This window comes from Microbispora sp. H10836 (assembly GCF_012999525.1).
GTDB lineage: Bacteria > Actinomycetota > Actinomycetes > Streptosporangiales > Streptosporangiaceae > Microbispora.
This window is the reverse complement of the sequence record NZ_JABBWU010000005.1, coordinates 169990-283678: the sequence shown is the minus strand read 5'-3', so window position 1 is coordinate 283678 and position 113689 is coordinate 169990. Positions and strand designations below refer to the sequence as shown.

Annotated in this window: 108 protein-coding genes (2 of these 108 running past the window's edge); 66 read left to right on the top strand and 42 right to left on the bottom strand. The window is 71.1% G+C overall.

Going from position 1 to position 113689, the window contains the following annotated elements; all coding sequences use genetic code 11:
* A protein-coding gene (locus HHX30_RS12760; RefSeq protein ID WP_169982102.1) for a glycosyl hydrolase family 28-related protein crosses the window boundary here: on the top strand, positions 1–1133 show its 3' portion. Its footprint begins 844 nt before the window's first position; only the last 1133 of its 1977 coding nucleotides appear in the window; its start codon lies beyond the left edge, outside the window; its stop codon occupies positions 1131–1133.
* A 148-nt stretch (positions 1134–1281) separates the two neighbouring features.
* Here HHX30_RS12760 and HHX30_RS12755 read toward each other — a convergent pair whose 3' ends face one another.
* The 5 genes from HHX30_RS12755 to HHX30_RS12735 form a co-directional block, all read right to left on the bottom strand.
* Positions 1282–1482 carry a transposase gene (locus HHX30_RS12755; RefSeq protein WP_211591916.1) on the bottom strand — a complete coding sequence of 67 codons (201 nt, stop codon included), beginning with the start codon at positions 1480–1482 and terminating at the stop codon, positions 1282–1284.
* A gap of 155 nt (positions 1483–1637) precedes the next feature.
* On the bottom strand, positions 1638–1868 hold the full coding sequence (locus HHX30_RS12750) for a DUF397 domain-containing protein (protein ID WP_169982101.1): 231 nt from the start codon (positions 1866–1868) through the stop codon (positions 1638–1640).
* A gap of 188 nt (positions 1869–2056) precedes the next feature.
* The gene (locus HHX30_RS12745; protein ID WP_169982100.1) at positions 2057–2266 is read right to left on the bottom strand and encodes a DUF397 domain-containing protein; all 210 of its coding nucleotides are present in this window, start codon (positions 2264–2266) and stop codon (positions 2057–2059) included.
* Positions 2267–2290: 24 nt separating this feature from the next.
* Positions 2291–3139, bottom strand: a complete 849-nt coding sequence (locus tag HHX30_RS12740) for a helix-turn-helix transcriptional regulator (protein WP_169982099.1) — start codon at positions 3137–3139, stop codon at positions 2291–2293.
* A 405-nt stretch (positions 3140–3544) separates the two neighbouring features.
* On the bottom strand, positions 3545–3760 hold the full coding sequence (locus HHX30_RS12735; protein WP_169982098.1) for a DUF397 domain-containing protein: 216 nt from the start codon (positions 3758–3760) through the stop codon (positions 3545–3547).
* Positions 3761–4287: 527 nt separating this feature from the next.
* Here HHX30_RS12735 and HHX30_RS12730 point away from each other — a divergent pair.
* Positions 4288–4596, top strand: a complete 309-nt coding sequence (locus HHX30_RS12730) for a hypothetical protein (protein WP_169982097.1) — start codon at positions 4288–4290, stop codon at positions 4594–4596.
* Complete coding sequence (locus HHX30_RS12725; RefSeq protein WP_169982096.1) at positions 4593–5186, top strand: hypothetical protein; 594 nt, start codon at positions 4593–4595, stop codon at positions 5184–5186. The genes HHX30_RS12730 and HHX30_RS12725 overlap by 4 nt, the downstream gene beginning before the upstream one ends.
* A gap of 18 nt (positions 5187–5204) precedes the next feature.
* Here HHX30_RS12725 and mscL read toward each other — a convergent pair whose 3' ends face one another.
* Positions 5205–5633 (bottom strand): large conductance mechanosensitive channel protein MscL, encoded by a 429-nt coding sequence (gene mscL / locus HHX30_RS12720; RefSeq protein WP_169982095.1) that lies wholly within the window; start codon positions 5631–5633, stop codon positions 5205–5207.
* A 135-nt stretch (positions 5634–5768) separates the two neighbouring features.
* Here mscL and HHX30_RS12715 point away from each other — a divergent pair, with 135 nt between their 5' ends.
* A complete protein-coding gene (locus HHX30_RS12715) occupies positions 5769–6413 on the top strand; it encodes a class I SAM-dependent methyltransferase (protein WP_169982094.1) in 645 nt (214 codons plus the stop codon).
* Positions 6414–6555: 142 nt separating this feature from the next.
* On the opposite strand, the gene HHX30_RS12710 is transcribed toward HHX30_RS12715, so the two are convergent.
* Together HHX30_RS12710 and HHX30_RS12705 are read right to left on the bottom strand one after the other, a co-directional pair.
* Entirely contained in the window at positions 6556–8040 is a 1485-nt protein-coding gene (locus tag HHX30_RS12710) for a serine/threonine-protein kinase (protein ID WP_169982093.1), read from the bottom strand.
* Positions 8027–9031 (bottom strand): LacI family DNA-binding transcriptional regulator, encoded by a 1005-nt coding sequence (locus HHX30_RS12705; protein ID WP_169982092.1) that lies wholly within the window; start codon positions 9029–9031, stop codon positions 8027–8029. Before HHX30_RS12705 ends, HHX30_RS12710 begins: the two co-directional genes overlap by 14 nt.
* A gap of 391 nt (positions 9032–9422) precedes the next feature.
* On the opposite strand from HHX30_RS12705, the gene HHX30_RS42640 reads away from it, so the two are divergent.
* Positions 9423–10109: a DUF305 domain-containing protein gene (locus tag HHX30_RS42640; RefSeq protein ID WP_169982091.1), complete on the top strand. Its 687-nt coding sequence runs from the start codon at positions 9423–9425 to the stop codon at positions 10107–10109.
* A 24-nt stretch (positions 10110–10133) separates the two neighbouring features.
* Here HHX30_RS42640 and HHX30_RS12695 read toward each other — a convergent pair whose 3' ends face one another.
* Positions 10134–10778 (bottom strand): hypothetical protein, encoded by a 645-nt coding sequence (locus HHX30_RS12695; RefSeq protein WP_169982090.1) that lies wholly within the window; start codon positions 10776–10778, stop codon positions 10134–10136.
* 157 nt (positions 10779–10935) lie between these two features.
* On the opposite strand from HHX30_RS12695, the gene HHX30_RS12690 reads away from it, so the two are divergent.
* The 3 genes from HHX30_RS12690 (at position 10936) to HHX30_RS12680 (ending at position 16349) form a co-directional block, all read left to right on the top strand.
* Entirely contained in the window at positions 10936–11619 is a 684-nt protein-coding gene (locus HHX30_RS12690; protein WP_169982089.1) for a response regulator transcription factor, read from the top strand.
* Positions 11620–11670: 51 nt separating this feature from the next.
* Complete coding sequence (locus HHX30_RS12685; RefSeq protein ID WP_169982088.1) at positions 11671–12996, top strand: sensor histidine kinase KdpD; 1326 nt, start codon at positions 11671–11673, stop codon at positions 12994–12996.
* Between the two features lie 89 nt (positions 12997–13085).
* Entirely contained in the window at positions 13086–16349 is a 3264-nt protein-coding gene (locus tag HHX30_RS12680; protein WP_169982087.1) for a BTAD domain-containing putative transcriptional regulator, read from the top strand.
* A gap of 3 nt (positions 16350–16352) precedes the next feature.
* Here HHX30_RS12680 and HHX30_RS12675 read toward each other — a convergent pair whose 3' ends face one another.
* A complete protein-coding gene (locus tag HHX30_RS12675; protein WP_169982086.1) occupies positions 16353–16958 on the bottom strand; it encodes a hypothetical protein in 606 nt (201 codons plus the stop codon).
* A gap of 253 nt (positions 16959–17211) precedes the next feature.
* Here HHX30_RS12675 and HHX30_RS12670 point away from each other — a divergent pair, with 253 nt between their 5' ends.
* Entirely contained in the window at positions 17212–17949 is a 738-nt protein-coding gene (locus HHX30_RS12670) for an HAD family hydrolase (protein ID WP_169982085.1), read from the top strand.
* 38 nt (positions 17950–17987) lie between these two features.
* Here the strand turns inward: HHX30_RS12670 and HHX30_RS12665 are convergent, their stop codons facing one another.
* On the bottom strand, positions 17988–18845 hold the full coding sequence (locus tag HHX30_RS12665; RefSeq protein ID WP_169982084.1) for an SDR family oxidoreductase: 858 nt from the start codon (positions 18843–18845) through the stop codon (positions 17988–17990).
* A gap of 76 nt (positions 18846–18921) precedes the next feature.
* On the opposite strand from HHX30_RS12665, the gene HHX30_RS12660 reads away from it, so the two are divergent.
* The 5 genes from HHX30_RS12660 to treZ all read left to right on the top strand — a co-directional run bounded on the left by HHX30_RS12660 (position 18922) and on the right by treZ (position 26766).
* On the top strand, positions 18922–19293 hold the full coding sequence (locus tag HHX30_RS12660) for a helix-turn-helix domain-containing protein (protein WP_169982083.1): 372 nt from the start codon (positions 18922–18924) through the stop codon (positions 19291–19293).
* 54 nt (positions 19294–19347) lie between these two features.
* Positions 19348–20115: an MBL fold metallo-hydrolase gene (locus HHX30_RS12655; RefSeq protein ID WP_169982082.1), complete on the top strand. Its 768-nt coding sequence runs from the start codon at positions 19348–19350 to the stop codon at positions 20113–20115.
* A 343-nt stretch (positions 20116–20458) separates the two neighbouring features.
* Complete coding sequence (gene glgX / locus HHX30_RS12650) at positions 20459–22612, top strand: glycogen debranching protein GlgX (protein WP_169982081.1); 2154 nt, start codon at positions 20459–20461, stop codon at positions 22610–22612.
* A gap of 216 nt (positions 22613–22828) precedes the next feature.
* A complete protein-coding gene (gene treY / locus HHX30_RS12645) occupies positions 22829–25039 on the top strand; it encodes a malto-oligosyltrehalose synthase (protein ID WP_169982080.1) in 2211 nt (736 codons plus the stop codon).
* Positions 25040–25068: 29 nt separating this feature from the next.
* A complete protein-coding gene (treZ, locus tag HHX30_RS12640) occupies positions 25069–26766 on the top strand; it encodes a malto-oligosyltrehalose trehalohydrolase (RefSeq protein ID WP_169982079.1) in 1698 nt (565 codons plus the stop codon).
* 49 nt (positions 26767–26815) lie between these two features.
* Here treZ and HHX30_RS12635 read toward each other — a convergent pair whose 3' ends face one another.
* The 3 genes from HHX30_RS12635 to HHX30_RS43220 form a co-directional block, all read right to left on the bottom strand.
* Positions 26816–27598, bottom strand: a complete 783-nt coding sequence (locus tag HHX30_RS12635) for a hypothetical protein (protein ID WP_169982078.1) — start codon at positions 27596–27598, stop codon at positions 26816–26818.
* A gap of 189 nt (positions 27599–27787) precedes the next feature.
* Entirely contained in the window at positions 27788–29386 is a 1599-nt protein-coding gene (locus HHX30_RS12630) for a GMC family oxidoreductase N-terminal domain-containing protein (protein ID WP_169982077.1), read from the bottom strand.
* A 29-nt stretch (positions 29387–29415) separates the two neighbouring features.
* On the bottom strand, positions 29416–29895 hold the full coding sequence (locus tag HHX30_RS43220) for a hypothetical protein (protein ID WP_169982076.1): 480 nt from the start codon (positions 29893–29895) through the stop codon (positions 29416–29418).
* A gap of 145 nt (positions 29896–30040) precedes the next feature.
* On the opposite strand from HHX30_RS43220, the gene HHX30_RS12620 reads away from it, so the two are divergent.
* Entirely contained in the window at positions 30041–32035 is a 1995-nt protein-coding gene (locus tag HHX30_RS12620; RefSeq protein ID WP_169982075.1) for an N-6 DNA methylase, read from the top strand.
* An 11-nt stretch (positions 32036–32046) separates the two neighbouring features.
* Complete coding sequence (locus HHX30_RS12615) at positions 32047–32403, top strand: nucleotide pyrophosphohydrolase (protein WP_310742207.1); 357 nt, start codon at positions 32047–32049, stop codon at positions 32401–32403.
* Positions 32404–32445: 42 nt separating this feature from the next.
* Here the strand turns inward: HHX30_RS12615 and HHX30_RS12610 are convergent, their stop codons facing one another.
* The 3 genes from HHX30_RS12610 to HHX30_RS12600 form a co-directional block, all read right to left on the bottom strand.
* Positions 32446–32742, bottom strand: a complete 297-nt coding sequence (locus HHX30_RS12610) for an ATP-binding protein (protein WP_169982074.1) — start codon at positions 32740–32742, stop codon at positions 32446–32448.
* A 62-nt stretch (positions 32743–32804) separates the two neighbouring features.
* Positions 32805–34241, bottom strand: coding sequence for a cellulose binding domain-containing protein (locus HHX30_RS41580; protein WP_211591915.1), 1437 nt, complete (start codon positions 34239–34241; stop codon positions 32805–32807).
* Between the two features lie 12 nt (positions 34242–34253).
* Positions 34254–35750, bottom strand: a complete 1497-nt coding sequence (locus HHX30_RS12600) for a cellulose binding domain-containing protein (protein WP_211591914.1) — start codon at positions 35748–35750, stop codon at positions 34254–34256.
* 424 nt (positions 35751–36174) lie between these two features.
* Here HHX30_RS12600 and HHX30_RS12595 point away from each other — a divergent pair, with 424 nt between their 5' ends.
* The 6 genes from HHX30_RS12595 to HHX30_RS12570 all read left to right on the top strand — a co-directional run bounded on the left by HHX30_RS12595 (position 36175) and on the right by HHX30_RS12570 (position 42121).
* Positions 36175–36642: a hypothetical protein gene (locus HHX30_RS12595; protein ID WP_169982073.1), complete on the top strand. Its 468-nt coding sequence runs from the start codon at positions 36175–36177 to the stop codon at positions 36640–36642.
* Positions 36643–36777: 135 nt separating this feature from the next.
* Positions 36778–38115 (top strand): YibE/F family protein, encoded by a 1338-nt coding sequence (locus HHX30_RS12590; RefSeq protein WP_169982072.1) that lies wholly within the window; start codon positions 36778–36780, stop codon positions 38113–38115.
* A 157-nt stretch (positions 38116–38272) separates the two neighbouring features.
* Complete coding sequence (locus HHX30_RS12585) at positions 38273–39211, top strand: GNAT family N-acetyltransferase (protein WP_169982071.1); 939 nt, start codon at positions 38273–38275, stop codon at positions 39209–39211.
* A gap of 85 nt (positions 39212–39296) precedes the next feature.
* Positions 39297–39764 carry an NUDIX domain-containing protein gene (locus tag HHX30_RS12580; protein ID WP_169982070.1) on the top strand — a complete coding sequence of 156 codons (468 nt, stop codon included), beginning with the start codon at positions 39297–39299 and terminating at the stop codon, positions 39762–39764.
* 225 nt (positions 39765–39989) lie between these two features.
* Positions 39990–41051, top strand: coding sequence for a hypothetical protein (locus HHX30_RS12575; RefSeq protein ID WP_169982069.1), 1062 nt, complete (start codon positions 39990–39992; stop codon positions 41049–41051).
* A gap of 125 nt (positions 41052–41176) precedes the next feature.
* A complete protein-coding gene (locus HHX30_RS12570) occupies positions 41177–42121 on the top strand; it encodes a hypothetical protein (protein ID WP_169982068.1) in 945 nt (314 codons plus the stop codon).
* 231 nt (positions 42122–42352) lie between these two features.
* On the opposite strand, the gene HHX30_RS12565 is transcribed toward HHX30_RS12570, so the two are convergent.
* Complete coding sequence (locus HHX30_RS12565) at positions 42353–43279, bottom strand: TIGR03564 family F420-dependent LLM class oxidoreductase (RefSeq protein ID WP_169982067.1); 927 nt, start codon at positions 43277–43279, stop codon at positions 42353–42355.
* A 95-nt stretch (positions 43280–43374) separates the two neighbouring features.
* On the opposite strand from HHX30_RS12565, the gene HHX30_RS12560 reads away from it, so the two are divergent.
* Positions 43375–44031 (top strand): TetR/AcrR family transcriptional regulator, encoded by a 657-nt coding sequence (locus HHX30_RS12560; RefSeq protein ID WP_311922344.1) that lies wholly within the window; start codon positions 43375–43377, stop codon positions 44029–44031.
* Positions 44028–44570 carry an MOSC domain-containing protein gene (locus HHX30_RS12555; RefSeq protein WP_169982066.1) on the top strand — a complete coding sequence of 181 codons (543 nt, stop codon included), beginning with the start codon at positions 44028–44030 and terminating at the stop codon, positions 44568–44570. The genes HHX30_RS12560 and HHX30_RS12555 overlap by 4 nt, the downstream gene beginning before the upstream one ends.
* On the opposite strand, the gene HHX30_RS43710 is transcribed toward HHX30_RS12555, so the two are convergent.
* The 7 genes from HHX30_RS43710 to HHX30_RS12520 form a co-directional block, all read right to left on the bottom strand.
* A complete protein-coding gene (locus HHX30_RS43710; RefSeq protein WP_396703806.1) occupies positions 44473–44739 on the bottom strand; it encodes a hypothetical protein in 267 nt (88 codons plus the stop codon). The two genes, HHX30_RS12555 and HHX30_RS43710, sit on opposite strands and share 98 nt — an antisense overlap.
* Before the next feature lie 307 nt (positions 44740–45046).
* Entirely contained in the window at positions 45047–45397 is a 351-nt protein-coding gene (locus HHX30_RS12545) for a hypothetical protein (RefSeq protein ID WP_169982065.1), read from the bottom strand.
* A 24-nt stretch (positions 45398–45421) separates the two neighbouring features.
* The gene (locus tag HHX30_RS12540; RefSeq protein WP_169982064.1) at positions 45422–46099 is read right to left on the bottom strand and encodes a uracil-DNA glycosylase; all 678 of its coding nucleotides are present in this window, start codon (positions 46097–46099) and stop codon (positions 45422–45424) included.
* Positions 46100–46283: 184 nt separating this feature from the next.
* Positions 46284–47171, bottom strand: coding sequence for a carbohydrate ABC transporter permease (locus HHX30_RS12535; RefSeq protein ID WP_169982063.1), 888 nt, complete (start codon positions 47169–47171; stop codon positions 46284–46286).
* Positions 47168–48559: an ABC transporter permease subunit gene (locus tag HHX30_RS12530; RefSeq protein WP_169982216.1), complete on the bottom strand. Its 1392-nt coding sequence runs from the start codon at positions 48557–48559 to the stop codon at positions 47168–47170. The genes HHX30_RS12535 and HHX30_RS12530 overlap by 4 nt, the downstream gene beginning before the upstream one ends.
* A gap of 211 nt (positions 48560–48770) precedes the next feature.
* On the bottom strand, positions 48771–50102 hold the full coding sequence (locus HHX30_RS12525) for an ABC transporter substrate-binding protein (RefSeq protein ID WP_169982062.1): 1332 nt from the start codon (positions 50100–50102) through the stop codon (positions 48771–48773).
* A 2-nt stretch (positions 50103–50104) separates the two neighbouring features.
* Positions 50105–51367, bottom strand: coding sequence for an ABC transporter substrate-binding protein (locus HHX30_RS12520; RefSeq protein WP_169982061.1), 1263 nt, complete (start codon positions 51365–51367; stop codon positions 50105–50107).
* 136 nt (positions 51368–51503) lie between these two features.
* On the opposite strand from HHX30_RS12520, the gene HHX30_RS12515 reads away from it, so the two are divergent.
* From HHX30_RS12515 to HHX30_RS12505, 3 genes are all read left to right on the top strand, one after another.
* Complete coding sequence (locus HHX30_RS12515; RefSeq protein WP_169982060.1) at positions 51504–52010, top strand: PadR family transcriptional regulator; 507 nt, start codon at positions 51504–51506, stop codon at positions 52008–52010.
* A complete protein-coding gene (locus HHX30_RS12510; protein ID WP_169982059.1) occupies positions 52007–52762 on the top strand; it encodes an ABC transporter ATP-binding protein in 756 nt (251 codons plus the stop codon). The genes HHX30_RS12515 and HHX30_RS12510 overlap by 4 nt, the downstream gene beginning before the upstream one ends.
* A gap of 192 nt (positions 52763–52954) precedes the next feature.
* Positions 52955–55225, top strand: coding sequence for an FtsX-like permease family protein (locus HHX30_RS12505; RefSeq protein WP_311922342.1), 2271 nt, complete (start codon positions 52955–52957; stop codon positions 55223–55225).
* Positions 55226–55296: 71 nt separating this feature from the next.
* Here the strand turns inward: HHX30_RS12505 and treS are convergent, their stop codons facing one another.
* Both treS and HHX30_RS12495 read right to left on the bottom strand, forming a co-directional pair.
* Positions 55297–57036, bottom strand: a complete 1740-nt coding sequence (treS, locus tag HHX30_RS12500) for a maltose alpha-D-glucosyltransferase (protein WP_169982057.1) — start codon at positions 57034–57036, stop codon at positions 55297–55299.
* 266 nt (positions 57037–57302) lie between these two features.
* Complete coding sequence (locus HHX30_RS12495) at positions 57303–58991, bottom strand: asparagine synthetase B family protein (protein ID WP_169982056.1); 1689 nt, start codon at positions 58989–58991, stop codon at positions 57303–57305.
* A gap of 586 nt (positions 58992–59577) precedes the next feature.
* Here HHX30_RS12495 and HHX30_RS12490 point away from each other — a divergent pair.
* Positions 59578–60078, top strand: a complete 501-nt coding sequence (locus HHX30_RS12490; protein WP_169982055.1) for a hypothetical protein — start codon at positions 59578–59580, stop codon at positions 60076–60078.
* 143 nt (positions 60079–60221) lie between these two features.
* Here HHX30_RS12490 and HHX30_RS12485 read toward each other — a convergent pair whose 3' ends face one another.
* Positions 60222–60530 (bottom strand): helix-turn-helix domain-containing protein, encoded by a 309-nt coding sequence (locus HHX30_RS12485; RefSeq protein WP_396703800.1) that lies wholly within the window; start codon positions 60528–60530, stop codon positions 60222–60224.
* Between the two features lie 528 nt (positions 60531–61058).
* Here HHX30_RS12485 and HHX30_RS12480 point away from each other — a divergent pair.
* On the top strand, positions 61059–63080 hold the full coding sequence (locus HHX30_RS12480) for a glycosyltransferase (RefSeq protein ID WP_169982053.1): 2022 nt from the start codon (positions 61059–61061) through the stop codon (positions 63078–63080).
* 31 nt (positions 63081–63111) lie between these two features.
* On the opposite strand, the gene HHX30_RS12475 is transcribed toward HHX30_RS12480, so the two are convergent.
* A complete protein-coding gene (locus HHX30_RS12475) occupies positions 63112–64689 on the bottom strand; it encodes an MFS transporter (protein ID WP_169982052.1) in 1578 nt (525 codons plus the stop codon).
* A gap of 272 nt (positions 64690–64961) precedes the next feature.
* On the opposite strand from HHX30_RS12475, the gene HHX30_RS12470 reads away from it, so the two are divergent.
* The 6 genes from HHX30_RS12470 (at position 64962) to HHX30_RS12445 (ending at position 70956) form a co-directional block, all read left to right on the top strand.
* On the top strand, positions 64962–65585 hold the full coding sequence (locus tag HHX30_RS12470) for a helix-turn-helix domain-containing protein (RefSeq protein WP_169982051.1): 624 nt from the start codon (positions 64962–64964) through the stop codon (positions 65583–65585).
* A gap of 131 nt (positions 65586–65716) precedes the next feature.
* Entirely contained in the window at positions 65717–66610 is an 894-nt protein-coding gene (locus tag HHX30_RS12465; protein ID WP_169982050.1) for a trans-aconitate 2-methyltransferase, read from the top strand.
* A gap of 115 nt (positions 66611–66725) precedes the next feature.
* A complete protein-coding gene (locus HHX30_RS12460; RefSeq protein WP_169982049.1) occupies positions 66726–67379 on the top strand; it encodes a TetR family transcriptional regulator in 654 nt (217 codons plus the stop codon).
* Positions 67346–68071: a DALR anticodon-binding domain-containing protein gene (locus HHX30_RS12455; protein ID WP_311922341.1), complete on the top strand. Its 726-nt coding sequence runs from the start codon at positions 67346–67348 to the stop codon at positions 68069–68071. Before HHX30_RS12460 ends, HHX30_RS12455 begins: the two co-directional genes overlap by 34 nt.
* A 128-nt stretch (positions 68072–68199) precedes the next feature.
* Complete coding sequence (gene lysA, locus HHX30_RS12450) at positions 68200–69606, top strand: diaminopimelate decarboxylase (protein ID WP_169982048.1); 1407 nt, start codon at positions 68200–68202, stop codon at positions 69604–69606.
* Between the two features lie 42 nt (positions 69607–69648).
* Entirely contained in the window at positions 69649–70956 is a 1308-nt protein-coding gene (locus tag HHX30_RS12445) for a homoserine dehydrogenase (RefSeq protein ID WP_169982047.1), read from the top strand.
* A 97-nt stretch (positions 70957–71053) separates the two neighbouring features.
* Here HHX30_RS12445 and HHX30_RS12440 read toward each other — a convergent pair whose 3' ends face one another.
* The gene (locus HHX30_RS12440) at positions 71054–72187 is read right to left on the bottom strand and encodes a virginiamycin B lyase (RefSeq protein WP_211591911.1); all 1134 of its coding nucleotides are present in this window, start codon (positions 72185–72187) and stop codon (positions 71054–71056) included.
* A 161-nt stretch (positions 72188–72348) separates the two neighbouring features.
* Positions 72349–72927 (bottom strand): hypothetical protein, encoded by a 579-nt coding sequence (locus HHX30_RS12435; protein WP_169982046.1) that lies wholly within the window; start codon positions 72925–72927, stop codon positions 72349–72351.
* Positions 72928–73202: 275 nt separating this feature from the next.
* On the opposite strand from HHX30_RS12435, the gene HHX30_RS12430 reads away from it, so the two are divergent.
* Positions 73203–73793 (top strand): hypothetical protein, encoded by a 591-nt coding sequence (locus tag HHX30_RS12430; protein WP_311922340.1) that lies wholly within the window; start codon positions 73203–73205, stop codon positions 73791–73793.
* Entirely contained in the window at positions 73786–74802 is a 1017-nt protein-coding gene (locus HHX30_RS12425) for a hypothetical protein (RefSeq protein ID WP_169982045.1), read from the top strand. Before HHX30_RS12430 ends, HHX30_RS12425 begins: the two co-directional genes overlap by 8 nt.
* 49 nt (positions 74803–74851) lie before the next feature.
* Here the strand turns inward: HHX30_RS12425 and HHX30_RS12420 are convergent, their stop codons facing one another.
* Together HHX30_RS12420 and HHX30_RS12415 are read right to left on the bottom strand one after the other, a co-directional pair.
* The gene (locus HHX30_RS12420; RefSeq protein ID WP_169982044.1) at positions 74852–75214 is read right to left on the bottom strand and encodes a GntR family transcriptional regulator; all 363 of its coding nucleotides are present in this window, start codon (positions 75212–75214) and stop codon (positions 74852–74854) included.
* Positions 75208–76194, bottom strand: coding sequence for a hypothetical protein (locus HHX30_RS12415; RefSeq protein ID WP_169982043.1), 987 nt, complete (start codon positions 76192–76194; stop codon positions 75208–75210). Before HHX30_RS12415 ends, HHX30_RS12420 begins: the two co-directional genes overlap by 7 nt.
* Positions 76195–76499: 305 nt before the next feature.
* Between HHX30_RS12415 and HHX30_RS12410 the strand changes: the two genes are divergently transcribed.
* The 4 genes from HHX30_RS12410 to HHX30_RS12395 all read left to right on the top strand — a co-directional run bounded on the left by HHX30_RS12410 (position 76500) and on the right by HHX30_RS12395 (position 81727).
* A complete protein-coding gene (locus HHX30_RS12410; RefSeq protein WP_249349942.1) occupies positions 76500–77903 on the top strand; it encodes a glycosyltransferase family 39 protein in 1404 nt (467 codons plus the stop codon).
* 39 nt (positions 77904–77942) lie between these two features.
* Entirely contained in the window at positions 77943–78833 is an 891-nt protein-coding gene (locus HHX30_RS12405) for a polysaccharide deacetylase family protein (protein ID WP_169982042.1), read from the top strand.
* Between the two features lie 120 nt (positions 78834–78953).
* A complete protein-coding gene (locus tag HHX30_RS12400; RefSeq protein WP_310742213.1) occupies positions 78954–80069 on the top strand; it encodes a glycosyltransferase in 1116 nt (371 codons plus the stop codon).
* Complete coding sequence (locus HHX30_RS12395; protein ID WP_169982041.1) at positions 80066–81727, top strand: glycosyltransferase family 2 protein; 1662 nt, start codon at positions 80066–80068, stop codon at positions 81725–81727. The genes HHX30_RS12400 and HHX30_RS12395 overlap by 4 nt, the downstream gene beginning before the upstream one ends.
* A 65-nt stretch (positions 81728–81792) precedes the next feature.
* Here the strand turns inward: HHX30_RS12395 and HHX30_RS42635 are convergent, their stop codons facing one another.
* Positions 81793–83343 (bottom strand): glycosyltransferase family 2 protein, encoded by a 1551-nt coding sequence (locus tag HHX30_RS42635; RefSeq protein ID WP_283246750.1) that lies wholly within the window; start codon positions 83341–83343, stop codon positions 81793–81795.
* A 187-nt stretch (positions 83344–83530) separates the two neighbouring features.
* Here HHX30_RS42635 and thrC point away from each other — a divergent pair, with 187 nt between their 5' ends.
* The 22 genes from thrC to HHX30_RS12280 all read left to right on the top strand — a co-directional run bounded on the left by thrC (position 83531) and on the right by HHX30_RS12280 (position 105790).
* Positions 83531–84589, top strand: coding sequence for a threonine synthase (thrC, locus tag HHX30_RS12385; protein WP_169982040.1), 1059 nt, complete (start codon positions 83531–83533; stop codon positions 84587–84589).
* Positions 84590–84632: 43 nt separating this feature from the next.
* Positions 84633–85559, top strand: a complete 927-nt coding sequence (gene thrB, locus HHX30_RS12380) for a homoserine kinase (protein ID WP_169982039.1) — start codon at positions 84633–84635, stop codon at positions 85557–85559.
* 413 nt (positions 85560–85972) lie between these two features.
* Complete coding sequence (gene rho / locus HHX30_RS12375) at positions 85973–87964, top strand: transcription termination factor Rho (RefSeq protein WP_169982038.1); 1992 nt, start codon at positions 85973–85975, stop codon at positions 87962–87964.
* 391 nt (positions 87965–88355) lie between these two features.
* Entirely contained in the window at positions 88356–88574 is a 219-nt protein-coding gene (rpmE, locus tag HHX30_RS12370; RefSeq protein WP_079317149.1) for a 50S ribosomal protein L31, read from the top strand.
* Between the two features lie 107 nt (positions 88575–88681).
* A complete protein-coding gene (gene prfA, locus HHX30_RS12365; protein WP_169982037.1) occupies positions 88682–89728 on the top strand; it encodes a peptide chain release factor 1 in 1047 nt (348 codons plus the stop codon).
* A 144-nt stretch (positions 89729–89872) separates the two neighbouring features.
* Positions 89873–90727, top strand: a complete 855-nt coding sequence (gene prmC / locus HHX30_RS12360; RefSeq protein WP_169982036.1) for a peptide chain release factor N(5)-glutamine methyltransferase — start codon at positions 89873–89875, stop codon at positions 90725–90727.
* A gap of 66 nt (positions 90728–90793) precedes the next feature.
* Entirely contained in the window at positions 90794–91441 is a 648-nt protein-coding gene (locus tag HHX30_RS12355) for an L-threonylcarbamoyladenylate synthase (RefSeq protein ID WP_169982035.1), read from the top strand.
* Between the two features lie 144 nt (positions 91442–91585).
* Positions 91586–94039: a hypothetical protein gene (locus HHX30_RS12350; protein ID WP_169982034.1), complete on the top strand. Its 2454-nt coding sequence runs from the start codon at positions 91586–91588 to the stop codon at positions 94037–94039.
* A gap of 151 nt (positions 94040–94190) precedes the next feature.
* Positions 94191–94580, top strand: coding sequence for a hypothetical protein (locus HHX30_RS12345; RefSeq protein WP_169982033.1), 390 nt, complete (start codon positions 94191–94193; stop codon positions 94578–94580).
* 129 nt (positions 94581–94709) lie between these two features.
* Positions 94710–95972, top strand: coding sequence for a serine hydroxymethyltransferase (glyA, locus tag HHX30_RS12340; RefSeq protein ID WP_169982032.1), 1263 nt, complete (start codon positions 94710–94712; stop codon positions 95970–95972).
* A gap of 63 nt (positions 95973–96035) precedes the next feature.
* Positions 96036–97433, top strand: a complete 1398-nt coding sequence (locus HHX30_RS12335; RefSeq protein WP_311922339.1) for an MraY family glycosyltransferase — start codon at positions 96036–96038, stop codon at positions 97431–97433.
* 146 nt (positions 97434–97579) lie between these two features.
* Positions 97580–98002 carry a hypothetical protein gene (locus tag HHX30_RS12330; RefSeq protein WP_169982031.1) on the top strand — a complete coding sequence of 141 codons (423 nt, stop codon included), beginning with the start codon at positions 97580–97582 and terminating at the stop codon, positions 98000–98002.
* A 62-nt stretch (positions 98003–98064) separates the two neighbouring features.
* Positions 98065–98280: a hypothetical protein gene (locus HHX30_RS12325; protein ID WP_169982030.1), complete on the top strand. Its 216-nt coding sequence runs from the start codon at positions 98065–98067 to the stop codon at positions 98278–98280.
* A 132-nt stretch (positions 98281–98412) separates the two neighbouring features.
* On the top strand, positions 98413–99201 hold the full coding sequence (gene atpB, locus HHX30_RS12320) for a F0F1 ATP synthase subunit A (protein WP_311922338.1): 789 nt from the start codon (positions 98413–98415) through the stop codon (positions 99199–99201).
* A gap of 84 nt (positions 99202–99285) precedes the next feature.
* Positions 99286–99510 (top strand): ATP synthase F0 subunit C, encoded by a 225-nt coding sequence (atpE, locus tag HHX30_RS12315; RefSeq protein WP_150939446.1) that lies wholly within the window; start codon positions 99286–99288, stop codon positions 99508–99510.
* Between the two features lie 29 nt (positions 99511–99539).
* Positions 99540–100085 carry a F0F1 ATP synthase subunit B gene (locus tag HHX30_RS12310; RefSeq protein WP_169982029.1) on the top strand — a complete coding sequence of 182 codons (546 nt, stop codon included), beginning with the start codon at positions 99540–99542 and terminating at the stop codon, positions 100083–100085.
* A complete protein-coding gene (locus tag HHX30_RS12305) occupies positions 100085–100894 on the top strand; it encodes a F0F1 ATP synthase subunit delta (RefSeq protein WP_169982028.1) in 810 nt (269 codons plus the stop codon). The genes HHX30_RS12310 and HHX30_RS12305 overlap by 1 nt, the downstream gene beginning before the upstream one ends.
* A 24-nt stretch (positions 100895–100918) precedes the next feature.
* Positions 100919–102568: a F0F1 ATP synthase subunit alpha gene (atpA, locus tag HHX30_RS12300; protein ID WP_169982027.1), complete on the top strand. Its 1650-nt coding sequence runs from the start codon at positions 100919–100921 to the stop codon at positions 102566–102568.
* Positions 102569–102571: 3 nt separating this feature from the next.
* Positions 102572–103471 carry a F0F1 ATP synthase subunit gamma gene (locus HHX30_RS12295; protein ID WP_169982026.1) on the top strand — a complete coding sequence of 300 codons (900 nt, stop codon included), beginning with the start codon at positions 102572–102574 and terminating at the stop codon, positions 103469–103471.
* 1 nt (position 103472) lies between these two features.
* Entirely contained in the window at positions 103473–104900 is a 1428-nt protein-coding gene (atpD, locus tag HHX30_RS12290; RefSeq protein WP_169982025.1) for a F0F1 ATP synthase subunit beta, read from the top strand.
* A gap of 70 nt (positions 104901–104970) precedes the next feature.
* Positions 104971–105372, top strand: coding sequence for a F0F1 ATP synthase subunit epsilon (locus HHX30_RS12285; protein WP_169982024.1), 402 nt, complete (start codon positions 104971–104973; stop codon positions 105370–105372).
* Positions 105373–105391: 19 nt separating this feature from the next.
* On the top strand, positions 105392–105790 hold the full coding sequence (locus HHX30_RS12280) for a DUF2550 domain-containing protein (protein WP_169982023.1): 399 nt from the start codon (positions 105392–105394) through the stop codon (positions 105788–105790).
* Positions 105791–105949: 159 nt separating this feature from the next.
* Here HHX30_RS12280 and HHX30_RS12275 read toward each other — a convergent pair whose 3' ends face one another.
* The 8 genes from HHX30_RS12275 to nucS form a co-directional block, all read right to left on the bottom strand.
* On the bottom strand, positions 105950–106540 hold the full coding sequence (locus tag HHX30_RS12275) for a cob(I)yrinic acid a,c-diamide adenosyltransferase (RefSeq protein WP_169982022.1): 591 nt from the start codon (positions 106538–106540) through the stop codon (positions 105950–105952).
* Between the two features lie 28 nt (positions 106541–106568).
* Entirely contained in the window at positions 106569–107177 is a 609-nt protein-coding gene (locus HHX30_RS12270) for a TetR/AcrR family transcriptional regulator (protein ID WP_169982021.1), read from the bottom strand.
* A 212-nt stretch (positions 107178–107389) separates the two neighbouring features.
* A complete protein-coding gene (locus HHX30_RS12265; RefSeq protein ID WP_169982208.1) occupies positions 107390–108007 on the bottom strand; it encodes a response regulator transcription factor in 618 nt (205 codons plus the stop codon).
* 61 nt (positions 108008–108068) lie between these two features.
* Entirely contained in the window at positions 108069–109349 is a 1281-nt protein-coding gene (locus HHX30_RS12260) for a sensor histidine kinase (protein ID WP_169982020.1), read from the bottom strand.
* Entirely contained in the window at positions 109346–110200 is an 855-nt protein-coding gene (locus HHX30_RS12255; protein ID WP_169982019.1) for an ABC transporter permease, read from the bottom strand. The genes HHX30_RS12260 and HHX30_RS12255 overlap by 4 nt, the downstream gene beginning before the upstream one ends.
* Before the next feature lie 128 nt (positions 110201–110328).
* Positions 110329–111216: an ABC transporter ATP-binding protein gene (locus HHX30_RS12250; protein ID WP_169982018.1), complete on the bottom strand. Its 888-nt coding sequence runs from the start codon at positions 111214–111216 to the stop codon at positions 110329–110331.
* Between the two features lie 94 nt (positions 111217–111310).
* Positions 111311–111451 carry a hypothetical protein gene (locus HHX30_RS12245; protein WP_169982017.1) on the bottom strand — a complete coding sequence of 47 codons (141 nt, stop codon included), beginning with the start codon at positions 111449–111451 and terminating at the stop codon, positions 111311–111313.
* 26 nt (positions 111452–111477) lie between these two features.
* Positions 111478–112152, bottom strand: coding sequence for an endonuclease NucS (gene nucS, locus HHX30_RS12240; RefSeq protein WP_169982016.1), 675 nt, complete (start codon positions 112150–112152; stop codon positions 111478–111480).
* Between the two features lie 209 nt (positions 112153–112361).
* On the opposite strand from nucS, the gene HHX30_RS12235 reads away from it, so the two are divergent.
* The 3 genes from HHX30_RS12235 to HHX30_RS12225 all read left to right on the top strand — a co-directional run.
* Complete coding sequence (locus HHX30_RS12235) at positions 112362–112679, top strand: ATP/GTP-binding protein (RefSeq protein WP_169982015.1); 318 nt, start codon at positions 112362–112364, stop codon at positions 112677–112679.
* 21 nt (positions 112680–112700) lie between these two features.
* Positions 112701–113405: an alpha/beta hydrolase gene (locus HHX30_RS12230; protein WP_169982014.1), complete on the top strand. Its 705-nt coding sequence runs from the start codon at positions 112701–112703 to the stop codon at positions 113403–113405.
* 67 nt (positions 113406–113472) lie between these two features.
* On the top strand, positions 113473–113689 hold the 5' portion of the coding sequence (locus HHX30_RS12225) for an alpha/beta fold hydrolase (protein ID WP_169982013.1). Its footprint extends 554 nt past the window's final position; the window shows 217 of its 771 coding nt (coding positions 1–217); the start codon lies at positions 113473–113475; the stop codon falls past the right edge of the window.

The window sequence follows — 113689 nt, the reverse complement described above, 5'->3', positions numbered from 1 at the left end:
ACCGTCACATCCTCGTGGACAACGTGACGATCACCGGCGCCGGCAGCTGGTACACGATCATCAAGGGCCGTCAGACCGATCTGGGCGCCCCGGCCCCGGACGGCTCGGTGCACACCGGAGTCGGGTTCTACGGCAAGGACGCCGCGGCCGGGGGCAGCCGCAACGTCCACCTGTCCGGCTTCGCCATCGAGGGCGACGTACGGGAACGCATCGACACCGACCAGGTCAACGGCGTCGGCGGCGCGATGAGCGACTCGACCATCGACGGGCTCCACATCCGCCACACCAAGGTCGGCATGTGGTTCGACGGCCCGATGCGGAACATCAAGATCACTAATAACGTGATCGTCGACCAGATCGCGGACGGGCTCAACTTCCACACCGGCGTGACCGACTCCGTCGTGTCGGGCAACCTCTTCCGCAACACCGGTGACGACGCCCTCGCCCTCTGGTCCGACAGGACCGCCGACGCGCGCAACACGGTCGACCACAACACCGTGCAGACGCCCGTGCTGGCCAACGGCATCGCGATCTACGGCGGCACGGACAACACGGTCGCGAACAATCTGATCGCCGACCCGATCAGGGAGGGCAGCGCCATCCAGGTCGGCTCCCGGTTCGGCGCCGAGCCGTTCACCGGCAGGCTCCGCATCACCGGCAACACCACCGTCCGCGCCGGCACCTTCGAGCTGAACTGGAGGATCGGCCTGGGGGCCGTCTGGTTCTACGCCCTGGAGAAGGACATCGACGCCGACATCGAGGTCAGCGGCGACCACTATCTGGACAGCACGTACAACGCGATCATGCTCGTCAGTGAGTGGTCGGTGAAGGACCTGTACGCGATCCCGAAGGTCCGGTTCAGGGACATCCGGGTCGACGGCACGGGCACCTCCGTGGTCAGCGCCCGCGTGAAGGGCTCGGCGTCCTTCCAGAACGTGGACGCCCGCAACGTCGGCGCGGTCGGGGTCAACAACTGCGGCGCCTTCAACTTCCCGCCCACCGGTTCGGAGTTCTCCCTGACCGACCTCGGCGGCAACGACGGCGGCTGGCTCGCTCCCTGGATGCTGCCCAACACCATCACCTGCGACGACCGCCCCCCGGTCGTCCCCCCACCCCCGCCGTCCCCGTGGTGACGGGACCCGCACAGAGGTAGAGGGCTTCCCCGGCTTCGGCCGGGGAAGCCCTCATGCCCTAGGCATGGCCTGAGAGCTAACACAATGAGGTGAGGCGGCGCCAGCAGGTCATGCCCGATCCGTAGTCCAGCTCCTGCGGCAGGTGCTCTCAGCCGATGCCGGTGTGCAGGACGAACAAGATGCCCTGCAGGACCAGGTGGTCATTCAGCCGCTTGCGCCCTGGATAGCGGCTCCGGCGCTGATGCTTGGGCAGCGACGGCTCGATGGCCGCCCATAACTCGTCGCTGACCTCTTCCGGCTTCAGCCGCGCCGCCTGCCACTCCTCTCGCCACTTACAGCGAGAGATCAACTAAGTAGCGGAAATGGCCATGCAGGGGGTTGAGTTCAGCGAGCGCAAGAGGCCGTGCGAGTCGACGAGGGGGCGAGCCCGGGAGAAATTCGCGATCTAGAGGAACTGCTGAGAGCTTGACCGGCACCCAGAGGATCGCGTCCGAACGAGGATTGCTACATCCCCTCTGTCACTTCATCGGCCGGCGAGAACTCACCGTTTCGGACGGCGTCTAGAAAAGTGGTCCACTCATGCTGCGTGAATACGACAATGCTATCGGACGGCCCGGCCTTACTGTTACGCACGGCTACGTGCCCGTCTCGGTACGCTACCTCGACGCAGTTGCCGTTAGTGCATCGTCTAGCGGTCTGCCAAACTGCGTCGTCGAACGAGGGCTGCGATGCCATGCGCTTCCTCCTGGCCAGGTCGGGGCATTTGTGATGCCGCGCCCTTTTATGTTAACCCGAGGGTAAACGGCTCCTCCAGGCGGAGAGGTTCGCATGAGAACGTAGAGGAAGATGATTCGAGGGGGACGCCGAGTTGTTGCGGCAGGGGTCACGTCCAGGCCCCTGCCGCCCCGGTCGTGCACCCGGGATCACAGGTCCATGCGGCCAGCCTTGACGGCCTGGACGAATGCGCGCCATTCCTTGAGTGGGAATTCGAGGGCGGGGCCGTGAGTGTCCTTGCTGTCGCCGAGGGCGATCGTGCCTCTAGGGGTACGGGCCACCTGCACGCAATTTCCGTTGCTACAGCGGCTGGAAACCTGCCAATCATCCTGGGACAAACCTGCTGGAGGCGTGGACATCTGCGTCGCTCCTGGAAATTATTATTACGTGGTGAAAGTTTCGGCGATCTCGGTGATGCGACCTACTGACGCCTGTGGATTCAAGGCCATGGCGCGCAGGTGATCGATGACCTCATGGAAGCGCTTGAGCTGGGACGGCTTCTCTAGATAAAAATCCGCCCATAAGGTTTCCACGAAGACTGTGTCCGGAACTGCGGCGTCGGCGAATTCTAGAAGAATGAATGCGCTGTCGAACCCCATGTGCGAACCCACGGTGAAAGGTATTACCTGCACCACGATGTGGGGATTATCCGCTAGCTCGACGATCCTGTGGAGCTGCTCCCGCATCACGCGCGGACCGCCCACGTGTCGATGTAGAGCCGATTCGTCGAGCATCACCCAGTATCGAGGCGGATCATCGCGCAGTAGAAGCTCCTGGCGCTTCATTCGAATGGCTACACGCTCTTCGAGTACGTCCTGCCGAATGTTCGGTAGGTAGCCGCGGATGACCGCACGTGCGTAATCCTCGGTCTGGATGAGCCCGGGTACGGTCGTCGTCTCGTAGTGGGTGATCGAGGTTGCCTCGGCTTCCAATCCCAGATACGGCCGGAAGGAGGGATCATCCCATTCCTGCCACCAGCCGGGTTGTCTGGCTTCGCGGGCCAGGTTCATGAGTGAGTCGCGTTCTGACTCGCCTACTCCGTAGATCTGGCAGAGGTCGCGGACGTCTCTGAGGCTTGCCCCTCGCTGGCCCGTTTCCAACCGGGATATTTTGGTGACACTGCACAGGAGTTGGTTGGCCACGTCCTCGACGGTGAGGCCGACAGCTTGGCGCAGTTCCCGGAGCCGTACAGCCAGCTGACGGCGGCGAAGAGTGGGATTAGCCCCAGCCATCGGCGGACCCACCTCCCAGTTGTTACATGAGTTGTCGCCGAGACCAGCGAGAACTGCGGGGCCGCGGGGAGTCTATCTGATCTTCACCTCTAGGCAAAGACCAGTGGAGCACTCCGTCGGCAGCTTCTCCTGGCACTTGCCAATGGCATCCACCCTAACGTGTGCGCCCGCCGTTCACGGCATGAATCGATCCAAGAGGAGACCAAGTCCTGGCTCGGAGGCGAGCGATGACTTCCCGTGACTGTCGGTCGTTCCGCCTTCCTTGCTCGTCTGGGAGCACGGGGCCAGGAGCGCTCACTGGCCGCCGTATCGGAGTGCTTCAGTGCTCAGCGGGTGTGTCGCAAGGGGACGTACGGGGAAACAGGGGCACGCCACCGTTGGGACCTTCATGTGATGGCCACCAGATCAGCGAAGCCTGTGAGGCGGGACGTCGTGAGCACCCGCCTTCACCTCGGCCAGGAAGCTTCGCCACTCCTTTGGTTTCACGCGGAGTTGCGGGCCTTCGGGATCCTTGCTGTCGCGTATCCGCACCTCGTTAGGCCCTGCGGCCACTTCCACGCAGGTGCCGTTGTTGCATTTGCTCGACCTCCGCCAGAGGCCGTAAGGCGTGGGGGTATTCATATGGATTCGTCGCCTTCTTGTTCTTCTAGACCTTGTCGACATGCGCATGCGGCGGGACGGTGTGCCGCAGCGGTCAAAGTTGCCTTGCGCAGGGACGGGAGAAGCGCCGGCGTGCGGGTCGGGCCACGCTTCGCCCTATTTAGGTATCGCGGTCTCCGGGGCTCGCTGACTTGCTGCTCGCCCTGGGAGCCGCTCAGTCTGACGGCGTCTCGCTCGTCTGACGGTAACAGCCTATGGCAGCGACCACTGGCAAGGCCAGAGGGTAACCGCCAGAGGAAGATTCCTATGGCAATTGCCAACCTGTGGTTGCCAGTGACAGCAGAGGGGGTACGAATCTGGCATAAGCCTCAACGTGGCGGCTGGACCAGCCGGTTCCCGGAGGGAGGCGATGCGAATCGGGGGCTCGTCCTTCGCCCCCTACTGAAATGCGCCGCTGGGCCGATGCTGGCACATCGACCCAGAGCAGACGACCATCCGACCTGCCTGCTCAGCAAAGGGATGATCCCGTGCACTCTAACAACAAGAACATGCGCGCTCCTTCCCTCACGGGGTTATGGATGCGCATCGTCGCCCTCCTCTGGAGGGTGGGCGAGGAGGCATTCGCCGAAATCGACGCGTTCGCGTGGGTGCAGCGCTGGGAGATCCGGCGCACCTGGCACACCCACACGTACCGTGACCCGAGGTTCGACGCTCTCGCTCCCTGCCGGATCTGTTCGGCGAAGGGGCGGTGCCCGACCGGCCTGCCGTGCCGTCGCTGCCGGGGGACCGGACGGGTGAACGTGCTCGAACCTCCGTTCTCCCGCAGGCCCGAGCACCCGTCGGGCGGACGGGCATGAGGCATCCGGTCAGGCGGAACACGCATCTGGTCCTGCGGTTCATCGAACGGGAGACCTCTCCCGTAGCGCGGCCTGGACCGCTGGTGGTGCTGTGGAGATGGCGCTATGAGACGGTGCTGCTGGTGGGAGGGCCTGCGGTCGTCGTCCTCGCGGTACGCGCGGCGGGCCCGGCCGTCACGATCGTCGCCGGCTCCCTGGTCTGCCTGCTCGTCCTGGTCTGGCCGCAGGCCCGGCGGGAGGTGGCGGGCCGATTCTGGTGCGTGGTGACGCCCCACCGCGTACGGAAGGCCTGCGCCGAGGCGTTGATCGTCAGCCGGCGGGGCAAGCTGCCGGTCATCCTCCGTACGAGGCCGGAGCCGTTCGGCGAGCGCCTGTGGGTGTGGTGCAGGGCGGGGACCAGCCCGGGAGACCTCGAACAGGCCCGTGACATGATCGCCGCTGCGTGCTGGCTGGCCCGCGAGGTGCGGATCACCAGGGACCCGCACCGGACGTCCCTCGTCATCGTGGACGTGCTGCGGCACCCCGGCCGTCCCGTTTCCCGGGAGCCCGCGGAGACCGGCGAGCGGACGCTGACGCGCTTCAGGCCCTGACGGGGGATACGAGAGAAGTCAGGCAGGGGGCTTCTCGGCGGCCGCGACGGTGGACAGTTCGACCGTGCAGAACGCGCAGCGCCGGGCGTCGACGGGGATGTCCGACAGGCACTCGGGACACTTCTTCTCCGTGGCCTCCTTGTCCCGGTCGAAGAGGCTCAGGAAACGGGTCATGGGCAGGACGACCAGCCAGTAGACGACGGCCGCGACGATCAGGAACGTCAGCAGGTGGTTGATGAAGTCGCCGTATTTGAACACCGCGCCGTTGACGGTGAACGTGTAGCTGGAGAAGTCGGGCTGTTTGCCGCCGGTGATGGCCGCGATCAGGGGGGTGATCAGGTCCTGTACGAGGGCCTGGATGAGCCCGCTGAACGTCGCGCCCACGACGACGGCGACAGCGAGCTCCACCAGGTTGCCCCGCATGATGAACTTCTTGAATCCGCTCATGGGAAACGAGGTATCCGGTTTTGCCTTCCCCATGCAAGGGGTTGACCGGTCGAAATCACTCCCAAGCGTGCCACGATGAGGTGGAGAGCCGGCCGGGGGAAGGGGAGGGCGTTGCAGGACCGATCGGGAGGTCTCATGGACGATGCCGGCGATCCGTTCACCGGCCGGCGTCCGACCAGTCATGAACGGCTGACGGGCCTGCCCTGGGACGCGTCGTACCACGAGGGCCCCGCGCCGTGGGACATCGGCCGGCCGCAGCCGGCGATGGTGCGCCTCGCCGCCGAAGGCGGATTCACCGGGGCGGTTCTCGACGCGGGCTGCGGGACCGGGGAGAACGCTCTGCACGTCGCCTCGCTGGGATTGCCGGTCCTGGGCGTCGACGTGGCGGAGACGGCACTGGCGATCGCCCGGGCGAAGGCCGGCGATCGGGGCGTGGAGGTCGAGTTCGCCGAGGCCGACGCGTTGCGCTTGGAGCGTCTTGGGCGCAGGTTCGACACGGTGCTGGACTGCGGGCTGTTCCACACCTTCGACGGTGGGGAGCGGTCCGCCTATGTGGCGAGTCTCGCGTCGGTGACCGAGCACGGCGGCACTCTGTATGTGCTGTGCTTCAGCGACGACGGCTCCGATACGGGCCCGCACCCCGTCAGCCGGGAGGATCTGAGAGCGGCGTTCGACCTCGTCGACGGATGGAGGGTCGTCGCCGTCGAGCCGGACCGGATCCAGACGCGATACCACGACGACGGGGCACCGGCCTGGCTCGCGACGATCAAGCGGCACTAGACGCCGGAGGGCCGGGCGTCGTCGGCCGGCCCGCGCGGCAGTGGACGATTGTTTCGGTCGCGGTACGGACGCTTATCGGACGCGGCCCGACTTACGGTCCTGACCAAACGCAACAGACGGTTGTTCTGGGAGCGCTCCCATTTCAGGTATCGCTGGCCTGGGCCAAGGCGGCTTCGACCCGGTCGAGCGCGGCCAGCAGTTCCCCCTTCAACACGGCCGGCAGCCGTCCCTCGCGGTACCGGACCTCGATCTTCTCGCGGACGACGGCCAGCCCCTGACCGTTGTCGACGGCGTTGCGCAGCACCTGCTTGAGGTCCAGGGCGACGTCGTCGTCGATGTCGTGGGTGGCCTCGGCACCATCCACCAGCAGGGCGAACTGCCGGACCGCGGTGTCGACCCGCATGGGCGCGGCCGTGGTGGCCAGAGGCAGGGGTGCGACTTCGGACTTGCCGGTGGCCGAGGCCTTCGGCCGCCTGACGCTGTCTCCCGCGTCCCGGTCCTTTTTGACGATCTTTACGCTGTGCGTCGGGGAGGGGCGGTGCCGGGCCGGGCCGGTCGTGCGTACGGGGTCCGCGACGGGCGCGACCGTGTGCCGCGGCCGGCCGACGGGGGCGGCGACGGCTTCGTCCTGCGGCGGCGGCGAGGCGGTGGCCTGCGCGTACGCCCCCGACGGGCTGGGCAGGACGACCACGGCTCCGACCTCGGGGCCGCCCGTCTGGGTGAACCAGAGAATGCCGCCCAGGGCGGCGGCTCCGACGGCGGCGGCGCCCCAGCCGGCCCCGCGCGGGCCGGGCGGCTTCTTCACCGCGCCCAGGGCGGCGGCGACCGCCCGCGCGGTCGGCCGGTCCACGGGGTCGGGGCACAGGCAGCGCCGGCACAGGTCGGCGACCTCCTGCGGCAGGCCCGGCACCCCTTCGGGAACCGGCGGCGGTCCATCCCGCCGTGCCGCCTCGATCGCCTCCCAGGTCTTCTCGGGGTACGGCAGTGCGCCCGTGAGCATCTCGAACAGCAGCACGCCGAGCGCGTAGACGTCCACGGCCGGGTCGGCCGTCGTCCCCTTCAGCCGCTCCGGCGCGACGTACGGCGGCGTGCCGAAGTCGGCGACGAGCTGGTCGTCGGCCTCGCCGATGAACGCGGCGATCCCGAAGTCGAGGAGCTTGGGCCCGTCGTCGGCGAGCAGCACGTTCTCCGGGGTGACGTCCCGGTGGACGATGCCCCGGTCGTGCGCCGCCGCCAGCACCTTCGCCAGCCCGGCGGCGATCTCCGTCGCCTCGGCCCAGGGCAGCGGGCCCTCCATGATCCGGTCGGCCAGCGACCGGCCCTCCAGCAGGCGCATGACCACGAAGGACGCCAGTCTGCCGCCGTTCGTGACCGTCTCGCCGTAGTCGTAGACCTCGATCGCGTCCGGGTGGATCAGCCGGGCGGTGGCCCTGGCCTCCCGGCGCATGAGTTCCCGTCCGGGACTGTCGTCGTCGAGCGAGCCGTCCAGCACCTTGATGGCGACCATGCGCTGGAGTGACTGGTCGAAGGCACGCCAGATGACCGACATCCCGCCCGTCGCTATCCGCTCCTGGAGCAGATAGCGACGGGTCAGGACGTCGCCTTCTCGAAGCTCAGGCCGATTCACGAACCACCAGTTCCGTGGGCAGCACCGGATTGCCCTTGGGATTGTCCCCGTCCCCGAGTGTCATGAGAAGCAGTCGTGCGGCGAGCGTGGCCATTTCCTCGACGGGCTGCCTGACGGTGGTCAGCGCCGGCGAGGTGTGCCTGGCCACGGGCGCGTCGTCGTATCCGATGACGGCCACGTCGTCGGGCACCTTCCGCCCGGCGCGGCGCAGCGTCTGCATCGCCCCGGCCGCCATCACGTCCGACGCCGCGAACACGGCGTCGATGTGCGGCGCCCGTTGCAGCAGCCACTGCATCGCGTGCGCGCCGGACGCGTGGGTGAAGTCGCCGTACGCCACGGGCATGTCGAGCACGCCGGCGTCGCGGAGCGTCTGCCGGAAGCCCTCCAGCCGGTCGCGGGCGGCCGGCAGGGTCGGCGGCCCGGCGATCGTGGCGATGTGCTTGCGGTTGTTGAGCAGCAGGTGCTCGGCCGCCTGCCGTCCGCCGTCACGGTTGTCCATGTCGACGAACGGGAGGTCGATGCCGTCTGGCGGCCGCCCGGCACAGCGCACCGGGACGCCCGAGGCCGCCAGCGTTACCGCGAGGGGGTGCCGCGCGCGTGCGCCGATCAGTAGGACTCCGTCGACGGAGCCCGCGACCAGCGGCGGCGCGGCGATGGAGGCGGTCGCCGGGGTCGCGGTCATCACGACCATGGGGACCCCGTGCGTCGTCAGCACCTCCTCGCAGGCGGACAGGAGCCTGGCGTAGAACGGCTCGGTGAAAAGGCGTGGACTGTGCTCGCAGACGACCGCGGCGATGATCTGCTCGGCCCGCCTGCCCGCGGATCCCCTGGGGGCGCGGCGCCGTACATAGCCCAGACGCGACATCGCGTCGTGAACTTGTCGGCGGGTCGACGTGGTCACGCGTACCGAGCCGGTCAAGACCCGGGAAGCTGTTGCCGGGGAGACGCCGGCTGCGGCGGCTACCTCTGCGAGGGTGGGAAGATCGGCCATCCGGTCTCCTCGGCCCGAAGGTTCACACGGCTTGGGAGCGCTCCCAAGCGAAAGTATCACTGTTTCGCTCGTGTCAACAGAGGTTTCCTCGGTGTGAAACCTTTCGTAGAGTTTCGCTCCCGTTTGGCACAGTTGGAGGCTAGAGCACGGCAGTGCTTCAGGGAAGTGAATGGGAATTTTGACACGAATCGCCCAGCTTGTCCGATAATCACCGTAAATATGCCGAAATGCCATGCGGGGGAGGCCGGAACCACCTCCCGGCGGTAGGGTCCTGCGGCAAAGGGATCACGGACGGACCGACCGCGCCCGGCCCCCGGGGGCGGTCGCGGCCGTCCCCGAGCCAGAACCGGAAAGGCCTCCAGTGACGACTACTATCCGCCGGCTCCCTGTCGTGACGGCTCGTGTGACGGGTGCGTTAACGGGCGTGCTCGCCACGGTCCTGCTCGCCGGGTGCGGCACGCCGGACCCCGCGAACCAGGCCGCGTCGCCGTCTCCCGCGGTCCCGGCGGCCGCCTCGCCCGCCGCCACCTCCGAGGCGGCCACGGAGACCCCGCTCACCGCCGGCCCGGACGAGACCGGCCCGGACGAGACGGGCGCGGACGAGACGGGCGCGGCGGATCAGTCCGGCGGCAGGAACGCCGCCGACGTGACGTTCGCCCGGCAGATGATCCCGCACCACCTCCAGGCCCTGGAGATGGCCAGGCTCGCGGAGACCCGGGCGGGCGACCCGTGGGTCAGGGAGTTCGCGGCGAAGGTCGCCACGGCCCGCGACACCGACATGCGTACGTTCAGGGACTGGCTCGACATGTGGGGCGCCGAGCCGCTGCCGCGCGACCACGCGATGCCGGGGACGCAGACGCGGGCCGAGATCGAGGCGCTGGCCAAGCTCAACGGCCCGCAGTTCGACCGGAAGTACGTGACGCTGATGATCGAGCACGACAACGGCGCGATCAAGCTGGCCCGGGCCGAGCAGGCCGAGGGCGCCTTCGAAGGGGCCAAGGCGCTGGCCGTCGCCACCACGACCGCCCTGGGCGCCGAGGTCAAGGAGCTGAAGAAGTACCGCGCCCTGCTCGACTGAGCCTGCCGTGGGCCTGCGGTCCCGTCAGTTCTCGTACGTGTCGAGCCGGGGCGGCAGGGCGTTCCACGTGCAGAACGCCGACGACTCGTGGATGTCCCGGAGGAAGGCGATCCGCAGCCACTGGTCGGCCTCCCAGACCTTGACCTCGTAGCCGTCGTTCGGGGTCGCCGTCACCACGCGGCAGTCCCGGGAGGTCACCGCGATCGTCGCCCGGCCGCCCTTCAGCGTGAACGTGTGCAGGCTCTCCCCGCCGGAGGTCCTGCGCGGCCGGGCGGTGGGCGAGGGCTCCGCCGATCCGGCCGGCTGGGTGGAGCGGGCCGGCCGCGGCGCCGGAGAGGTCCGCGTCCGCGTCGGCGTGACGGTGGCAGGGGCGCGGGAGGGGGACGGCCGCCCCGACGGCTCCCCGGACGGGTCGCCGGACGGCTCACCGGAGGGACCGCCGTCGGGGGTGTCCTGGGGAGAGGGGGCGGGGGTGCCCGGCGAGGCGGAGAGCGGCGAGGCGGAGAGCGGCGAGGCGGACAGCGGCGCGGCGACGGCCACCACCGGGGCCAGGGGCGCCTCGTCCAGGATCGCGCTGCGCAGCACGTCACGCACGCCGAGCCAGGACACGCCGACGGCGAGCGCGGTCGCCCCGCACCAGGCGATCAAGTAACCCGTGGCCCTTCTCATGGGCCGCTCACTCTATCTCGTGACGTAGTAAATGCTGCTCGATCCCTTTCGGTCACCCTCTACGGGTTTTTGCCTGCCTTAAATCACGGCGAATCCGTACGTTTCGGATCGCTCTTCCCGGGACGCCGTGTGGAGCGGGAGTGTACGTTTCTGCCCCATGGCGACCGTTCTGGTGGTTGAGGACGACGAGTTCGTCCGATCCGCGATCATCCGCGACCTGACCGGGCGCAGCCACGCGGTCCGCAGCGCGGGCCGGGCGCTCGACGCCCTCCGGGAGATCGCGTACGCCGCCCCCGACGTGGTCGTCCTCGACCTCGGACTGCCCGACCTCGACGGCGCGGAGGCGCTGAAGATGCTCCGGGCGATCTCCGACGTACCGGTCATCGTGGCCACCGCGCGGGACGACGAGGCGGAGATCGTCCGCCTGTTGCGCGGCGGCGCGGACGACTACCTGGTCAAGCCGTTCTCCGGCGACCACCTGAACGCGCGCCTCGAGGCCGTGCTGCGCCGGGCCAGGCCCGGGACGCCGTCGTCGGTCGCGCGGGTCGGCGGCCTGGTCGTCGACGCCGACCGCAGGGAGGCCCGCCTGGACGGGGTGCCGCTCGACCTCACCCGCCGGGAGTTCGACCTGCTGGCCTACCTCGCCGCGCGGCCCGACCGCGTGATCTCGCGCAGGGAACTGCTGGCCGAGGTGTGGCGGCAGTCGTACGGGGACGACCAGACGATCGACGTCCACCTGTCCTGGCTGCGGCGCAAGCTCGGCGAGAGCGCGTCCCGCCCCCGATATCTGCACACCGTGCGGGGCGTCGGCGTCCGCCTCAGCCCTCCCGCGGAGGGCTGAGGCCCCTGCGGGAGCCGCGATGACGGTACGAGGTCCGGAGCGGGAGCCGCGGTGAGACGGAGCCTGGCGCTGGTGGCGGTGGCCGTGACGGCGATGGTCGCGCTGGCCTTCCTCATCCCGCTGGCTGTGGCGGTCAAGGAGATCGCCGAGAGCCGCGCGCTCGCGGACGCCGAGCGTCAGGCCGCCACGATCGTGCCCGCCCTCGTCGTGACCGATGACGCGGCGGCGCTGGAGCGCGCGCTGGCCAGCACCCCGGCGGGGACCTCGCGGCTGGCCGTCCACCTTCCGGACGGGCGCACGGTGGGCCGCTCCCGGGTCGCGCCCGCCGACGTCGCGAGCGCGGCGGAAAGAGCCAGGACCGTGCCGGTCAGCAAGGGATACGTGCTGCTCAGGCCGGTCGCGCTGGACGGCGGGCGGCGGGCCGTCATCGAGGTGTACGCGCCGGAGGCGGACGCGAGCAAGGGCGTGTCCACCTCCTGGGCCGTGCTGACCGGCGTCGCGGTCACCCTCGTGGTGGGGTCGGTGGTGGTGGCCGACCGGCTCGGGGCCCGGGTGGTCCGGGCGGCCCGGCGGCTCGGGCAGGCGGCGGCCGCCCTCGGGGCGGGTGACCTGACCGTGCGCATCGTCCCGGACGGACCGCCGGAGCTGGTGGCCGCAGGGCGCGCGTTCAACACCATGGCCGACCAGGTGGCGGGACTGCTCGCGGCCGAGCGCGAGCTCGCCGCCGATCTGTCGCACCGGCTGCGCACCCCGCTGACCGCGCTGCGGCTGAACATCGGCGGCCCCGGACCCGAGGCCGAGCAGCGCAGGCTCGCCGTCGACCGGCTCGAACAGGCCGTGGACGAGATCATCGAAGCGGCCCGGCGGCCGTCCCGGGCCGCGCCGGCCGGCTGCGACGCGGCGCTCGTGCTGCGGGAGCGGCTCGCCTTCTGGTCGGCGCTGGCCGAGGACCAGGCGCGGCCGTGGCAGCTCGTCGGCGCGGACGAGCCCAGCCCGGTGCCGGTCGCCGCGGCCGATCTCGGCGCGGTGGTCGACGCGCTGCTCGGCAACGTCTTCCGCCACACGCCGCAGGGCACGGCCTTCCGCGTGACCCTGCACCGGGGGAGCGGCATGCTGGGCATCCTCGTCGCGGACGCGGGCCCGGGCATCCCCGATCCGGAGAGGGCGCTGCGCCGGGGCAACAGCGGGGCCGGCTCCACCGGGCTCGGCCTCGACATCGCCCGGCGCCTGGCCGAGTCGACGGGCGGCGGGGTGCGCATCGAGGCCTCGGCACTCGGGGGGACCGGGGTCAACGTGTGGCTGCGCACCGACGGCCGGGCGTCCGGCCCACGCCGCCGCCTGCTGCGGCCTACCCGCGCCCGAGGGGCCCGTCACTGACCCTTTGTCGCCGATCATCCGGCGGATTGTCCGAAAAGGCCGAGTTGGGCGGGATACATTTCGGGGGACCGCAATCGGAGGAGATCACGGTGGAGTTCCGCGTGCTCGGCCAGGTCGTCGTGCTCGACGACGGGGGGACGCCGCTCGACATCGGGCCGTCCCAGCAGCGGGCGGTGCTGGCCCTGTGCGTGCTGGCGGCGCCGCGTCCGGTGAGCACGGCCAGGATCGTGGACGCGCTCTGGGAGCAGGAGCCCCCGCCGGGGGCGGTCAACACCGTGCAGGCGTACGTGTCGAAGCTGCGGCGCGTGCTCGAACCCGGCCGGGTACGCAGGGCGAAGCCGTCGGTGCTGGTGAGCAGGCCGGGCGGGTACGCCGTCGAGCTGCCGCCGGAGAGCTTCGACCTCGGCCGCGCCCAGGCCGCCGTCGCCGCCGGGCGCCGGCTGCTGGAGGCGGGCGACCACGCGGGAGCCGCCGGGCGGCTCCGCCTGGCTCTGGCGGAGTGGCGGGGCGAGCCGCTGGCGGGGTTCGAGGAGGAGTCCTGGGCGCGCGATGAGATCGCCCATCTGGCCGAGCTCAGGCTTTCGGTCGTCGAGGACTTGGCCCAGGCCGAGCTCGCGCTCGGGCTCGGGCGGGCGCTGGTGCCCGAGCTGACGAGGCTGGTGGCGGCCCACCCCCTGCGCGAGCGGCTGCGCAGGCTCGGCGCGCACGCCCTCTACCAGGCAGGCCGTCAGGCCGACGCGCTCGCCCTGCTCTCCGATGGGCGCCGCCTGCTCGTCGGCGAGCTGGGCCTGGACCCCGATCCGGGCTCCCGTGAACTGGAGCGGCGGATCCTGGCGCAGGACCCCGCGCTGACGCCCCCGCCCGCGACTCCTCACGACCCCGCCCCGGCGGCCGTCGTCAGCCCCGCCGCGCCGACGGCCGAGGCGGACCCGAATTCCGGACAGCGGGAGGGCGCACTTATCGGCCGGGCGGCCGAATCAGGCGTGCTGCGCCGCGCCGTCGCCGGGGACGGCACGCGCGTCGTGCTCGTCGCCGGCGAGCCGGGCATCGGCAAGACCAGCCTGGCGGAGGACGCCGCGGCGCACGCGCCGGTGGCCGTGTTCGGCCGTTGCTGGGACGGCACGGGCGCGCCGCCGTTCTGGCCCTGGGCCCAGGCCGTGCGCCATCTCACCGGGCGGCACGGCGAACTGGCCGAGATGCTCGGCGCGACCGGGGAGTTCGCGCTGTACGACGCGTTCGCCCGGCTCGTCGCGGAGCACGCCGCCGCGCACGGCAGGGTGCTCGTCGTCCTCGACGACCTCCAGTGGGCCGACGCCTCGTCCCTGCGGCTGCTGGAGTTCCTCGCCACGACGCGGGCGTGCCCGGACCTGACCGTGATCGCGACGTACCGCGACACGGAGGTCGGCGGGCCGCTGGCCCGTACGCTCGCCACGCTCGTACGGCTCCCGCACGTCGAGCGGATCACGCTGGACGGTCTTGGCGAGGACGCCATCGCCGAGTATCTGCGGCGGGCGGGCGCGGACGCCACGCGGGCGGCCGAGGTGGCCAGGCGGACCGGCGGCAACCCCTTCTTCCTGGGCGAGCTCGTCCACCTGGACGGCGGCGAGGCGCCGGGCGCGGTCGCCGACGTGCTGCGCGGCAGGATGGCGGCGATGCCGCCCGGGGCGCCCGGCGTCCTGTCGGCGGCGGCGCTGCTGGGCCGCGACGCCCCGCTGGACGTCCTGCTCGACGTGGTGCGGGACGTGATGGACGTGCCGCGCGACGAGGTGCTCGACGTGCTCGACGCGGCCGTCCGGGCGCGCCTGCTCACCGAGCACGACCTCGTCTACCGGTTCGCCCACGACATCGTCCGCGACGTGCTGCGCGACGGCCTCGCCCCGCTGCGCAGGCGCCGTCTGCACGCCGGCATCGCGGCCGTGCTGGAACGGCGCGGTACGCACCTGGCCGAGCTGGCGCACCACTACCGCGAGGGCCTGGTCATCTCCGGCATGGCGGCCAAGGCGATCGAGTACGCCCGGCAGGCGGCCGCCCACGCCATGGCCCAGTTCGCCTACGAGGACGCGGTCGAGCACCTGCGGCACGCCGTCGCCCTCACCGTCCAGCTTCCCGTGACCGACCGGGAGCTGCGGTGCGACCTGCTGCTCGGCCTCGCCGAGGCGCAGTCGGCGGCGGGGATGAGCACGCAGGTGCACGCCACGCTGGAGGAGGCGGCCGAGATCGCCGACGCTCTCGGGGACGACGACCGGCTGGCCCGCGCCGCGCTCGGGTTCTCCGATCCGCTGTCGTGGGCGATGTACGAGGAATGGGCCGCGGGCGGCGCGCTGACCGGGCGCATCGAGCGGGCACTGCGAAGCCAGGGGGAGGGCTCGCCGTGGCGGTCCCAGCTCCTGGCGGCCTTCGCCATCACGGGGTCGTTCACCCGGCCGATCGAGGAGAGTGTCGCGCTGGCGGCCGAGGCCGTACGGGAGGCCCGCACACGGGGCGACGACGGACCGCTTCTGCGGGCGCTGAGCGCGTACGAGATCCTCTCGCGGGGGGTCGCCGGCAAGGCCGAGCGGCAGGCGGCCATCGACGAGATGACCGAGGTGGCCCGCCGGACGGGCGACCTGGTGGCGGAATGGCTGGCCCGGGAGGCGGAGCACGTCGAGCTGGTCAAACAGGGCGAGCTGGGGCGGGCGGCCCGGCTGCTGACGTGGCTGTCGGACACCGCCCGCAGGATCCGCCAGCCCGCCCTGCTCAGCCTCGCCGCCTGGCTGTCGGCGATCCACGCCCATCTCCGCGGTGACACGGGCCGCGCCCTGGAGGAGGCGGAGGAGTCGGCCCGGCTCCATCCGGAGGGCGCGCTGGGCCGCGACCACGCCGAGAGCCGCGCCGCCGTCTTCCGCTGCCTGGCCGCGCGTGCGCGGGGTGACGCGGCGACGGCGCTGGCAGTGGCGGAGGATGCGCTGGCGCGGCAGCCGGGCCAGCCGGGATGGCTGGTGCTGCGCTGTGCCGTTCTGCTCGACCTCGGCAGGAGGGACGAGGCACAGGAGGTTTTCGCCGGTCTGGCCGCCGACGGCTTCGCCGGGATGCGGGGTGACCTCGCCTACCGGTTCATCCCCGAACTGCTGAGCGAGGCGTGCCTGGCGCTGCGCGACACGGCCGCGGCGCCGGTGCTGCACGCCCTGCTCCTGTCGCATCGGGGCCGCCTGCTCGGCTGGTCGGTGACCGACCTGTGCCTGGCCCGCCTGGCGCTCGTCCGCGACGACCCCGACACCGCGCGGCGCCACCTGCGCGACGCGCTCGCCCTCGTGCGCGGCTCCGGGGTCACCCTCTACGAGAAGCCGATCCTGGCCCTGCTCGCCCGCGTGTGACGGTCAGTGGGCGAGCCTGACGGAGGTGGCGATGCTCCACGGGCCGCAGTCGGAGCTGAACGTGCCTCGGTCGCAGCCCTGGACGACGAACACGACCCGGTTGACCTCGTGACCGTTGGTGGTGCTGCAGACGCCGTTCCCGCAGTAGGGGTCGATGGAGTAGGCGCCGCTCCACGGGGTCAGCCTGCCGACCTTGACCTGGGTGACGGGCCCGCCGTCCATGCTCCAGCGGACGTTGAAGAAGTCCCAGTCACGGCCGAGGCCGCTCCAGCGGAACACGGCCTTGCCCTGCGCGTAGTAGGCGCGGACGAGGGCGCCCCCGCCGAGGTTGGGCGACCAAACGATCTTGCCGTTGCGGAACTCCTGGTAGGAACCACGCTTGCCGGCGAAGCCGTACTCCTTGGTGACGGGGCAGCCGTACACGCTGTTCTCGCCGCCGTTGGACCGCCACAGGCCACCGACCAGGCTGCCCGAAGGAGCCACGAGGGCGGGGTCGCAGGTGGCCGCGGCGGCGGGGGAGACGCCGGCGGCGAGGGCGACGGCCACGGCGCCGACGGCGGTGCCGAGAGCGGTGGCGAGGCAGAGGAGGGAGCGGGAGGCGCGACCCATCGGACTGGTCCTTTCGGGGTACGGCAGGATGCCTCCGGTGTACGGCCGGTCGCTTTCAACGGGCCGACACGGCTTGCGAAGCGCTTGCCGGAAACGGCCACCGGCGGGGGCGTCGCCCCCCCGGCGACCGCCCGCCGCACTCCACGCACTCGCGAACCGCGCTCACACGTCTGCTGTCGCCGCGCCCAGTGACCCGGGCGACCAATCCCGAAAGGAAGATCGCCGGGGACAGGCGCCACGAGATGATCCTCCTATGACGGATGTGGTCTTCTTCGACCTGGACGGCACCCTGGTCGATCACCGAGGCGCAGTCCTGGAAGCGATCGGCCAGATCGTCCGGGCCGCGCCGAACGCGACGGCTCCACCGGACGAGCTGGTGGCGTTGTGGTGGACGCTGGAGGGGCGGCACATGCGGGAATACCTGGCTGGTCGTTGCTCCTTCGCCGAGCAACGCCGACGCAGGCTGCGTTCCTTCCTGCCGATGCTCGGCGAGCCGGTTCCCGAAAGTCCCGGCCTTCTGGACGCCTGGTTCGCCGAGCGCTACCTCACCGCGTTCGAGGAGTCCTGGCGGAGCTATCCCGATGTCCAGCCATGTCTGGAGGCACTGAAGCGGCTTCCCCGGGCACCCCGTCTGGCCGTTCTCACCAACGGGGACCCCGAGCAGCAGCGCGCCAAGCTCGCCCGCTTCGGCCTCCTCGAATACTTCGAAGCCGTCCTGACCCCGACCGAGCTCGGTGCGGCCAAGCCCGACCCTGTCGCCTTCGCCACCGCCTGCCGGCGGATGCGGACGGACCCCGTGCGGGCGGTCAACGTGGGCGACATGCTGGAAGGCGACGTGAACGCGGCCACGCTCGCCGGGCTCACCGGCATCTGGCTGGACCGCGGCATCGACTTCGTCACCGGTGGACCACCGCCGACGGCGGACGAGACGGTGCTCCGCATCGAACGGCTGACCGACCTCCCCGATCGGCTGTCACGCACGAACGCGTGACCGGGCGCCCTCACGTCGCAAGGTTCGAGGAACAGGACCTAGCCGTTCTTCAGGGCTTCGGCGAGGGTGTCGCGCAGCGGCGTGGTGGGACGGCCGATGAGGCGGGACAGGTCGCCGGGGGTGCCGCCGAGCCAGCCGTCGGCGATGTCGGCGTCGGTCTGGGCGAACATCGCGGCGACCGGCTCCGGCAGGCCGTTCGCCTCCAGCACCTTGGCGTACTCGGCGACGGGCAGGTCCCGGTACTCGACCGGGGCGCCGGACAGTTCGGCGACCACGGCGGCCAGTTCGGGCATGCTCCAGGCGACGTCGCCCGACAGCTCGTACACGGCGCCCCGGTGTCCCTCTCCGGTCAGGACGGCCGCCGCGGCGGCGGCGAAGTCGGCCCGCGCCGCCGAGGCGACGCGGCCGTCGCGGGCGCTGCCCGCGATGACGCCGTGCCGCGCGCCCTGCCGGGCCGTCGCGACGTAGTTCTCGTGGTACCAGCCGTTGCGCAGGAAGGTGAAGGACAGCCCGCTCGCGCGGATGTACTCCTCGGTCGCCCTGTGCTCGGGCGCGAGGCCCAGCGGAGTGGTGTCGGCGTGCAGGATGCTCGTGTAGGCGACCGATTCCACCCCGGCCGCCTTCGCCGCGTCCACCACGGCCTGGTGCTGGGCGAGGCGCCGGCCGGGCTCGGTGCCGGAGATGAGCAGGACCTTGGCGGCGCCCTCGAAGGCCGGCCCCAGGGTGGCGGGACGGTCGTAGTCGGCCTCACGCACCTGGACGCCGCGTCCGGCCAGGTCGGCCGCCTTCTCCGGGCTGCGCACCGCCGCGACGATCCGCGAGGCGGGGACGCGCGCGGCGAGCTCCTCGATCACCAGACGGCCCAGATGCCCGGTCGCCCCGGTCACGACAATCATGGTTTCTCCTCCACAGTGCTTTCCTTTGGTCAGTGCTTTCTATCAGAAAGTACTTCGAGAGCGTAAGCTGACGGCCATGGAGGAGTTCGAGGAGCTCGTCGCCGATGTCTTCTCACGGAAGTGCACCTCGCGCACCGTGCTGGAGACCATCACCGGGCGGTGGGCGGTCCTGGCGCTTGCGGCCCTGTACGAAGGGCCCTACCGCTTCAACGCGCTGCGCCGCCGGGTCGACGGGGTGAGCGAGAAGATGCTGTCCCAGACCCTCCAGGCACTGGAACGCGACGGCATGGTGCTGCGGGAGGCCGAGCACACGATCCCGCCCCGGGTCGAATACAGCCTCACGCCGCTCGGCCGCGAGGCCGCCGAGCGCCTGCTCCCCCTCATCGCCTGGACGGAGGAGCGCATGCCCGAGGTCGTCGCCGCCCGGGAACGCCACGAGGCGCGCTGAGGCGGGCAAGCCCGCGCCAAGTTCGGAACAAGACCGTCCGCAGAGCCTGTGGGCATGGACACACAGCTGACAGGTCCCTGGCGGATCGCGCCCGACGTGGTGCTCGTCCCGGTGATCGAACCGGTCGCGGCGGGATACGCCCACACCAACTCGATGGTCATCACCGGGCGCGAGCCGGTGATCGTGGACACCGGCGCGGCCGGGCACCGCGAGCGCTGGACCGAGGACGTCTTCTCGGTCGTGGAGCCGCGCGACGTGCGGTGGATCTTCCTGAGCCACGACGACCCCGACCACGCGGGCAACCTGGAGGTCGCCCTGGAGATGTGCCCGGCCGCGACGCTGGTCACCGGCGCCCCCGTGCGCTCCGGCTCGGTACGCGGATTCGCGCCGCCGCCGGGCCGCACGCGCCGGATCGCCGACGACGAGTCGTTCGACGCGGGCGACCGGCGGCTGACCGCGGTGCGGCCCCCGCTCTACGACGCGCCGGCGACCCGCGGCCTGTACGACGACCGCAGCGGCGTCTACTGGGCGGCCGACTGCTTCGGCGCCGAGGCGCCGGTGGCGACGGCGGACGCCGGGGACCTCCCGCTTGAGGACTACCTGGAGGCCGTGCGCGGGTTCGGCGCCGGGCTCAGCCCCTGGCACCGCTGGCTCGACCCGCGACTCTTCGGCCGGTACGTCGACCGGCTCGCGGCCATGGAGATCATCGCGATCGCCTCGGCCCACGGGCCGACCGCGACCGGGGACCGCGTCGCCCGGGTGATCGACGCCGTACGCGGCCTGGCCGGGGCGCCCGGTCCCTCGGTGAGCCCGGCACGCTGAGGCGGCCGCGGCCCCCGGCGGGCGAGGGGCGGCCGCGGCGGGCCGGCCGTCCCGCACTCCGCCCTCCGCCTTCCGCACCCCCGGACTCCGTGCGTCGGGCCAGGTCACCGGCGCTTTGCCCACTGATGGCCGGTTCAACCCGTTGCCATACACGCAGTTAACGTGGCGGGACTGTCGGAGCCTTTTCTGGGCAGGCACGATGTCTTGTGAACGACACTCAGCACCACGATCTCGCGCGCGGGATTCCGGCAGGGGCACGGACCGCGAGCGAGCGCGACCATAGAGCCGGTGGGCTCCGGGACCTTCCCGGCATGACCGCCGAGCCGGCGGGCGAGGAGGTCCAGTGAGGGAGATCTGGCCGGGGGATTCCTATCCGCTCGGAGCGACGTACGACGGCGCGGGCACCAACTTCGCGCTCTTCTCCGAGGTGGCCGAGCGGGTCGAGCTGTGCCTGTTCGACGACGACGGCAACGAGGAACGCGTCCCGCTGAGCGAGGTGGACGGCTTCGTCTGGCACTGCTACCTGCCCGGTGTGGGGCCGGGCCAGCGGTACGGCTACCGCGTCCACGGGCCGTACTCGCCCGCGGACGGCCTGCGCTGCAACCCCAACAAGCTGCTGCTGGACCCGTACGCCAAGGCGGTGGAGGGCTCGGTGCAGTGGGATCAGGCGGTGTACGGCTACCGCTTCGGCGAGCCGGACAGCCGCGACGACAGCGACTCGGCGCCCTACGTGCCGAGGTCCGTCGTCGTCAACCCGTTCTTCGGCTGGGGGCACGACCGGCCGCCGGCCACGCCGTACCACGACACCGTGATCTACGAGGCCCACGTGCGGGGCCTGACGATCAGCCACCCGAAGATCCCTGAGCGGATCCGGGGCACGTACGCCGCCCTGGGCCACCCGGAGATCATCGACCACCTGACCTCGCTCGGGGTCACGGCGATCGAGCTCATGCCGGTCCACCAGTTCGTGACCGACCACATGCTGGAGAAGCGGGGGCTGTCCAACTACTGGGGCTACAACACGATCGGCTTCTTCGCGCCGCACAACGCGTACTCCAGCTCGGGGCAGCGCGGCGGTCAGGTGCTGGAGTTCAAGGCGATGGTCAAGGCCCTGCACGAGGCGGGCATCGAGGTGATCCTCGACGTCGTCTACAACCACACGGCGGAGGGCAACCACCTCGGCCCGACCCTGTCCATGCGCGGCATCGACAACGCGAACTACTACCGGCTGGTCGAGGACGACCGGCGGTACTACATGGACACCACCGGCACCGGCAACAGCCTGCTGATGCGCAGCCCGCACGCGCTCCAGCTCATCATGGACTCGCTGCGCTACTGGGTGCGCGACATGCACGTGGACGGCTTCCGCTTCGACCTCGCGGCCTCCCTCGCCCGCGAGCTGCACGAGGTCGACCGGCTGAGCGCGTTCTTCGACCTCGTTCAGCAGGACCCGGTGCTGTCGCAGGTCAAGCTGATCGCCGAGCCGTGGGACGTCGGCCCCGGCGGCTACCAGGTCGGCAACTTCCCGGCCCGCTGGACCGAGTGGAACGGCCGCTACCGCGACACGATCCGCGACCTGTGGCGGGGCGAGCCCGCCGCGCTGCCGGAGTTCGCCAGCCGCCTGACCGGGTCGAGCGACCTCTACCAGGACGACAGCCGCCGCCCGGCCGCGTCGATCAACTTCGTCACCTGCCACGACGGCTTCACGCTGCAGGACCTCGTGTCGTACAACGACAAGCACAACGAGGCCAACGGCGAGGACAACCGCGACGGCGCGGACGACAACCGCTCCTGGAACTGCGGGGTCGAGGGTCCGGCCACCGGCCCGGTCGCGCAGCTGCGCGACCGGCAGAAGCGCAACTTCCTGGCCACGCTGTTCCTGTCGCAGGGCGTGCCGATGCTGTCGCACGGCGACGAGATCGGCCGCACCCAGCAGGGCAACAACAACTCCTACTGCCAGGACAACGAGATCAGCTGGGTCGACTGGGGCACGATCCTGGAGGCCGGCGCCCGGAACTCCACCACCGGGGACGACGCGGGCACCAGGGAGAAGCGCCAGCTGCTCGACTTCACCCGGCGCCTGGCCCGGCTGCGCCGCGACCACCCGGTCTTCCGCCGCCGCCGCTTCTTCTACGGCCGGCCCGTACGCGGCTCGCACGACCAGCTGAGCGACATCGCCTGGCTCACGCCGTCCGGCACCGAGATGACCGACGCCGACTGGACGAACGGCTACGCCAAGGCGCTGGCGGTGTTCCTGAACGGCGACGCCATCACCGAGCCCGACCGGCGCGGCCGGCGGATCAGCGACGACTCGTTCCTCCTGCTCTTCAACGCCCACCACGAGGTCATCAAGTTCACGATCCCGGACGACTACGGCGAGCTGTGGGCCACCGAGCTGGACACGGCGATGCCGGTGCTGAGCGAGTCGCGCGTGTGCCGGGCCGGCGAGGCCGTGCCCGTGAGCGGCCGGTCGGTGCGGGTGCTGCGCCGCGTCTGACCGTGCGCCGGGCCCGGGGCGGATGTCGCCGCACGCGGCCCGGCCACGGTCCTGACCAGCGGCGATGCCGCAATAGAGTGCCTACCGGTGTTAGCGCGCGTCGCTCCGGGCAAGAGGGGTTCCAGCCCGGAGCTCCTGCCGGCCTTGGTGGTGGCAGGGGCGCGCTCGTGACGTGCACTATGAACACTCCGGCAACGCGCTGCGAAAGGTGGTTCGGTGACTTCTACCTATCGGGTCCAGCTGACGCCTGACTTCGGGTTCGCCCAGGCCGCGAGCCTCGTCGGATACCTCCGCGAGCTGGGGGTGGGCCACCTCTACCTGTCGCCGATCCTCCAGGCCTGCCCGGACTCCCAGCACGGGTACGACGTGACCGACCACGGCCGCGTACGCGAGGAGTTCGGCGGGGAGGAGGGCCTGCGGGCGCTGGCGGCCGAGGGCATGCCGCTGGTGTCCGACATCGTGCCCAACCACATGACGGTGCCGGTGCCCGAGTCGGACAACGCCCAGCTCTGGGCGGCGCTGCGGGACGGCCCCGGGTCGCCGGCCTCCCGGTGGTTCGACTTCCAGTGGCCGGTCATCCTGCCGCTGCTCGGGGACGACGCCGACGAGGCGCTGCGTGTGGACGACGGCGTGGACGGTCAGGCGCTGCGCTACCACGACCACGCGTTCCCGATCAGGCCCGGCACCGAGCACCTGCCGCTGCCGGAGCTGCTGGAGGCCCAGCACTACCGGCTGGCCCACTGGCGGGAGAGCCCCGGCTACCGGCGGTTCTTCGACGTGTCGTCGCTGATGGGCCTGCGTGTGGAGGACCCCGAGGTCTTCGAGGCCACGCACGCCGTCACCTTCCGCCTCATCGAGGAGGGGGTGATCCACGGCCTGCGCGTCGACCACCCGGACGGCCTCGCCGACCCCCGCGGCTACCTGCGGCGGCTGCGCCCGCACGTGCCCGGCCCGCTGTGGGTGGAGAAGATCCTCATCGACGGCGAGCGGCTGCCCGCCGAATGGCCGTGCGACGGCACCACCGGTTACGACGCGCTCAACATGGTCACCCGGCTGTTCGTCGACCCGGCGGGCCGCGACGCGCTGGTCGAGACGTTCGGACGTCACACCGGCGTGCGCGACGACTACGAGACCGTGCGCCACGACGCCAAGAAGCACGTAATCGACCTGTTCTTCTCGGGAGAGGTCGACCGGCTGACCGACGACCTCGGCGATCCGGCGCTGCGCGAGGCCGTCGTGGAGCTGCTGGCCGCGATGCCCGTCTACCGGGCGTACGTGAACCCGGGCGAGCAGCCGTCCGCCGAGTCCGAGGCGATCATCCAGGAGGCGGCCGCGCTGGCGGCCACCCGGACCGACCCCGACGCGGTGGCCAAGGCCGCCAACCTCGTCCTGTACGGCCCGCCCGAGGCGGTCACCCGCTTCCAGCAGACCTGCGGGCCGGTCATGGCCAAGGGCGTCGAGGACACCGCGCTCTACCGGTGGTATCCGCTGGCCTGCCTCAACGAGGTGGGCGGCGAGCCCGACAGGTTCGGGGTCTCGGCGGCCGAGTTCCACGAGTTCTGCGCGGGCCTGCCGCCGCGGACGATGACCACGCTGTCCACCCACGACACCAAGCGGTCGGAGGACGTGCGCGCCCGCCTGGCGGTGCTGGCGGAGATGCCCGAGGAATGGGCGATGGCCGTCGACTCCTGGGCCGCGGCCGTGTCGTTCGACCCCAAGCTCGACTACCTCGCCTGGCAGTCGCTGATGGCGGCCTGGCCGATCTCCCTCGACCGCTACACCGACTATCTGCTCAAGGCCGCGCGCGAGGCCAAGACGGCGATCTCCTGGCTCAACCCCGACCCGGCCTACGAGGACGGGATCCGGGACTTCGCCCGGCGGGCCATGGACGCCTGCGGCTACTCGGTCGCCGCGTTCACCGAGGTCGTGGACCGGTACGCCCGGGTCAACTCGCTCGGGCAGAAGGCCGTACAGCTCCTCATGCCGGGCATCCCGGACGTCTACCAGGGCAACGAGACCACCGACTTCTCCCTGGTCGACCCGGACAACCGGCGGCCGGTCGACTTCGAGCGGCGCCGCCGGCTGCTGGCCGAGCCCGACGACAGCTGGGACGGCCAGAAGATCCGCGTCACCGCCGCCGCGCTCGGCCTGCGGCAGCGGCTCGACCCCGAGGCGCCGTACGCGCCGGTCGAGGCGGGGGAGCACGCGGTGGCGTTCAGCCGGGGCGTTCCGGGGCAGGGGACGGCCGCGGTCGTGGTCGCGACCCGGCTGCCGGTCGGGCTGGAGCGCGAGGGCGGCTGGGGGAGCGAGACGATCACGCTGCCGCCGGGGCGCTGGCGCGACCTGCTCACCGGCGCGGAGCACACCGGTGAGGTGCGGATGGCCGATCTGCTGTCCGCGTATCCGGTCGCGATTCTCGAGGGCTGACGGCTTCGTTCGACAGGGGGAGATGAGGCATGTTCGAGGTCTGGGCGCCGGCGGCGGAGCGGATCGAGGTCGAGCACGGCGGTTCCCGGCACGCGATGACACGGGGCGAGGGCGGCTGGTGGACCGCTCCCGGCGACGAGCACGACCTCGACTACGCCTTCCACGTGGACGGCGACGGGCCGTTCCCCGACCCGAGGACGCGGCGGCAGCCGTACGGGGTGAACGGCCCGAGCCGGGTCTACCACCACGACAGGTTCGCCTGGAGGGACCAGGACTGGCTCGGCCGCGACCTGCGCGGCGGGGTGATCTACGAGCTGCACGTCGGCACGTTCTCGCCGGAGGGCACCTTCCGGGGGGTGGCCGACCGGTTGGAGCACCTGGTGGACCTCGGCGTCGACTTCGTCGAGATCATGCCGGTGCCGCCCGTGCCGGGAAAGCGCAACTGGGGTTACGACGGTGTCGAGCTCTACGCGGTCTTCGAGGAGTACGGCGGGCCGGACGGGCTGAAGAGCCTGGTGGACGCCTGCCACCGGGCCGGCGTCGGCGTCATCCTCGACGTCGTCTACAACCACCTCGGTCCTTCCGGCAACTACCTGGCCAAGTTCGGGCCGTACTTCCACGACGCGAAGGGGTCCTACTGGGGCGACGCGGTCAACCTCGACGGGTCCGGCTCGGACGAGGTGCGGCGCTACTTCATCGAGAACGCCCTGCAGTGGCTGCGCGACTACCACGTCGACGGGCTGCGCCTCGACGCCGTGCACGCCCTGCACGACAAGCGGGCGGTCCACTTCCTGGAGGAGCTGTCGGCCGAGGTCGACGCCCTGTCCACCGCCGTGGGGCGGCCGCTCACGCTCATCGCCGAGTCGGATCTCAACGACCCGCGCATGGTCACCCCGCGCGAGGCCGGCGGCCTCGGCATGCACGCGAGCTGGAACGACGACGTCCACCACGCCATCCACGCGAACGTCACCGGGGAGACCAACGCCTACTACGGCGACTTCGCGACGCCGTCGTCGCTGGCGAAGGTGCTGACCAGGGGTTACTTCCACGACGGCACCTATTCGTCGTTTCGCGGGCGCAGCCACGGCAGGCCGGCGACCGGGATCCCCGGCCACCGGTTCGTCTGCTGCGCCCAGAACCACGACCAGATCGGCAACCGGCCCGAGGGCGACCGCATGCGGCCCGGGCAGCTCCGCCTGGCCTCCGGGCTGCTGCTGACCTCGCCGTTCACACCCATGCTGTTCATGGGCGAGGAGTGGGGGGCGACCACGCCGTTCTACTTCTTCACCGACCACTTCGAGCCGCACCTGGCGGAGGGCGAGGGCGAGCGGCGCAGGAAGGAGTTCGAGGGCTTCGGCTACGACTGGAAGGCCCCCGAGCCGGGCGACGAGGACACGTTCCTGCGTTCCAAGCTCGACTGGGAGGAGCTGTCGAAGGACGAGCACGCCTCGCTGCTGGGCTGGTATCGCGACCTGATCGCGCTACGCCGGTCCCACCCCGACCTCGCCGATCCCCGCCTGGACCGGGTGCGGGTCGAGGTGGACGAGGACCGGCGCGTCGTGGTGATCGAACGCGGCTCGCTGCGGGTCGCCGCCAACTTCGCCGACGGTCCGGTGCCCGTACGGCTGGCCGCGTCACGGATCCTGCTCGCGTCCGACGAGTCCGCCCGCCTCACCGGAGAGGCTCTCGAACTGCCCGGCCGTTCCCTGGCCATCGCGGAGGTCTGACGGACGGCCGAGCCGGCGTCCGCGGAATCGGTGTCACCGTGCGATCGCTTCAGGCGACGATCGCGATGACCGACTTGACGTATCCGACGGCGTCGAGTGCGGTCTTCACCGTGCCGTCGAGGTTGAGCTTGACGCTGTTCTGGCAGCTCCACGTGTACCCCGAGGACGCACGCCAGGCCGCCGGCAGGGAGGAGATAGTGCCTGACTTGTTCCAGTTGTGGTCGCGGGATCCGGAGTCGAACGTCCCGTGGAGCCGCCCGAAGGTCTCGAAGACGAAAGCCGAGCCCGACGACGTGCGGACGACGCAGACGCCCGAGAAGTTGTAGCTGGTGCCGCCCGAGTCGTGCATGTGCCCGGACCACTGGTACGTCCCGTCGCGGTACACGGTCAGCGAGGTCCAGCCACCGACCGGGACCCCTCCGCTGAAGTTGACCCTGCGGTTGATGACGATCGGGGACGCGATGCCGGAGGACGAGGCCCGGCGGCCGGCCGCGGCGGCGTTGTCGTTGCGCACCTGCTGACGTACGGCCGGCGTGACGCAGACGTCGTCACCGGTGAAAGCCTCGCGCCAGACGTAGCCCGTCACGCAGGTGTGCGGGCCGTATGCTCCGTTGGTCCAGCGGGAGAACCTGACACTGTTGTCCTTGGCGGTCTGCGTGCGGACGGCGGGGGTGACGCAGACGTGGTCGGAGGGGCGTGCCTCGCGCCAGACGTAGCCGCTCGCACAGGTGTCGGAACCGGAGGCGGTGGCGGACGCGGGAACGGCGAGGGCGGGGAGGGTGGTGAGGCCGGTGATCGCGGCGGCGGCCATGCCGAGAGCGGTGCGCTTCATGATGATCTCCTCAGGGGGTGCTCCCGGCGTTTCCGCTGGCCGCCGGGCTTGTGCACCCAGTGAACGGCCGCCCCCTTGCAGGTCCCTTGATCTCCGCTAGCCGACCCGCGCTGCAAGCGAACTTCAAGGCGGCGGTCCGTCACGTGGGAAACCGGCGGGTCAGACGCTCCTCTCCCCGGCATGCACGAGTCAGGCCCTGTCGAGGATGAGGTCGGCGGCGTGCCAGGCCATCGCCATGATGGGGCCGTTCAGGTTGCCCGAGATCATGGTCGGCAGCACCGAGCAGTCGACGATCCGCAGGTTGTCGAGGCCCCGCACGCGCAGCCGCGAGTCGACCACGTCGTCGTCGCCGGGGCCCATGGCGCAGGTGCCCATCGCGTGGTAGCCGCAGTAGCCGCCGCCCAGCGCCGCGTCGACGATCTCCTCGTCGGAGTCCACCTGCGGCCCGGGAAAGGTCTCGTGGGCGAGCCGTCCCGCGATCGGCTCCTGGGCGAAGTACTCCCGCATGCGGCGGAACAGGTCGACGCCGACGCGCCGGTCGTGCTCGGAGCCGAAGTAGTTGGGCTCGATGCGCATCGGCGCGTCCGGGTCGGCGGAGGTGATGGCCACGCTGCCCTCCGCGGTCGGGCGGAGGATCTCGGCGACGACCGAGACCCCGGGCTGCCGCTCCACCGTGACCGTCTCGCCCGCCCGGTACGTCGCGACCGACCACGGCCCCATCAGGAGCTGGGCGTCCGGCCGGTCCAGCTCGGGCCGGGTCTTCAGGAAGGCGATCACGTCGTAGGCCGGCGCGGCGAGCGGGCCCCCGCGGTTCACCAGGTATCGCAGCGCGGTGACGCCCTGCCGCAGCGGCGTGGACAGCATGCGGTTGTAGCCGAGGTCGTCCTTCAGCCGGAACTTCAGCGCCAGGCACCGGTGCTCGCGCATGCGCGCGCCGACCATCGGCCGGTCCAGCCTGACCTCGACCCCGGCCGGCCGCAGCACATCCGCGGGGCCGATCCCGGACGACTGCAGCAGCTTCGGCGTGCCCAGGCTGCCCAGGGACAGGACGACCTCCCGGGCGGCGCGATACTCGACCAGGGCGCCGCCGGCGTCCCGGGCGGTGACCCCGACGACCTTGTCGCCGTCGAACAGCAGCCCGGTCACCGTGGTCCCGGTCACGACGGTGAGGTTGGCCCGGTCGCGTACGGGGTGCAGGAAGGCCCTGGCCGCGCTGAACCGCCGTCCGTCCTTGATGGTCGCCATCGCGTGGCCGACGCGTTCGTCGTCGGACTCGTTGACGTCCGGCATGGCGGTCAGGCCGAGCGCCGCGCCGGATGCGATCATCTCGTCGCAGAGGGGATCGGGGTCGCGCGGAGGGGACACGTGCAGCGGCCCGCCCGCTCCGCGGGTGGCCGTGGCGCCGAGGGCGTTGTCCTCCATCGCGCGGAAGACCGGCAGCATGGTCTCCCAGCCCCAGCCGGGGTTGCCGAGCCGTACGAGTTCGTCGTAGTCGGCGCGGTGGCCGCGGTTGTACACCATGCCGTTGATGGAGCTCGACCCGCCGAGAACCCGGCCGCGCGGCCATATCTCGGCCTGGCCGTCGGGACCGAACGGCTGCGTCCGGTAGTGCCAGACCTTCCGCGGATCGTCGAAGAGTTTTCCGAAGCCCTTGGGCACGTGGTAGAGCGGGTGGCGGTCGGCGCCGCCCGCCTCGACCAGCAGCACGCGGACGGCCGGATCCTCCGACAGCCGGTTGGCCAGGACGCATCCGGCCGACCCGGCCCCGATCACTAAATAGTCGATCACGCCCTCATCGTGCCCACGCCGCTCCGGCTTCAAGCGGCCTGGGGGACGGGCGGCTCGAAGGTGACGGTGTCGGGGACCGCGGTGTAGAGCCGCCAGCTCAGGCAGGCGCGCTGGGCGACGACGGTGACGTGCAGGCCGCAGCCCGCCAGCCAGAGGGCCAGGTCGGCGAAGTAGCCGTCGCCCGACCCGATCACCGCCCGCTCGAACCGCAGGTCCACCCGCGCCGTACGGGCCGCCTCGTCGAGGGCCTGATCGGCGCCGTCCCGTCCCGAGCGGGCCAGCAACTGCACTCCGCGCAGCGCGATCCCCACGGAGACGAGCGCGTTGTGGTTGACCGCCACGATGAACTGGTCCAGCGGCCCGACCGGCACCGTCCGCTGGTAGGCGTGCATGACCCGCTGTACGTCGTGAGTCGTCGGGAGTGCGGTCCCGGTCAAATTCTCGATGTCCAGGAGATGGATCGCGCGCCCGCGGCGCAGCGACCTGAGGCGCGTGGTGGGGGTGCTCACGATCCTTTGCTCCCTTCCATGACGACTCCTGGCGTCCATTAGAGCATGTGTTGACCGAATCAACCAGTCCTTGCCGGGACATTGCCCGTGTCCGGTGCATCGGATATGGTCCGGTCTGATCGGACGACTGGGAAGGCGGAGCGGCGTGCGGCGAGACGTACAGGTCACCGCGGCGGACATCGCCCGCCTGGCCGGCGTGGGACGCGCGGCGGTCAGCAACTGGCGGCGCCGGCACGACGACTTCCCCGAGCCCGTGGGGGGCACGTCCACCAGCCCGGTGTTCTCCTTCGCGGAGATCCGGGAGTGGCTGCGCGGCCACGCCGAGGACAGGGAACTTGCCGCGGACGAGTGGCTCTGGCAGGACCTGCGCGCGACCGTCGACGACGACGACCTCGCCGATCTGATCGCCGACCTCGGGGCCTTCCTCGTGTACGTGCAGCACGAGGCGGACGACTGGGACGGGCTGTCGGCCGCCGACGACGGGACGGTCGCGCGGGACCTCCCGGCCCGGGTGCGCGCGACGTGCGCGAAGACCGCCGGTGCGGAGGCGTTTCCCGAGACCGTTCCGGTGACCCGGGTGCCGCTGGTCCGCTCGATCGCCCGGCTGGCCGCCGAGCGCGGCGCCCGCGACACCTTCGAGTTCCTGCGCGAGCGGTACTTCGAGGTGCACACCAGGCGCGTCTACTCCACCCCCGCCGAGATCGTCTCGCTCACGCTCGACCTCGTGGGCGACGGGTTCGGCTCACTGCTCGACCCGGCCTGCGGTTCTGGCCGCATCCTCGGCCGCGCGCTGGAGCGCTCGCCCGGGGCCCGGCTGCTCGGCCAGGACGTCGATCCCGTGGCCGCCCGGCTCACCGCCGTACGGCTCGCGCTGCGTTGCGACAACGCGCGGATCAGGGCGGGAGACTCGCTGCGCGCGGACGCCTTCCCCGGCGAGTTCGTCGACGCGGTGGTGTGCAACCCGCCGTTCAACGACCGCAACTGGGGATACGAGGAGCTGACGGCCGATCCCCGGTGGGAGTACGGCCTGCCGCCGCGCGTGGAGCCCGAGCTGGCCTGGGTGCAGCACGTGCTCGCGCACCTGGCGCCCGGAGGCGTGGCCGTGCTCCTCATGCCCCCGGCGGTGGCCAGCCGCAGGTCGGGCCGGCGAATCAGGTCGCAGTTGCTACGGCGCGGCGCGTTGCGCGCGGTCATCACGCTCCCGCAGGGCACCGTGCCCAACGTGGCGGTCGGGTTGACGCTGTGGATCCTGTGCCAGCCGGCCGAGGGCGGCACGCCGAGCCACGTGCTGATGGTCGACACCTCCGGCAGGCCGGACGACTACGCCCGGGTGGCCGTCGAGGCCTGGCGGGAGTTCGGTGCGGGGCGCGAGCTGGACGAACCGGGAGTCAGCAGGTCGGTCCCGCTCGTCGACCTGCTCGACGAGGACGTGGACCTCACCCCCGCCCGCTACCTGTCCACGGCGGCCGACGACCTGTCGCCGGAGCGGATCGCCGCAGCCCGCTCCCGGCTCACCGGGCTGCTCGGGACCGTCGCCGGGCTGATGCCCGCGGCGGGGAGGCCGCCGTCGGAGGAGTTCGCCCCGGTCCCGCTGCCCGAGCTGGTGCGGCGCGGCATGCTCGTCCTGGAACAACAGACGCCGGCCCGGCCGGGGGAGGAACCCCCGCGGGAGGCGCCGGTGCTCACCGTCGAGGACGTGCTCGAAGGCCGGTCCGCGACGGGCACCCCCGAGCACGCCGGGGCGAAGCGGATCGTCACGCGGCCCGGCGACGTCGTGGTGCCCCAGGTCGTGACCATCCCGGTCGCGCGGGTGCTGGCGAAGGGCGACGCGCTGCTCGGCCCGTACCTGTCGCTGTTACGGCCCGACCCCGAGGCGCTCGACCCGGACTTCCTCGCCGGTTTCCTCTGCGCGTCCATCAACGTGCGTCATTACAGCTCCATGTCGTCGCGCTACCGGGTGGACGTACGGCGTGCGGAGGTGCCGCTGCTGCCGATGGAGGAGCAACGCCGGTACGGCGAGGCGTTCCGGCGCCTGGCCGAGTTCCGGACGGCCCTGCGCGAGGCGGCGGCGCTCGGAGAGGACCTGGTCAGGCTGATGGCGGACGGTCTCACCCACGGCGCGGTGGGGCCGGCCGAGTAGGGTCGGGTGCCGTGAGCGGTGAACTGGAGCACCTGACGGCCCGGTTGCGCGAGTTCGTACGCGTGCGGGACTGGGAGAGGTTCCACACGCCCAAGAACCTGGCGATGGCCCTCGCCGGTGAGGCGGGGGAGCTCGTCGCCGAGTTCCAGTGGCTGACGGCCGAGGAGTCGCGGAACCTCGACGAGGACGCCCTGCGCAGGGTCCGCGCCGAGATCGGAGACGTCATGGTGTATCTGGTCAGGCTGGCCGACGTGCTGGGCGTCGACCTAGCGGAGGCCGCCAACGCCAAGCTGGACGACAGCGAGCGCCGGTACGACCCCGAGACCTATCGCGGCTCCGCCAGGAAGGCGCCCCCGATGACCTCGTGACGGCCCTCACCTGATTCAGGAACGACAATCCGCCGCCCACCCTCACTCCGGCCAGGCGAGGAGCTGGAACCAGACGGACTTGCCGTACGGGGTGAGGGCCCAGCCCCAGTGGTGGGAGAAGGCCTGGATGATCGCGAGCCCCCGGCCATGCGCGTCGAGCGTGCCGGCGCGGCGTAGCCGCGGAAGCGTGGGACAGGGGTCGTGGACGTCCACGACGAGCAGGTCTTTCTCGCGGCTGACCGTGACGCGGACCGTACTCGTCGCCGAGGCTCCGCTGATGCCGGTCGTCCCGAATCCTCCGCACGACGCGGAATCTGCCGTCCATGGTGACTGGGCCACGCTGACTGCCCTCTGCGCCGACTCCCTGACCGGGTGCCGCTCCGGCCCCGGGTTGGTCGCGGTCAGCGGACGGCGCAGGGTGTTCCGTTGAGGGCGAAGGCGGTCGGCCTGCCGTTCGTTCCGGACTCGCCGGCGATGAATCCGAACGCTGCCGTGCCACCGGCCGGGATGGCGGCGTTCCACCCGGCGTCGCTCACAGTCACGGTGCTGCCGCTTTGACTGTAGGCGCCGTTCCATACCTGGCTGATCTGCTGCCCGTTGGGGAAGGACCAGGTCAGCCTCCAGCCGTTGACCGCCGTGCCGCCGGTGTTGCCGATCGTCACATCGCCCTGGAAACCACCCGGCCACTGGTTGGTGACGCTGTAGGTCACCGCGCAGCTTCCTGTCGCAGTCGGTGTCGGTGTCGGTGTCGGTGTCGGCGTCGGCGTGGGAGTGGGACGTGGCGACGGCGAGGGGGACCCGCCGAGCTTGGCGGAGATGATCGGGGTCAGGTGATCGGCGATCACTTGGTGACCGGCGTCGTTTGGATGCACGGAGTCGCTGAGGTCCGCGCTGGTCAGCCATCCCTCGGTGTTGACGTAGTACACGTTGGCGTCGCCGCCGTCGTTGAGGGTCTTGACCGCCGCCTGCGTCTGGGCGGCGAATCGCTTGCTGAAGGTCTCAAGCGCGAAAATGGCTGCCTTGGGGTATTTCGCCCGCACCTGGCGGAGCAGGTTGGTGTAGGAGGTCTGGAATTCCGGCGTGTGAACCCCATGGCCGGAGTCGTTGGTACCCAGGTTGATCACGACGGCGTCGGCGGTGTAGCGGGAGAAGTCCCAGTCGGGGGTGGACGTGTTGGCGTCGAGCTTGACGAACTGCTTCTCCAGGCCGACGCAGCCGTCGGCGGTGGCGACCAGGCAGGCGCCGCCCTGGGCGATCTGGGTGTGCCGCGCGCCCAACCGCTCCCCGATGAGCCAGCCGTACGCGGTGAGCGCGTTCTTCGAAGTCGTCGTTCCCACGGTGATCGAGTCGCCGACGAACTCGATGAGCTCGCGCGGAACCGGCGGGGCGACGGTACCGGCGCCGGGGTCGAGGACGAGCCCCCGGAAGACGGCGTCACCGTGGTACGACCCTGCCACGACTCGGTAGGACACGCGCAGGGTGTGGGTGCCGGCCTTCAGCGGTGTCGGGGTCAGGTTCACCGTGCCGCTGACGTTCGTGTAGGAGATGTAGGGCCCTCCGTCGACGCTGGCGTACAGGTCGATGGTGTTGCGCTGCTTGAGCTTGACGGTGGTGCCGGTGAAGCCGGTGGTGAAGTAGGCGCCGGCCCAGTGCGGGGTGTAGGCGGTGGGGTCGCTGGTGTCCCACCGCCCGGTGAAGGAGATGTTGGGATCGGTCGGCGAGCCGTCGCCGGTGGCGGCGTGCCCGGAGGGAGGGGCCGCGATCGAGATCGCGGTGAGGACTGCGGCCAGTGTGCAGGCGAGCAGGGAGCGAAGCAGCCCTCTGGTGGGGTACGGCACGGACAGCCTCCGCTAGGGGACGGGGACACCGATCTTGGGCGCGATAATGGGGGCGAGGCGGTTGGCGATCTTGATATGCCCGGCATCGTTTGGGTGCCCGTCGCCGTCGGCGTAGTCGACGCCGGTGGTCAGCCAGCCCTCGGTGTCGATGTAGTAGACGTTGGCGTCGCCGGAGGCGTTGCGCGCCGCCACCGCCGCCTTGGTCTCGGCGACGTAGCGCTGCTTGAACGTCTCCATCGCGAACAGGGCCGCATTCGGGTACTTCGCTCGGATGGCACGCAGGAAGGTGGTGTAGGCCGACTGGAAGGTGGAGCCGGTGACGTGGTGGCCGATGTCGTTGGTGCCGAGGTTGATCACGACGGCGTCGGCGCGGTAGCGGGAGAAGTCCCAGTCCGCGGTGCCGGTGCTGCCGAGCTTGAAATACTGGGTGCTCTGCCCGGCGCACCCCTCCTGCGCGACGAGGCAGTAGCCGGCGCGGGCGATCTGGGTGTGCCGGACGTGCAGTCTCTCGCCCAGCACCCAGCCGTACGCCGACAGCGCGAGCTTCGAATCGAGGTATCCGGCGGTGATGGAGTCGCCGACGAACTCGATGAGCTTGGTGGAGGGGGGCGGGGCCACGGTGGTCGCCCCCGGGTCGAGCACCAGCCCTTGGAAGATCGTGTCCCCTGAGCGGTAGGACACGCGCAGCGTGTGGGTGCCGGCGGGCAGCGGGGCCGGGGTTAGGTTCACGGTGCCCTTGACGCCGGCGTAGAACACGTCGGCGCCCCCGTCGATGCTGACGTACATGTTGACGGCGTCCCGCTGTTTGATCTTCACCGTGGTCCCGGTGAACGCGGTCGCGAGATAGGCGCCCGCCCAGTTCGGCACGTACCCGGTGCTCGAAGCGGTGTCCCACCGCCCGACATAGGTGATGTCGGGGTCGGGCGGGCTGCCGTCGCCGCCGCGCGGGGTCGGAGTTGGCGTGGGGCTCGGTGTCCGGCTCGCGGAGGGGCTGCCGGAGGGGCTCGGCGTGGAGGTCGCCGAGCCTGTGCAGGCGGTGCCGTTCAGCGTGAAGGAGGAGGGCACGGGGTTGGCGGAGTCGTTCCAGGAGCCGTTGAAGCCGAAGGCGGCGGAGCCGCCGGTGGCGAGGGTCGCGTTGTATCCGGTATCGGCCGCGGTGACCTGGGCCCCGTTCTGCGTGACGGTGGCGCTCCACGCCTGAGTAACCCTCTGACCCGCGGAGAAGGACCATGCCAGCGTCCAGCCGGAGACGGGGTCGCCGAGGTTCGTCACGGAGACGGCGGCGGTGAACCCGCCGGGCCACTGCGACGTGACGGCGTAGTCCACCCGGCAGGCGACGGCGGACGCCCCGGCCGCCGCCTGGTGGGTCACCGCGCCGATCAGTCCGGTCAGGGCCGCCACGGAGCACGCGACGACCGTGCGCATGCGCGAGCCGTACGCCGGGCTTCCGCTGCGGACCTGTGCGCGCTGCGCCGCCTGGCGATGACCGGTTCTTCGTATGCCACGCATTGGACCTCCGTCATGTGTGCGCCAACAGGAGCAGCCGCGAAGACCTCCGTCAGTTCGGCTCCAGATGCGGGAGCGGCGTGATCCCGCCGGTCGTGCGCCGCCAGAGGGAGAGTCAACGGCCGCCATGGCCAAGGTCAAGGCGTCGGCGGACGACTCTTGCCGTTCACCTCTTCAGCGGCCGATGACGGCGGAGCGGGCTGAATGTTTCAGCGGCCGGACCCGTGGCGGGCGACCAGGTGAAGCTTGCGTCGTCGGGCCCTCCTGGGGACGACGGCGGGTTTCGATTCAGCCGGCGCCGAGTGGCGCCCGGCATGATTCGCCTTGCCCAATTTGACTGTTTCGGTCATCTCCTGGTTGATGATCCGCAAGGATGATCGCCTGGACGCCGCCCGGACGGAGGGCGGCGGTTGGGAAAGGACAACGTATGCGCAGGTCCGCGAGTACGGTCGTCGTCGCAGCGGCGCTGGCCGTCGGAGGACTCGTCGCCAACCCGGCATACGCGATCTCCGCCGGTTACACCCCGGAAGGGGTGTGCGGCTCCGGTTTCGGCCGGGTCAGTGACGGCACCCGAGCCGTGAAGACCCGGTCGGGAGAGGTCTTCGGGCACGTCTACCTGCTCTACAACCGCAGGACGGCCCAGAACTGCGTCGTCACGATCAAGTCGAAGTACGTCGGCACGCCCACCAGGGCCACCGCCCAGCTCATGGTGCGGCTGTCCGGCACGAGGACGGCCGAGAAGATCGACCACGCGAAGAAGTACAAGTACTACGCCGGCCCGGTGAAGCTGAGTGCCAGGGACAAGTGCGTGAAGTACTACGGCACGATCGCCGACACGCGCGTCGACGGGGAGATCGCCAGCGGTGGCCGCCTGAAGTGGGGCAACTGCGGCTGACCCCCGCGAGTCCGTCACCGCGGCCTGATCCGGTGGACGTAGAGGCCGCCCGGCCGGTGCCGGGCGGCCTCGCCGTTCCCGGCGGACCTTTACCATCGGTGCGGCACGACCCGATGCGAGGAGACGTACGTCCAGATGGGCGCCAATCACAGTCACGGCACGACCGCTCCGACCGCCCCACCCGCGCCTGTCTCACGCCGGACCGTGGTGGCCACGCTGGCCGTCATCGTCCCCGTCGCCCTGGCGACGGTGGCCGCCCTGATATGGCTGTGGCCGGGCCACGGCCGGCTGGACGGCCCGGCCTCGCCCTCGCTGCGGCAGGTCGACGGGACGGTCACCGGCATCGTGGCCAAGCCCTGCCCCGCCGTACCGGGCGAGCAGGCGGCCGGTACGGCCGCGGCGGCGGACTCCGGCTCCTGCGGGGACGTCCGGGTCAGGATCACCAGCGGGCCCGACGAAGGCCGGAGCGTGACCACCGATCTGCCCACCGGTCCCGGTGCGCAGCGGTTCGCGGTCGGCGAGGACGTGGTGCTGGTCCATGTGCCGGACGGCGCGCTCGACGCACCGGAGTATCTGCTGTCGGACCACGACCGGTCCTCTCCGCTGTGGCTGTTCGTCGCCGCGTTCGCCCTGGCGGTCGTCGCCTTCGGGCGCTGGCGCGGGCTGACGGCGCTGATGGGGCTGGCCGTGACCTTCGTCCTGCTGTTGACCTTCGTCGTCCCCGCGATCATCGCCGGCGAGCCGCCGACCCTGGTCGCGATCACCGGCTCCGCCGCGATCATGCTGGCGGTCCTGTACCTCACCCACGGCTTCACGATCACGACGTCGATGGCGGTGCTGGGCACGCTGGTCAGCCTCGCCCTCACCGGTCTGCTGTCCGCCTTCGCCATCGACGTCGCGCACCTCACGGGGGTCACCGACGACAGCTCGTTCCTGCTCAACGGCAACTACCGGATCAACGGGCAGGGCCTGCTGCTCGCGGGGATCATCATCGGCGCGCTCGGCGTCCTCGACGACGTCACCGTGACCCAGGCGGCCACCGTGCGGGAACTGGCGGCGGCCAACCCCGGTTACGACTTCGGGCGTCTCTACCGGGCCGCCGCCCGCGTCGGCCGGGCCCACATCGCCTCGGTGATCAACACGATCGTCCTCGCGTACGCCGGGGCCGCGCTGCCCCTGCTGTTGCTGTTCAGCGTCGGCGACCAGCCGCTCGCGGACGTGCTGCGCAACCCCGTGCTAGCGCAGGAGATCATCCGCAGCGTCGTCGGCACGCTGGGACTCATCGCGGCCGTCCCCGTGACCACCGCGCTGGCGGCGCTGGCGGCACCCCGGCAGCGCTCCGGGAAGGAGCCGGCTGAGCGTCGCCGGCGGCGCGAGGCGGTCTGGGACGACTCAGACGATTCCCCCGAGACCCACTGGCCTTCCGGGTCCGGGACGGAAAACGATTGGCCCGCCGGGCGGCACATCCGATAGAACAGGCGGACACCTTGACGAGGAGAGGAGGGGACGAGCCGATGTGTACCGAGAATGTCGTGCCGGTTCCTTCCGGGGGTACGGCCGGACGCTGACCCCTGGGCGCGAGCGGGCACGCCTCACCTGAGGAAGCGCCGTGAACCCCGATAGTTTGATCATGCGCCCTGTCACGGGGCGTGCGGAACTCGACCTGTTCTGCCGCCTGCCGTACGTGCTGAACGACGAGCTGGACGACGACCTGGCCTCCGGCCGCCGGCGGCCCGAGTGGATGTGGATGGCACTGCGCGGCGACAGCCTCGTCGCCAGGCTGGCCTGGTGGGCCCCGCGCGCGGGCGAGCCACCGGCATTGCTGGACATCCTCGACCTCGACGACGCCGCGCCCGGACCGGCGAGCCTCGACGCCGGGCTCCGGTTGTTCGAGACCGCGAGCGCCGCGGTGCTGCCCGAAGGGGTACGCCCGCCGGAATACAACGCGTTCATCCCACCGCGGTGGCGTGACGACGCGGAGACGAGGCGCGCCGTCGAGAACCGTATGGCCGTGCTGGAGCGGGCCGGCGCCCGGCCGCTCGTCGAACGGCTGCGGCTGGAGTGGCGCCCTGGCGCTCCCATCGCGGCGCCGAGCGGGCGGCTGGATTTCCGGCCCGTGGCCGGCAGGGAGGAACTGGTCGCCCTGATGACCCTCGTCCTCGATGGCACGCTCGACGCCCACAGCCGCGCCGACCTCGCCCGCATGCCCGCCGAGCGGGCCGCGGCCGAGCACTACGACGACGAGCTCGCCCACTACCGAAGCCCACGGGAATGGTGGCGGATCGCCACGTCACCCGAGGGCGAACCGGTGGGATTCGTCATCCCGGCACGTAACGAGTACAACCCGGTGATCGCGTACATCGGGGTCGTGCCCGCTCACCGCGGCAACGGCTACATCGACGACCTGCTGGCCGAGGGGACGCGGATCCTCGCCGGGCAGGGCGTCCCGCGCATCCGCGCGGCCACCGACGTCGGGAACGTCCCGATGGCCCGGGCGTTCCTCCGGGCCGGATACGAGGTCATCGGGCGCCGGATCGACATGACATGGAGCGAAGGCGGGGAGCGGTAGGACGGTCGCCGGTGTCCGCCGGACAGCGGGAGCTGTGATGATGTCCTTCTTCGCTGCCGTGATCGCTCTGGACGAGGGGAGTCGCGTGAACGATCTGGTCGCCCGGCTGTGGCGGAGCATCGGCGGCTCGGTGCAGTGGCGGCTGCTGTGGATCTCGCAGGCGAAGTTCATGGTCGGTGTCACCGGGATCGTCCGCGACGGGGACGGGCGGGTGCTGCTGCTGCGGCATCGGTTGTGGCCGGAAGGCCGGCAGTGGGGGCTGCCCACCGGCTCCGCGATCAAGGGGGAGACCTTCCAGGACACGGTCGTCCGTGAGGTGCGGGAGGAGACCGGTCTGGAGGTGCGCGTCGGCGGGCTCGTGCGGCTCAGGAGCGGCTTCCGGCTGCGGGTCGAGGTGGCGTACGAGGCCGAGTTCGCCGGCGGCACGATGAAGATCGACCCCAGGGAGATCCTGGAGGCGCGGTGGTTCACGCCGGACGACCTGCCGGAAGGGCTGCTGGAGTCGCATCGGCTCCTCATCCTCGGCGAAGGCGGGCAGACCGGGGCGTTGTGACCGTCCCGGCCTGTGGACCGCGGCGGCGAAACGCGCGGATTCGCCTGTCTTGTCCGTCCGCCGTTCCACAGAGCGGTGTTCGGTAGGCACGGGCGGCTGTGGATTCGCGCAGGCTGTGGCCCTGCGGCAGTGCGAGGAGCGGTGGGTGCGGGGCCGGCTGCTCCTGCGGCACTTCCCGCGGCCGCTCCGGCGGTTGTACGTGCAGCACGTCGCGGAGGAGGAGCCATGCGAATCACCTATCCCGTGCCCGCTCAGACCTCGTCGGTCTTCGTCGTCGTCACGGACCGGACGCCGACCGATCTCTCGTCGATCGTCCCCTGGCGGATGGGGCCGTCCCACCGGCGCGCCGCCAGGGACGCGCTCGGCACGCCCCGGCTGACGCTGGAGGCCTTCCGGTCGACGCGGTCCCCATGGCGGCGGATGGACCTGGGCGCCGAGGACCTCAAACGGGTGAGACGGGCCCGTCATCACGTGGTGGTGACGAGTACCGCCCCGGTCGAGGAACAACCGGAGGCCGCCCAGGTCGCCCGGGCGGCCGCGCGCGGGATCACGGAGGCTTACCACGGCGCGTTGTACGACCCGCTCACCGGGGCGGCCGTCTACCACTGCGCGGACTGCCCGGGGGAGCGGCGGGACTTCCACCTCGGCGACGACTGGCTGGGCTGGAGGGTGTCGTGCGCCGACGAGGAACCCGCCTGCGCCCGCGGCGCTGCCGCTCGGGCCGGTGACGTCGGGGCCGATGTGGACGGCGGCTGCTCGTGCCTCGTCACGACCTCGCGCGGCCTGCGGCGCTTCGGGCTGCCGGAGATCACGCTGGCCGGCCTGGCCTGCGCGCACAGCCTGTGCTCGGTGACCGTTCTGCGCACCGTGGCCGAGGCACTGCTCGCGGGCCACTTCGCCTGGCTGTCCACCGGCCTCCGGTCGCCCTGCCGGGGCGTCGCCCGCCGCCTCCGGGTTGCCGGGACGGAGTACGCCGTGCTGTCCGGCGAAGCGGACCTGGAGACCGCTCCCGTCCGCATCCCGGGCGCCGAGTTCGGGTCCCTGCCCGGCATATCGGAGGGGCCGCGCGAGCGGCCTGAGGTGGCGGGGACGAGCATGCTGTCCCGGGACAGCGGTCGCATCGCCGGCGCCGAGTTCGGGTCCCTGCCCGGCATGCCGCACGAGGTGGGCGGAGTCCTGCGCGCACGCCTCACGCCGGACGCCGCCGCCCGCTCCTGCCTCAAACTCCGGCTGCCGGGCGGTCACGACGGAAACCCCCGCCACACGCCCGGCCTGCTGGTCGCGTGACCCCGCGGGCGCCGGGAGGATGCCTCGGCGCGGGCGTCGCGCCACCCCGGGCGGGTGGGCCGGTGATGCGGCGGGCCGCTGACCTGAGAGGGAACGTTTGGGTATCTATCAGACGTCTGTGAAGTGTGACCCTTTTCGGTGCTATCGACGACGAGATCCGGGACGCGCGGGAGCGCGCCAGGCGCCGGGACCAGCTCACCCGGCAGCGTGCCACTCTCCTGACTCAAATCGAGGAGGTCCGTGGCGTGCTCGCGGACCTGGAGCGGCAGCTCGCCAAGGAGGACCGCGACGTCGTCAAGCTGGAGCAGGGCGGTTTCACCGCCTTTCTGGCGGGGCTGACCGGGGGCAAGGAGGAGCGCCTGGCGCGGGAACGGGCCGAGGCGGCGGCGGCCCGCCAGCGGGTCACCGGCCAGCGGACCCGCCTGGAGTGGCTCACCGGCGACCTGCGCACCACTGACCAGGCACTCGCGGAGCTCGGCAACCCGCACCACGAGCTGGAGGCGTTGCTCGCCCGCAAGGAGCGGATGCTGGTCGAGTCGGGCGATCCGCGCGGCCGGGAGCTCGCCGACATCGCCGCACGGCTGGCGAACGTGAGCGCCGACCTGCGCGAGCACCAGGAGGCGCAGCAGGCCGGGGCCGCCGCGGGTCAGGCGGTCGGCTACGTCCTGCGGCATCTGGGCAGCGCTCGCGGCGCCTCGACCTGGGACATGTTCAGCAGCGGCGGGGGCTTCGCCGACATGGTCGAGCACGGGCACCTGCGTCAGGCCGACGAGGCGGCCTGGCACGCGCAGGGGGCGCTCGACCGGTTCTCCCGCGAGCTGGCCGACATCGGCGTCAGCGCGGCGCCCCAGCTGCCGAAGGTGGACACCCGCTGGTTCGCCGACGTCTTCTTCGACAACATCATCACCGATGCGATCAAGCATCAGCGGATCGCCCGTACGGCGGAGGCGGTGCGCGAGGTCGCCGAGTGGGTCGCGGCGTTGGTCAACCAGATCTCCGACCGCTGCGGTGAGCTGGCCCGTCAGCAGGAGTCTCTCGCCCGGCGGCGCGAGGAGGTCCTCGGCTCCTGACCGGTCCCGCCCGGCTCCGCAGAGTCGCCGACGGGGGTGCACTTTCGGTCGGGCCGCGCGGTTCGCGTCTTGGTCAACCCGCGCATTTCGCACCTTCGGTAGGCCGGTGGAGGTGTGCTTTCGGGCGGGCCGGGCGGTTCGCGCCTTGGCCAACCCGCGCATTTCGCACCTCCGGTCGGCCGGTGCGGTTCCGCCTTCGGTCGGCCCGCGCGCAGGTCCGAGCGTCGGTTCTCAGATCGCGTAGCCGGCCGACCGGGCGAGGCCGCCGAGCACCGCGAGGGTGCGCTCCTGCTCCCGGGGGTCCCCGTACGGCGATGCGGCGAACTCGGTGACGCCTGCCTCGGCGACCCGCCGGATCTGGTCGACAACCGCGCGCTCGTCGCCGACGATCACAACGTCCTCCGGGCCGTCCGCGCCTTCCCGGTCGAGCACGGCCCGATATTCGGGCACCTGGCCCGCCAGGCCGAACTCTCCGGCGATCCGCCGCCGGGTGCCCGCTTCGTCGTCCGTCACGCAGACGATAAGCCCGGCGACGACGCGGGGGGAGGGGCGCCCGGCGGCGTGGGCCGCCCGCGTGACCGTCGGGACGATGTGGCCGGCCAGGGTGCGGGGGCCGGTCATCCAGGTCACCACACCGTCCGCGTGCTCGCCCGCCAGGCGCAGCATGGCGGGGCCGAGGGCGGCCAGCAGCACGGGCGGCGGCGCGGCGCCGGGAACGTGCACCGTGCCCTCCGCTGTGAACGTCTCGCCCCGATGGCTCACCTGCTCGCCCCTGAGCAGGGGACGGAGCACCGACAGGTACTCGCGCATCCGGGCGACGGGCCGATCGGCGGGCAGCCCGAACATCGTCCGCGTCATCATCGCGATCCCCGCACCGATGCCGAGCGTGAGCCGGTTGCCGGTCGCCGCCTGGACGCTCAGGGCCTGGCTCGCCAGTACCAGCGGATGACGTGCGGGCACGGGAACCACCGAAGAACCCAGCGCGATGCCCGGCACCTGTGCACCTGTCACGGCCAGCGCGGTCAGCGCGTCCCAGCCAAGTGCCTGCGCGGACCAGGCGGTGGCGAAACCGGCCTCCGCCGCCGCCCGTACCTGGCCGGTGAACTCCTCGGCCGTCGCGGCTCCCCGTACCTCGCCCACGAGAACACCGATCCTCATCGAACGGCTCCTTCCGGCCCTCAACCGGAGAACTTCTCCGGTTTGGGTGCGGCTAGAATACGGAGAACCTCTCCGGATGGCAATGTGAGGTTGACGTGACGACCGAAAGCGCCAGGGCCCGTGGGCGGCAGGCGGAGCCCGGCGACGCGGGCTCATCGGCCGATGCTCCCGGGAGCCGGCGGATGCGGGCCGACGCGCGGGACAACCGCGAACGCGTGCTGCGCGCCGCCAGAGCCGCCTTCGCCGAGCACGGAGCCCAGGCGTCGCTCAACAAGATCGCGCAGAGCGCGGGGGTGGGCGCGGGCACGCTGTACCGCCATTTCCCCACCCTCGGGGCCCTGCTCGTGGCGATCATCGGGGACGACGTGGCGGCGCTGTGCGAGAAGGGACGCGACCTGCTCGGCCACGAGTCGCCGGCGGAGGCGCTGCGCACCTGGCTGCGGGCCGTGGCGGTGCACGCGACCGCGATGCGAGGCCTGGTCGCCGCGCGACTGGCCGTGCCGCCCGCGCCGCACGCCGACGCGGCGCTCGCGGCCTGCCACGAGCGGATCCGCGCCACCGGCGCCGCCCTGCTCGAACGCGCGCAACGGGACGGCGCGGTGCCCGGCGGCATCGGGATCGCCGACCTCCTCACCCTGGTCAACGCGATCGCGTGGGTGAGCGAGCAGGCCCCGGATGACGAATATCTGCTTGACCGTCTCCTCGCCCTCGTGCGCGGAATGGAGCCATCCGCCCACGAGGAGGGGACATGACGAGCAGGGTGACGGCGGTCAGCCGTAGCGCGACCCACACTTTCAGCAAGACGCCGCTGGAGTCGATCCGGCTGCTGACCGGCCTGGGCGTCGAGGGGGACGCCCACGCCGGGGTGACCGTGAAGCACCGGTCGCGGGTCGCCCGCGATCCCAGTCAGCCGAATCTGCGCCAGGTGCACCTCATCCACGCGGAGGTGCACGACGAGCTGCGTGAGGCGGGCTTCGCCGTACGGGCGGGGGACATGGGGGAGAACGTCACCACCAGGGGCGTCGATCTGCTCGCGCTGTCCACCGGGACCCGGTTGCACCTCGGCGAGACGGCCGTCGTCGAGGTGACCGGCCTTCGCAACCCCTGCCTCCAGATCGACGGTTTCCAGGACGGGCTGCTGAAGGCGGTGCTGGACCGGGACGAGGAGGGCACCCTGGTGCGCAAGGCCGGGATCATGGGCGTCGTCCTCGCGGGTGGCGAGGTCCGGCCGGGCGACCCGATCCGTGTCGAGCCGCCGGCCGGCCCCCACCACCCTCTTCAGGTGGTCTGAGCCCCGGAGGCCGGCGGCTCAGAGAGGACGTCGGCGAAGCGGTCGGCCTGTTCCGGGTCGCGTCCGCGGCGGTACGGCATGACCTCGTCGGCGAAGGCGAGGACGGCGCGGCGATGACGGCCACGAAGTCGACGTCGCTGGTGTTCGGGCGGAAGTCGCCCAAGGCCACGGACCCCTCCAGATACAGCCCCTCGACGAGGCCGCCGGCTTCGGCGTCGATCGCCTCGAGGTAGGCGGCTATGAGGTCGTCGACGGGAGCGGGGGCGTCATGTGACGGCAGTCTGCCGGATCACCATGGCCGGCATCATCCCCTCGGGTCCGGCGCGGGCGTTCGCTGTCTCAGGGGAGTGTGCCGCCCGGTCGCAGCGGCGGCGGCACGAACAGGACGTCCCGCGAGGAGGGGCGGTCATCCGCTCGATCAGGGCGCGCCGGCCCGGCCCGTCGGCCGGCCCGACGCCCTCTCTCGTACACAGGCCTCAGTGGATGTGGCCCGGTTCGTCGTGGTCGTGGTCGTGGTCGTCCTCGTCCTCCAGGACCCCCTCCGACGGCTCGACGCCGAGCATCGCCTCACGCGGCTCGATCTCGGTGACGTGTTCGACGAGGCCGAGCACGTGGTCGGGTTCGATCAGCCACTGCAGGGCCGCCGCGCCCGTCTTGTCGGAGTTGACCAGCTCGATCTGCTCCTGCCGCTCGGCGTCGTCCAGTTCGGCCTGGGGGTCGCGGATCTCGGCGAGCGCCGCCGCCTGCAGCGCGTCGACATCGAGGACCTCGACCACCAGGTCGACGGTGAGCCGCAGATAGCGACCGGTGTCCGTTCCATCGCTCATGGTGGTGATCCTATCGGCAAGCCGTTATGGCAGTTTCCACTCGACCGGCGCCCCGCCCTGCTGCTCCAGCAGGGCGTTGGCCCGGCTGAACGGACGGGAGCCGAAGAATCCGCTGCGCGCGGACAACGGGCTGGGGTGGGCCGACTCGATGCACGGCACCTCCCCCAGCATGGGGCGCAGGTTGCGGGCGTCACGGCCCCACAGGATCGCCACGAGCGGCCCGCCCCGCGCGACCAGCGCCTTGATGGCCTGCTCGGTCACCTCTTCCCACCCCTTGCCCCGGTGGGAGGCGGGCTTGCCCGGCATCACCGTGAGCACCCTGTTGAGCAGGAGCACTCCCTGCTCGGTCCACGGGGTGAGGTCGCCGTTCGACGGCGCGGGGTGGCCGAGGTCGGCCGTGTACTCCTTGAAGATGTTGATTAGGCTCCCCGGCAGCGGCCGTACGTCCGGGGCCACGGAGAAGCTCAGGCCGACAGGGTGACCGGGGGTGGGGTAGGGGTCCTGACCGACGATCAGCACCCGGACCTCGTTCAGCGGCTGCTTGAACGCGCGGAGCACGTTCTCGCCCGCCGGGAGGTACTGGCGGCCTTCCGCGATCTCCTGCCTGAGGAAGTCGCCCATGGCGGCGATGCGCCCGGCCACGGGTGCGAGGGCCTCGGCCCATCCGGCTTCCACGAGTTCGTGCAACGGACGTCCTGACATGTCCGCGCACTCTATCGGCTTTTCCGTCCCCGTACGGCCCGGCGGGGGAAAGATCGGATGCCCGCTTACCCCCGTGAAGCGGGCATCCGACGCCCTCTCGGCACGGTTCGCCACACACGGGACATTTCCCATGGCGACCGCGGTGATGCCGGAGACCCCGGGACTTTCGGGGCCTCCGGCCGGGTCACTTGACCGAGCCCGCGAGCAGGCCCTGCACGAAATACCGCTGGAAGGCGAAGAACAGCACCAGCGGGATGATGAGCGACAGGAACGCGCCCGGCGCGAGGATGTCCACGTTCGTGCCGAACTGTCGCATCTGGGATTGCAGTGCCTTCGTCATCGGCTGGTTGTCGGTGTCGGCGAACACCAGCGCGACGAGCAGGTCGTTCCACACCCACAGGAACTGGAAGATGCCGAGCGACGCGATCGCGGGCTTGGCCAGCGGGAACACCACGGTGGCGAAGATCCGCCACTCGGGCGCGCCGTCCATCCGCGCCGCCTCGAGCAGCTCGCGCGGGATGCCCACGAAGAAGTTGCGCAGCAGGAAGATGGCGAACGGCAGGCCGAACGCCACGTGGAACAGCACGACCCCGAGGATCGAGCCGAAGATCCCGAGGAACCCGTACAGCTTGGCGATGGGGATCAGCGCGATCTGCACCGGGACGACCAGCAGGGCGATGACCACGAGGAACACCGTGTCCCTGCCGGGGAACTCGATCCAGGCGAACGCGTACCCCGCCATGGCCGCGATGCCGATCACCAGCAGCGTTGCGGGCACCGTGATCAGCACCGTGTTCCAGAACGAGGAGCTGAAGCCCGACGCGAGGAGGTTCGAGTAGTTCTCGAACGTGATCTGCGCCGGCTTGGTGAACAGCGTCCACCAGCCGGAGGAGTTGTTCTCGGTCTCGCCGCGCAGCGAAACGATCAGCAGGCCCAGGGTCGGGAGCAGCCAGAACAGCGCGACCAGGATCATGAAGACCTGCACCACGCCGCTGCCGAGGCGGTCGGTCACCCGCGTGATCAGGCCGCGGGCGACCGGCTGCGCGTGCCGGGGTTCGGCCAGGGTCGTCATCCCTCGTCCCTCCTGAACCGGCGGATGTTGAAGATCATGAACGGCACCACCAGGACGAGCAGGAAGATGGACAACGCGCTACCCATGCCCTGGTTGCCTCCGCCGCCGAACGAGACGCGCCACATCTCCAGCGCGATCACGTTGGCGTTCGGCTGCACGGACCCGGGGGCGATGATGAACACCAGGTCGAAGACCTTGAGCACGTTGATGATCATGGTGACGAAGACGACGAGCAGCACCGGCGACAGCAGCGGCACGGTGATCCGGCGGAAGACCTGCCACTCGGTCGCGCCGTCGATCCGGGCCGCCTCCAGGGCGTCGCGGGGGATCGCCGACAGCCCGGCCGCGATCAGCACCATCGCGAACCCGGCCCACACCCAGATGTACGCGCCGATGATCGCAGGGGTGATCAGCGACGGGCCGAGCCAGGTCAGGCCGTTGAACGGCGCCGTGAAGTTGTCCTGCGGCAGCCGTACGACGTAGGAGCCGGCCGGGAGGCCGGAGAAGCGGAACGTGCCGTCCGCGGCCGTCTCGGTCGTCGCCTTGACCGCGCCGCCGGAGACCGCCTCGACCGTGATGCCGGCCAGGCCCTTCTCCTGCGGGTCGATCTGGTTGAGCGTGCCACCGCCGCCGCGGACCACGTCGAGCCAGACCGTGCCGCTGAGGCCGTCGCCACCGCCGGCCGGGGCGGCCTTGGCGGGCGCGGCGTCCTTCACCACGTCCTGGCTGAGGCCGACGAGCGGGATCAGCACCGGCGTGCCCGGCTGCGCCTGCTGCCGGGTCACCACCGCGCCGCCCTGCACGACGGCGGGCGCCTGGTCGTTCTCCCGCGGCCGGGCGCCGGGGTATCCGGCGCTGGAGGAGAACGTGTCGTGGACGGTGGTGATGATGGCGTTGGCGACACCCTTGTCGGGGTCCTGCTCGTAGACGAGGCGGAAGATGACACCGGCGGCGAGCAGTGAGACGGCCATCGGCATGAACAGCACGAGCTTGAACGCCGTGGACCAGCGGATGCGCTCGGTCAGCACCGCGAAGATCAGGCCGAGCGCGGTGACGATGATCGGGGCCACCACGACCCAGATGATGTTGTTCCTGATCGTGGTGAGCGTCGCGGAGTCGGTGAAGATCGACAGGTAGTTGCCCAGTCCGACGAAGCGGTCACCGGTGGCGTCGAAGAGGCTGCGCCAGATCGAGTAGATGACCGGGTAGATCACCCACGCGGCGAGCAGCAGCACCGCGGGCAACAGGAACAGCACCGCCAGCCTCGGCGACGGGCCGAGCCGTACGGGCGCCTCAGCCGCGCCCGCCGGCGCGACCGCGCCGGGCGGGGCCGCCGTCGGGTACCCGGCCGCCGCCGGACCCGCGGGCGGCTCGTCCGGGGCGGCCACGGGGTCCGCGGTGGCGGTCTCCGGGTCCGGGGAACCGGAGGAGTCCGAGGAGCCGGGGGAGTCCGAGGAGACGGGGGAGTCCGAGGAGCCCGAGGGGGCGGGGGAAGGATCTGCAGGGGTATCGCGCGGGCCGGAGGAGGCCCCGGCGGCGGAGTCGCCGCCGCCGGCGGCCTGCGGGCCGTCCAACCGTTCGGTCACGGCCGTCCTTCCTTTACTTGAAGGCCTTGGCGGCGTCCGCCTCGAGCTTCTCCTGCGCGCCCTTCACGTCGGAGGGGTTGCGGAGGAAGTCCTGCAGGTCCTTCCACTCGCCCTTGCCGTCGGTGCCACCGAAGGCGCTGGGCGCCAGGTCGGACATGTCGTACCGCACCGACTCACCGGCAGAGATGATCGTCTGAGCGAGCTGCTTGGTCAGGTCGTCGGGGTAGTTGTCGGGCGAGACGTTGCGGTTGGGGGACAGGTAGCCCGGCTGCTTGGCCCAGACCTCGCCGCCCTCCTTGGAGGCCAGGTACTCCAGCAGCGCCTGCGCACCCTTCGAGTCCTTCATCGCCACCCCGACGTCACCGCCGAGGACGACCGGCTCGGTGTCGCCCGCCTTCGGGAAGGGCATGACCTTCGCCTCTTCGCCGACCTTCGCGCCCGACTGGCCGACGGAGGCGGCGACGAAGTCGGCCTCGATGACCATCGCGGCCTTCTTCTGGCCGTACACCTGGGTGACGCAGGTCGGGAAGTCGGTCTGCAGCGCGCCGGACGAGCCGCCGAGCATGAACTCCTTCTTGCCGAAGATCTGCGCCATCTTCTCCAGGGCAGTCTTGACCGTGGCGTCGGTCCAGGGGATCTCGTGCTTGGCGAGCTTGTCGTAGTTCTCCGGGCCCGCGGTGGAGAGGTAGACGTTCTCGAACAGGTCGGTCAGCGTCCAGCCGGAGGCACCGCACAGCGCGAACGGCGCGACGCCGGAGTCCGACAGCGTCTGGGCGTTCTTGATCAGATCGTCCCAGGTGGCCGCGGGCTGGGCCCCGGCGTCGTCGAAGGCCGACTGGCGGTACCAGACGAGCGACTTGTGCGCCGCCTTGACGAGCACGCCGTACACCTGGCCCTTGGCGGAGCCGAGCTCCTTCCAGTACGGCGTGTAGTTCTGGTCGATCTGCGCCTGCACCTCGGCGGACAGTGGCTTGAGCGCGTTCTCGTCGGCGTACTGCTGCACCAGGCCCGGCTGCGGCAGGATGGCGACGTCCGGAGGGTTGCCACCCTGGATGCGGGGGCCGAGGTAGGCGCCGGTGTCCTCACCGGTGGAGGCGTAGGTGACCTTGGCGCCGGTCTTCTCCTCGAACGCCTTGAGCACCTTCTCGAAGTTGGCCTGCTCGTCGCCGGTCCACTTCGCGGCGATCTCGATCTTCTCGCCCTCCAGCGGCTTGGCGCCGGCGGCGGCCGAGGCGCTGCCCTGGGCCGCGGGCTCGCTGCCCGAGCCGGTGCCGGAGTCGCTGCCGCACGCGGCGGCGGCGGCGAGGGCGAGGCACGCGACCATGATCGGGGGGAGTTTGCGCATATCTATCCTCCGGGCTGGATGACCTCGCCGAGCCCCTGTTTGAGGTCGGCGACGGTCTCGTCTACGGGTTTGGCAAGGGTGAGCGCGCCGGTGACGGCGCTGGAGATCAGCAGGCTGACCTGGTTGTAGTCGGCGGTGACCGGCCTGGGCCGGGCCGACACGATGGCCTCCTTGAGCGCGGGCAGGTACGGGAACCGTTCGATGAGCTCCGGGTCGTCGTACAGGTCCGCCCACACCGGGGGGAACGAGCCCTCGGTGAGCACGAGCCGTTCGTTGTCCCGCCCGGTGAAGTAGCGGATGAAGTCGAGAGCCGACTTCTGCCGCTTGGAGAAGGCGCTGATGGCGAGGTTGTAGCCGCCCAGCGAGCTGGACCCGGGCCCGTTGAGGCCGGGCAGCCGGGCCACCGAGAACTTCCCGGCCAGCTTCGAATGGGCGGCGGGTCCGTACGCGTGGGGCCAGTTGCGGGCGAACAGCAGCCGCCCCTCCTGGAAGGCGAGCCGGGACTCCTCCTCCTTGTACGTCAGCGCCTCGCGGGGGATCCACCCCTCCTTGACGCCGCCGACCAGGAAGCCGAGCGCGGCCCGCGCGCTGCCGAGGTCCATCGTGACCGTGCGGGCGTCCGGGCTGAGGATCGACCCGCCCGCCGACTGGACGGCCTCGGCGAAGTTGACGGTCAGTCCCTCGTACGGAAGGAACTGTCCGGCGTATCCCCCGATGTGATACTTCGCGCTCAGGCGCGTGGCCTGCTCGCGCAGCTCCGCCCAGGTCCTGGGCGGCTTAAGGTGCTCCTTCTTCAGGATGTCCGACCGGTAGTAGAGCAGGCCGGCGTTGCTGGTGTAGGGCGCCGCCCACAGCCTGTCGCGGTAGATGGCGGTGTCCGCGACGCCCTTGAGCAGCTTGTCCAGGGGGAACAGGCTGCGGTCGAGCGGCGCGATCCAGCCGGCGTCGGCGAACTCCGCCGTCCACATCACGTCGAGTGCGAGCACGTCGTAGACGTCGTTGTGCGCCTGCAGGTTGGCCACCATCTGGGCGCGCTGCTCGTCGGCCGCCTCGGGCAGTTCGAGCAGCGACACCGGCTCGTCCGGGTGTGCCTGGTTCCACCGGTCCAGCAGCGGGCGAAGGTACGCGGTGGTGTCCCTGCCGATCGCCAGTGTGATCGGCCCGGTGCCGTCGCTGCCCACAGCGGACTCGGTGCCGGTGTCGGCGAGCCCCGCACACCCAGCCACCAGGAAGGTGACCAGGACGACGACGGCTCGGCGAACCATGTGGCCTCCGTATGAAAAGCCGGTTACATACGTGTTAGGTAGGTGCATGCATGTTATGCATAGCGATAATGTGAGCGTCAACGGATCAGCCCGTAACGCTCCGATAACTGCTCGATACGGCTTGGGGGGTGGGCGCGTGCGGCAGTCGCTGCTGGCGCTCCTTGCGAAGGAACCTGCCCACGGATACGAGCTGAAACAGGCACTGGAAACGATCTTCGGCGGCGCCTACCCGTCACCCAACATCGGACAGATCTACGTCACCCTGGGCCGGCTGGAGAAGGACGGCTTCGTCCGCTCGGTCGACGTCGAGCAGGCCAACCGGCCGAACAAGAAGGTCTACTACATCACCGCCACCGGCCGGGAGGCGCTGGAGACCTGGGTGGAGGAGCCCACCGAGGGCCCCCGCGTGCGCGACGAGTTCTTCATGAAGCTCGTGCTGGCCCCGATGACCGGGTTGTCCGACCGCATGGCTTTGGTGAACCGGCAGCGACGGCACTACCTTGCGCTCATGAGAGACCTCCGCGAGCTGGCCGAGCGCACCGACCCGGCCAACCGCGTCGCGTTGCTGCTCATCGAGGGGGCCATGCTCCACCTCCAGGCCGACCTCGACTGGCTCGAGCGCTGCCAGGAGGACCTGCCATGAGCGAGCGGAGCGGTGCTCCCGTCGTCCGGGCGGTCAACCTGGTCAAGATCTACCAGACCGGCGGGCTGCCCGTACCGGCCGTACGCGGAGTCGACCTGACGGTCGAGGCCGGGGAGTTCGTCGCCATCATGGGCCCGTCGGGGTCCGGCAAGTCCACGCTGGTCCACATGCTCGGCGGCCTGGACACGCGTACCAGCGGCGAGATCTGGCTGGACGGCAAGCGGGCGGACACGCTCTCGGAGAGCGGGTGGGCGGTGCTCCGCCGCGAGAAGATCGGCTTCGTCTTCCAGTTCTTCAACCTGGTCGCCAACATGACCGTGGCCGACAACGTCGAGCTCCCCGCGCTGCTGGGCGGCGTTCCGCCCCGGCAGGCCAGGGAACGGCGCGAGTACCTCCTCGGCGAGCTCGGCCTCGCCGACCGCGCCGAGGCGTCGCCGGCGCAGCTCAGCGGTGGCGAGCAGCAGCGGGTCGCGCTGGCCCGCGCGCTCGCCAACCAGCCCCGGCTGCTGCTGGCCGACGAGCCGACCGGCAACCTCGACAGCCGCAACACCCGTGACGTGCTCCGCCTGCTCGGCAAGGTGCACGGGCAGGGCCAGACGATCGTGCTGGTCACCCACGACGCCCGGGTGGCGAGCATGGCCGACCGCGTCGTCAGCCTGCTCGACGGTCAGATCGTCGACGACGGCGCCATCCCGAAGTCGCGCCGGCGCCCCTCGGGAGCGGCGGGGGACGTCGTCGAACTCCGGAGCTGACCCGGTGCACCGCCAGGAATCACCCGAACTCCCGGACGGTCTGCGTGATCACTGTGCGCGCCGCCTCCGGCTCGCGGAAAACTGCAAGATCATGAACTGCTCCGTCGCGGGTCACGCCCCCTCGCTGCGACCTATCGCAAGATCACGCCATGTTGTCCCGCAGGTCACGGATCACGGCGGGGAGGTGGGGTGGTGACGGTGAGGACCGCCGAGCTGCGGTGGATCCGCGCGGACCTGCGGGCGCGCCGGGGGCAGGCCGCGCTCACGGTCCTCGCTGTGGCGGGGATCGTCACCGCTCTGATCGTGGCGGCCACGCTGCTGGAGGACGGCACCAACCCCTGGCGCGGCCTGTTCGCGCGCAGCAACAGCGCGCACATCTGGATCCACAGCAAGGACGTCCCCGACGTGTCCGCGCTGCGCGGGCTGAACGGCGTGACCGACGTCGCCGGGCCGTACCGCAGCGCGCCCGCCACGCTGGTCACCCGTGGCCGGCGGGTGCCGATCACCCTGCAGGAGACGCCGGCGGCCTTCCCCGCGGTGGCCCGCCCGCTCCTGCGCGAGGGCCGCTGGCTCGACGTGCGCACCCCGAACGGCGTGGTCGTCGAGCGGTCGTTCGCCCGGGCCCTCGGCCTGCGGCCGGGCAGCCCGTTCACCGTCACCGGACTCAACGGCGCGACCCACACGCTGACCGTCGCCGGACTGGCCGAGAGCGGCGACCAGGGCTTCTACCCGGAGTGGACCCCGGGTCTGGCCTGGACGCTCGCGCAGACGCTCAACGTCGTCGAGCCCGCGCCGGGCCGCACCGAGACCGTGACCGGGCTGCGGCTGGCCGATGCCGCCACCACCGACCTCGTCGTCCAGAGGGCCGTCTTCACGTTGCGCAACCAGGTGCAGCGGGTGACGACCTGGCGCGAGGTGCGGGCTTCGATGGAGCTGGACAACCGGCTGCTCGGCCTGCTGCTCGCGCTGTTCGGCGGCGCGGGCCTGGTCGCCGCCGCGCTCGCGCTCGCCAACGCCGCCGGGGGCCGGGTGCTGATCCAGCTGCGCGACATCGCCACGCTCAAGTCGCTCGGGTTCACCCGGGGTCAGGTGGTCCGGATGCTCGTCGCCGAGCACGGCACGCTCGGGTTGCTCGGCATCGCCGCCGGCGCCGCCGCCGCCCGCCTGATCACGGCGTACGCCATGGGGGAGACGGTCGTCGTGCCGCTGTCGGCCGGCCCTCTCGCGGCGATCATCGCGGGGACGTCGCTGACGGTGCTGGTCGCGGTCCTGATCCCGGCCTGGCGCGGCGGGCGCACCCCGCCGATTCCGGCCGCCCCCGCGGCACCGCCGCGCGGGCACCTGTCCCGGCTGGCCAGGGTCGCCCTGCTCGTACGGCTGCCGCCCGCGCTCGTCCTCGGCGCCAGGGACGCCTTCACCCGCAGGACGCCGGCCGCGCTCACGGTATGCGGCGTCGCCATCCCGATGATGATGATCGCGATCGGGCTCGGCTGCTGGGCGACCCTGGACGACTTCAGCCGCCACCCGGAGAGGGTGGGCCAGGCGGCGGCCCTGTCCCTGCGGCCGGGCGAGCTGACCGCCGAGGAGGCGCGCCAGCGCGCGATGGCCGATCCGGACGTGGTGGCGGCCTACCCGGGAGCCGAACTCGACGCGCTCGTCCCCTGGCAGACGAGGACCGTGCGGACCAGGGCGCTCGGCCTGTCCTCCGACCCGTACCCCTTCCCGGTGGTGGAGGGCCGGATGTTCGCCGACCGGGGCGAGGCCATCGCCGGGCAGGGACTGCTCGATCTCCTCGGCGTACGGATCGGCGACCGGGTCCGCGTGACGATCGGGGGCACCCCGCTGATCGTGCGGATCGTGGGCCGGGTGGTCGAGCCGGAGCAGGACGGTGAGGTGCTGTCGTTCGGGGTGGACAGCCTGGCGGCCAAGGACGCGTTGCCGCCCCAGTTCTACGCCCTGGTGCTGCGGCCCGGCGCTGACGCGGCACAGGTGCGTGCCCGGCTGCAGGGGCAGGGACTCGAGGTGGCCCAGGCCGTGAACCCGGCCGACCGGCTGGCGGTCATCCGGGTGATCATCGTCGCCCTGGTCGCCGTGCTGGCCCTGATCGGGCTGGCCAGCCTGCTGACGGCCAGCGCGCTCGGGCTACGCGACCACGTCCTCGACCTGGCCGTGCTCAAGGCGATGGGCCTGACTCCCCGCCAGGTGATGGCGACGCTGGTCACCGCCACCGGCCTGCCCGCCGCGGTGGGGGTCGTGCTGGGAGCGGCGGCGGGGGCGTCCTGCTCCCGGTGGCTGATCGACCTGGAGGGCCGCGGCAGTGGCGTCGGCGCGGGTATCGGCCAGGCCCCGACGCCGGGCATGCTGGCCGCGACCCTCGTGAGCGCGATCGGGGCGGCCCTGCTTGTGGCGCTGATCCCGGCCCGGCGGGCGGCGCGGGCACAGGTGCCCGTCACCGCCCGCTGAAGGGCCCCTCCCGCTGTAAAGAGCCCCCCGCTGGAGGGAACTTCAGCAGGGGGCGCCCTTCGCGGAGCCCGTCAGGCGTCCGGCGACCTGCGCAGGGACAGCCAGTAGAAGCCGTAGCCCGGCAGCGTGAGCAGGTAGGGCAGGTCGCCGACCATCGGGAAGGAGACGCCGCCGCGGCACTCGACCGGCGTGATCCCGGTGAAGCGCCGCAGGTCGAGCTCGACCGGCTGGGCGAAGCGCGACAGGTTGTTGACGCACAGGACCACGTCGTCGCCCTCCTCCCGCAGGAAGGCCAGCACGCTCGGGTTCGGCGACCACAGCTCGGTGTAGTCGCCGGTGCCGAAGATCGGGTGCTCCCGCCTGATCTGCAGCATCCGCCGGGTGAAGTGCAGCAGCGACGACTCGCTCTTGACCTGGGCCTCGACGTTCACGGCCTGGTAGCCGTACACGGGGTCCATGACCACCGGCAGGTAGAGCCGGCCGGGGTCGGCGTCGGAGAACCCGGCGTTGCGGTCCGGGGTCCACTGCATCGGCGTGCGAACCGCGTCGCGGTCCTCCAGCCAGATGTTGTCGCCCATGCCGATCTCGTCGCCGTAGTACATGACCGGCGAGCCCGGCATGCTGAGCAGCAGCGCCGTGAACAGCTCGATCTGGTCCCTGTCGTTCTCCAGCAGGGGGGCCAGACGCCGCCGGATGCCGAGGTAGGCGCGCATGCGCGGGTCCTTGGCGTACTCGGCGTGCATGTAGTCGCGCTCTTCCTCCGTCACGGTCTCGAGCGTCAGCTCGTCGTGGTTGCGGAGGAAGATGCCCCACTGGGCGCTTTCCGGCAGCTTCGGCGTGCGCGACATGATCTCGGAGATCGGCTCGCGGCTCTGCCGGCGCACGGCCATGAAGATGCGTGGCATCAGCGGGAAGTGGAAGGCCATGTGGCACTCGTCGCCGCCCACGGTGGGGTCGCCGAAGTACTCGACCACGTCCTCGGGCCAGCCGTTGGCCTCGGCGAGCAGCACCCGGTCGGGGTAGATCCGGTCCACCTCGGCGCGGATCTTCCTGAGGTAGTCGTGGGTCTCGGGCAGCCCGGAGCAGGAGGTGCCCTCGCGCTCGAACAGGTAGGGCACCGCGTCCAGCCGGAAGCCGTCGACGCCCAGGTCGAGCCAGAAGCGGATGACCTCCATCATCGCGTCCTGGACGTCCGGGTTGTCATAGTTCAGGTCGGGCTGGTGGTGGAAGAACCGGTGCCAGTAGTACTGCTTGCGCACGGGGTCGAACGTCCAGTTCGACTCCTCGCTGCCCACGAAGACGATCGGGACGCCGGAGTATTTGTTCGGGTCGTCCGACCAGACGTAGAAGTCTCCGTACGGGCCGTCCGGATCCTGCCGGGAGGCCTGGAACCACGGGTGCTGGTCGCTGGTGTGGTTCATGACCAGGTCGGTGATGACCCGCAGGCCGCGCTCGTGGGCCGCCTCGATCAGCTTCACGAAGTCGCCGAGGTCGCCGAACTCCGGAAGGATCTTGAGGTAGTCCGAGATGTCGTAGCCGCCGTCCTTGAGCGGGGACTCGTAGAGCGGCAGCAGCCAGAGGCAGTCGACCCCGAGCCACTGGAGGTAGTCGAGCTTGTCGATCAGCCCGCGCAGGTCGCCGGTGCCGTCGCCGTTGGAGTCCTTGAATCCGCGGACCAGTACCTCGTAGAAGACCGCGCGCTTGTACCAGCGGGGGTCCTGCGAGGTGAAATCGGTGATCTCCGGGAGATCGCCGGGTGAGGCCCCGAATGGCCCCGAGGCGGGGTCAGGGCAGGGCGCAGCAGCGTTCATCTGGTTCTCGCTTGAGATAAGAGGGGGCGCGTGGTCAGGTCACACCCGAGCTTTGAAGCTCACGCCGTGATGTTTGGCTCTAGTTGACCAAAAATACCACTCAAGGTGGCCTGACCGAAAAGGCTGACAGGGGTCTGACATGCAGTTTTTACCTGTTTCCAACTGATCACGTACAGCTACCGCACAGGCGCGCAGCCGGACGGTGCGGGCTACCCGCCGGACGGCGCCGGCCGGGGCGGGGCGCGGGTGCGGGTGTGCGGCGCGGGCTACCCGCCGGACGGAGCCGTCCAGGGCGGGGTGAGGTCGCCGAGCACGTCCTCGTAGTCGCTCAGCCACGCCCCGAACGCCACCAGGGCGCGCAGCCAGAACCGCGAGTTCCACGACCCGAAGGAGGTCAGCGCGTCCGGCCCGCCGGCGATCGCCTCAAGCATCGGGCGCGACATCAGCCCGGGGATCTCCGCGGCCCTGACCAGCATCCGGTGGTTCCACTCGCGGGCGACCGGCCCGTTCGAGCGCAGCGGCACCCGGCGGTTCGGCAGCAGCGGGGTGTTGGTCGAGGGCAGCGCGGCCACCCTGGGGTTGGCGGCCCGCAGGACCTCCCGGTAGAACTTCCCGCCCTCCTTGCGGGCGACCGGCACCGACAGCGCCGCGTCGAAGAACTCCGGGTGCAGGAACGGGAAGACCGGGGTCGCCTCGGGGCCGACGAGGTTGACCGGCGACCGGGCGATGCCGCGCACGGTCCGGGTGTGCAGCACGCTCAACGGCAGCTCGGCCCGGTGCCCGTGCAGCATGGAGGTCGCCCGGGTGAACGCCGTGCGGACCCGGTCGTCCATCCACGCGGCGGCGGCCTCGCCGAGCACGGGGACGTGGGCGTCGCCGGTCGCCAGCGCCTTCAGCAGCGCATTCTGGCGCGACGCGCCGGTGCCCGCGCCGACGGCGTCCGCCGTGATCAGGAAGTTCTTCATCAGCGGGCCGCCCGCGAGACCGTCCACCAGTGCCCGGCCCGCGCCGTGGACCTCCCGGGCGAAGGGGGAGTACCACGCGTGGTGGCTGGTGAGGAACTCCAGGCGGCGCGCCGCCCACAGCGCCTCCTGCGGATAGGCGGCCGGGTCCTGCGGCATGATCCGGTGCGGGATCCCCAGCTCACGGGTGATGTAGCGGGCGAAGTCGATGTCGTTGTCCAGCCCGTCGTCCGGGCTCGTGGTCCACGACTCGACGTCCATCTTCCTGGCCACCGCCACGCTGGCCAGCAGCCGCGAGTCGTACCCGCCGCTCACCGGCACCAGCACCCGCTCGTACGGCTTGAGCGCGTCGTGCAGCAGCGCGACCAGGTCGCCGCCGGTGACGCCCCGGTCCACCGGCTCCTCCCGCACCCAGCGCGGGGTCCGCCGGTCGACGCGCAGCCTGCGCGCGCGGCGTGACCAGCTCAGCGCGGTCGCCCCGGGCAGGCGCCGGATCTGGCGGTACGGCGTGTCCTCCAGCAGCGGGTAGGTCAGCCGGAGGATCGCCGCCCACGCCTCCCAGTTCACCTCGTACGGCCGCCGGGCCAGCGCGAGGAGCGGCTCGATGAGCGAGGAGAAGTAGACAGCCTCCCCGTCCTGCAGGTAGTAGACGTCGACCAGGCCGAGACCGCCCGTGTGCAGGCTCACGGTGTCCGGCTCGTCCACCAGGCCCGGGGTCTCGTACGTCTCCGCGACCCGCAGCCACGCGTTCGCCCGGGGCTCGCCCCCGGTCTCCGGCCGCCGGTCGCCCCACGCGTACTCGGTCGTCCGCTCGCCCGTGGCGTACGGCGCCAGGGGAGCCGAGGCGAGCAGCGCGGCCTCCGGGGCGCTGTGCACGCCCTGCACGGCGGGCCCCGACCGCGCCAGCAGGTCGAGCTTGGCCTGCTCGAAGGGCCCGACGGCCCCGCAGACGTACGGCCTGGCCTGGAATCGCGGCCACTCACCCTTGCGCACGGTTTGCCCTCCCTTGAACCGCAGCCGAGTCTACGGACCTCGGGCCGGCCGGGGGACCGGAGTCCGTCACGGCCGCGGGCGGGAGCGGTGGCCGCCCGGCATCGGCCGGACGAACGAAATGGGCTTCCTTTAATACCCCGCCAACAGGCGCCGGTTTCGCGCCGACGTGAGGGCGTGACAATCGAAAGATAACAGAGGGTGATATTCCGCATGTGAGTGTATATATAGATGAAATGTAGATGATCACCCCTTGATCGCTAACTTGGCGCTGTTATACGTTTTTGAAGGTTTGCCGACCTTTGCCGGTGAATGCTGTTTTGCGGGACTGCTCCACCGCGCTCTGAACGTGACGAAGGTGTCGCCGAGAGAGGGCGTTTCCACCCTCTGGCCGATCTCAATCCGATCGTCATTGCACACGAGGCAGAGCACATGCGCCAGTGGAACTACTACTACTCGCAGACCAAATTCTGGCCGACATTCCTCGTGTACTACCTCTCGCAGCCCACCGACCCCTGTGAGAACGTTTATGAAAGACAGGCGGATGCGATGGGCAACACGTATCACTGCTAGGAGACTGGAACGTAAAATGCGCGATCCCCGCCGACGCGGCGTCGTTTATGCCCTGCTCGTCTCGTCGATCTGTCTGCTCGCCTCGACAGCGTGCGTCGCGCGATTCGGCGACGACCTGCCACGACCGGTGGGGATCGGCCGCGCTGCCGACGGAAGCCTGTGGTTCGTCGTCACCTTGTGCTCCGGCGAGCGACTCTCCTCTTTCAGCGTCGCCGACCGCCGGACGCTCAAGCCTATTTGGAAGGTCTCGAAGCCGACCGGCGCAGTGGAGCAGGGTGGCGAGATAACAGTGGGCGACGCGACCGGTTTCAAGACCCTCGAAATACCGTTGAAGTCGCCCATTCCGCCAAACGTCCTCGCCACGGCTCGGCTGACGGACGGGTTCGAGCTCCAGGTGTCCTTCCTGCAAGACCAGGTGCCGCGGGAGCTCGCCGAAACGAGCCAGGTTCTAGACGGCATGCGGGAGAAGGTCTCACTAGAGGAGTTCCAGCGGGATGTCGAGAGGCGATACTGCTAGCCCGGCCGGTGGCGGCCCCACGGGAGCATGCGGCAAGTCGGCCGGCGAGCTCCATGTGGACGAACCCCTACCTCGACACCGACGACGCGGCCCTGCCGGTTCTCCGGCACCGCGTCGACCTCGGCCTTGTCCTCGGTGCTGGGCTAACTTGCCTCCCGGAAGGGCTGGAACTGCACGCTGAGCCGTACCTCGAGGGCTTCGGCGAGGCGTTCCAGCATGGGAATCGTGGGCATGGTGCCGCCGGCCTCGAAGCGGGCCACCGCGGGTTGTTTGAGGCCTGCGCGAGCCGCCAGCTCCGTCTGCGTCAGGCCGAGCTCCTCGCGCCGCCGCCGCACCGCGTCGCCGAGTTCGAAGCGGAGGCGAGCGGCCTCGTAGGCGGCTCCGGCGCCGGCGCGATTCATGATCTCAGAGCGCTTGTCCGACCATGCCCTGCGCTCGCTCAAGTCGATCACTCCTCGTCTGCCGTGTGCGCTTCCGTGACGCATCGCCGCATGGCCCGTACGGCTCGCTCGATCTCTGACCTCTCCCGCATCCGCTGCTTGCGGAAGACCGTGGTCATAACAGGGACGTTATAGTCAAGGCAAGCCCCCTGTCTCTCGGATCGGCAACAAGCCGGTGGGAATCGAGTGGGAGTCCTCTGGAGACGCCGGCCCGGCCGGCCGTGGTCGGGGGCGATTGACGAGGGCGGCTGAGCGACGACAGCGGGTCTTACGCTCGCGGGCCTCGAAAAGTCGCGTCTCCCCAGGTCACACTGCCTTTGTGGAGCGATGGTCGCGTGATCGGTGGCCGTTTGGTCGCTGGTGTCATGGTCGTTTGGCCGCAAGGTCCGTGGCGATCTGGTCGCGAGGTTCGTGGGCCACCGGTCGCGGGGGGATGTGGCGGACGGGGCGGACGAGGCCGTGACTCTGCCTGAGAGCGATCAGGGTGTTCTGCGAATATTGTGACTCTGGTCCTGAAGGTCTACCGCGGAGTCACCCCCTATGAGCGAGGTAAGCGAGCCGGCAGCCGGACAGCCCGAGCGGAGCGACCCGGCGGCGCTGCGGCAGGCGCTGGCGGAGGCGGTGGAGCGGGCCTCCGGCGCGGCGGAACTGGCCCGGCTGATCACGGACTACCAGCGGCGGCTGGAGGAGGTGGCGCGCTCGGAGGCCGAGGCGCTGACCAAGATGCGTGAGGCCGAGGCGCGGCTGAAGACCGTCGAGCGGCAGAACGCGCAGCTCGCCAAGCAACTCGCGGAGCAGAAGTACCAGACCGAGGTCGCCAACTGGAAGCTCGCCTCGCTCCAGGACAGCCGGTGGAGCAAACTCGGCGACGCGATCCACAGCAAGAAGCCCGGCACGGTGGCCAGGACGCTCAAGGCGCCGGTCAGGAAACGCCCCGCGCCCAAGCGCTCGGACTTCAAGCCGGAGATCCCCGCCGTCCCCGAGGTGAAGGCGGCCCCCGCGGCGCCCGAGCCCAAGGCTCCGCAGGTCTCCGCGCCGCTCGCCGAGTCGTTCGTGGTCCCCAAGGGCCCGACGGCCCGGCCGTACATGACGGTCGCCGCGATCGTGGACCGGCAGACCGAGGCGCTCCTGCGGTACGAGTGGCGGCTGGTGACCAACTTCGGCCCGGACAACTGGGAGGCCATGCTCGACCAGCAGCGGCCGCACGTGCTGTTCGTCGAGTCCGTACGGCCCGGCCCCCGGCAGGGCAACGGCGGGCGCTGGCTGGAGGCGCTGGCCGGCGAGACGCGTGCGCTGCGCGACCTGGTGGCGGCCTGTCACAAGCGGGGCGTCAAGACGGTCTTCTGGCACTCCGGCGGCGCGGTGTCGCGGGCCGTCCCGGCGGCCGAGCACTTCGAGTACGTGCTGGCCACCACGGAGGCCCGCGCCCGCGAGTGGCGGTCGGCGCTGCGCCACGACCGGGTCGGCGTGCTCCCGCTTGCGATCCAGCCCCGCGTGCACAACCCCATCCCCGCCGAGGGCGGCAGGACCGGGGAGATCGTCACGCTCGGCACGGTCACCCCGCCCGCCGGCGGCGCGGCCTGGCAGCCGCTGGCCGGCCAGGGCGACGACAAGACGGCGTACGACGACGTGCTGACGGCCTACCGGCGGCCGGCCCTGGTGATCGCGGGCGCCGACGCCGAGCCGAGGGTGATAGGGGAGGTCGCGGCCTGCGGCACCCCGGTGCTCCAGGTGCGGGCCGGGGCCAAGGGCGAGGAGATCCTCGCGGCGGCCGAGATCCTCATGGCCGACGAGGGACGGCTGGCCAGGGAGGCCCATCTCGCCTGGCGGGCCCGCGCCGGCGTCACCCCGTTGCTCGACCCGATCCTCGACACCCTCGGCGTGCCGAGCGTGCGGGGCAGCGGCGTGATCACGGCGATCACCGCCGTCTCCGACCCGGCCGAGCTGGACCGCCTGCTCGCCCAGGTCACCCGTCAGATCGAGCGGCCCGGTCAGATCGTGATCGTGGCGGACGGCCTGGACGCGGGTCTGGTGGACAAGACGGTCCGCCAGGCGTGCCCGGACCTCGACGTCGTGGTCCGCGCCACGCGGGAGCCGGTCACTCGGGGCGCCGCCCTCGACCGCGCCGTCCGGCTCGCCGACGGCGACTACGTGGCCGTGCTCGACGCCAGGGACCTGTACGGCGAGCACTACCTGGCCGACCTCGTCCGCCACTTCGCCTCCACCGACGCCGAGGTGCTGGGGAAGGCGTCGTTCTACGCCCACCTGCCGGGGACGGGCGCGACGCTGCTGCGCCAGCCGGAGGCCGAGCACCGGTTCCTCCCCGAGGTGGTCGGGGGCACCGTCCTGGCCCGCCGTCAGGTCCTCACCGAGCTCGGCTTCGCCGACGTCTCCGAGGAGTGGGGCGAGGTCCTGATGCGGCAGTGCCGTACGGACGGGGTGCGGGTCTACTCGGCCGACCGCTACTCCTACGTCTGCGTCCGCGACTCGGCCGAGGGCTCGCTGCTCGGTTCGGCGCGCATGGAGGGATACGTCCCGGCCGAACCCCTCGCCCTGCTCTAGATGTTCCGTCCACGGACCTCTCGGGTGGCGCTCAGGGCGCCGTGCGGCCGTCCGGCTGGAGGGGTGCGATGTTCTTCGGGCCGCGCAGGGCGACGTAGAGGAGCAGCGCGGCCATGACGGCGGCGCCGATCCACATGGCCTGCTGCCAGCCGTCGACGAAGGACTGCTGTGCCGCGTGGATCAGGCCCTGGGCGTGGCCGCCGGTCTTGGGCGCGACCTCGACGGCGTTGGCGATGCCTTCGCGGGCGGTGTCCGCGGCGCCGGCGGGGATGCCGTCGAGCCTGCCGTCGATGGCACTGCGGTAGCCGTTGGCCAGGAGCGCGCCGAGCATGGCGACACCGAGAGCGGTGCCGAACTCGCGGGTGACATCGTTGAGTGCGGAGGCGACACCTTGCTTCGCGCGGGGCAGTGAGCTGGTGATGGCCTCGGTGGAGGGCGTCATCGACAGCCCCATGCCGATGCCCATGGCGAGCATGCCGGCCAGGATGGACAGGTAGCCGCCGTCGACGGACATGAACAGGGCCATCAGGGCCAGGCCGAGGGTGGCCAGGGCGACGCCCACGGTCATGGTGGAGCGGGCGCCGATCTTGGCGGCCATCTTCGGGGCCAGGCCCGAGGTCATCATCATCATGACGGCCATCGGCATCATCGCCACGGTGGACATCAGTCCGGACCAGCCGAGTACGGCCTGGAAGAACGGGAAGAGCACGACGGCGATACCGGCCTGGACGCCGAAGACGACCAACAGGGTGATCGAGCCGCCGGCCAGGCCCCGCTCACGGAAGAGACGTACGTCCAGCAGGGACGCGTCGCGGCGCTGCAGCTCCCAGGCCACGAAGGCGATGGCGGCGATGACACCCACGGTCAGGCTGATCAGGGTGATGGGGGCGGTCCAGCCGCGCTCGGGGCCTTCCTGCAGGACGAAGATGAGACCGATCACGGCGATGGTGGAGACCAGCGCACCGATGGTGTCGAAGGAGTGGGTGGAGCGTTCGCGGGAGTTGGGCACTGATTTCAGAGTCATCGCCAGCGCGACGACGACCAGGACCACGGGCAGCACGAACAGCAGGCGCCAGTCGGCGACGTCGACCAGCAGGGCGGAGAGAAACATGCCCAGGATGCCGCCGCCTCCGGCGACACCGGTCCACACACCGATCGCCTTGCCGCGTTCCTCCTCGGGGAAGGTGGAGGTGATGACGGCCAGTGTGATCGGCATGATCATCGCAGCGCCGATACCGGCGGCCACGCGGGCGCCGATCATCACCGCGGCCGACGGGGCGAGTCCCGCGACGACGCCGGCGGCGCCGAAGATGATCAGTCCGGTGATCAGCATGGGCTTGCGGCCCAGCCGGTCACCGATCGCGCCGAGCGGCAGCAGCAGGGCGGCCAGGGCGAGGGTGTAGGTATTGATGATCCACAGAACGGTGCTCTGCGAGGCGCCGAACTCGACGGCCATGTGAGTCTGGGCGACGTTCAGCCCGGACACCGAGGCGATGACAGCCATCAACGCGATGGAGACGGTGATCAGGATCGCGCGCAGCCGGCGCGCATCCGGCGCACCCCCGCCGCTTGCCGGCGCGGCCGCCTGAGGAGGCTGATTGGTACTCATGGTTTCCTTCCGAACAAGGGCATGCAGGATCAGCGCCGGGACAGAGCCGGTCGCCGGGTCGGTGAGGTGGGGACTTGCTCACCGCGTGGACCGCCGGATGGCGGGCGCGCGGTTCTTCGACAGCAGGGCTTCGGTGTCAGCCGGTGGTCTTGTGCGCGGCGGCGAGCCCGGCGTCGGTGTCGCGGTGGCCGGCAGGGCATTGATGTGAGAGCCGGCCAGAGCGCCGCCGTCGTCGTTGACACGTTAACCCCGCGTTGCATAAGAGGCATAGCATGTTGCTTATGACGCAAGAAGATCGGCAGCTGGAAAGCCTCGTACGCAAACGGATCCGCGCGCTGCGCGTCGCACAGGGCTGGTCGCTGGAGGAGCTGGCCACGCGCGCCAACCTCAGCCAGTCGTCACTGAGTCGTATCGAGAACGGTCAGCGCCGCCTGGCCCTGGACCAGCTGGTCACCCTGGCCCGCGCACTGGACACCACTTTGGACCAGCTCGTGGAGAACGCCGCCGACGACGTCGTCATCAGCCCGATGATCGACGGCACCCACGGCCTGATGCGCTGGCCCATAAAGGGCGACCCCGGTATGAGCGCGATGCGTCAGCGGATGACCGACCCGCCGCCCGACAATCCGGCCCGCATGCGCGCCCACCCCGGCCGCGAATGGCTGGTGGTGCTGTCCGGCACCGCCGTCCTCATGCTTGGTCACCGGCGCTATCGCATCGAGACCAACCAGGCCGCAGAGTTCCCCACCATGATGCCGCACGCCATCGGCGCCGAGGGCGGACCGTGCGAGATCCTGGGCATCTTCGACCGCGACGCCCGCCGCGGTCACCAGAAGGACGCCGGCGCCGACGGCTCCGAAGCCGCCTGCGGAGGCGCCCAGGCTCCCTGCGAATAGCGGGCCCTTGTCGTGCCGGAGGCCCGCGGCGCGGCGGGCGATATTGCGTGCCGGGCAGCGAATCACGCGACCTTCTTGCGTCTTCCGCAAGCGGTCATGCGGAACGCGCATGAAGGGCTTACGGTGGTGCCATGACCCCAATGCATCAGCACACCCCCCATCACGGACAAAGCGGTCACCACCCCGACCACGACCATGGCGGCCTCCAAACGCACGGCGATGGCGGTCAGGCGGAGATCCTCGATCTGGACGCCGAGGTGCTCGCCGAGCACATAGCGTCCATCACCGCCTGGCTGCCGCTGAAGAGCGAGCCGCGGCAGATCGTGGACCTGGGCTGCGGTACCGGCGCGGGCACCTTCGCGCTCCTCGATCGCTTCCCCTACGCGCACGTCACCGCCGTCGACACCTCGACCGGGCACCTCCGGCTCCTGCGCGAGAAGGCATGCGCCCGCGGTGTCGAGGGACGCGTACACACCGTGCAGGCCGACCTCGACACCGACCACTGGCCCGACCTCGGCACGCCGGATCTGGTGTGGGCCTCGGCCTCGATGCACCACATGGCCAACCCCGGCCGCGCCCTCCGGAGCGTCCGCGAACTGCTCGCCCCCGGTGGCCTGTTCGCCGTCGTCGAGCTCGCGGGCTTCCCCCGCTTCCTGCCCGCCCACGCCCCGGAGAACCGGCCTGGCCTCGAAGAGCGCGCCCATGCCGCGACCGACAGTTTCCACGCCGAGCACGTTCCGCACCGCGGCGCCGACTGGGGCCCGCTACTGATAGCCGCCGGCTTCACCGTCGAGGACGAGCGCACCATCACCGTCAACATCGAAGGTGAGCGCAGCGAAGCGATCGGCCGCTACGCCTACGGCAGCCTGCAGCGCATCCGCGGCGTCGCCGCACCCGCCCTCAGCCCCGAGGACCTCGCCGCACTCGACGAGCTTCTGGACCCCAACAGCCCGAACAGCCTCCTGCATCGCGAGGATCTCGTCGTACGCACCGAGCGCACCGTCTGGGCCGCGCGCCGCGCCTGACGCACAGTGCGCGGCGCTGAGGGGCGCCGCCGTTCAGGGCGAGGTCGAGCACGGCCATGCCACTCGGTGGCATGTGCCAGCAAGGCGCACCTTCTGCCGGGCTAGACTGGCCGCGATGACGACCACAGCCGTCCCGGCCGATCACCTTCGGCTGCGTGAGCGTAAGAAGCTGCGCACCCGCCGGGCGCTGGTCGACGCGGCCTTGGAACTGTTCACCGAGCGGGGGTTCGAGGCGACGACCCTCGAGGACCTGTGCGCGGTCGTGGAGGTCTCCAAGCGCACCTTCTTCCGCAACTTCGCCGGCAAGGAAGACGTCGCGCTGACGCCCGCGCAGGACATGTGGGCTGCGTTCCTCGACGAGCTGGAGCGGTGCGAGCCCGACGCGGGACGCCCGGTCATGGAGATGGTGCAGGACTGTCTGCTAGCCGCCGTCGGACGGATGACCGCCGGCGACTGGGCGCGCCAGGTCCGGCTCGGCGAGCTGCTGGCCGCCCGGACCCCCTCGATGAGGGCGTACGGCCTGCACTTGTGCGACCGCACCACCCGTGAGGCGCTCGCGATCCTGCGCCGTCGTCTCGACCTGGGCGGTGTGGACGACCTGCGGGCGAGGTTCGTGCTCGACCTGCTCGTCGCGGCCTGGCGCGGCGCTCTGGAGTCCTGGGCGTCCCTGCCGGGGGAGCCCGCGTCCGGGGATCTGACCGCGTGCCTGCGTGCGGCGTTCGCCGCGATCCCCGGGTGTCTCACGCTGACCGCCGCGCCGAAGGCGTGATGATCATGGAGGCGCTGCGCGGCGTCCTCGGCGCGCCGCCGATGCCGCAGGGGTCGTGGGAGCGGGAGGCGCGATTCGTCTCCACCGCTGCGCTCCGGGGAACGGCGGAGCCCCCGGCCAAGGCGGCGGAGCGGCTCGCGTCACGGCTGCGCGCGGTGCCCGGGATCCGGCGGGTGGACGTCCGGCCGAACGGCTTCCTCGTCATCGGGGTCGCCGCGCCGGGAGAGATCGTCGACGAGGTCCTGGCCGCCCCGATCGCCGTGTCCCCGCCGCCGGCGTCCTGCGCGGCGCCGTGGCCGGACTTCCCCCGCACGTGGGACAACCCCGGTTTCGCCGTGCGGTACGCGTACGTGCGGGCGGGAGCCGTACGGCGATGGGCGCGTGACCTCGGCGTGCCGGCCCGCGCGGCGGTGCCGCCCGAGCTCCTCGACGGCCCGTTCGACCGGGCCGTGCTGCGGGTCCTGGCCGAGCTGCCGAGCAGGAGGGAGAGCCGCGATCCCGGGTGGGCGGCGTACCTCGAACGGCTGGCCGAGGTCTACCACGCGGCCGTCGAGCGCGCGTCCCCGATCCCCAGGGGCGACGAGGCGCCGTCGGAGGTCCACGCGGCCCGGGTGCGGATGGGGGAGGCGGTGCGCCGGGTGCTCGGCGAGGGGCTGGCGGAGCTCGGCGTCGCGCCGCCCGGCAAAATCTGAACCAAATGGGACGATCGCCGGAAGCAATGCCGTATATGACCTGCGGATCTGAATATCTTCCTTCGGGGTCGTCTCGCAGGTTGAACAGCGGGCGCGAGTGAATCGCAGGGTCGGCTAGCCTCGTTCGGGTGAGTCGATTCGCCCACCCTGCCGGCGACCTGCACGCCGCCTCAACTATCGTCGCCGTCACCGCCGGACTGCCCGAGGAGCGTCCGCCGCACGTGCCCGCCGACCTCAACGCGCTCGAACCGGCCATCTGGCCGCGAACGTCCGGCCGGGCCGACGGTGCCCTCACGATCGGCGGAATCGACGCCCGTGACCTGGCGAAGGAGTTCGGCACGCCTCTGTACGTCATCGACGAGGAGGACTTCCGCTCACGCTGCCGCGAGTACCGGTCCGCCTTCCACGACGGCGAGGTCCACTACGCCGCCAAGGCGTTCCTGTGCCGCGAGGTCGCCCGCTGGATCGACCAGGAGGGCCTCGGCCTCGACGTGTGCAGCGCGGGCGAGCTCGCCGTCGCGCTCAGCGTGGGCTTCCCGCCCGAGCGCATCACGATGCACGGCAACAACAAGTCGCTCGCCGAGCTGGAGAAGGCCGTCCAGGCCGGCGTGGGCCACATCGTGATCGACTCGTTCGAGGAGATCGCCCGCCTCGGCTTCCTCGCCGACAAGCACGGCGTGCGGCCGAAGGTGATGATCCGGGTGACCGTGGGCGTCGAGGCGCACACCCACGAGTTCATCGCGACCGCTCACGACGACCAGAAGTTCGGCCTGTCGCTGAGCAGCGGCGCCGCCGCCGAGGCGGTGCGGCGCATCCTCGCGCTGCCGCAGCTCGAACTGGTCGGCCTGCACTCCCACATCGGGTCGCAGATCACCGACACCGGCGGCTTCGAGGTCGCGGCCCGCCGCCTGGCCCGGCTGCTGGTCGAGATCAAGGAGGAGCACGACGTCGTGCTCCCGGAGCTGGACCTCGGCGGCGGGTACGGCATTCCCTACGTGGTGGGCGACGAGTCCCTGGACGTCAAGGTGATCGCGGACGGCCTGCGGGAGATCGTCACGAAGGTGTGCGAATCGGCCGGGCTGCCCGTGCCCCGGCTCACGGTCGAGCCGGGCCGGTCGATCGCCGGAGTGTCCGGCGTCACCCTCTACGAGGCCGGTACCGTCAAGGACGTGGAGGGCCTGCGCACCTACGTGAGCGTCGACGGCGGCATGAGCGACAACATCCGCACCGCCCTCTACGGCGCCGACTACACGGCCGTGCTCGCCTCCCGCGTGAGCCAGGCGGCGCCGATGCTGTCGCGCCTGGTGGGCAAGCACTGCGAGAGCGGCGACATGGTCGTGCGCGACCTGTACCTGCCGGGCGACCTGGCCCCCGGCGACCTGATCGCCGTCGCCGGCACCGGTGCCTACTGCCGGTCGCTGGCCAACAACTACAACTATCTGCCCAAGCCCGCCGTCGTCGCGGTGTCCAACGGCCAGGCGCGGGTCATCATCCGCAGGGAGACCGAGGACGACCTGCTCAGGGGGCAGCTGTGACCGGCCGCTCCGGACAGTCCGGCGGCGAAGCGAGGAGGGGTCGTGAGTAAAGCCAAACCGGCGCTCAGGGTCGCGCTGCTGGGCTGCGGCGTCGTCGGGTCGCAGGTCGTGCGTCTGCTCCACGAGCAGGCCGACGACCTGGCCGCCCGTGTCGGCGCCCCGCTGGAGCTGGCCGGCGTCGCCGTGCGCAGGCTCGGGCGCAAGCGGGACGCCAACGTGGACCCCGCGCTGCTCACGACGGACGCGGAGGGCCTGGTCACCCGCGACGACGTGGACATCGTCGTCGAGGTGATCGGCGGTATCGAGCCCGCCAGGTCGCTGATCCTCGCCGCGATGGCGCACGGCAAGTCCGTGGTGAGCGCCAACAAGGCGCTGCTCGCCGAGGACGGCGCGACGATCCACCGCGCCGCCCGCGAGAACGGCGCCGACCTGTACTTCGAGGCGAGCGTCGCCGGGGCGATCCCCCTGCTGCGCCCCCTGCGCGAGTCGCTGGCCGGTGACCGGGTGCGCCGCGTGCTGGGCATCGTCAACGGCACGACCAACTACATCCTCGACAAGATGGACTCCTCCGGCGCCTCGTTCAACGACGCGCTGGAGGAGGCCCAGGCACTCGGGTACGCCGAGGCCGACCCGACGGCCGACGTCGAGGGCTTCGACGCCGCGGCCAAGGCGGCGATCCTGGCCGGCATCGCCTTCCACAGCCGGGTGACGGCCGCCGACGTGCACCGCGAGGGCATCACGGAGATCACCGCGGCCGACGTCGCCTCGGCCAAGGGCATGGGGTACGTCATCAAGCTGCTGGCCATCTGCGCCCGCTCCGACGACGGCCGGTCGGTCGGCGTCCGCGTGCACCCCGCCATGATCCCAAGGTCGCACCCTCTGGCGGGGGTGCGTGAGGCGTACAACGCGGTCTTCGTGGAGGCCGAGTCGGCCGGGCGGCTGATGTTCTACGGCGCGGGCGCGGGCGGCGCGCCCACCGCCAGCGCCGTGCTGGGCGACATCGTCGCCGTGGCGCGCAACCGCCTCGCCGGCACCCGCGGGCCGGAGGAGTCGACGTACGCCGACCTCAAGGTCCACCCGATGGGCGACAGCGTCACGCGCTACCACGTGTCGCTGGACGTCGCGGACAAGCCGGGTGTGCTCGCCCGTGTCGCCGACATCTTCGCCACGCACGACGTGTCGATCCAGACGGTGCGGCAGGAGGGCCGTGGCGACGACGCCCAGCTCGTGCTGGTGACCCACCGGGCCAGCGACGCCGCCCTGTCGGGCACGATCAAGGACCTGCGCGACCTGAACATCGTCCGCGCGGTCGCGAGCGTCATGCGGGTCGAGGGCGACGACACGCCCTGACGCCCGGGACGTTCCCCGGCGCTCTGTCCCGGACCTCAGATGCGGCGGCGCCGCCGTCGGAATCGACGGCGGCGCTCACCACGACGGGTTCAGGCCGTCAAAGGGCGACCTTCGCAATCTGGTCGACGTAGTTCTCGGTGAGCCAGACGTTGTCGTCGGGCCCGCTGGTGATGTCGAAGGGCCCGGCGAGGCTGGTCGGCATGTAGTACTCGATGATGATTCCCGAGGTGGTGACGGTGGCCGCCGCGTTGCCGAGTTGCTCGGCCACCCACAGCCTGCCGTCAGAGCCGCTGGTGATGCCCCAGGGGAAGGCGTTGGGGTCGGGCAGTGCGTGCTCGGTGAAGTCGCCGTCCGTGGTGACGGAGCCGACCTTCCCGTTGGCGTCGGCGTACCACATGTCGCCGTCCGGCCCGGTGGTGATCCCTATGGGCGTCGCCCCCGAGGAGGGGATGGCGAACTCGGTGATGTCCCCGTCCGGGGTGATCTGGCCGATCTTGCCGACGAACGACTCGGTGAACCACAGGTTGCCGTCGGGACCGGTCGTGATGCACATCGGGTAGGCGTCGGCGGTCGGCAGGGCGTACTCCGTGATGGTCCCCGAGGTGGTGATCCGGCCGATCTTGTTGCCAATCGTCTCGACGAACCACAGGGCGCCGTCGGGACCTGCGGTGATGCCCCAGGGGTAGGACCCCGAGCTGGGCAGCGCGTACTCCGTGATGACGCCGGAGGTGGTGATCCGCCCGATCTTGTCGCCGGTCGCCTCGGTGAACCACAGGGCGCCGTCCGGCCCGGTGGCGATGTGCCCCGGCTCGGCGTCGTCGGTCGGCACGGCGAACTCGGTGAAGTCGCCGCCGGTGGTGACGCGTCCGATGTTGCCGGCGTAGTTCTCCGTGAACCACAGCGCGCCGTCGGGACCCGAGGTGATGCCGACGGGCCCGGACGTATGGGTGGGAGTGTCCATCTCCGAGACCGTGGGGACCCGCGCCGCCTCGCCGGAGCCGGACGACCTGGGCCGCGGGCGCGGCGGGTGGACGGGACACCGCATGTGCCGGTGCTCCGGCATCCGCTTCAGCTTCTGGCAGATCCGCACCCACGGCGGCGGCGGCTTCGGACGCTCGCCCGGCCCGGCGGCGGCACCGGCGGGCAGGCCGGTGAACAGGGGCACGGCCGTCGCCAGGGCCAGCGCCATCGCCGCGAGCGGGCGGCGGAGGTGTCGTGAGAAGCGGGGCATGGCATTCCTTCGGCTGAGGAGCGACACGAGACGCCGGATCGGAAGCCGTGCCGCCGGCCCGGCGGGCCTCACTATGGCCGACCTGCCTGACCGGCGGCCGAGCCGCCGCGTCCGTGGCGGGTCACGAGACCCCCAACTCCTGTACGGAGCGGGGACGACGGTCAGGCGACCGAGTGCGTGATGGTCCCGGTGTAGACGCCGGCGGCGGCGTTGGACGGGATGGTGATGACCAGGGTGGGCTGCCAGCTCGTCGACATCGGCGTGGCCTGCTTGCGCCCGCTGAACGCGGTGACCGGCGAGGTGAGGGCCACCCGGCTGGCCGCGGTGGGCTGACCGGGGTTGCGGGTGCCCACTCCCGACGACGCGGTGACCGGTCCCGACCAGTAGGAGACGTTCGCCGTCGTGATCGTCTGCGTGGGCGTGCCGCTGCCGGTGGTGAAGTTCGTGGCGGACACGGTCGCCGTCCACGGAGGGATTCCCGCCCTGGAGTCGGCCACGGTCACCGTGCCCATGGAAGCGCTCAGCGTGCCGCCCTGCGCGACGCTGCCGAGGTTCACCGAGCCGGGCACGGTGATCGTCAGCGGGTCGGCCCGCAGGGGGACCAGCGCCGTTCCCGTGTCGGCCTGCGCCGCCGGCGCGAGGCCGGGCACGGCGGACAGCGAGGTGGGCAGCGCGACCGGCGCAGCGATCGACGCGGCCAGCGTCGCCGTCACGATCACGCCCGCAACGACCTGCCGCATGTCTGGCCTTCCTCGTCGCCGTGCCGTCTGTCCGCCGCGCGGCCGATCTTTCCTGTGAACGACCCACGGCAGGTTAGGGCACCGGGGCGGCTCCAGGCCGCCGCCACGCCGGGAGCAGCCGTGACCGTGGAGATCGGGTCCCACGTCTCCGTCCGTCGTCATCTGATCACAAAGGGTCTCCAGACACCGGCCTCGCGACCGTGTCGTAAGCCCAGGACCGGCCAGGATGTCACCGACCAAGGCTCGAAACAGCGCATCGACGGGGGAGATCGGCTGTGTGTAAGAGGAATGTCGCCGCGCCGTCGGCGATCGCGGCAGCGCTGGCGCTGTCGGCCGCGCTGACCGTGGCGTCGACGGCGACGCCCGCCGGAGCGGGCACCTGTCCCGCATCCACGACCTGTCCCACGACCGTCACCTTCACCGTCAACGCCCCCGACGGCCTGACGATCACCGTGCCTGACGGTCCCGCGAACATCGGCGCCAACGTGCCGGGGAACCAGATCACTGGTCAGCTCGGCGATGTCACGGTGTCCGACCAGCGCGCCACGCTCACCGCGACCTGGGTGGCCACGGCGTCCGCGACCAGTTTCACCACCGGCGGCGGCGGCGCGGCCGAGACCATTCCCAACACCGCCGTCTCCTACTGGTCGGGCCCGGCGGCGAGCACGACCGGCACCGGCACCTTCGTGCCGGGGCAGCCCAACGCGGCGGCGGCCGTGACGCTGGACGTGCCGCGCACCGCCTTCAGCAAAACGACCGGCGCGGGTGACAACTCGGCGATCTGGAACCCCACCATCGTGGTCAACGTCCCCGCCCAGGCGGTGGCGGGCCTCTACACCGGCACGGTGAACCACTCCGTTGCCTGACCGCGCAGCCCGCAGGATCATCGCCTCCGGCCTGCTCGCGATCGTGTCGCACGCCGCGGCCGTCACGCCGGCGGCGGCCGACGGCGGCGCGCGCCGGCAGGAGAGGTTCGGCATCCGCCTTCTGGAGATTCCCGAGAACCGCCTGGACGATCCGCGCTCGCACGCGTTCATCGTCGACCACGTGAATCCCGGCACCACCTTCACCCGGCGTCTCGAGGTCTTCAGCACCTCGTCGCGACGGCAGCACGTGAGCCTGTACCCCGCGGCCGCCCGGGTGGGCGAGACGGGGTTCGCGTTCGCCCCCGCCCGCACCGCCAACGAGCTGACCTCCTGGATCACGCTGGACCGGTCGGCGGTGGACCTGCCGCCGCGCGGCCGCGTCCCGGTGACGGCCACCGTCGCGGTGCCGGCCACGGCGGTCAAGGGCGAGCGGTACGCCGTCATCTGGGCGGAGATCTCCTCGGCCTCGCCCGGCCCGGCAGGCAACGTGGCGCTCGTCAACCGGGTGGGCGTCCGCACCTACCTGGACGTGGGCCCGGGCGGCGAACCGCCGACGAGCTTCCGGATCGGCGGGGTGACCGCCGGGCGCACCGTCGACGGGCAGCCGCGGCTCGTGGCCGAGGTCGGCAACACGGGGGAGCGGGCCGTCGACCTGGAGGGCGAGGTGCGGCTGTCGGAGGGGCCGAGCGCGCTCAGCGCCGGGCCCTTCCGCGGCACCCGCGCCGTCACCCTGCCTCCCGGCGGTCACGGTCAGGTGGCCGTGCTGCTGGGTCACGACCTGCCCGCGGGGCCCTGGCGGTTCCGGCTCACCCTGCGCAGCGGCCGCGTCAGCCGTACGGCCACCGGGACGATCACCTTCCCCACGGCCGGAGAACCCGCGGCGGCGGCGAACGACCCGAGCGTGCCGGCCCTCGTCGCCTGCGCCGCCGCGGCCGTCGCCGCCATGGTCCTCCTGGTCGTGAACCTGCGCCGGTTCCGCCGCCGCCCCCTGGACGGTGAAGCGGCCTGACCCGCCATGCCGTGCCTCGCGGCGGCGTGGACGGGGTGGACGCGGCGGGTCAGCGCCCCGCCAAGGCCTTCCGGACGGCGTCCAGGGCCTCCTCCTCGGAGGCCCCGAGCCGGCGGACCACGGCCGCGAACTCCTCGGCCGCCTCGCGCAGGCGCAGGAGGCCGCCCTCGGCGGCGAGGTCGGTGATCGTCGCCGTACGGCCCCGGCGCAGTTCCACCAGGCCCTCGTCGCGAAGCTGCTGGTAGCCGCGGAGCACGGTGTGCAGGTTGATGCCGAGCGCGGCGGCGACGGCGCGCGCCGAGGGCAGCTTGTCGCCGGGGACCGCCGCGCCCCTGGCGACCGCCGCGCGCACCGAGGCCGCCACCTGGTCGGCCAAGGGCTGGGCGGAGGACGGGTCGACGACGATCAGCATCCGGTGGTTCCCCGTGCCCGGGTGAGCGCCCCGTTCACCAGCGCCGCGGCCGTCTCCGCGTCCCGGGTCGAGTACAGGAACTCCCGGCCGTCGGTGAGCCGGAGGGCCAGCACGGGACCACGCCCGCTCACGTATCCCCACCCCTTGCTGCCGCCGATCAGGCCGCCGGGGCCCGTTCCGGATCCCCTCGACCGCACCGCGGCAAACAGTACCGCGTCGTACGGCAGGGCCCGCCGCAGGCCGCCGAGCCAGGGCAGGCTCACCTCCACGCCCCGGCCGTCGACGCGGAGCCGGGTGCGCGTCTGGAGGACCAGGAAGACCCCGAGGAGCGCCGCCATCGTGGGGGGTTGCCAAGAGGACGAGAAGTGAGGGGCCCAGAACCAGGCCAGGGCGAGGAGGGCCGCGCCCTGAAGCAGCGGAGCGCGGTGCCAGGTGGACACCGCGTAGACGGCCCGCTGGGCCGGCGTGAGCGGCAGTAGGGGCACTCCCGGGGGCGGCGCGGTGCGTGCCCAGGGCGTGGGCGGCAGGGGGCCCGACAGCCACCAGCCCGCGGCGCCTCCGAGAACGGTGGCCACGATTTCGGCCGGTACCTTCCACGACGGCGGGGTCGCGGGCCCCGCGGCATCGATCAGCGCCGTCATCGCGACACCGTTCCCCGTCGCGGCCGAAACGCCCATGGCGACGGAGCACGCGGCCATCCAGCGCTGCAGTTCGGGCCAGCGCCAGTACTGCGCGAACCCCACGAGGAGCGCCACCTCGATGACCCCTGTGTATTGGGCCACCAAGCTCAGCCAGTCATCCCAATCGGGTGCCCATCGCGGCTCCCAGCCGGAGACGTAGGCCCGACCGGGCAGCCGGTCCCGGAAGACGGCATAGAGCAGCAGGAGACCGAGGAGGGCGAGAACTGGTGGCGCGAGGGTCAGGACCAGGCGGCGCGGCCGGCCGGGTCGCCCGGTGTCGTACTGAGGGGGGTAGTACACGGGCCATCTCCAACTGTTTGTATATCACTATAACAATACGAACAGAGCGAGGAAAGCCCGGCTCGCGCTCCTCGGCGGGGCTGCGTACGGTGAGGCGCACCGGCCCACGCGTCGCGGGCTCCGGCGGAGCTGAGGGGCTCGATCCGGTAACGTCCGCGATCATTCGCGCGTCGATCGCGTGCGACGTGCCTAAAGTCACCGAAGTGTTCGCGTCTGTGGGGGAAAGTGTGGTTACGGGCGAGACGGTTCGGACATCCGGCCGGGGCGCGGAGGCGCGCGCGAGGGACTGGCCCAGATGGACGCCGTTGCTCGCGGGGCTGCTGACCGCCTGCGTCGCCATCTCCGGCGCCACGGCGTCGCTGTCGGGCGACGAGGTGGCCACCTACAGCGCCGCGGTGGCCCGGCCGCTGAGCGGCCTGTGGGAGCTCGTACGGCACATCGACGGCCATTTCCTGCCCTACTACCTGCTCGTCCACGTGTGGTCGTTCTTCGGGGAGACCGAGTGGTGGCTGCGCCTGCCCTCGGCCCTGGCGGCCGGCGTGGCGGCCGGTTTCCTGGCCGACCTCGGCCGCAGGCTGGCCGGGCCGCGCGCCGGCGTGCTGGCCGCGGCGCTGTTCGCCGTCCTGCCGTCGGTGTCCTACCACGGCGCGAACGCCCGGCCGTACGCGTTCGCGGCGGCGGCGGCCGTCGTCTCCGCCTGGGCGTTGCACCGCGTGGCCGAGGCGCCCACCGGATCCCGGGTCCGCTGGTACGCGGTGTCGGTGGCGCTGCTCGGCTGCACGCACCTGTTCTCCGTCCTGGTGCTCCCGGCCCAGTTCCTGGCCGCACTGCTCGCCCTGCCCCGGCGTACGTTCCTGACCAGGATCGTCCCCGCGACGGCCGCGGGGTGCGTCCCCGTCGTCGTCCTCGCCCTGGTGGGCTGGGGCGAGCGCCACGCGATCAGCTGGATCCAGCCGCACGGGCCCGACGTGCTGCTGAAGTTCCCCAAGCACGCGGCGGGCTCCGACCTCGCCGGGCCCGCGCTGTTCGCGCTCGCCGTCGTGGGGGTGGTGATCCTGCTGCGCAGGTCGGTCCCCTGGGGGGTGCTCGCCGCCGGCTGGCTGGTCCTTCCGCCGGTGCTGCTGCTCGCGATCGACGCGCTGGTGACCCCGGCCTACGTGGACCGCTACGTGTTCGTCGCGGCGCCCGCCCTGGCGCTGGCGGGAGCGGTGGCCCTGGCCTCGGTCCGCCTGGCCGCCCTTCCCGCCGCGCTGGTCGCCGTGCCCGTCGTCCTGGCCGTCGCGCTGCTGGGACTTCCCGCGCAGGCCGACTACCGGGAGCGCAACGGCCACTACGACGACTTCCCCGGCGCGGTCGGCGTGATCCGGGCGCGGGAACGCCCCGGCGACGCCATCGTGTACGGCCAGAGCCGGCTGCGCACCGGCTTCGTCTACTACGGCCGCGCGGGCCTGCCCGACGACGTGCTGCTCAGGGGGCAGGGCCCGGCCTTCGAGTACGCCGAGCGCGGCGACCTCGCCGAGGCCCTCGCCGGACGCCGCCGCGTCTGGGTGGTCTGGCGGGGGACCAAGCAGTCCGGCCTGACGGGCAAGAAGATCCCTCGGGTGGCCGCCGTCCGCGCGGCCGGATACCGCCTCGCGACGGCCTGGCACTCCGCGGAGTTGCCGGGCCTCACGGTCGCACTCTTCGAGCGCCCGCGCGGCAACGGGTAGCGGCAAAATCTCTGCCTACTGCAAGTAAAGTTTCCCTCTATGCGACTTACGGTGAAGAGACTCGTACCGGCCTGTCTCGTCGCCGCGGCGTCGGTCGCGGGGCTCCAGCATCCGGCCGCCGCTACGGCCCGCGAGACCGTCACCGCGCACGCGGCGGCCCCACAGCCGGAGACCGCGCACGCGGCGCAGCGTGAGGCGCGTGCGGCCGGGGTGCCGACCGTGGTCCTCACCTTCGACGACGGCACGGCCGACCACCTCGCCGCCGCCAGGACGCTGGGAAAGCGCGGTCTCAAGGGCACCTTCTACGTCAACAGCGCGCGGCTCGGCGGCCGCGGTTACCTGAGCGTCGCCGCGCTGCGGACCATCGCCCGCGAGGGCCACGAGATCGGCGGCCACACCCTCGACCACCCGCATCTGTCGGAGCAGTTCGAGGCCGTGCAGCAGACGGAGATCTGCGACGACAGGCGGGCGCTGCTGAAGCTGGGCTTCGACGTGCGGTCGTTCGCCTATCCGTTCGGCGACTTCGACGACGCCACCAAGCTGCTGGCGATGCGCTGCGGCTACACGACCGCGCGCGGCATCAACGGCCTGTACCGGCCCGACAGCTGCCGATCCTGCCCCGTCACCGAGAAGATCCCGCCCGCGGATCTCGCCGACGTGCGCGCCACGAGCCAGACCGGCCTGCCGCGTACGGCCCGCACGCTGCGGGAGTTCGTCACCCGCGCCCAGCGGCAGGGCGGCCGCGGTCTGGTGGTCTTCGTGTTCCACGAGATCAAGGACGACCGTCGGGACAGGTACGCGACGGCGCCCAAGGAGTTCGCCGCCTTCGTCGACTGGGTGGCCAAGCAGCGGAAGGCCAAGACGATCGACGTGAAGACGCTGGGCGACGTCGTCGGCGGGCGTGTGTGGCCCGTCCCCGACGAGATGTGATCCCTGCCGTCGTGCCGGGTCACAGAGAGTCGTCAGGTTGACCGCGGCGGTCACAGGAATTCACAAGGTTCGGCTGATAGAAGTTCACCAGCCTGCAAACGGACGCGCGGGAGGAACGCCGTGACGGTCACGACGGACATGTGCTCGCCGTACGGCTTCACGCGCCGTCCCACCGAGGAGATCGCCACGCTGTCCTGGAGCGACGGCCGGTGGACGATCGGGGGCCGGCCGCTCGCCGTCCCGCTCGAGGCCGCCGACGTCGCCCCCCTCCGGCCGCTGCGCGGGCTGCGGGTGGAGTGGCCGGTCGAGCCCGCCGCCGAGGCGATCGGCCCGGTCGCCCGCCTGGCCGCCGCGGGGGTGCCGCTCACCTGCGAAGACGCGCCGAGGTGGGCGCGTGAGGCCGATCCGGTGCTCGCCCGCCTGGCCGCCGCCTGGACCCCCGAGGCCGACGACGGCAGGCCCGAGTCGGTGGCCGACCTGCGCCGGGAGGAGCACAGCGTGCGCCTGCGCAGGCACGCGCTGCGGGCCGCGGGCGTCGGCACGGCCCTCGCCCCGGTGACCGTCGTCATGGCCACGAGGCGGCCCCACTACGTCGGCGACGCGCTGCGGCAGGTCGCCCGCCAGCGCGGGGTGGATCTCGAGGTCGTCGTCGCGCTGCACGGCTTCGCGGCCGAGCGGGTACGGCAGGCCGTCGAGGAGTTCCCCCGTCCCATCACGGTGATCGAGGCCGAGCCCGACGCGCCGCTCGGGACCGTGCTCAACCGCGCGGCGGCGCGGGCGTCCACCGGCATCGTCGCCAAATGGGACGACGACGACTGGTACGGCCCCGAGCACCTCGCCGACCTGCTGCTGGCCATGGCCTACTCAGGGGCGGAGCTGGTCGGGACCGCGCCGGAGTTCTTCTACCTTCAGCCCCTCCACGCGACGATCCGCCGCGTCGACTACGGCAGCGAGATGTGGGCCGACCACGTCGCGGGCGGCACGATCCTGCTCGGCCGCGAGCTCTTCGAGGAGGTCGGCGGCTTCGGGCCGGTGAACCGCGGGGAGGACGCGCACCTCCTGCGCGCGGTCGACGCGGCCGGGGGGCGCGTCTACCGCACCCACGGCCTGGGCTACGTGCTGCGGCGGTCCGTCAGCGCCGACCACACCTGGAACCTTCCCCTCGCCCACTTCCTGCGAGTCGCGGCGAACCAATGGCGCGGCTTTCGCCCGAGTGTGATTCTGGAAGCACCATGACGCCACGCATCAGGGGAAACGACTACACCGTCCTCGCGCCGCCCGCCCTCGGATCGCCGTGGACGCCCCGCCTGCGCGTCAGCGTGGTCGTCCCCGCGTACGCCAACCAGGCCAAGCTCGACCTCACGCTCGCCGGGCTGGCCGGGCAGACGTACCCGGCGGACCTGCTCGAAGTGATCGTGGTCGACAACGGCAGCGAGCCGCGGCTGCGCCTCCCCGAGATCCGGCCCCGCCACACGCGGCTGCTGGTCTGCGAGACGCCAGGACGGGCCAGGGCGCGCAACACCGGGCTGGCCGCCGCGACGGGCGAGGTCATCCACTGGATGGACTCCGACGTCGTCCCCGAGCCGGAGGAGGTGGAGGCGCACATGCGCTGGCATCACCTCGCGCCCTACCTGTCGGTCACCTCCTACCTGCGCTTCACCACCGTCCCGCTGCCCGATCCCGCCGACGTCGCGGGCGCCGACGACCTGGCGAAGCTCTTCGAGCCCGCGGAGCCGCACGCGTGGATCGAGGACCTGGTGGAGCGGTCGCAGGGGCTGACCCGCTCACCCCGGCCGTTCAGCATCCACATCGGCGGCGCGTCGTCGGTCTCCGCGCGGCTGTTCGAGCGGGCCGGGCCGATGGACCCCGACATGATCCTCGGTCAGGACACCGAGATGGGCTACCGGCTCGCGCAGGCGGGCGCCGTCTTCATCCCCGACCCGCAGGCCAGGGCCTATCACCTCGGCCCGTCCATGCGCATGCGCGACAGCGGGCCCGTCAACCGCGTCAGCCACGCCCTGGTCACCGACCGCGTCCCCGGGTACCGGTGGCTGCGCACCCACCCCGCCCGTCAGTGGAAGATCCCGCAGGTGGAGGTCCTCGTGGACGCCACCGCGGGGTCGTACGACGACGTCAGGGCGACGGTGGACGGCGCGCTGGCCGGCACGGTGACCGACCTCGCGGTCGTGCTGACCGGTCCGTGGGACGAGCTCGCGCCCGAGCAGCGCGCGCCGCTCAATGACCCGTGCCTCGACCTCATGCTGCTGCACGCCCACTACACGCACGAGGGCCGGGTACGGCTCGCCACGGCGGCCTCCGACACCCTCTCGCCCTACCGCCTGCGTCTGCCGCCCGGCTGGGTGCCGGGGGAGGACAGCGTCGGCGAGCTGCTCGCGATGGCCCGCGAGCGGGAGCTCGGGCTGGTGAGCGTGCTCCTGGCCGAGGGCCCAGAAGGCGTCACCGCAGCGCGACTGGAGCGCACCGAGGCGTATGCCCGCGCCGCCCTCGTCGCCGCCGAGGGCGAGGATGCCGACGACGCCGTGGACGAGATGTTCGGCACCTACTGGGCGGACGGCGAGACCCACGGCTTCCGCGCCGCCGCGGAGGCCCCGGCGTACATGAACCCCCGCACCGCCTACCGCAAGCGGGTGGAGGCGCAGGCCGAGGTCGAGCGGCTGACCAAGGAGGTCGAACGGCTGCGCGGCCAGGTGACGAAATGGCGGGACGAGGCCGCGAAGTGGCGCAAGTCCGCCGTCGAGTTCCGCCGGGAGATCGGCACCCTCCGGCGGCAGGTCTCGACGCTGCGCGGACAGGTCGCGGCGCTGCGCCACGCCCCGGGCCTGCGCGGCATCGCGCGGGGCCTCACCCGGCCCTTCACGTTCAAGAAGTCCTGACCGTCCCGCCTCGGGCGTCCGCGCGCCGGCGCGGTTCGGACTCGATCGTCCTGGTGCCGGCCGTGTCAGGAACGGCGGAACAGGCCGCGGCGGCGCGGCGACGCCTCCGGCTGCGGTTGCGGGGCGTGCGCGGTGGCCGGCTTCCCGGCGGCGGGCTTTCCTGCGGCCGGCTGCTGAGCGGTCTGCGGCGCGGCGGCCGGTTTCGCCGGAGGCGCGGGACTCTTCTCGAACTCGCCCGCCGCGGCGTGCCGTACGCCGTGGGTCTGGGCGATCACATCCGCCGGGTCCTCGCCCGGCCCGGCGAGACGGCGGGCCCGCGCGGCGGCCTCGGTCCGCTCCAGAGTGGCCGTGCCTCCTTCGGGCAGTTCCACCACCAGCAGGCCGATCCGCTCCTCCAGCATCGCCTTGACCGCGCGCTCCAGCAGCGCCGGAGCGGGAGGGGCGCCGACGGGCGCCGTGTAGCGGAAGGGGACCGGCGCGGCGGTCGGCGTCACCCGCTCCGCGAACCGCACCCGCGCGTCGTGCCCGAACGCCGCCCGCACCAGGGCGAGGTCGAACGCCTCGGTGCCCGGCGCCCACCTGCGTCCTTCGTCGAGCAGGGACCACGGGCCGGCCAGCGTCACCGCGACGTCGGTGAGCGTGCCGCGCAGCACCGCGTCGACCGCCGCGACGATGCGCCGCTCGTCCGCCCCCGTCACGTCGAAGACCACCTCGACGTACGGCACGAGCCAGCGCCTGCCGGGCTCCTTGCGCAGGTCGCGGCGGAGCGGGACCCGGTGCGCCAGGTGGGTCTCGACGAGCCGGACGATCGACCTGCCGTGCTCGCCGCGCTGAGCGGGCAGGCCGAGGTGCACGGCGCGGGCCTCGGAGTCGGGGACGAACACCGCCCCCGCCTGGGCGAGCCGGTAGGCGAACTCGGTGTCCTGGCCGCGCACCACATCGGTGTCGAAGCCGCGGACCTCGTCGAGCAGGGCCCGCCGCAGGGAGACCGTCGGCCCGGTGCACACCTGGTAGGGGTTCTTGCTGGCCCGCAGGCCGTCGAGGCGCCGGATGGTCTCCTCGGTCGAGCTGGACACCAGCGCCGACGGGCCGAACAGGTCCTCAGGCGAGCCCTGCCGTACGGCGTCGTACACCTGCTCGGGGGTGAGCGGGCGCTCCTCGGCGAACTTCTTGCCGCCGATCGTGACGACGTAGTCGGTGAGGTGCTGCCAGCGGAACAGCGCCTCCAGATGCTCGCGCGAGATCACCATGTCGGCGTCGAGCCGCTGGACGATCTCGCCCTCGGCCGCGGCGATCCCGGCGTTCATCGCGTGCCCGGCGCCCCACCCGCCCTCCGGCGCCGCGACGATCCGCGTGTTCTCGGGGCGCAGGTCCGGCAGGCGCAGGGGCGGATCGCTGCGGTCGTCCACCACGATCACCTCGGTGAGGTGCGCGGGATAGGTCTGCGCGGCCAGCGCGGCCAGCGTCAGGTCGAGGCGGTGCTGCCCGCCGTGGGCGGGGATGACGACACTCGCGCCGAGCGTGGGCGTCCAGCCGCCGATGGGCGGCGGCGTGAGCGGAGAGTAGTCGTTGTGGCGGATCCTCGGCCGGGGCTCAACGCCCGTCAGGTGGGCCAATCCTCGTCCTTCTCAGCGATGGTCAAGAGGCGGCTCCACCCTAGCGAAACCGGGCGGCGGTTCCCTAAGGTGGCGCCCAATATGTCCAGTTGGTGGACGACGGCGTCCGCGCGTCAGACGGTTGGCCGTAGACTCGGTGACCGATACCCCTGGTGACACGCGTGTGCGCGCGTGGGAGGAGCGACCAATGTTCAGGGCTTGGCGTGGCCTGATCGAGGAGTACCGCGACCGTCTTCCGGTCTCCACGACGACGCCCGTGGTGACCCTGCTCGAGGGCGGCACGCCGCTCGTCCCCGCCAGGCGGGTGTCCCAGATCACGGGCTGTGACGTCTACCTCAAGGTCGAGGGCCTCAACCCGACCGGCAGCTTCAAGGACCGCGGCATGACCGTGGCGATCAGCAAGGCCGTCGAGGAGGGCGCCCAGGCGGTCATCTGCGCGTCCACCGGCAACACCAGCGCCTCGGCCGCCGCCTACGCCGTGCGCGCCGGGCTGACCTGCGCCGTCCTCGTGCCGCGCGGGAAGATCGCGATGGGCAAGCTCGCCCAGGCGCTGGTCCACGGCGCCAAGCTGCTCCAGGTCGAGGGCTCGTTCGACGACTGCCTGGAGATGACCAGGAAGCTCGCGGAGACCTACCCGATCGCGCTGGTCAACTCCGTCAACCCGCACCGCCTGCAGGGCCAGAAGACGGCGGCCTTCGAAATCGTCGACGCGCTCGGCGACGCGCCCGACGTCCACTGCATCCCGGTCGGCAACGCCGGCAACATCTCGGCGTACTGGATGGGCTACAAGGAGTACGCCGACGACGGCGTGGCCACCAAGCGCCCCCGAATGCTGGGGTTCCAGGCGAGCGGCGCGGCGCCGCTGGTCGGGGGCAGCCCCGTGACCCACCCGCAGACGATCGCCACGGCGATCAGGATCGGCAACCCCGCCTCGTGGCGGCTCGCCGAGGCCGCGCGCGACGAATCCGGCGGGGACATCCAGGCCGTGACCGACCGTCAGATCGCCGCGGCGTACAAGCTGCTCGCGCAGGAGGAAGGCGTGTTCGTCGAGCTCGCCTCCGCCGCGAGCGTCGCCGGTCTGCTCCAGACGCACGAGCAGGGCCTGCTCACGCCGGGGCAGCGGGTCGTGTGCACCGTGACCGGCAACGGCCTGAAGGATCCCGACTGGGCCATCTCCGGCGCCCCCGCGCCCGTGACGATCCCGATCGACGCCTACGCCGCCGCGGCCGCGCTGGGACTCGCCTGACCGGCACACTCATTCCCGCCCATTCAAGGGTTCAGGTGACGAATTGACGGACAGTCAGGGCGTCGTCGTCCGCGTGCCGGCGACGAGCGCCAACCTCGGCCCGGGCTTCGACAGCCTCGGCCTCGCCCTCGACCTGTACGACGAGGTGGAGGCGGCGATCTCCGATTCGCCCGGCGTGCGGATCGCGGTGGAGGGCCAGGGCGCCGGCGAACTCGACGACGGCGAGGGCCACCTCGTCGTCAGGACCATGCGCGCCACGTTCGACCGCATGGGATTCGCCCAGCCGGACGGCATCGTGTTGCGCTGCCATAACCGCATCCCGCACGCGCGGGGGCTCGGCTCGTCGTCGGCCGCGATCTGCGCCGGCATCCTCGCCGCCCGCGCCCTCGCGCGGGGGAACGGCGCGGAAGATTTTCCGGACGCTGACGTGTTCGCGCTGGCCACCGAGCTGGAAGGGCATCCCGACAACGTGGCGCCGTGCCTGGCGGGCGGGCTCACCATCGCCTGGACCGACCAGTCGGGGGCGGCGAGTATGGTGAAACTGACTCCGCACGAGGACGTCCGGCCGGTGGCGTTGATCCCGGATTTCCGGTTGTCCACGGAGGAGGCTCGGGGGCTGCTGCCGAAGGACGTACCGCATTCGGACGCGGCGGCCAACGCGGGGCGGGCGGCTCTGCTCGTCGCGGCGCTGACGCGGAGACCGGAACCGGATCTCCTGCTCGCCGCCACCGAGGACCGCCTGCACCAGAGGTACCGCGCACCCGCGATGCCGCGCACCGCCGAACTGGTGCGACGGCTCCGCGAGGCCGGGGTGCCCGCCGTCGTCTCGGGGGCCGGTCCGACGGTTCTCGCGTTGACGACACGGGATACCAAGGATTTGATCGCGCCAGAAGTGGGTAATGACTGGCACATCCAGCCAATGAACGTCGACCCGCTTGGTGCGTACGTTCGGTTTCCCGAGACACGCTGATGCTTCTTCGACCTTCAGGGAATAGCTGTGCGCGCTGGTGATGTTAGGCTGATAGCCGCACCAGGTGCCCCCGTGTTGGGTGCGTGCTTGTCATTCGCACATCGCTGCACTTCGCCTCGCGTCCTTCGACGCGGGCAGGGCGATTTCCCCGGAACCGTTTCCTCCAGTCGGCACACCTTCGGGTGGCATGGCCGGGGGTGGCGTTATCGGAGACATGCGCGTTCGAACCACCAAGACATCTGGTCGGTGGCGGCAATCCGGGGGATCGCCCCCGGGCACCTACCGCTCGCGAATCCCGAGAGTCATCGACACATGAGATTCGCGAAGCCCGACCCGGTCTGTCCCGCCGGGTCGCATCACCGGGACGCCTGGACGCACGATTCTGGCGCCCGACCCCTGGGAAGGACCCTTAGTTGAGCGACACCACCGAACTCCTCTCCGACGGCCAGGCCGCCGGCGACACCCCCACTTCCGCCCCGGCCCGCCCGCGACGTCGCTCCGGCACGGGCCTGGCCGGCATGGTGCTCCCCGAGCTCCAGGCCCTGGCGACCAGCCTCGGCATCACGGGGACCGGACGGATGCGCAAGAGCCAGCTCATCGCGGCCATCCAGGAGAAGCAGGGCGGATCGGGAGAGACCGCGGCCGAGCCGAGGGCCGCGGCCGAAGCACCGGCCGTCGCCGAGCGCCCCGCCCGTGGCCGCAGGGAACGTTCCCGCGCCTCCGCGGCGCCCGCACCCGAGGCCGCGCCCGCTGCTGCCGCCGCCACGCCCGCTGCCGAGCCGGCCGTCGCGGCCCGCGAGGAGCGTCCCGTGGTCGAGGCCGCGCCCGCCGTGACCGCCGAGGCCGCGCAGAACGGCGTCGCCGCCGTCGCCGAGCCGCAGGCCGACGCCGCCCCGTCCGAGACCCGCGCCGAGCGTCCGGAACGCGGCGACCGCCGCGAGCGCCGTACGCGCGGCGAGCGGGGAGAGCGGGGCCGCGAGCGTGACGGCCGCGGTGACCAGCGCGGTGACCAGCGTGGCGACCAGCGTGCCGCCGACGCGGGGGACGGCGGCCAGGGCCGTCGTGACCAGCAGAGCCGCGGCGACAACCGCACCGACGGACGCGACGGCCGCTCCGAGGGGCGCGGCGACAGCCGTACGGACAGCCGAGCCGACGGCAAGGGCGACCAGCAGGGCGAGGACAGCCGCGGGCGCCGTGGCCGCTTCCGCGAGCGTGGCCGCCGCGGGCGTGACCGCTTCGAGGGCAACGAGCCGGTGATCAGCGAGGACGACGTCCTGATCCCGATCGCCGGCATCCTGGACATCCTCGACAACTACGCCTTCGTGCGGACCAGCGGCTACCTGCCGGGCTCGAACGACGTGTACGTCTCCCTCGCCCAGATCCGCCGCAACGGCCTGCGCAAGGGTGACGTCATCACCGGCGCCGTCCGGCAGCCGAGGGACGGCGAGCGGCGCGAGAAGTTCAACGCCCTCGTCCGCCTCGACACCGTCAACGGGATGGACCCGGAGCAGGCCCGTCAGCGGCCCGACTTCAACAAGCTCACGCCGCTCTACCCGCAGGAGCGCCTGCGCCTGGAGACCGAGCCGAACGTCCTGACCACGCGGATCATCGACCTCGTCTCGCCGATCGGCAAGGGCCAGCGCGGCCTGATCGTGTCGCCGCCCAAGGCCGGCAAGACCATGGTGCTCCAGGCGATCGCCAACGCGATCACGCGCAACAACCCGGAGTGCCACCTGATGGTCGTCCTCGTGGACGAGCGTCCTGAAGAGGTCACCGACATGCAGCGGTCGGTCAAGGGCGAGGTCATCCACTCGACCTTCGACCGTCCGGCCGAGGACCACACCACCGTCGCCGAGCTCGCCATCGAGCGGGCCAAGCGGCTGGTGGAGCTGGGCCACGACGTCGTCGTCCTGCTCGACTCGATCACCCGTCTCGGGCGCGCCTACAACCTCGCGGCGCCCGCGAGCGGCCGTATCCTGTCCGGTGGTGTCGACTCGACCGCGCTCTACCCGCCGAAGCGGTTCTTCGGCGCCGCCCGCAACATCGAGAACGGCGGCTCGCTGACGATCCTCGCCACGGCTCTCGTGGAGACCGGCTCCAAGATGGACGAGGTCATCTTCGAGGAGTTCAAGGGCACCGGCAACATGGAGCTCAAGCTCAACCGGTCGCTGGCGGACAAGCGCATCTTCCCGGCGGTGGACGTGGACGCGTCCGGCACCCGCAAGGAGGAGATCCTCATGGCCAAGGACGAGCTGTCCATCGTCTGGAAGCTCCGCCGGGTCCTGCACGCCCTCGACATGCAGCAGGCGCTGGAGCTCCTTCTCGAGAAGATGAAGGAGACCAAGTCCAACGCCGAGTTCCTGCTCCAGGTGCAGAAGACCACGGTCAGCAACGACCGCGACTGACGCCTGCTCGACCGGCGCCCCGGACGGCCACGCCGTCCGGGGCGCCGGCGTTTCCGGTCATGGGCGCGCCGCCGCAGCCGTGCGATGCGGGTCATCCCCGTATGCGGCGGTGAGCTCGTCCCGTTCCCTCGGAACGTCCCGCTTGGCGGGTTTCGCGCGAGTGGGCCCCGTCCCGGCCGTGGCGGCGTACCTGCGGTGCCCTTGGCGTGCGCGATCAGCGCGTGGTCGCGGGAGGAATAGCCCATGGCCTGGGATGGTTAGAGGATCTGGCACACTGGTAGCCGAACCGCAGCGGTACCGGTTCCCGCGCCGCGCATCATGGTGTGCCGATGCGCGCAGGCCGTGACAGACGGAGCGACCCGGCGACCGCGCCTAGCGTTAGGACTGAGACATGAAGCCCGACATCCACCCGGAGTACGTGGTTACCCAGGTGACCTGCACCTGCGGGAACACCTTCACCACGCGTAGCACCGCGAAGAACGGTGTGATCCACGCCGACGTCTGCTCCGCCTGCCACCCGTTCTACACGGGCAAGCAGAAGATCCTCGACACCGGTGGCCGGGTGGCGCGCTTCGAGGCGCGCTTCGGCAAGAAGGCCCAGAGCAAGTAGCTCCTCCAGGACGCCGGCTCGGGGGTGCCCCTCTCTTGGGGCGTCTCCGGGTCGGCGTTCTTGGTGATTACGGCCTTTACCGAGGAGTCTGAGCAAAGGAGCGTGCGGTGAACCTCGACGAGATCATAAGCGAGTACGCGGATCTGGAACTGCGGCTCGCCGACCCCGCCGTGCACGCCGACCAGAGCAAGGCGCGGACGTACGGCAAGCGTTATGCCGTGCTCACGCCGATCGTCGCGACGTACCGGGAACTCGAAGGCGTACGGCAGGACCTCGCGGCCGCGCGCGAACTCGCGGCGGAGGACGCGGCGTTCGCGGAGGAGGCGGCCGAGCTGGAGGGCCGCATCCCGGTGCTGGAGGAGAAGCTCACCCGTCTGCTGGTCCCGCGCGATCCCAACGACGACAAGGACGTCATCATGGAGATCAAGGCGGGCGAGGGCGGCCAGGAGTCCGCTCTGTTCGCCGGAGACCTCCTGCGGATGTACCTCAGGTACGCCGAGCGGATCGGCTACAAGACGGAGGTCATCGACGCGCAGCACTCCGACCTCGGCGGCTACAAGGACGTCACCGTCGCCATCAAGGGCAGGGAGGGCGTCTGGTCGCGGCTCAAGTTCGAGGGTGGCGTGCACCGCGTTCAGCGGGTGCCGGTGACCGAGTCGCAGGGCCGCATCCACACCTCGGCCGCCGGAGTGCTCGTCTATCCGGAGGCCGAGGATGTCGACGTCCAGATCGACCCCAACGACCTGCGCATCGACGTGTTCCGCTCCAGCGGCCCCGGCGGCCAGAGCGTCAACACCACAGACTCGGCCGTGCGGATCACCCACATGCCGACCGGCGTCGTCGTCTCCTGCCAGAACGAGAAGAGCCAGCTCCAGAACAAGGAGTCGGCGCTGCGCATCCTGCGCGCCCGGCTGCTCGCGATGGCGCAGGAGGAGGCCGAGGCGGCCGCGATGGCCGAGCGCAAGTCGCAGGTGCGCACGGTCGACCGCTCCGAGCGGATCCGCACCTACAACTTCCCGGAGAACCGCATTTCGGATCACCGTGTGGGCTTCAAGGCCTACAACCTGGATCAAGTCCTGGACGGCGATCTCGACGCGGTGATACAGGCTTTGCTCGACGCCGAACTCGCGGAGAAGCTGGCCGCTCATACGTGAGACGATCGCGAGCCTGATGAGGGGACGATGGGAGAAGCGGTGATGGACGTGGGTCCGCAGACGACCGTGGGCCGTCCCGGCGGCCCATCCGCACACGACCGACGATCCGCAGGCCACGCCGCGACAACCGTGCTGTAAGAGACAATGACCTTCCTGCTCGACGAAATCGCCCTCGCCACCGCCCGGCTCGCCGAGGCGGGAGTGCCGTCACCGCGGACGGACGCCGAGGAGATCGCGGCCTTCGTGCACGGCGTTCCGCGCGGCATGCTGCACACGGTCAAGGACGCCGACTTCGACGCGCGGTTCTGGGAGGGCGTCGCCCGGCGTGAGGCGCGCGAGCCCCTGCAGCACATCACCGGCCGGGCCTACTTCCGCTACCTCTCCCTTGAGGTGGGCCCGGGCGTGTTCGTGCCCAGGCCGGAGACCGAGGTGGTGGCCGGCTGGGCGATCGACCGGCTCGGCGAGATGGACGTCGCCTCCCCCGTCGTGGTCGACCTCGGCACCGGTTCCGGGGCCATCGCGCTGTCGATCGCCCAGGAGGTCGCGCTGGCGCAGGTGCACGCCGTCGAGATCGACCCCGTGGCGTACGGCTGGGCCAAGCGCAACATCCTCGAACACGGCCAGGGCCGCACCACCCTGCACCCAGAGGACCTGGCCGACTGCCTGCCCGAGCTGAACGGCCAGGTGGACCTGGTCATCTCCAATCCGCCGTACATTCCGCCTGGAGCGATCCCGCGCGACCCCGAGGTGCGCGACTACGATCCCTCCCGGGCGCTGTACGGGTCGGGTGAGGACGGTCTGGACGAGGTGCGGGCCGTCGAGCGCACGGCGCGGCGACTGCTGCGGCCGGGCGGGTTCGCCGTGGTCGAGCACGCCGACCAGCAGGGCAACGCCGTGTACTGGCTCTTCTCCGAGGAGAACGGCTGGCGCGACGTGCGGTTGCGCCAGGACCTGACCGGCCGGGACCGGTTCGTCACGGCGCGGCTGACCCAGGACTGACTCGAACGGCCCGGCGAGCGGCCAGGTGGCGGCTCCGCCGGGCGGAACACGTGGAAGGATGACTTCGTGAGCCGACGGTTTGACTGTGCCGACCAGATAGAGCGGATGACCGGACTGGCGGAGGCGACCGCGGCGGTACGGCGGGGCGAGCTCGTCGTGCTGCCCACCGACACCGTGTACGGGATCGGCGCCGACGCCTTCACCCCCTCCGCCGTCAACGCGCTGCTGGAGGCGAAGGGCCGGGGCAGGGACATGCCCGTGCCGGTCCTCGTGGGCACCGTACGCGCCGCCAACGCTCTCGTGGAGAGCCTCGGGACGTACGGGCAGGACCTGGTGGACACCTTCTGGCCCGGGCCGCTCACGCTCATCCTGAGGGCCAACCGGTCGCTGTCGTGGGACCTCGGCGACACCAAGGGAACGGTCGCCGTCCGCATGCCGCTGCACCCGGTCGCGCTGGATCTCCTCAAGGAGACGGGCCCGATGGCGGTCTCCAGCGCCAACCGGTCCGGCAACCCGCCGGCGACCACCGCCGACGAGGCCGAAGAGCAGCTCGGGGACTCGGTGGAGGTCTACCTCGACGGCGGACCCTGCGACGACAACGTGCCGTCCACGATCGTCGACCTGACCACCGCCGTGCCCCGGGTGCTGCGCAAGGGCGCGATCCCGGTGGACAAGATCCGCAACCTCGTCGGGTACCTCGCGACCGAGGAATGACCGCGATCCGGGCGTACGTCTCATGTTGTGAGACAACGCCGCGGCCCTGACCAGGGCGATCGATGCCGTCTGGCTATCGGGCTTCTTTACTGATCCCGCCCCGGCTACCGTGAAGTGCGCCGATATCTCTGTGGAGGCGCGCCCATGGCCAAGCTCGACGGGATGGATCCGAAGCTCGTCCGTGAGTTGCTGTCGGGGGTTCAGCACGCCGCGCGGCAGATGGACGGCATCGAGGCCCGGGTGACCCAGTTGACGCGTACGGCCGGCGTCTCCGTGCATGTGACCCACCGGCCGTCGCAGGTCGCCGACGCGTGCTCGACCATGGTCAAGGACGTCACGAACCGTGTGGTCCTGCTGGAGAAGAAGGAGAAACAGCAGAGCGCGGGCAAGGCGCCCACGGCCAACGCCTCGTTCACCGAGGAGAGGGACACCACCGCGCCCGCGGACGATCCGGCGCCGAAGCCCGGCGCACAGGGCGACAAAAGCGACGCCAAGCCCGATCACAAGGCGGAGCACAAGGCCGACGCCAAGCCCGATCACAAGTCGGACCACAAGCCCGATCACAAGGCCGACGCGAAGACGGACGACCACAAGGCCGACGGCAGGGCCGACACGAAGCCCGAGGGCAAGTCCGAGGGGAAGGCGGCCCACGACAAGCAGGACGCTCCCCGCACGTCGTCGCCCGGGAGTGCTTCGGGCGATTCCGGCGCGGCAGGGAAGGGCGAGACCTCCCATCGGGCGCACAGCGCCACGGACGGTGCCACCCGCGCGGACGGCGGCGGCGGAGGCCGCGGCGTGGCCGAAGGGGAGCTCGCGGACAAGCCCCGCCACACGGTCGAGGGCTCCCTCGCCCAGATGCCCGCCTCGACGCACAGCCCCGCCCACGCCGCCGACGACGGTGGTACGGCGACACGCGCGGGCGCGGGAACCGGCTCCGACGCGGCCCGGGGCGCGGACATCCGCCAGGTGCAGCAGCCCACCGGCCCGGGCCAGCCGGGCGGCGAGGGCTCGGCCACGAGCCAGAACCAGCCGGTCGGCGCCGGTCAGGGCGCGGGCCAGGACCAAGGCGCGGCCCAGACGCAGCCGGTCGGCGCCGGTCAGAACCAGTCCGGTGGCCAGCACCAACCCGTGGCCCAGGGGCAGGACCAGAATTCGGGGCAGGGCGCGCCGGTCGGTTCCAAGGCGGCCGGGGAGCAGCCCTCCACAGGCGGCAACGACTCGCAGTTCTACGACACCCCCGGCAAGGATCACCCGGACGACATCGATCCCGCCGGTCGGCACGTGGCCGTCGTCGACGGTGTCAAGGTCGTCAGCACGCCGATGAACCAGCCCAGCGCCGAGTACATCCAGTGGCTGAACGAGCACATGCAGGACGTCCAGCCGATGGATGTCCCGAGCGTGGACGCGCAGGCGGCGAGCGACGCCGGCGCGCATCCGGATGGACCGCCCGGGTTGGTGCCGCCCGCCGAGCCGACCAACCCCGCGGCGAAGCAGCCTCCGCAACCGGGTCTCGCGCCGGGGGACCCCATGGGCGCCTATGTCGGCACACCCGCCGACAACCTGTCGGGTGAGCCGTACGCCCCGGGCGACCCGAACGCCGCGCAGGGCACTTCAGCCGCCCACAACGCGGTGACCGCGAGCACCGGCGGTCACGCGTACACGAGCGACACAGCGGCGAGCGGTACGGCGATCAACCCCGCGCAGCCGGCGGCGACGACCGAAGCCACCCCCGCGGCCACCGGGGCCATGCCTCCGGCGGGGGCGTCCGGTGCTGCCGGTGCGGTGGAAGCGACCAATGCGCCCGCCGGCGCGGCTCATCCGGTGGACACTGCCGGTGCGAGTGGTACGGGGCACGCGGCAGCTACGGCCGGAACGGCCACGGGCACCGCGCACCCGGCGGGCACGGCCGCCGCGGCCACGGGGGCCGCGCCTCCGGCGGGGACGGCTGGTGCGGCCGACGCGGCGCCTGCGGCATCAGGCGGAACGGGTACGGCGACCGGCACCCTGCACGCGGTGGACGACTCCGGGAGCGGGGCCGGAAAGGCGGCGGGTGCGACCGGCACGGTGACCGGCACCCTGCACGCGGTGGACGACTCCGGCAGCGGGACCGGACAGGCGGCGGGTGCGACCGGCACGGCGACCGGCACCCTGCACGCGGCGGGGACGGCGGCCGGGCACGGCAACGCGGCCGGAACGCTGGGAGCCACGACCGCTCCCGCCACCGGCGGCGATGGCACGACGGGCCACACCGGGACGACCGGTGCGGGCGACAGGGCCGACGGCGCAGCCGGTGCGAGCGGGCGAGCGTGCGACAACGATGCCGCCACGGGCGCGAGGGGGGTGGTCCAGGAGGGCGCGTCCCGATCGCCCGCTGCCGCGCAGCCCGGAGACGTGCTCAATCACCCTGCCCGCCACTCCCACCACGAGGCCGGACCACGCATGCGCCTGGATCACCATCGGGACATCGAGCCGGTGGACACGCCGGACGTCCGCGTCCCGGAAGGGGAGTGGGGCAAGGGCGACTGGGTGGACAGAAAGGTCCAGCCCGACGGGCGCGTCGAGGTTGTCGAGATCCGTACGCCGGATCCGGAGAAGTGAGCGTGCGAGCACGAGCGATACCGCCCGGGTGGCGCGCGGTGCGGGGTGACCGGCCGAGGAGCGCCGATGGGAATCCCACCGGGATCCCCGCCGCAGGGCATGCGACGACCAATGCCGGCGTTCGCGCCGGTTTCGCACAGGAGGCGCGATCGTGAGCTTTGTCGACCCGCCGGCGCCCACTCCGCTGCAGCCGGGGGAGACCCCGCCGGCGCCGTCGAGCACCGACCTGCTCTCGCCCGGCGGGCAGCCGACGGGATGGGTGTTCAACCCGGAATACCAGAAGCTCGTGGACCTGTGGCTGCAGGTGGTCCCGCTGATGGACCAGCTCACCAAGTCCCTGGACAAGCCGTATGAGATGGCGCGGAGCAGGGACGTGTGGGACGCTCCGGTCGCCGGCCGGTACGTCCAGGACATCGCCGAATGGCGCAACCGGCTCGGCATGTACCGCCAGGCCGTGTTGACGGCGATCAGCGACCAGGCGGCCGACACGCCGCGCTGGATTCCGAGCAAGTCGGGTGCACCGCACGCCTTCACCTCCTGATACGCCGCCCACGCGTTCAACGGGTCGGAAGAGCGGAGAGAAAGGGAGCGAGGACCGCAGCGAAGGTCCGGCGTGTCCGGGCGGTCTACTCTTGGAGCGAAGACCGCCACCGGATTGTGAGCCGGTCCAATGGACAGTTGCGAGCCGTTCTACGGGCCCGATTTCGCCCGGCTCGCCGCGCAGGACCCAGAAGTCGCCCAGGTGCTGCTCGACGAGGTCGCGAGGCTGCGCGGCGGGCTCCAGCTCATCGCCAGCGAGAACCTGTCCTCGCCCGCCGTCCTCACCGCGCTGGGCTCGGTGCTGAACGACAAGTACGCCGAGGGCTATCCGGGCCACAGGTACTACGGCGGTTGCGAGGTGGCCGACCGCGCCGAGCAGATCGCCGTGGAGCGGGCCAAGCGATTGTTCGGGGCAGACCACGTCAACGTGCAGCCCTACAGCGGCACCACGGCCATCCTGGCGGCGTACGCGGCCCTTCTGCAGCCGGGGGACACCGTCCTGGCACTCGCCCTGCGACACGGCGGGCACATCACCCACGGATCCAGGGTGAACTTCTCCGGCAGGTGGTTCCACGTCGTCTCCTACGGCGTGCGGCGGGACACCGAGACGCTCGACTACGACGAGGTGAGGGACCTGGCGCTGCGCCACCGGCCCAGGGTGATCGTCTGCGGGGCCACGGCGTACCCCCGGCTGATCGACTTCGCCGCGTTCCGCGCCATCGCCGACGAGGCCGGAGCCTGGCTGCTGGCGGACGTCGCCCACGAGATCGGCCTCATGGCCGGCGGGGCCGTTCCGTCGGCCGTGCCGTACGCGGACGTCGTGACCTTCACGACCCACAAGTCGCTGCGCGGCCCGCGTGGGGGAGGCGTGCTGTGCACCGGCGATCTCGCCCCGGAGATCGACCGGGCGGTGTTCCCCTTCAGCCAGGGCGGGCCGCTGATGCACGTGGTCGCGGCCAAGGCGGTGGCGTTCGGCGAGGCGCTGCGCCCCGAGTTCCGGGCGTACGCCGCGTCGGTGGTGGACAACGCGCGGACGCTGGCGGAGGGGCTCGCGGCCGAGGGGCTGCGCCCGGTGTCGGGCGGCACCGACACCCACCTCGTGCTGGCCGACCTGCGCGGGACCGGGGTGAGCGGGGCGGAGGCGGAACGGCGGTGCGCGGAGGCCGGCATCCTGCTCAACCACAACACGATTCCGTACGATCCGGCGCCCGCGACCGTGACCTCCGGGATCAGGGTCGGCACCCTCTGCGTGACCACCCAGGGCATGGGCCGGGCGGAGATGACGGACATCGCGTCTCTCGTCGTCCGGGCCATCCGGCAGCCCAGTGCGATAACGTCGGTCCTCGAACGGGTAAAGGGGCTGACCGCGACGCATCCGGCATATCCCCGTTAGGGATAGGGCGATCTATGTCTTTTGCCCGTCACAACTGATCCGCCTATCCAGGAAACTAGGTCCGTGCGCGAATATCTCCTCTTGGCGCTCGTGGCGGCCGCGGTGACGTACCTGCTGGTGCCGCCGGTCAGGGTGTTCGCGCTGCGCATCGGCGCGGCGCCCGAAGTGCGGGAGCGGGACGTGCACACGGTGCCCACTCCACGTCTGGGCGGGCTCGCGATGTTCGGCGGGATGGCGGCGGCGCTGCTGGTGGCGACCAAACTGCCGTACGTCGGCGGCGCGTTCGACAGCAGCCAGACGGGGAAGACGGTGGTCGCCCTCCTCGCGGCCGGCGGCCTGATCGTCATCACCGGGTTCCTGGACGACTGGCTCGGCATGGACGCGCTGGTCAAGCTGGGCGGCCAGATCGCGGCGGGCGGGCTGCTCGTCTATTTCGGGATGTATCTGCAGTTCCTCCCGATGCCGCAGTCGATGGGCGGTTCCCAGGCCCTCGACAGGACCCTGTACACGATCCTCACCATCATGATCGTCGTTGTCGTGATCAACGCGGTGAACTTCGTCGACGGTCTGGACGGCCTGGCCGCGGGCATCGTCGGGATCGCCGCGATGGCGACCTTCGCCTACTCGATCGTGCTGCAGCAGACCGCGAGCGGGTCGCGGATCAACGGGACCGCCGCCATCGCGGCGATCCTCATCGGGATGTGCGCGGGCTTCCTGCCGCACAACTTCAACCCCGCCAAGATCTTCATGGGCGACACCGGCGCCATGCTGATCGGCCTGCTGCTCGCCGCCTCGTTGATCACGAGCCTGTCGTCGGTCGAGCCGGACGCGGTCGTCGGCAAGATCAACCGGTTCCCGGTGATCCTGCCGCTGGTGCTGCCGATCGCGGTGGTGGTGCTGCCGCTGGCCGACCTCGTCATGGCGGTCATCCGGCGGACGTCGGCCGGGATGTCCCCGTTCGCCCCCGACCGCGGCCACCTGCACCACCGCATGCTCGACATCGGCCACTCCCACCGGCGCAGCGTGCTGATCATGTACGCGTGGACGTTCCTGTTCGCCTTCGCGATCGTCGGCCTGTCGATCGGCGGTGTGCCGCTCATCCTGTTCCCGCTGACGATCGTGCTCGCGGTGGCGGTGCTCGTCATCATGGGCCTGCCCAGGTGGCGGTCGCGCCGCATCGCCGTGCAGGAGCAGAAGGGCGACCAGAGGGCCGAAGCGCGTCCGGCCGGGAGCCGGTCACCCGGCCCCGGTCCGGCCGGGCGCACGACGACGGAGCACGACACGCTCGTCTACCCCGTCGTCCCCGCGCCGGCGCCTCCCGTCACTCCGGGCCAGGCCGGCTCCGCCGCCCCCGGCAGGCTTTCCGCCCAGGGCCGGCATCCCTATCCGGGTCAGGGTGCCCCAGGCGCCCCGGGCGTCCCTCCCACCACTTCCCGCGCCGACACCGGGACCTTCCGCTGACCCGTCCCCGCAGGTCGGCGCCGACCCGAAACGCCAGGTAAAGGCGGCACTCCAGGGCTTGTGATAGCTTTCACTAGCAAGGGGCCAGGGCAACGACGCCCCAGCAGGTAGCAATCGCTCGTTTGACAACCGATTCTGGAGTCCCATTGCAGGCCAACGACGTGCGCGTTCTCAAGGGCGCCGCCGTGCCGACCTTGATCGTCGGTCTCCTCGCCGCGCTCGTCGCGGTGTTCACGACCGGGGCCAAGGGTGCGTTGGGCGCGGGCATCGGTCTCCTTCTCGTCGCCGCCTTCTTCACCGTCGGCCTGGTCGTCGTCTCCTGGGCCGGCCGGGTGTCGCCGATGGCGATGATGACGGCCGCCGTGGTGGGCTACGTCGTCAAGGTTCTGGCGATCATGGCGATGCTGAACGCCTTCGACGGCACCACCGCGTTCGACTCCCGCGTGTTCGCGCTGAGCGTCATCGGCTGCACGCTCGCCTGGACCGTCGGTGAGATGCGTGGATTCATGAAGCTCAAGATGCTCTACGTGGAGCCTGAGGCGAAGGTTCCCGGGCAGGGCCCCTCATGATCACGCGTGCGGGGCAGCCCGATATGACTAGTCCGCATGGCTCCTGCTATCGTCGTGCCGCGATGAGCGAACAGGAGCGCAGGCCCGAGACCGACGGCCGCGACTTCGCCGACGCCGCCTGGTCGGTCCCGAGCTATCTGCTATCCGGGATTCTGGTGTGGGGCGGCCTCGGCTGGTTGCTGAGCTGGTTGACCGGCGTGCACGCGTTCATCCCCATAGGCGTCATTCTCGGGGTCGGGCTGGCTGCCTACCTCGTCTATCTGAAGTACGGCCGCTGACAGCGGGCCCGCTTCCCACGCTCTTCTGTTGATCCAATCGTTGAAGGGAACGCCCGTGCGCGAGCGTAGCGAACGGACGAACAAGCACATGCTTCGGGCATTCGGCCCCAAGCAGGTAGGCGAGGTGGCCAAGTGACCCCCCTCATGCTCGTCGCCGATGACTTCACGGCGCCGGGACCGTCCATCTTCAACTTCCCGCCGCTGTACGAGGGTGCGCCGTACTGGCTGACCAAGCCGGTGCTGATGGCGATCTTCGGCGCCCTCGTGGTGTGCGCCGTGGCGTGGAGCGCCTTCGCCAACCCGAAGCTCGTGCCCCGGGGCATGCAGAACGTCGGCGAGATGGGCTACCAGTTCGTCCGCGACCAGGTGGCGCGCCCGTTCCTCGGCAAGGACGCCGAGCGGTGGATGCCGCTGCTGCTCAGCTTGTTCTTCCTGATCCTGCTGTGGAACTTCTTCGGTGTCGTCCCGCTGATCCAGATCCCGGTCGCGTCGCACATCGCGTTCCCGGTGGTCTTCGCGGTCGTGATCTACGTGATCAAGATCTACCTGGGCATCAAGCACCAGGGCGTGGGCGGCTACTTCAAGAACATGATGTTCCCGCCGGGGCTGCCCAAGCCGATCTACTTTCTGCTGGCCCCGATCGAGTTCCTGTCGAACCTGATCATCGCGCCGTTCACGCACGCCGTCCGACTCTTCGCGAACATGTTCGCCGGACACCTGATCCTGGCCTTCTTCAGCGCCGTCGGCTTCTGGTTCCTCTTCGAGAAGCTGACCCCGCTCGGTGCGGGCCTCGGCGTGCTGGGCGTCATCATGACGATCGCGATGACCGGCTTCGAGATGTTCATCCAGTTCCTGCAGGCGTTCCTGTTCACCATGCTGGCCGCCATGTACATCGGTGGCTCGCTGCACCCGGAACACTGACGGATCCCCCGAAACCCGCCCCTGACGTAGACCCAGACCGGTGAGTGAGGCACTCACCGGCCGACCAGTAAAGGAAGAACACCAATGAGCGTTCTCGCTGAAGTCTCCGGCAACCTTGGCGCCATCGGTTACGGCCTCGCCGCCATCGGCCCCGGCATCGGCGTGGGCATCATCTTCGGTCAGGGCGTGCAGGCCATCGCGCGCCAGCCCGAGGCGTACGGCCTCATCCGGCAGAACATGCTGCTCGGCTTCGTCCTCACCGAGGCGCTGGCCCTCATCGGCCTCGTCGCCCCCTTCATCTACGGCTGACGTACCCACTCTGAAGGAAGGCTGCACCTATGACTATGGCAGCTACCATCCTTGCGGCTGAGGCGAACAACCCCCTCATGCCGCACGTTTACGAGCTGGTCGTCGGCAGCTTCGCCTTCCTCGTCGTCTTCCTCGTCGTCGGAAAGATCCTCACCCCGCGTATCCAGAAGACGCTGGCCGAGCGGACAGAGGCTATCGAGGGCGGCATCAAGAAGGCCGAGGACGCCCAGGCCGAAGCCCAGCGCACTCTGGAGCAGTACCGGGCTCAGCTCGCGGAGGCCCGCCAGGAGGCGGCCCGCCTGCGCGAGGAGGCCCGGGAGCAGGGCGCCCAGATCAAGGCCGAGCTCCGCGAGGAGGCCCAGGCCGAGGCGCGGCGCATCATCGAGGCGGCCCACGCCCAGATCGAGGCCGACCGTCAGCAGGCGCTCAACCAGCTGCGCGGTGAGATCGGGCGCCTGTCCACCGAGCTGGCGAGCCGCATCGTCGGCGAGTCGCTCGAGGACGAGGTCCGTCAGCGCCGCATCGTCGACCGGTTCCTCGAGGAGCTCGAGGGCCGCCCGGAGGCGGTTCGCTGATGCGGGGCCTCAGCAGGACCGCCCTCATGGAGGTCGAGGAGCGGTTCAACACCGCCGCCGCGACCGCCGACCTCGGCACCCTCGCCGAGGAGCTGTTCGCCGTCGCCGACCTCTTCGACCGCGAGCACGGGCTGCGCCGGGGTCTTTCCGACCCCTCGCGCCCGGCCGGGCAGAAGGAGAGCGTCCTGCGCTCCCTGCTGCAGGGCAAGGTCGGCGACGCCGCGCTGGAGATCGCGGTCGCCGCGGTCAAGGCCAAGTGGTCCAAGGCCGGCGACCTGCCGGACGCCCTGGAGCGCATCGGCGTGATGTCCGCGGCCGCAGAGGCCGAGTCGGAGCGTCGACTCGACGACGTCGAGGACGAGCTGTTCCGCTTCGGCCGGATCCTCGCCGCCAACCCGCAGCTGCGCCGCGCGCTCAGCGACCCGGCCATCCCGGCCGAGCGTAAGCGCGACCTGCTCGCCACGCTGCTGGGCGGGAAGGCCGCTTCCTCCACCGTACGGCTCGTCACACAGGCTGTTGTGCACCCGCGGGGACGTAGCCTGGAGATGGCACTGGAGGAGTTCGGCTGGATCGTCGCGCGGGCGCGCGAGCGCCTGGTGGGCGTGGTCCGCAGCGCGGTGCCGCTCACACAGCAGCAGAAGCAGCGGCTCGCGGCCTGGCTGCGAGCCACCTACGGGCGAGACGTCCACCTGAACGTCGAGGTGGACCCGGAGGTGCTCGGTGGATTCTCCGTGAGGGTCGGAGACGACTACATCGACACCACGATCGCCGGACGTATCGAAGAAGTCCGCCGCCGGTTGGCCGGCTGAGGCGAATAGGGAGACAAGAACGAGATGGCGGAGCTTACGATCCGGCCGGACGAGATCCGGGACGCCCTTGAGCGCTTCGTCCAGGCGTACGAGCCGGAAGGTGCCGCGCGCGAGGAGATCGGGACCGTCGTCGACGCCGGGGACGGCATCGCCCATGTCTCCGGCCTGCCCTCGGCGATGGCGAACGAGCTGCTCGAGTTCGAGAACGGCACGCGCGGCCTGGCGCTGAACCTCGACGTCCGCGAGATCGGTGCGGTCGTCCTGGGCGACTTCAGCGGTATCGAGGAGGGTCAGCAGGTCCGCCGCACCGGCGAGGTCCTGTCGGTCCCGGTCGGCGACGACTTCCTCGGCCGCGTGGTCGACCCCCTGGGCAACCCGCTCGACGGCAAGGGCCCGATCGCCGCCGAGGGCCGCCGCGCCCTCGAGCTGCAGGCCCCCTCGGTGGTCCAGCGCCAGCCGGTGAAGGAGCCGCTGCAGACCGGCCTCAAGGCGATCGACGCCATGACGCCGATCGGCCGCGGCCAGCGTCAGCTGATCATCGGCGACCGCGGCACCGGCAAGACCGCGATCGCGGTCGACACGATCCTCAACCAGAAGGAGAACTGGCTCTCCGGCGACCCGAGCCGCCAGGTTCGCTGCATCTACGTCGCCGTCGGCCAGAAGGGCTCCACGATCGCCCAGGTGCGGGGCCGCCTCGAGGAGGCGGGCGCGCTGGAGTACACGACCATCGTCGCCGCTCCGGCCTCCGACCCCGCGGGCTACAAGTACATCGCTCCGTACACCGGTTCTGCCATCGGTCAGCACTGGATGTACCAGGGCAAGCACGTGCTGATCGTCTTCGACGACCTGACCAAGCAGGCCGACGCCTACCGCGCCGTGTCGCTGCTGCTGCGTCGTCCGCCGGGCCGTGAGGCGTTCCCCGGCGACGTCTTCTACCTCCACTCGCGTCTGCTGGAGCGCTGCGCCAAGCTCTCGGCCGACATGGGCGGTGGCTCGATGACCGGTCTGCCGATCATCGAGACCAAGGGCAACGACGTGTCGGCGTTCATCCCGACCAACGTCATCTCCATCACCGACGGCCAGTGCTTCCTGGAGACCGACCTGTTCAACGCCGGCGTCCGCCCGGCGATCAACGTCGGTGTCTCGGTCTCCCGAGTCGGTGGTTCCGCCCAGGTCAAGGCCATGCGCAAGGTGGCCGGTACGCTCCGTCTGTCGCTGTCCCAGTACCGCGACCTCGAGGCCTTCGCGGCCTTCGCCTCCGACCTGGACGCGGCCTCCCGCGCCCAGCTGGAGCGTGGCGCCCGCCTGGTGGAGCTGCTCAAGCAGCCGCAGTACAGCCCGTTCCCGGTCGAGAAGCAGGTCGTCTCGGTGTGGGCCGGCACCACCGGCGAGCTGGACGACGTGCCGGTGGAGGACATCCGCCGCTTCGAGGCCGAGTTCCTCGACTACCTCGGGACCACCCAGAAGGGTGTCTTCGACAGCATCCGCGAGACCAAGGAGCTGACGGACGACACGGTGACCAGCCTCAAGGACGCCATCACGGAGTTCAAGAAGGGCTTCACCACCTCCAGCGGTGAGCTGCTCGTCAACGACGAGCCGGTGGAGGCGCTGGACGCCAGCGCGGTCGGCCAGGAAAAGGTCGTCAAGCACGTCCGCAAGGTTGAGGCGAAGTAACCCATGGGTGCCCAGCTTCGACAGCTGCGGCGGCGGATCAAGTCGGTCAAGTCCACCGCGAAGATCACCCGCGCGCAGGAGCTGATCGCCTCGTCGCGCATCGTCAAGGCGCAGCAGCGGATGCAGGCGGCCGTGCCGTACGAGCGGGAGATCACGCACGCGGTGTCGGCGGTCCTGTCGAACACGACGAACGTCGACCACCCGCTCACGGTGGCCAAGGAGCAGTCGGCCACGGCAGGCGTCCTGATCGTCACCAGCGACCGCGGCTTCGCCGGCGGCTACAACGCCAACATCCTCCGTGAGGCCGAGGCGCTGAAGGGCCACCTGGTCGGGCGCGGCCTGACGGTGAAGCCGTACGTCGTGGGCCGCAAGGGCCTCACCTGGCACCGCTTCCGCAGCCGGGAGATGTTCGGCGAGTGGGACGGCTTCTCCGACAACCCGTCGTACGGCAACGCCAAGGAGATCGCCGACACGCTCATCGAGTCGTTCAAGGCGGAGGACGGGATCGACGAGATCCACGTCGTCTACACCGGGTTCGTCTCGATGCTGACGCAGAACGTGATCGTCAAGCGGATCCTGCCGCTCGAGGTCGAGGAGGCGGAGGCGCCCCCGGAGGGCATCCCGCCGTACTACGAGTTCGAGCCGACGGCCGGTGACGTGCTCGATTCGCTGCTGCCGCGCTACATCGAGTCGCGCATCTACAACGCGCTGCTCCAGTCGGCCGCCTCCGAGCACGCCGCGCGGCGCCGCGCGATGAAGTCGGCCACCGACAACGCCAACGAGCTCATCCGCGTGTTCACCCAGCAGATGAACCAGGCGCGTCAGGCCGAGATCACCCAGGAAATCAGCGAGATCGTCGGTGGCGCGAACGCGCTGGCTGACGCCGCAGCGGGGAAAGAGTGAAATGACCGCACAGACTGTTGAGACCACCGTGGGCCGTGTCGCCCGCGTCACCGGTCCGGTCGTCGACGTGGAGTTCCCCGTCGAGGCCATGCCGGACATCTACAACGCGCTCACCGTCGACGTCGCGCTCGGCGGCGAGACCAAGACCCTGACCCTCGAGGTCGCCCAGCACCTCGGCGACAACATCGTCCGGGCCATCTCCATGCAGCCGACCGACGGCCTCGTGCGCGGCGCCGCCGTCTCCGACACCGGCGCGGCGATCTCGGTGCCCGTCGGCGACGCCGTCAAGGGCCACGTGTGGAACGCCCTCGGTGAGCCGCTCGACGCCGACAAGGCGACGCTGCAGGTCACCGAGAGGTGGCCGATCCACCGTCCGGCTCCGGCGTTCGACCAGCTCGAGGCCCGTACGGAGATGCTGCCCACCGGCATCAAGGTCATCGACCTGCTCACGCCTTACGTGAAGGGCGGCAAGATCGGTCTGTTCGGCGGCGCGGGCGTCGGCAAGACCGTTCTGATCCAGGAGATGATCCGCCGCGTCGCGCTGAAGTTCTCGGGCACCTCGGTGTTCGCGGGCGTCGGCGAGCGCACCCGTGAGGGCAACGACCTGTGGCTGGAGATGGAGGAGGCGGACGTCCTCAAGGACACCGCGCTCGTCTTCGGCCAGATGGACGAGCCCCCGGGCACCCGTCTGCGGGTGGCGCTGTCCGCTCTGACCATGGCGGAGTACTTCCGCGACGTGCAGAAGCAGGACGTGCTGCTGTTCATCGACAACATCTTCCGCTTCACCCAGGCGGGTTCGGAGGTCTCCACGCTGCTCGGCCGTATGCCGTCCGCCGTGGGTTACCAGCCGACCCTCGCCGACGAGATGGGCGTGCTCCAGGAGCGCATCACCTCGACCCGTGGTCACTCGATCACCTCCATGCAGGCGATCTACGTGCCCGCGGACGACATCACCGACCCGGCGCCGCACAACGCGTTCGCGCACCTCGACGCGCAGACCGTTCTGTCCCGGCCGATCTCGGAGAAGGGCATCTACCCCGCGGTGGACCCGCTCGACTCCTCCTCGCGGATCCTCGACCCGCAGATCATCGGTGATGAGCACTACGCGGTCGCCCAGGAGACCAAGCGGATCCTGCAGAAGTACAAGGAACTGCAGGACATCATCGCGATCCTGGGCATCGACGAGCTCTCCGAAGAGGACAAGGTCACCGTCCAGCGGGCGCGCCGCATCGAGCGGTTCCTGTCCCACCCGATGTACGCCGCCGAGGCGTTCACCGGCCAGCCGGGCGAGTTCGTGCCGCTGGACGAGACCATCGCCTCGTTCAAGGGCCTGTGCGCCGGCGAGTACGACCACCTGCCCGAGCAGGCCTTCTTCATGGTCGGCGGCATCGAGCAGGCCATCGCCAAGGCGAAGGAACTCGAGCGCTAGGACGCCTTCGACGCCTGTACGGCACGGCATCGGCCGGCCGTACAGGCGTCCGTCGAAAGGGAGCTGAGAAGTGGCAAAGCTTCGCGTGGGCGTCGTGTCGCCGGAACGTGAGATCTGGACGGGCGAGGCCGACATGGTCATTGCCAAGACCGTGGACGGCGAGATCGGTATTATGCCGAACCACGCTCCCGTTCTCGGTGTCCTCGTCGAGGGCGGGGTGCTGCGCGTCAAGCGCGGCGACGGAGGCGACCTCGTGGCCGCGGTGCACGGCGGATTCATCTCCGTCGCCGACAACGACGTGTCGATCCTGGCGGAGGCGGCCGAGCTCGGCTCCGAGGTCGACGTCGCGCGGGCCAAGGACGCGCTGCAGCGTGCTCAGGCCTCGATCGAGGCCGACCATGAGGACGCGGACGCACGGCTGAAGGCCAAGCGTGCGGCTGCCCGGCTGCGGGCGGCCGGCGAAGAGGTCTGACAACAGGAGGAGGGCGGCATTGGCGGCGCTTGGGATACTCGCGGGCGTCTTCGCCGTGGCCGCGCTCCTCGTCATCCGGGGCTTCGTCCTGGCACGGGCCCGGGGCACGATCGTCTGCCGGGTACGGGACGACCGGGGGGGCTGGAAGAGCGGGGTCGCCCGCTACGTAGGGGGAGAGCTCCACTGGATCCCGTTCCTGGGACTCGGATTGAGGCCGCGCCACGCGATCGCGAGGCGCGGCCTCACCGTTTCCAGCCGGAGGATGCTCGACACGGGTGAGGGGCCCGCGGGCTACTGGACCGTCGTCTGCTCGGCCCAGCGCGGCCCACTGTCCCTGGCGATGAGCGAGGACGCGCTGACCGGCTTCCTGGCCTGGCTCGAGTCCGCCCCGCCCAGCGCCCACCTCGACGCTGCGTAGAATCGCCTCGCCTCTGGCGAGGCGGCTCGGGCGCCTTGAGGCCGTTGGCCGTGCCGGAGGCGCGCCGTGAGCGCAGGACCTCGTCGCGCTTGGTCGCTTCGCTCCCGCGCGTTCCTCAGTTCAGAGCACGGCCGCGCCCTCGCGTCCCTTGTGGTGGGTCTACCGGGTTCCGCCGGGCTTCCAGAGGAGCTCGTCGCCGGCGGAGACCACGCGGCAGAGGATGAACATCAGGTCGGACAGGCGGTTCAGATACTTGGCCGTCAGGGGGTTCACGTCGTCGTGCGCCTCCAGCGCCGCCCAGGCCGACCGCTCGGACCGCCGTACGATCGTGCGGGCGAGGTGGAGGAAGGCGGCGGGCGGGGCGCCGCCCGGAAGGATGAAGCTGCGCAGCGGCTTCAGCTCCGCGTTGAAGCGGTCGCACTGCTCTTCGAGCCAGGTGATGTACGGCTCCTCGACCCGCAGCGGCGGGAATTCGGGTGTTTCGACGACGGGGGTGCACAGGTCGGCGCCGACGTCGAACAGCTCGTTCTGCACCCTGCTCAGGACGGCCGTGACCTCCTCGGGCAGGCCCCCCGTCGCGAGGGCCACTCCGATGGCGGCGTTGGCCTCCTCCACGTCCGCGTAGGCGGTCAGGCGGGGGTCGGTCTTGCGGGTGCGGCTCATGTCGCCCAGGGCGGTCGTGCCGTCGTCGCCCGTCTTCGTGTAAATCTTGGACAGGACGACCGGCTTGTCGTTGTCGGCTCGGGTCATGCCGCTCAGCGTAGTCACCGGCCCCGGATCACTGGGCGGAGGCCGCCATGGGGCCTTCGGAGGCGAAGGTGCGGCGGAAGATGTACACGCAGGCCTCGATGAGCTGCTCGGTGGGCGGGGACGGCTCGGTCACCACCCACTCGATGAGTAACTCGGTGAGGGCACCGATGAGCCCGAGCGCCAGCAGGTGGAGGTCGAGGGGAGGCATGCGGGTCGCGCCCCGCGCCGAGGACTCGATGACCTTGGTGAACGAGGCCACCGCCTGCTGACGGGCGCCGCTGAGCACGTTGCCGGCCCGTCGTACCTCCAGGTGCATCAGGCGGGCGCGCCGTACGTCCTTAGTGACGAAGCGGATGTACTCGGCGATGCCGGCGACGATGCGGTCGTCGAGCGTGGGAGGGGCCTTGTCGATGGCCTCGGTGACCGACGTAAGCGTCTCCTCGATACACCGCTCGTAAACCGCGCGCATCAGGTCCTCGCGGCTGGAGAAGCATTCGTAGAAGGCACGATTGGAGATGCGCGCCGTCGCGCACAGCCTCTCGATGGTGGTGGCGTGGAAGCCGGGCTGGGCGAACAAGGTGTATGCGGCCGATATGAGCCTTTCCCTCCTGTCTGCAAGCCTTTCGGCAGCCGACATCCCCCGATAGTCCCGTCCCGCCACTTTTCACCTCACCGTGTCATGGTCCCCCCAGAACTCACATTATGAACGCAAGATCCTTTTTGTGGAAGTGCTGGGAAATGAGCACTTTCGGGCTATGCCAAAGAGGGTCAATAGCTTGACAAGGCCGTCAAGAGGTCAGCACGCTTACCAATTGAGATAGATCAGTCTCGCTGCAATTGCATCGGCAATTACAGCAGACCGCGCGTCAGAGCGGTCGTCACCGCGGCGGTGCGGTCGGACACGTCGAGTTTGGTGAAGACCCGCAGCAGATGCGTCTTCACGGTGGTCTCACTGATGAACAACGCCCTGCCGATCTCGGCGTTCGTCAGTCCCCGCGCGACCAGGGCGAGCACCTCCGTCTCCCGTCGCGACAGCGAGCTCGCGGCGGGGGTGCGCAGGCGGGTGACGAGCTTGGTGGCCACCGAGGGGGACAGCACGGTCTCCCCGCGCGCCGCCGCGGCGATCGCGGCGATCAGGTCGGCCCTGGAGGTGTCCTTCAGCAGGTAGCCGGCGGCGCCGGCCTCCACGGCGCGGACGATGTCCTGATCGGTCTCGTAGGTCGTGAGCACGATCACCCGGGTCTCGGGCCGGGCCGCGAGGATGCGCGTCGTCGCGTTCACGCCGTCTCCGCCGGGCATCCGCAGGTCCATCAGGACGACGTCGGGCGCGAGCGCCGAGGCGCGGGCCACCGCCTCCTCGCCCGATCCCGCCTCACCGGCCACGGTGATCGCCGGATCTGACTCCAGCATTCCGCGCAGCCCCTCCCGTACGACGGGATGGTCGTCGACGATCAGCACGCGGACCACGGAATCATCGGACACGGGCGGGATGGGCATGGCGGGCTCCGTACGGCTCGGAGATGGGCGTTCAGGACTCGTCTGGATCATCGTCGGGATCGCCCGCGAGTCGCAGGGTCACCGCGAGCGTGGTGCCCTGGCCGGGAGGGCTGTCGACGGTGAGCGTCCCGCCCACCTGCTCGACGCGGGTACGCATCGCCCGCAGACCGTATCCGTGCTCGGCGCCCGTGCGGAAACCGGCGCCGTCGTCGCGGACCCGGAGCGTGACGTGGCAGTCGCCGTATTCCAGGGTCACCGCCACCGACGAGGCGCCGGCGTGCCTGCGCACGTTCGCCAAGCCCTCCTGCGCAGCCCGCAGGAGCACCACCTCGACGCCGGGCGGCAGCGGCCGGGAGTCGCCCCGCGCCGTGAACGACGCGTCGATGCTCGCCTCCTCCCCGAGCCTGCCGGTGACTCGCCGCAGCGCCTCCTCCAGCGTGGAGCCGTCGAGCGGCGCGGGTGTGAGCGCCTCGATCAGGCCTCGGGCCTCGGCCAGGTTCTCCCGCGCGGTCCGTACGGCGAGTGCGAGGTGGCGCGAGGGGTCGGGCTGGGCCTGGGCGGCCTGGACGAGCATGATGATGCTGGTCAGGCCTTGCGCGAGCGTGTCGTGGATCTCCCCCGCCAGCCGCTCCCGTTCGGCGAGCGCACCCCGCTCGGCCGACAGGCGCGCGATCTCGGCCCGGCTCGACTCCAACTCGGTGATGAGCTGGGCGCGCTCCGCGCTCTGCTCGATGATCCGGGTGATCCACGGCCCGAGCACCAGCGTGGTGGCCAGAGCCAGCGTCGTCCAGACGGCGAAGCTGACTAGGTCGTCCGGATCCCACCGCGTGTCGAGGAGGAACCGGAAGGCCGGGGCGAGGTTGAGCACCAGCACGACGATGACGGCGCGCCGCACCCGCAGCATCACGAACGCCTGCGGGCACAGGGCGAACAGCACGAACGTCACCGGCGGCACCAGGAGCGCCGCCGGGACGAAGATCGCCAGGACCAGGACCCAGTAGAGCAGGGCTCGGCGGTCGTCCCCGCCGTCCAGCTTCGTCGACCGGCGCGCGAGCAGCACGTACGCCGCGGCGAGCGCCGCGAGGCCGCCTACGGCCGCCGCCCTCGCCGCCGCCGGCCCGTCGGTCACGGCGACGAAGGCGGCGGTCATCGCCAGGGCCAGGCCGAAGAGGATCTCCCAGCCCAAGAAGGTCTTCCAGGCGTCCGCCCCCGTCGCGGTTCCACCGGGCCTTCCGGAGGCGTCGCCCGGGCCGCGTCCCCGATCCCGCCGGTCGGAGGATCGGCGGGCGCCGCGCTCCTCGGTCGAACTCATCCGTCGCGCCGCCCCTTCCAGCGGAACGTCGTCACGCACAGCACGAGACCACCGACGAGCCAGGCGGCCAGTACCAGGGCCACCCTGCCGAGCTCGTACGACCCGGTCAGCTCCAGGGCGGCCCCCGCGTCACCCAGGAAGACGGCCCGGAACCCTTGGCACATCCACTTCAGCGGGAAGATCGAGGCGGCGTTGACCAGCCAGTCGGGCAGCTGCGTGATCGGGATGAAGACCCCGGAGACGAACTGCAGCACGACGAACGGCAGGCTGATCACCGCGGTCGCGCTCTTGCCGGAGCGGGGCAGGCCGCTGACGGCGATGCCGAGCACCGAGGCGGCCGACACGCCGAGCACGAACACCCAGGCGAACGTGAGCCAGGTCGACACCTCTGCGGGCAGCGTCAGGTCGTAGAACAGCACCGCGATGGCGAGCAGGATGGCCACCTGGAGCACCGTCATCACCAGCACGCTGGCGATCTTGCCGATGAAGTACGCCGCACGTGGCATCGGCAGCCCGACGAGCCGCTTCAGCGTGCCGTCCTCCCGGTCGCCCGCGATGCCGATGCCGAGGTTCTGGAACCCCGTGCCCATCACGCCCGAGCCGATGAGCCCGGCGGTGTAGAGCTGGGCGACGGTGACGCCGGTCCCCTCGGCGCTGTCGGAGAAGAAGAAGATCGAGGCGAACAGCACCAGGAACACGATCGGCAGGGCGAAGGTGAAGACGACGGCGTCCCTCTCCCGGAAGAGCACCTTCGTCTCGACGGCCGCGCGGGCCAGCGCGATCCTGAGCGGGGACGGCAGGGGCGCCGACGCCCGCGGGACGGTGGCCGGATCGGCTGGGGAGGCGGTCATGGCGCACTCTCCACACGCGGGGTGGCGGCCGGGGTGATGGTCATGGCGCACTCTCCACACGCGGGGTGGCGGCCGGGGTGATGGTCATGGCGCACTCTCCACACGCGGGGTGGCGGCCGGGGTGATGGTCATGGCGCACTCTCCACGGGTACGGCGGCGGTGGTCTCCGGGACGCTGCCGGCAGGCGGCTCCTCCGCCTCGATGAGGCGGAGATACACGTCCTCCAGCGTGGGCCGTGTAACGGTGAGGCCGGGGATCTCCCCGTCGTACCTGCGCGACAGCTCCAGGACGGCCCGCGTGGGGTTGTCGGTCTCGATCTCGCCGTCCGACCAGGCCACCCTGGCCCTCGCGGTGGCCCGGCCGCCCAGCGTGGCGGGGTCGCCCTCGGCGACCACGCGCCCCCGCGCCACGACGGCCACCCGGTGGGCCAGCGTCTCGGCCTCCTCCAGGTAGTGGGTCGTCAGCACGATCGTCGTGCCGTCGTGTGCCAGCCCCTCGATGAGCTCCCAGAACCGCCGCCGGGCCTCGGGGTCGAAGCCCGTCGTCGGCTCGTCCAGGAACAGCAGCTCGGGGCGGCCGATGACGCCGAGGGCGACGTCCACCCGGCGGCGCTGGCCGCCGGAGAGCTGGCGGATGCGTTTGCCCGCGCTGTCGGTGAGCCCGACCTGTTCCATGAGCTCGTCCGGATCGCGGGGGTTCGCGTAGTAGGTGGCCAAGTGCCGCAGAATCTCCCGTACAGTCAGTTCCGCCCGGTCGTCGGCGGTCTGCAGCACGATGCCGATGCGGGACCGCCACTCGCGGGTCGGCCGGGCCGGGTCCCTGCCCAGCACACTGACCTCTCCCGCGTCGCGTTGGCGGTATCCCTCGAGAATTTCGACGGTGGTCGACTTGCCCGCGCCGTTCGGGCCGAGGACGGCGAACACCTCGCCGTGCTCGACGTCCAGGTCCAGGCCCGCGACGGCCTGGACCTCGCCGTACCGCTTCTGCAGTCCTCGTACGCGTATGGCGTGTTCCATGCCCCAAGAATCCACCAGGCGCGGATCAAGGAACACCCTCGACCGGACGATGATCGGTGTCCTCCATACGGTGGACACCCGGCGCGGCCGGCGCCTACCGGACCTGTTCCGTGAGCGTCTGGATGCCGTCCAGAAGCCGCCGGAGGCCGAACCGGTAGGACGCGGCGTTCGCCTCCACGGTCGCCGCGTCGAAACCGCCCTCGCGCCAGACGCGGGTGATCGGGCCCGTGACCACGTGGCGGACTTCACGGGCTGACCGGTTCAGAAGAGCGTCGGGTTCTCCGGTTCGATGCCGCGCAGGGCGTCGTAGTCGAGCGTCACGCAGTCGATGCCCCGGTCGGCGGCGAGCACGCGGGCCTGGGGCTTGATCTCCTGGGCGGCGAAGATGCCCTTGACCGGAGCCAGACGCGGGTCGCGGTTGAGCAGTTCGAGATAGCGGGTGAGCTGCTCCACGCCGTCGATGTCGCCGCGCCGCTTGATCTCCACGGCCACCGTGCCGCCGAGGTGGTCGCGGCACAGGATGTCCACGGGACCGATCGCGGTCATGTACTCCCTGCGCACCAGCGTCCAGCCGTCCCCGAGCGTGGTGATGTGCTCGGCGAGCAGCTCCTGCAGGTGCGCCTCGACGCCGTCCTTGCGCAGCCCCGGGTCGACGCCCAGCTCGTGGCTGGAGTCGTGCAGGACCTCCTCGATCGTCAGCACGAGCTTCTCCCCGGTCTTGCCGTGGACGACCGACCAGGTGAGCACGTCGTCGATCGTCTCCTCGCGGACCTTGCAGGGGGGGTTCATCCAGTTCAGAGGCTTGTACGCCCGGTCGTCCGCATGGATCGAGACCGAGCCGTCCGCCTTCATCAGGATGAGCCGGGGGGCCATGGGGAGATGGGCGGTGAGCCGTCCCACGTAATCCACGCTGCACCGCGCGATGACCAGCCGCATGTGCGCCAACCCTACCGGGATCGCGGAGGTCCCGAGGCGTTCTGGGACACTGTCCGGCATGGCCCGGACATCGGGGGAGACCGGAGGGAGGGCCGGCGTGGTGCGCGGAGTTCGGGACGTCCGCGCGTACGGAGGCTGAGCCGGTGCTGGAAGAATGGGCTGTCATCTCCCGTTCTGCCAGACATGAACCCCCTGGAAGGATGCCCGCCGTGAGCCCCCGCCGTGCCCGCCGCCGCGGCCCGTTCGAACGTCCGGACGGCCGTGCCGTACGGCCCGTGGGTTCCCAGGTGCCCGGGGTGGACCGGGTGGAGAGCGCGCACGACGGCGACTGGGTCGTCCGCAACGTCTCCGGCGCCGCCCAGGGCAAGGCGTACCGGTGCCCGGGATGCGAGCAGGAGATCGGGCCGGGGCTGCCGCACGTGGTGAGTTGGCCGGCCTGGTCCGGGGGAGAGGACGAGCGGCGGCACTGGCACACCGCGTGCTGGCGCAACCGGGCCAACCGGGGTCCGGGCCGCAGCCGCTACTGACACGAGCTTTTCGAGGTGGGAATGGACATCAGGGCGTCCACGGTGCTGCCTGCCCGGCGCGAGGACATCGAGCTGCGAACGGCCGACGGGCTGACTCTCGTCGGCGAACTGGCGCTGCCGGAGAGCCGGCCGCCGGTGGCGACGCTGGTCTGCCTGCACCCCCTGCCCACCCACGGCGGGATGATGGACAGCCACGTGCTGCGCAAGGCGTCCTACCGGCTGCCCGCGCTCGCCGACATCGCCGTGCTGCGTTTCAACACCCGGGGCACGACCTCCGACCGGGGGACCTCCCAGGGGGCCTTCGACGGCGGCGAGGGGGAGCGGTGGGACGTCGCCGCCGCCCTGGAGTACGCCGACTTCCACGACCTGCCGAACGCCTGGCTGCTCGGCTGGTCGTTCGGCACCGAGCTGGCCCTGAAGTGGGGCCGCGACCCGATCGTGCGGGGCGCGATCCTGCTGTCGCCGCCGCTGAAGCGGGCCGGCGAGAAGGACGTCGCCGCCTGGGGGGAGTTCGGCCGCCCGCTGGTGGCCCTGGTGCCGGAGCACGACGACTACCTGCGGCCGGAGGAGGCCGTACACCGGTTCGCGGCGGCTCCGCAGGCCGAGGTCGTCGGCGTGGAGGGGGCCAAGCACCTGTGGGTCGGCGAGCCGTACGTGCGGATCGTGCTGAACGAGATCGTCAAACGCGTGAACGCCGCCGCGGCCCCGTTGCCGACCACGGTCTGATCGGGCCGCGGATCGCGAATCGGTGACGAACGGCGGCGGTGGGCGCGCGGCGCGTTACCGTGACCTGATGCAGCTGTACGCGCGATCCGCCGGGAGCGGCCTGCCAGTCGTCCTGCTCCACGCGTTCCCCCTGTCCTCCGCGATGTGGCTCGCCCAGCGTGAGGGACTCGCGTCCGCCTGCCGCGTGATCACTCCGGACCTGCGCGGCTTCGGCGGCACGATGCTCGGCGACGACGAGCCCTCGATCGACCTCATGGCCGACGACGTGGCCGGCCTGCTCGACC

What these genes read in the sequence shown, in the direction of transcription:
- HHX30_RS12750 (WP_169982101.1), bottom strand. Translation starts at nt 1,868, where the DNA reads ATGGCATCGCAGCCCTCGTTCGACGACGCAGTTTGGCAGACCGCTAGA.
- HHX30_RS12745 (WP_169982100.1), bottom strand. Translation starts at nt 2,266, where the DNA reads ATGTCCACGCCTCCAGCAGGTTTGTCCCAGGATGATTGGCAGGTTTCC.
- HHX30_RS12740 (WP_169982099.1), bottom strand. Translation starts at nt 3,139, where the DNA reads ATGGCTGGGGCTAATCCCACTCTTCGCCGCCGTCAGCTGGCTGTACGG.
- HHX30_RS12735 (WP_169982098.1), bottom strand. Translation starts at nt 3,760, where the DNA reads ATGAATACCCCCACGCCTTACGGCCTCTGGCGGAGGTCGAGCAAATGC.
- HHX30_RS12730 (WP_169982097.1), top strand. Translation starts at nt 4,288, where the DNA reads ATGCGCGCTCCTTCCCTCACGGGGTTATGGATGCGCATCGTCGCCCTC.
- HHX30_RS12725 (WP_169982096.1), top strand. Translation starts at nt 4,593, where the DNA reads ATGAGGCATCCGGTCAGGCGGAACACGCATCTGGTCCTGCGGTTCATC.
- mscL (WP_169982095.1), bottom strand. Translation starts at nt 5,633, where the DNA reads ATGAGCGGATTCAAGAAGTTCATCATGCGGGGCAACCTGGTGGAGCTC.
- HHX30_RS12715 (WP_169982094.1), top strand. Translation starts at nt 5,769, where the DNA reads ATGGACGATGCCGGCGATCCGTTCACCGGCCGGCGTCCGACCAGTCAT.
- HHX30_RS12705 (WP_169982092.1), bottom strand. Translation starts at nt 9,031, where the DNA reads ATGGCCGATCTTCCCACCCTCGCAGAGGTAGCCGCCGCAGCCGGCGTC.
- HHX30_RS12695 (WP_169982090.1), bottom strand. Translation starts at nt 10,778, where the DNA reads ATGAGAAGGGCCACGGGTTACTTGATCGCCTGGTGCGGGGCGACCGCG.
- HHX30_RS12690 (WP_169982089.1), top strand. Translation starts at nt 10,936, where the DNA reads ATGGCGACCGTTCTGGTGGTTGAGGACGACGAGTTCGTCCGATCCGCG.
- HHX30_RS12675 (WP_169982086.1), bottom strand. Translation starts at nt 16,958, where the DNA reads ATGGGTCGCGCCTCCCGCTCCCTCCTCTGCCTCGCCACCGCTCTCGGC.
- HHX30_RS12670 (WP_169982085.1), top strand. Translation starts at nt 17,212, where the DNA reads ATGACGGATGTGGTCTTCTTCGACCTGGACGGCACCCTGGTCGATCAC.
- HHX30_RS12665 (WP_169982084.1), bottom strand. Translation starts at nt 18,845, where the DNA reads ATGATTGTCGTGACCGGGGCGACCGGGCATCTGGGCCGTCTGGTGATC.
- HHX30_RS12660 (WP_169982083.1), top strand. Translation starts at nt 18,922, where the DNA reads ATGGAGGAGTTCGAGGAGCTCGTCGCCGATGTCTTCTCACGGAAGTGC.
- HHX30_RS12655 (WP_169982082.1), top strand. Translation starts at nt 19,348, where the DNA reads ATGGACACACAGCTGACAGGTCCCTGGCGGATCGCGCCCGACGTGGTG.
- treZ (WP_169982079.1), top strand. Translation starts at nt 25,069, where the DNA reads ATGTTCGAGGTCTGGGCGCCGGCGGCGGAGCGGATCGAGGTCGAGCAC.
- HHX30_RS12635 (WP_169982078.1), bottom strand. Translation starts at nt 27,598, where the DNA reads ATGAAGCGCACCGCTCTCGGCATGGCCGCCGCCGCGATCACCGGCCTC.
- HHX30_RS12600 (WP_211591914.1), bottom strand. Translation starts at nt 35,750, where the DNA reads ATGCGTGGCATACGAAGAACCGGTCATCGCCAGGCGGCGCAGCGCGCA.
- HHX30_RS12595 (WP_169982073.1), top strand. Translation starts at nt 36,175, where the DNA reads ATGCGCAGGTCCGCGAGTACGGTCGTCGTCGCAGCGGCGCTGGCCGTC.
- HHX30_RS12590 (WP_169982072.1), top strand. Translation starts at nt 36,778, where the DNA reads ATGGGCGCCAATCACAGTCACGGCACGACCGCTCCGACCGCCCCACCC.
- HHX30_RS12585 (WP_169982071.1), top strand. Translation starts at nt 38,273, where the DNA reads ATGCGCCCTGTCACGGGGCGTGCGGAACTCGACCTGTTCTGCCGCCTG.
- HHX30_RS12575 (WP_169982069.1), top strand. Translation starts at nt 39,990, where the DNA reads ATGCGAATCACCTATCCCGTGCCCGCTCAGACCTCGTCGGTCTTCGTC.
- HHX30_RS12565 (WP_169982067.1), bottom strand. Translation starts at nt 43,279, where the DNA reads ATGAGGATCGGTGTTCTCGTGGGCGAGGTACGGGGAGCCGCGACGGCC.
- HHX30_RS12555 (WP_169982066.1), top strand. Translation starts at nt 44,028, where the DNA reads ATGACGAGCAGGGTGACGGCGGTCAGCCGTAGCGCGACCCACACTTTC.
- HHX30_RS12545 (WP_169982065.1), bottom strand. Translation starts at nt 45,397, where the DNA reads ATGAGCGATGGAACGGACACCGGTCGCTATCTGCGGCTCACCGTCGAC.
- HHX30_RS12540 (WP_169982064.1), bottom strand. Translation starts at nt 46,099, where the DNA reads ATGTCAGGACGTCCGTTGCACGAACTCGTGGAAGCCGGATGGGCCGAG.
- HHX30_RS12535 (WP_169982063.1), bottom strand. Translation starts at nt 47,171, where the DNA reads ATGACGACCCTGGCCGAACCCCGGCACGCGCAGCCGGTCGCCCGCGGC.
- HHX30_RS12525 (WP_169982062.1), bottom strand. Translation starts at nt 50,102, where the DNA reads ATGCGCAAACTCCCCCCGATCATGGTCGCGTGCCTCGCCCTCGCCGCC.
- HHX30_RS12520 (WP_169982061.1), bottom strand. Translation starts at nt 51,367, where the DNA reads ATGGTTCGCCGAGCCGTCGTCGTCCTGGTCACCTTCCTGGTGGCTGGG.
- HHX30_RS12510 (WP_169982059.1), top strand. Translation starts at nt 52,007, where the DNA reads ATGAGCGAGCGGAGCGGTGCTCCCGTCGTCCGGGCGGTCAACCTGGTC.
- treS (WP_169982057.1), bottom strand. Translation starts at nt 57,036, where the DNA reads ATGAACGCTGCTGCGCCCTGCCCTGACCCCGCCTCGGGGCCATTCGGG.
- HHX30_RS12490 (WP_169982055.1), top strand. Translation starts at nt 59,578, where the DNA reads ATGCGCGATCCCCGCCGACGCGGCGTCGTTTATGCCCTGCTCGTCTCG.
- HHX30_RS12480 (WP_169982053.1), top strand. Translation starts at nt 61,059, where the DNA reads ATGAGCGAGGTAAGCGAGCCGGCAGCCGGACAGCCCGAGCGGAGCGAC.
- HHX30_RS12475 (WP_169982052.1), bottom strand. Translation starts at nt 64,689, where the DNA reads ATGAGTACCAATCAGCCTCCTCAGGCGGCCGCGCCGGCAAGCGGCGGG.
- HHX30_RS12470 (WP_169982051.1), top strand. Translation starts at nt 64,962, where the DNA reads ATGTTGCTTATGACGCAAGAAGATCGGCAGCTGGAAAGCCTCGTACGC.
- HHX30_RS12465 (WP_169982050.1), top strand. Translation starts at nt 65,717, where the DNA reads ATGACCCCAATGCATCAGCACACCCCCCATCACGGACAAAGCGGTCAC.
- HHX30_RS12460 (WP_169982049.1), top strand. Translation starts at nt 66,726, where the DNA reads ATGACGACCACAGCCGTCCCGGCCGATCACCTTCGGCTGCGTGAGCGT.
- HHX30_RS12440 (WP_211591911.1), bottom strand. Translation starts at nt 72,187, where the DNA reads ATGCCCCGCTTCTCACGACACCTCCGCCGCCCGCTCGCGGCGATGGCG.
- HHX30_RS12435 (WP_169982046.1), bottom strand. Translation starts at nt 72,927, where the DNA reads ATGCGGCAGGTCGTTGCGGGCGTGATCGTGACGGCGACGCTGGCCGCG.
- HHX30_RS12420 (WP_169982044.1), bottom strand. Translation starts at nt 75,214, where the DNA reads ATGCTGATCGTCGTCGACCCGTCCTCCGCCCAGCCCTTGGCCGACCAG.
- HHX30_RS12405 (WP_169982042.1), top strand. Translation starts at nt 77,943, where the DNA reads ATGCGACTTACGGTGAAGAGACTCGTACCGGCCTGTCTCGTCGCCGCG.
- HHX30_RS12395 (WP_169982041.1), top strand. Translation starts at nt 80,066, where the DNA reads ATGACGCCACGCATCAGGGGAAACGACTACACCGTCCTCGCGCCGCCC.
- thrC (WP_169982040.1), top strand. Translation starts at nt 83,531, where the DNA reads ATGTTCAGGGCTTGGCGTGGCCTGATCGAGGAGTACCGCGACCGTCTT.
- rpmE (WP_079317149.1), top strand. Translation starts at nt 88,356, where the DNA reads ATGAAGCCCGACATCCACCCGGAGTACGTGGTTACCCAGGTGACCTGC.
- prmC (WP_169982036.1), top strand. Translation starts at nt 89,873, where the DNA reads ATGACCTTCCTGCTCGACGAAATCGCCCTCGCCACCGCCCGGCTCGCC.
- HHX30_RS12350 (WP_169982034.1), top strand. Translation starts at nt 91,586, where the DNA reads ATGGCCAAGCTCGACGGGATGGATCCGAAGCTCGTCCGTGAGTTGCTG.
- glyA (WP_169982032.1), top strand. Translation starts at nt 94,710, where the DNA reads ATGGACAGTTGCGAGCCGTTCTACGGGCCCGATTTCGCCCGGCTCGCC.
- HHX30_RS12325 (WP_169982030.1), top strand. Translation starts at nt 98,065, where the DNA reads ATGAGCGAACAGGAGCGCAGGCCCGAGACCGACGGCCGCGACTTCGCC.
- atpE (WP_150939446.1), top strand. Translation starts at nt 99,286, where the DNA reads ATGAGCGTTCTCGCTGAAGTCTCCGGCAACCTTGGCGCCATCGGTTAC.
- HHX30_RS12310 (WP_169982029.1), top strand. Translation starts at nt 99,540, where the DNA reads ATGACTATGGCAGCTACCATCCTTGCGGCTGAGGCGAACAACCCCCTC.
- HHX30_RS12305 (WP_169982028.1), top strand. Translation starts at nt 100,085, where the DNA reads ATGCGGGGCCTCAGCAGGACCGCCCTCATGGAGGTCGAGGAGCGGTTC.
- atpA (WP_169982027.1), top strand. Translation starts at nt 100,919, where the DNA reads ATGGCGGAGCTTACGATCCGGCCGGACGAGATCCGGGACGCCCTTGAG.
- HHX30_RS12295 (WP_169982026.1), top strand. Translation starts at nt 102,572, where the DNA reads ATGGGTGCCCAGCTTCGACAGCTGCGGCGGCGGATCAAGTCGGTCAAG.
- atpD (WP_169982025.1), top strand. Translation starts at nt 103,473, where the DNA reads ATGACCGCACAGACTGTTGAGACCACCGTGGGCCGTGTCGCCCGCGTC.
- HHX30_RS12275 (WP_169982022.1), bottom strand. Translation starts at nt 106,540, where the DNA reads ATGACCCGAGCCGACAACGACAAGCCGGTCGTCCTGTCCAAGATTTAC.
- HHX30_RS12270 (WP_169982021.1), bottom strand. Translation starts at nt 107,177, where the DNA reads ATGTCGGCTGCCGAAAGGCTTGCAGACAGGAGGGAAAGGCTCATATCG.
- HHX30_RS12260 (WP_169982020.1), bottom strand. Translation starts at nt 109,349, where the DNA reads ATGAGTTCGACCGAGGAGCGCGGCGCCCGCCGATCCTCCGACCGGCGG.
- HHX30_RS12255 (WP_169982019.1), bottom strand. Translation starts at nt 110,200, where the DNA reads ATGACCGCCTCCCCAGCCGATCCGGCCACCGTCCCGCGGGCGTCGGCG.
- HHX30_RS12250 (WP_169982018.1), bottom strand. Translation starts at nt 111,216, where the DNA reads ATGGAACACGCCATACGCGTACGAGGACTGCAGAAGCGGTACGGCGAG.
- nucS (WP_169982016.1), bottom strand. Translation starts at nt 112,152, where the DNA reads ATGCGGCTGGTCATCGCGCGGTGCAGCGTGGATTACGTGGGACGGCTC.
- HHX30_RS12230 (WP_169982014.1), top strand. Translation starts at nt 112,701, where the DNA reads ATGGACATCAGGGCGTCCACGGTGCTGCCTGCCCGGCGCGAGGACATC.